This is a genomic window from Streptomyces sp. NPDC057682, from assembly GCF_042799575.1.
Taxonomy (GTDB): Bacteria; Actinomycetota; Actinomycetes; order Streptomycetales; family Streptomycetaceae; genus Streptomyces.
On the sequence record NZ_JBHVIN010000024.1, the window covers coordinates 56909 to 171051 of the forward strand.

Annotated in this window: 93 protein-coding genes and 1 tRNA gene (1 of these 94 cut by a window edge); 51 read left to right on the forward strand and 43 right to left on the reverse strand. The window is 73.4% G+C overall.

Features of this window, described 5'->3' with window-relative positions:
* The 4 genes from fxsA to fxsT all read left to right on the forward strand — a co-directional run.
* Window positions 1-36, forward strand: the final stretch of a protein-coding gene (gene fxsA, locus ACFVDM_RS34250) for an FxSxx-COOH cyclophane-containing RiPP peptide (protein ID WP_383649889.1). 132 nt of this gene lie to the left of the window's left edge; the window shows 36 of its 168 coding nt (coding positions 133-168); its start codon lies off the left edge, out of view; the stop codon is at window positions 34-36.
* Window positions 37-112: 76 nt separating this feature from the next.
* Window positions 113-2356 (forward strand): radical SAM/SPASM protein FxsBH, inactivated beta-hydroxylase extension form, encoded by a 2244-nt coding sequence (gene fxsBH, locus ACFVDM_RS34255; protein ID WP_383649892.1) that lies wholly within the window; start codon window positions 113-115, stop codon window positions 2354-2356.
* Between the two features lie 211 nt (window positions 2357-2567).
* Window positions 2568-3926, forward strand: coding sequence for an FxsC protein (gene fsxC / locus ACFVDM_RS34260; RefSeq protein ID WP_383650140.1), 1359 nt, complete (start codon window positions 2568-2570; stop codon window positions 3924-3926).
* Window positions 3910-7842, forward strand: a complete 3933-nt coding sequence (fxsT, locus tag ACFVDM_RS34265) for an FxSxx-COOH system tetratricopeptide repeat protein (RefSeq protein WP_383649895.1) — start codon at window positions 3910-3912, stop codon at window positions 7840-7842. The genes fsxC and fxsT overlap by 17 nt, the downstream gene beginning before the upstream one ends.
* A gap of 38 nt (window positions 7843-7880) precedes the next feature.
* On the opposite strand, the gene ACFVDM_RS34270 is transcribed toward fxsT, so the two are convergent.
* From ACFVDM_RS34270 to ACFVDM_RS34280, 3 genes are all read right to left on the reverse strand, one after another.
* Complete coding sequence (locus ACFVDM_RS34270) at window positions 7881-8747, reverse strand: alpha/beta fold hydrolase (RefSeq protein ID WP_383649898.1); 867 nt, start codon at window positions 8745-8747, stop codon at window positions 7881-7883.
* 257 nt (window positions 8748-9004) lie between these two features.
* Window positions 9005-9487: a SitI3 family protein gene (locus tag ACFVDM_RS34275; protein ID WP_383649900.1), complete on the reverse strand. Its 483-nt coding sequence runs from the start codon at window positions 9485-9487 to the stop codon at window positions 9005-9007.
* A 100-nt stretch (window positions 9488-9587) separates the two neighbouring features.
* The gene (locus tag ACFVDM_RS34280) at window positions 9588-10628 is read right to left on the reverse strand and encodes a DUF3533 domain-containing protein (RefSeq protein WP_383649903.1); all 1041 of its coding nucleotides are present in this window, start codon (window positions 10626-10628) and stop codon (window positions 9588-9590) included.
* A 157-nt stretch (window positions 10629-10785) separates the two neighbouring features.
* On the opposite strand from ACFVDM_RS34280, the gene ACFVDM_RS34285 reads away from it, so the two are divergent.
* From ACFVDM_RS34285 to ACFVDM_RS34300, 4 genes are all read left to right on the forward strand, one after another.
* Window positions 10786-14340, forward strand: a complete 3555-nt coding sequence (locus tag ACFVDM_RS34285; protein WP_383649905.1) for a DNA polymerase III subunit alpha — start codon at window positions 10786-10788, stop codon at window positions 14338-14340.
* Window positions 14337-15335 (forward strand): helix-hairpin-helix domain-containing protein, encoded by a 999-nt coding sequence (locus ACFVDM_RS34290; RefSeq protein ID WP_383649908.1) that lies wholly within the window; start codon window positions 14337-14339, stop codon window positions 15333-15335. Before ACFVDM_RS34285 ends, ACFVDM_RS34290 begins: the two co-directional genes overlap by 4 nt.
* Window positions 15336-15546: 211 nt before the next feature.
* Entirely contained in the window at window positions 15547-16419 is an 873-nt protein-coding gene (locus ACFVDM_RS34295; RefSeq protein ID WP_383649911.1) for an esterase/lipase family protein, read from the forward strand.
* A 93-nt stretch (window positions 16420-16512) separates the two neighbouring features.
* On the forward strand, window positions 16513-17991 hold the full coding sequence (locus ACFVDM_RS34300) for a trifunctional class I SAM-dependent methyltransferase/NUDIX hydrolase/VOC family protein (protein WP_383649913.1): 1479 nt from the start codon (window positions 16513-16515) through the stop codon (window positions 17989-17991).
* Window positions 17992-18090: 99 nt separating this feature from the next.
* On the opposite strand, the gene ACFVDM_RS34305 is transcribed toward ACFVDM_RS34300, so the two are convergent.
* Together ACFVDM_RS34305 and ACFVDM_RS34310 are read right to left on the reverse strand one after the other, a co-directional pair.
* Window positions 18091-18612 (reverse strand): DUF402 domain-containing protein, encoded by a 522-nt coding sequence (locus tag ACFVDM_RS34305; protein ID WP_383649915.1) that lies wholly within the window; start codon window positions 18610-18612, stop codon window positions 18091-18093.
* The gene (locus tag ACFVDM_RS34310) at window positions 18593-19513 is read right to left on the reverse strand and encodes a GNAT family N-acetyltransferase (protein ID WP_383649918.1); all 921 of its coding nucleotides are present in this window, start codon (window positions 19511-19513) and stop codon (window positions 18593-18595) included. Before ACFVDM_RS34310 ends, ACFVDM_RS34305 begins: the two co-directional genes overlap by 20 nt.
* A gap of 70 nt (window positions 19514-19583) precedes the next feature.
* Between ACFVDM_RS34310 and ACFVDM_RS34315 the strand changes: the two genes are divergently transcribed.
* Window positions 19584-19958, forward strand: coding sequence for a GntR family transcriptional regulator (locus tag ACFVDM_RS34315; protein ID WP_383649921.1), 375 nt, complete (start codon window positions 19584-19586; stop codon window positions 19956-19958).
* Here the strand turns inward: ACFVDM_RS34315 and ACFVDM_RS34320 are convergent.
* From ACFVDM_RS34320 to ACFVDM_RS34350, 7 genes are all read right to left on the reverse strand, one after another.
* Entirely contained in the window at window positions 19946-20443 is a 498-nt protein-coding gene (locus ACFVDM_RS34320) for a S24/S26 family peptidase (RefSeq protein ID WP_383649923.1), read from the reverse strand. The two genes, ACFVDM_RS34315 and ACFVDM_RS34320, sit on opposite strands and share 13 nt — an antisense overlap.
* A complete protein-coding gene (locus tag ACFVDM_RS34325) occupies window positions 20440-21111 on the reverse strand; it encodes an ABC transporter ATP-binding protein (RefSeq protein WP_383649926.1) in 672 nt (223 codons plus the stop codon). Before ACFVDM_RS34325 ends, ACFVDM_RS34320 begins: the two co-directional genes overlap by 4 nt.
* Complete coding sequence (locus ACFVDM_RS34330) at window positions 21108-22976, reverse strand: ABC transporter ATP-binding protein (RefSeq protein WP_383649928.1); 1869 nt, start codon at window positions 22974-22976, stop codon at window positions 21108-21110. Before ACFVDM_RS34330 ends, ACFVDM_RS34325 begins: the two co-directional genes overlap by 4 nt.
* Window positions 22973-23512 carry a peroxiredoxin family protein gene (locus ACFVDM_RS34335; protein ID WP_383649931.1) on the reverse strand — a complete coding sequence of 180 codons (540 nt, stop codon included), beginning with the start codon at window positions 23510-23512 and terminating at the stop codon, window positions 22973-22975. Before ACFVDM_RS34335 ends, ACFVDM_RS34330 begins: the two co-directional genes overlap by 4 nt.
* 13 nt (window positions 23513-23525) lie before the next feature.
* The gene (locus ACFVDM_RS34340; protein ID WP_383649934.1) at window positions 23526-24110 is read right to left on the reverse strand and encodes a MauE/DoxX family redox-associated membrane protein; all 585 of its coding nucleotides are present in this window, start codon (window positions 24108-24110) and stop codon (window positions 23526-23528) included.
* Window positions 24111-24115: 5 nt separating this feature from the next.
* On the reverse strand, window positions 24116-26782 hold the full coding sequence (locus ACFVDM_RS34345) for an FtsX-like permease family protein (protein WP_383649937.1): 2667 nt from the start codon (window positions 26780-26782) through the stop codon (window positions 24116-24118).
* Window positions 26783-26858: 76 nt separating this feature from the next.
* Window positions 26859-27083, reverse strand: coding sequence for a hypothetical protein (locus tag ACFVDM_RS34350; protein ID WP_383649940.1), 225 nt, complete (start codon window positions 27081-27083; stop codon window positions 26859-26861).
* A gap of 518 nt (window positions 27084-27601) precedes the next feature.
* Between ACFVDM_RS34350 and ACFVDM_RS34355 the strand changes: the two genes are divergently transcribed.
* The 3 genes from ACFVDM_RS34355 (at window position 27602) to ACFVDM_RS34365 (ending at window position 29587) form a co-directional block, all read left to right on the forward strand.
* A complete protein-coding gene (locus tag ACFVDM_RS34355) occupies window positions 27602-28393 on the forward strand; it encodes an SGNH/GDSL hydrolase family protein (protein ID WP_383650142.1) in 792 nt (263 codons plus the stop codon).
* Between the two features lie 175 nt (window positions 28394-28568).
* A complete protein-coding gene (locus tag ACFVDM_RS34360; protein WP_383649943.1) occupies window positions 28569-28832 on the forward strand; it encodes a hypothetical protein in 264 nt (87 codons plus the stop codon).
* A gap of 146 nt (window positions 28833-28978) precedes the next feature.
* Window positions 28979-29587, forward strand: coding sequence for a TetR/AcrR family transcriptional regulator (locus ACFVDM_RS34365; RefSeq protein WP_383649946.1), 609 nt, complete (start codon window positions 28979-28981; stop codon window positions 29585-29587).
* A gap of 40 nt (window positions 29588-29627) precedes the next feature.
* On the opposite strand, the gene ACFVDM_RS34370 is transcribed toward ACFVDM_RS34365, so the two are convergent.
* Window positions 29628-30458 carry an ABC transporter permease gene (locus ACFVDM_RS34370; protein WP_383649949.1) on the reverse strand — a complete coding sequence of 277 codons (831 nt, stop codon included), beginning with the start codon at window positions 30456-30458 and terminating at the stop codon, window positions 29628-29630.
* Complete coding sequence (locus ACFVDM_RS34375) at window positions 30455-31417, reverse strand: ATP-binding cassette domain-containing protein (RefSeq protein WP_383649951.1); 963 nt, start codon at window positions 31415-31417, stop codon at window positions 30455-30457. Before ACFVDM_RS34375 ends, ACFVDM_RS34370 begins: the two co-directional genes overlap by 4 nt.
* 64 nt (window positions 31418-31481) lie before the next feature.
* Here ACFVDM_RS34375 and ACFVDM_RS34380 point away from each other — a divergent pair, with 64 nt between their 5' ends.
* Entirely contained in the window at window positions 31482-32192 is a 711-nt protein-coding gene (locus ACFVDM_RS34380; RefSeq protein WP_383649955.1) for a TetR/AcrR family transcriptional regulator, read from the forward strand.
* A 60-nt stretch (window positions 32193-32252) separates the two neighbouring features.
* On the opposite strand, the gene ACFVDM_RS34385 is transcribed toward ACFVDM_RS34380, so the two are convergent.
* From ACFVDM_RS34385 to hmgA, 3 genes are all read right to left on the reverse strand, one after another.
* The gene (locus ACFVDM_RS34385; protein WP_383649958.1) at window positions 32253-33515 is read right to left on the reverse strand and encodes a type ISP restriction/modification enzyme; all 1263 of its coding nucleotides are present in this window, start codon (window positions 33513-33515) and stop codon (window positions 32253-32255) included.
* 57 nt (window positions 33516-33572) lie between these two features.
* The gene (locus ACFVDM_RS34390) at window positions 33573-34358 is read right to left on the reverse strand and encodes a GntR family transcriptional regulator (RefSeq protein WP_383649961.1); all 786 of its coding nucleotides are present in this window, start codon (window positions 34356-34358) and stop codon (window positions 33573-33575) included.
* Window positions 34359-34425: 67 nt separating this feature from the next.
* Window positions 34426-35745 (reverse strand): homogentisate 1,2-dioxygenase, encoded by a 1320-nt coding sequence (gene hmgA / locus ACFVDM_RS34395; protein WP_383650144.1) that lies wholly within the window; start codon window positions 35743-35745, stop codon window positions 34426-34428.
* 129 nt (window positions 35746-35874) lie between these two features.
* Between hmgA and ACFVDM_RS34400 the strand changes: the two genes are divergently transcribed.
* The 6 genes from ACFVDM_RS34400 (at window position 35875) to ACFVDM_RS34425 (ending at window position 44894) form a co-directional block, all read left to right on the forward strand.
* Window positions 35875-38154, forward strand: a complete 2280-nt coding sequence (locus ACFVDM_RS34400; protein ID WP_383649966.1) for a right-handed parallel beta-helix repeat-containing protein — start codon at window positions 35875-35877, stop codon at window positions 38152-38154.
* Window positions 38151-38981, forward strand: coding sequence for a hypothetical protein (locus ACFVDM_RS34405; RefSeq protein WP_383649970.1), 831 nt, complete (start codon window positions 38151-38153; stop codon window positions 38979-38981). Before ACFVDM_RS34400 ends, ACFVDM_RS34405 begins: the two co-directional genes overlap by 4 nt.
* Entirely contained in the window at window positions 38978-40285 is a 1308-nt protein-coding gene (locus ACFVDM_RS34410; RefSeq protein ID WP_383649974.1) for a hypothetical protein, read from the forward strand. The genes ACFVDM_RS34405 and ACFVDM_RS34410 overlap by 4 nt, the downstream gene beginning before the upstream one ends.
* 42 nt (window positions 40286-40327) lie before the next feature.
* The gene (locus ACFVDM_RS34415; RefSeq protein WP_383649978.1) at window positions 40328-40948 is read left to right on the forward strand and encodes a TetR family transcriptional regulator; all 621 of its coding nucleotides are present in this window, start codon (window positions 40328-40330) and stop codon (window positions 40946-40948) included.
* 115 nt (window positions 40949-41063) lie between these two features.
* Window positions 41064-43316 carry a molybdopterin-dependent oxidoreductase gene (locus tag ACFVDM_RS34420; RefSeq protein WP_383649982.1) on the forward strand — a complete coding sequence of 751 codons (2253 nt, stop codon included), beginning with the start codon at window positions 41064-41066 and terminating at the stop codon, window positions 43314-43316.
* A gap of 222 nt (window positions 43317-43538) precedes the next feature.
* Window positions 43539-44894 (forward strand): ABC transporter ATP-binding protein, encoded by a 1356-nt coding sequence (locus tag ACFVDM_RS34425; RefSeq protein ID WP_383649986.1) that lies wholly within the window; start codon window positions 43539-43541, stop codon window positions 44892-44894.
* A gap of 45 nt (window positions 44895-44939) precedes the next feature.
* On the opposite strand, the gene ACFVDM_RS34430 is transcribed toward ACFVDM_RS34425, so the two are convergent.
* Window positions 44940-48305: an ATP-binding protein gene (locus tag ACFVDM_RS34430; protein ID WP_383649989.1), complete on the reverse strand. Its 3366-nt coding sequence runs from the start codon at window positions 48303-48305 to the stop codon at window positions 44940-44942.
* A 437-nt stretch (window positions 48306-48742) separates the two neighbouring features.
* On the opposite strand from ACFVDM_RS34430, the gene ACFVDM_RS34435 reads away from it, so the two are divergent.
* Both ACFVDM_RS34435 and ACFVDM_RS34440 read left to right on the forward strand, forming a co-directional pair.
* A complete protein-coding gene (locus tag ACFVDM_RS34435) occupies window positions 48743-50137 on the forward strand; it encodes an aldehyde dehydrogenase family protein (RefSeq protein ID WP_383649992.1) in 1395 nt (464 codons plus the stop codon).
* A gap of 92 nt (window positions 50138-50229) precedes the next feature.
* Window positions 50230-51309, forward strand: coding sequence for a Zn-dependent alcohol dehydrogenase (locus ACFVDM_RS34440; RefSeq protein WP_383649995.1), 1080 nt, complete (start codon window positions 50230-50232; stop codon window positions 51307-51309).
* 10 nt (window positions 51310-51319) lie between these two features.
* On the opposite strand, the gene ppk2 is transcribed toward ACFVDM_RS34440, so the two are convergent.
* Window positions 51320-52204, reverse strand: coding sequence for a polyphosphate kinase 2 (gene ppk2, locus ACFVDM_RS34445; RefSeq protein WP_383650145.1), 885 nt, complete (start codon window positions 52202-52204; stop codon window positions 51320-51322).
* Between the two features lie 187 nt (window positions 52205-52391).
* Window positions 52392-53030, reverse strand: coding sequence for a TetR/AcrR family transcriptional regulator (locus ACFVDM_RS34450; protein WP_383649998.1), 639 nt, complete (start codon window positions 53028-53030; stop codon window positions 52392-52394).
* A gap of 64 nt (window positions 53031-53094) precedes the next feature.
* On the opposite strand from ACFVDM_RS34450, the gene ACFVDM_RS34455 reads away from it, so the two are divergent.
* The 3 genes from ACFVDM_RS34455 (at window position 53095) to ACFVDM_RS34465 (ending at window position 55334) form a co-directional block, all read left to right on the forward strand.
* A complete protein-coding gene (locus ACFVDM_RS34455; protein WP_383650147.1) occupies window positions 53095-54246 on the forward strand; it encodes an acyl-CoA dehydrogenase family protein in 1152 nt (383 codons plus the stop codon).
* 74 nt (window positions 54247-54320) lie between these two features.
* Entirely contained in the window at window positions 54321-54611 is a 291-nt protein-coding gene (locus ACFVDM_RS34460; RefSeq protein WP_383650001.1) for a YiaA/YiaB family inner membrane protein, read from the forward strand.
* A 102-nt stretch (window positions 54612-54713) separates the two neighbouring features.
* Window positions 54714-55334, forward strand: coding sequence for a TetR/AcrR family transcriptional regulator (locus ACFVDM_RS34465; protein ID WP_383650003.1), 621 nt, complete (start codon window positions 54714-54716; stop codon window positions 55332-55334).
* 88 nt (window positions 55335-55422) lie between these two features.
* Here ACFVDM_RS34465 and ACFVDM_RS34470 read toward each other — a convergent pair whose 3' ends face one another.
* Complete coding sequence (locus ACFVDM_RS34470) at window positions 55423-55884, reverse strand: MaoC family dehydratase (protein WP_383650006.1); 462 nt, start codon at window positions 55882-55884, stop codon at window positions 55423-55425.
* Between the two features lie 129 nt (window positions 55885-56013).
* Here ACFVDM_RS34470 and soxR point away from each other — a divergent pair, with 129 nt between their 5' ends.
* Window positions 56014-56499, forward strand: a complete 486-nt coding sequence (gene soxR / locus ACFVDM_RS34475; RefSeq protein ID WP_383650009.1) for a redox-sensitive transcriptional activator SoxR — start codon at window positions 56014-56016, stop codon at window positions 56497-56499.
* A 31-nt stretch (window positions 56500-56530) separates the two neighbouring features.
* Here the strand turns inward: soxR and ACFVDM_RS34480 are convergent, their stop codons facing one another.
* Complete coding sequence (locus ACFVDM_RS34480; RefSeq protein WP_383650014.1) at window positions 56531-57142, reverse strand: hypothetical protein; 612 nt, start codon at window positions 57140-57142, stop codon at window positions 56531-56533.
* A 240-nt stretch (window positions 57143-57382) separates the two neighbouring features.
* Between ACFVDM_RS34480 and ACFVDM_RS34485 the strand changes: the two genes are divergently transcribed.
* Complete coding sequence (locus ACFVDM_RS34485; RefSeq protein ID WP_383650149.1) at window positions 57383-60211, forward strand: penicillin acylase family protein; 2829 nt, start codon at window positions 57383-57385, stop codon at window positions 60209-60211.
* A gap of 45 nt (window positions 60212-60256) precedes the next feature.
* On the opposite strand, the gene ACFVDM_RS34490 is transcribed toward ACFVDM_RS34485, so the two are convergent.
* Window positions 60257-61528 (reverse strand): exo-beta-N-acetylmuramidase NamZ domain-containing protein, encoded by a 1272-nt coding sequence (locus tag ACFVDM_RS34490; RefSeq protein WP_383650017.1) that lies wholly within the window; start codon window positions 61526-61528, stop codon window positions 60257-60259.
* A 178-nt stretch (window positions 61529-61706) separates the two neighbouring features.
* Between ACFVDM_RS34490 and ACFVDM_RS34495 the strand changes: the two genes are divergently transcribed.
* The 3 genes from ACFVDM_RS34495 to ACFVDM_RS34505 all read left to right on the forward strand — a co-directional run bounded on the left by ACFVDM_RS34495 (window position 61707) and on the right by ACFVDM_RS34505 (window position 64868).
* A complete protein-coding gene (locus tag ACFVDM_RS34495; protein WP_383650021.1) occupies window positions 61707-62471 on the forward strand; it encodes an SDR family oxidoreductase in 765 nt (254 codons plus the stop codon).
* Between the two features lie 79 nt (window positions 62472-62550).
* Window positions 62551-64209: a long-chain fatty acid--CoA ligase gene (locus ACFVDM_RS34500; RefSeq protein WP_383650024.1), complete on the forward strand. Its 1659-nt coding sequence runs from the start codon at window positions 62551-62553 to the stop codon at window positions 64207-64209.
* 65 nt (window positions 64210-64274) lie between these two features.
* Window positions 64275-64868: a TetR/AcrR family transcriptional regulator gene (locus ACFVDM_RS34505; protein WP_383650026.1), complete on the forward strand. Its 594-nt coding sequence runs from the start codon at window positions 64275-64277 to the stop codon at window positions 64866-64868.
* Window positions 64869-64915: 47 nt separating this feature from the next.
* Here ACFVDM_RS34505 and ACFVDM_RS34510 read toward each other — a convergent pair whose 3' ends face one another.
* Entirely contained in the window at window positions 64916-65794 is an 879-nt protein-coding gene (locus tag ACFVDM_RS34510; protein WP_383650028.1) for a LysR family transcriptional regulator, read from the reverse strand.
* A 74-nt stretch (window positions 65795-65868) separates the two neighbouring features.
* Here ACFVDM_RS34510 and ACFVDM_RS34515 point away from each other — a divergent pair, with 74 nt between their 5' ends.
* Together ACFVDM_RS34515 and ACFVDM_RS34520 are read left to right on the forward strand one after the other, a co-directional pair.
* Complete coding sequence (locus ACFVDM_RS34515; RefSeq protein ID WP_383650030.1) at window positions 65869-66033, forward strand: hypothetical protein; 165 nt, start codon at window positions 65869-65871, stop codon at window positions 66031-66033.
* A gap of 178 nt (window positions 66034-66211) precedes the next feature.
* Complete coding sequence (locus ACFVDM_RS34520) at window positions 66212-71143, forward strand: HEAT repeat domain-containing protein (protein WP_383650032.1); 4932 nt, start codon at window positions 66212-66214, stop codon at window positions 71141-71143.
* Window positions 71144-71476: 333 nt separating this feature from the next.
* Here ACFVDM_RS34520 and ACFVDM_RS34525 read toward each other — a convergent pair whose 3' ends face one another.
* Window positions 71477-72691, reverse strand: coding sequence for an acyl-CoA dehydrogenase family protein (locus ACFVDM_RS34525; RefSeq protein WP_383650033.1), 1215 nt, complete (start codon window positions 72689-72691; stop codon window positions 71477-71479).
* A 7-nt stretch (window positions 72692-72698) separates the two neighbouring features.
* Window positions 72699-73727, reverse strand: coding sequence for a phosphotransferase family protein (locus ACFVDM_RS34530; protein ID WP_383650035.1), 1029 nt, complete (start codon window positions 73725-73727; stop codon window positions 72699-72701).
* A 155-nt stretch (window positions 73728-73882) separates the two neighbouring features.
* Here ACFVDM_RS34530 and ACFVDM_RS34535 point away from each other — a divergent pair, with 155 nt between their 5' ends.
* A complete protein-coding gene (locus tag ACFVDM_RS34535) occupies window positions 73883-75172 on the forward strand; it encodes a glucarate dehydratase family protein (RefSeq protein WP_383650037.1) in 1290 nt (429 codons plus the stop codon).
* Window positions 75173-75197: 25 nt separating this feature from the next.
* Here ACFVDM_RS34535 and ACFVDM_RS34540 read toward each other — a convergent pair whose 3' ends face one another.
* The 6 genes from ACFVDM_RS34540 to ACFVDM_RS34565 form a co-directional block, all read right to left on the reverse strand.
* Window positions 75198-75509, reverse strand: a complete 312-nt coding sequence (locus ACFVDM_RS34540) for a DUF202 domain-containing protein (protein WP_383650039.1) — start codon at window positions 75507-75509, stop codon at window positions 75198-75200.
* Window positions 75506-75901, reverse strand: a complete 396-nt coding sequence (locus tag ACFVDM_RS34545) for a YidH family protein (protein ID WP_383650041.1) — start codon at window positions 75899-75901, stop codon at window positions 75506-75508. Before ACFVDM_RS34545 ends, ACFVDM_RS34540 begins: the two co-directional genes overlap by 4 nt.
* A gap of 67 nt (window positions 75902-75968) precedes the next feature.
* The gene (locus ACFVDM_RS34550; RefSeq protein ID WP_383650043.1) at window positions 75969-76505 is read right to left on the reverse strand and encodes an NUDIX domain-containing protein; all 537 of its coding nucleotides are present in this window, start codon (window positions 76503-76505) and stop codon (window positions 75969-75971) included.
* Window positions 76506-76544: 39 nt separating this feature from the next.
* On the reverse strand, window positions 76545-77318 hold the full coding sequence (locus ACFVDM_RS34555; protein ID WP_383650045.1) for a glucose 1-dehydrogenase: 774 nt from the start codon (window positions 77316-77318) through the stop codon (window positions 76545-76547).
* Window positions 77319-77346: 28 nt separating this feature from the next.
* Entirely contained in the window at window positions 77347-77976 is a 630-nt protein-coding gene (locus ACFVDM_RS34560; protein WP_383650047.1) for a TetR/AcrR family transcriptional regulator, read from the reverse strand.
* Window positions 77977-78175: 199 nt separating this feature from the next.
* Window positions 78176-79069: a DMT family transporter gene (locus ACFVDM_RS34565; protein ID WP_383650049.1), complete on the reverse strand. Its 894-nt coding sequence runs from the start codon at window positions 79067-79069 to the stop codon at window positions 78176-78178.
* A 219-nt stretch (window positions 79070-79288) separates the two neighbouring features.
* Here ACFVDM_RS34565 and ACFVDM_RS34570 point away from each other — a divergent pair, with 219 nt between their 5' ends.
* The gene (locus ACFVDM_RS34570) at window positions 79289-80944 is read left to right on the forward strand and encodes an FAD-binding dehydrogenase (RefSeq protein ID WP_383650053.1); all 1656 of its coding nucleotides are present in this window, start codon (window positions 79289-79291) and stop codon (window positions 80942-80944) included.
* A gap of 117 nt (window positions 80945-81061) precedes the next feature.
* Window positions 81062-82291 carry an aromatic acid exporter family protein gene (locus tag ACFVDM_RS34575; RefSeq protein ID WP_383650056.1) on the forward strand — a complete coding sequence of 410 codons (1230 nt, stop codon included), beginning with the start codon at window positions 81062-81064 and terminating at the stop codon, window positions 82289-82291.
* Window positions 82292-82352: 61 nt separating this feature from the next.
* On the opposite strand, the gene ACFVDM_RS34580 is transcribed toward ACFVDM_RS34575, so the two are convergent.
* The 3 genes from ACFVDM_RS34580 to ACFVDM_RS34590 are packed head-to-tail and all read right to left on the reverse strand — an operon-like array spanning window position 82353 to window position 84763.
* Window positions 82353-82784 (reverse strand): ASCH domain-containing protein, encoded by a 432-nt coding sequence (locus ACFVDM_RS34580; protein WP_383650060.1) that lies wholly within the window; start codon window positions 82782-82784, stop codon window positions 82353-82355.
* Between the two features lie 60 nt (window positions 82785-82844).
* Window positions 82845-84242: a GntP family permease gene (locus ACFVDM_RS34585; RefSeq protein WP_383650063.1), complete on the reverse strand. Its 1398-nt coding sequence runs from the start codon at window positions 84240-84242 to the stop codon at window positions 82845-82847.
* Between the two features lie 11 nt (window positions 84243-84253).
* Window positions 84254-84763, reverse strand: coding sequence for a gluconokinase (locus tag ACFVDM_RS34590; protein WP_383650067.1), 510 nt, complete (start codon window positions 84761-84763; stop codon window positions 84254-84256).
* Window positions 84764-84919: 156 nt separating this feature from the next.
* Between ACFVDM_RS34590 and ACFVDM_RS34595 the strand changes: the two genes are divergently transcribed.
* Complete coding sequence (locus ACFVDM_RS34595) at window positions 84920-85621, forward strand: FadR/GntR family transcriptional regulator (RefSeq protein ID WP_383650068.1); 702 nt, start codon at window positions 84920-84922, stop codon at window positions 85619-85621.
* A gap of 60 nt (window positions 85622-85681) precedes the next feature.
* Here the strand turns inward: ACFVDM_RS34595 and ACFVDM_RS34600 are convergent, their stop codons facing one another.
* Window positions 85682-86395 (reverse strand): TetR/AcrR family transcriptional regulator, encoded by a 714-nt coding sequence (locus ACFVDM_RS34600; protein ID WP_383650071.1) that lies wholly within the window; start codon window positions 86393-86395, stop codon window positions 85682-85684.
* A 100-nt stretch (window positions 86396-86495) separates the two neighbouring features.
* Between ACFVDM_RS34600 and ACFVDM_RS34605 the strand changes: the two genes are divergently transcribed.
* The 4 genes from ACFVDM_RS34605 (at window position 86496) to ACFVDM_RS34620 (ending at window position 91537) form a co-directional block, all read left to right on the forward strand.
* Window positions 86496-88010 carry an APC family permease gene (locus ACFVDM_RS34605; RefSeq protein ID WP_383650075.1) on the forward strand — a complete coding sequence of 505 codons (1515 nt, stop codon included), beginning with the start codon at window positions 86496-86498 and terminating at the stop codon, window positions 88008-88010.
* Window positions 88011-88044: 34 nt separating this feature from the next.
* Window positions 88045-89682 (forward strand): amidohydrolase, encoded by a 1638-nt coding sequence (locus ACFVDM_RS34610; RefSeq protein ID WP_383650078.1) that lies wholly within the window; start codon window positions 88045-88047, stop codon window positions 89680-89682.
* A gap of 140 nt (window positions 89683-89822) precedes the next feature.
* Window positions 89823-90908: an S-(hydroxymethyl)mycothiol dehydrogenase gene (locus ACFVDM_RS34615; protein ID WP_383650082.1), complete on the forward strand. Its 1086-nt coding sequence runs from the start codon at window positions 89823-89825 to the stop codon at window positions 90906-90908.
* Window positions 90908-91537 carry an MBL fold metallo-hydrolase gene (locus ACFVDM_RS34620; RefSeq protein WP_383650086.1) on the forward strand — a complete coding sequence of 210 codons (630 nt, stop codon included), beginning with the start codon at window positions 90908-90910 and terminating at the stop codon, window positions 91535-91537. Before ACFVDM_RS34615 ends, ACFVDM_RS34620 begins: the two co-directional genes overlap by 1 nt.
* Window positions 91538-91550: 13 nt before the next feature.
* On the opposite strand, the gene ACFVDM_RS34625 is transcribed toward ACFVDM_RS34620, so the two are convergent.
* Window positions 91551-92486, reverse strand: a complete 936-nt coding sequence (locus ACFVDM_RS34625; RefSeq protein WP_383650090.1) for a pseudouridine synthase — start codon at window positions 92484-92486, stop codon at window positions 91551-91553.
* A 222-nt stretch (window positions 92487-92708) separates the two neighbouring features.
* On the opposite strand from ACFVDM_RS34625, the gene ACFVDM_RS34630 reads away from it, so the two are divergent.
* Window positions 92709-93767 (forward strand): rhamnogalacturonan acetylesterase, encoded by a 1059-nt coding sequence (locus ACFVDM_RS34630; protein ID WP_383650094.1) that lies wholly within the window; start codon window positions 92709-92711, stop codon window positions 93765-93767.
* A 52-nt stretch (window positions 93768-93819) separates the two neighbouring features.
* Here the strand turns inward: ACFVDM_RS34630 and ACFVDM_RS34635 are convergent, their stop codons facing one another.
* Together ACFVDM_RS34635 and ACFVDM_RS34640 are read right to left on the reverse strand one after the other, a co-directional pair.
* Window positions 93820-96711: a glycoside hydrolase family 2 TIM barrel-domain containing protein gene (locus ACFVDM_RS34635; protein WP_383650096.1), complete on the reverse strand. Its 2892-nt coding sequence runs from the start codon at window positions 96709-96711 to the stop codon at window positions 93820-93822.
* A gap of 135 nt (window positions 96712-96846) precedes the next feature.
* A tRNA-Leu gene (locus ACFVDM_RS34640) sits at window positions 96847-96934 on the reverse strand.
* Window positions 96935-97118: 184 nt separating this feature from the next.
* On the opposite strand from ACFVDM_RS34640, the gene ACFVDM_RS34645 reads away from it, so the two are divergent.
* From ACFVDM_RS34645 to ACFVDM_RS34655, 3 genes are all read left to right on the forward strand, one after another.
* Window positions 97119-98453, forward strand: a complete 1335-nt coding sequence (locus ACFVDM_RS34645; protein ID WP_383650100.1) for a M20/M25/M40 family metallo-hydrolase — start codon at window positions 97119-97121, stop codon at window positions 98451-98453.
* A gap of 144 nt (window positions 98454-98597) precedes the next feature.
* Window positions 98598-98831 carry a chaplin ChpH gene (chpH, locus tag ACFVDM_RS34650; RefSeq protein WP_383650102.1) on the forward strand — a complete coding sequence of 78 codons (234 nt, stop codon included), beginning with the start codon at window positions 98598-98600 and terminating at the stop codon, window positions 98829-98831.
* A gap of 137 nt (window positions 98832-98968) precedes the next feature.
* A complete protein-coding gene (locus tag ACFVDM_RS34655) occupies window positions 98969-99709 on the forward strand; it encodes a chaplin (RefSeq protein ID WP_383650105.1) in 741 nt (246 codons plus the stop codon).
* Between the two features lie 73 nt (window positions 99710-99782).
* Here the strand turns inward: ACFVDM_RS34655 and ACFVDM_RS34660 are convergent, their stop codons facing one another.
* On the reverse strand, window positions 99783-99971 hold the full coding sequence (locus ACFVDM_RS34660; protein ID WP_383650108.1) for a DUF5703 family protein: 189 nt from the start codon (window positions 99969-99971) through the stop codon (window positions 99783-99785).
* Between the two features lie 47 nt (window positions 99972-100018).
* Here ACFVDM_RS34660 and ACFVDM_RS34665 point away from each other — a divergent pair, with 47 nt between their 5' ends.
* Window positions 100019-100675, forward strand: coding sequence for a hypothetical protein (locus ACFVDM_RS34665; protein ID WP_383650111.1), 657 nt, complete (start codon window positions 100019-100021; stop codon window positions 100673-100675).
* A gap of 60 nt (window positions 100676-100735) precedes the next feature.
* Here the strand turns inward: ACFVDM_RS34665 and ACFVDM_RS34670 are convergent, their stop codons facing one another.
* Both ACFVDM_RS34670 and ACFVDM_RS34675 read right to left on the reverse strand, forming a co-directional pair.
* On the reverse strand, window positions 100736-102991 hold the full coding sequence (locus tag ACFVDM_RS34670) for a helix-hairpin-helix domain-containing protein (RefSeq protein ID WP_383650114.1): 2256 nt from the start codon (window positions 102989-102991) through the stop codon (window positions 100736-100738).
* Window positions 102988-103971 carry an aldo/keto reductase gene (locus ACFVDM_RS34675; RefSeq protein ID WP_383650116.1) on the reverse strand — a complete coding sequence of 328 codons (984 nt, stop codon included), beginning with the start codon at window positions 103969-103971 and terminating at the stop codon, window positions 102988-102990. Before ACFVDM_RS34675 ends, ACFVDM_RS34670 begins: the two co-directional genes overlap by 4 nt.
* 140 nt (window positions 103972-104111) lie before the next feature.
* On the opposite strand from ACFVDM_RS34675, the gene ACFVDM_RS34680 reads away from it, so the two are divergent.
* Both ACFVDM_RS34680 and ACFVDM_RS34685 read left to right on the forward strand, forming a co-directional pair.
* Complete coding sequence (locus ACFVDM_RS34680) at window positions 104112-105161, forward strand: LLM class F420-dependent oxidoreductase (protein ID WP_383650118.1); 1050 nt, start codon at window positions 104112-104114, stop codon at window positions 105159-105161.
* 293 nt (window positions 105162-105454) lie between these two features.
* A complete protein-coding gene (locus tag ACFVDM_RS34685; RefSeq protein WP_383650120.1) occupies window positions 105455-106243 on the forward strand; it encodes a ferritin-like domain-containing protein in 789 nt (262 codons plus the stop codon).
* 34 nt (window positions 106244-106277) lie between these two features.
* On the opposite strand, the gene corA is transcribed toward ACFVDM_RS34685, so the two are convergent.
* Window positions 106278-107264: a magnesium/cobalt transporter CorA gene (gene corA / locus ACFVDM_RS34690; protein WP_383650122.1), complete on the reverse strand. Its 987-nt coding sequence runs from the start codon at window positions 107262-107264 to the stop codon at window positions 106278-106280.
* A 67-nt stretch (window positions 107265-107331) separates the two neighbouring features.
* On the opposite strand from corA, the gene ACFVDM_RS34695 reads away from it, so the two are divergent.
* The 5 genes from ACFVDM_RS34695 to ACFVDM_RS34715 all read left to right on the forward strand — a co-directional run bounded on the left by ACFVDM_RS34695 (window position 107332) and on the right by ACFVDM_RS34715 (window position 114080).
* Complete coding sequence (locus ACFVDM_RS34695) at window positions 107332-108042, forward strand: histidine phosphatase family protein (protein ID WP_383650124.1); 711 nt, start codon at window positions 107332-107334, stop codon at window positions 108040-108042.
* A 114-nt stretch (window positions 108043-108156) separates the two neighbouring features.
* The gene (locus ACFVDM_RS34700; protein ID WP_020207450.1) at window positions 108157-108747 is read left to right on the forward strand and encodes a DUF3090 domain-containing protein; all 591 of its coding nucleotides are present in this window, start codon (window positions 108157-108159) and stop codon (window positions 108745-108747) included.
* Window positions 108711-109550, forward strand: a complete 840-nt coding sequence (locus ACFVDM_RS34705; protein ID WP_383650126.1) for an SCO1664 family protein — start codon at window positions 108711-108713, stop codon at window positions 109548-109550. Before ACFVDM_RS34700 ends, ACFVDM_RS34705 begins: the two co-directional genes overlap by 37 nt.
* Window positions 109551-109690: 140 nt before the next feature.
* Window positions 109691-110920 (forward strand): cysteine--1-D-myo-inosityl 2-amino-2-deoxy-alpha-D-glucopyranoside ligase, encoded by a 1230-nt coding sequence (mshC, locus tag ACFVDM_RS34710; RefSeq protein WP_383650128.1) that lies wholly within the window; start codon window positions 109691-109693, stop codon window positions 110918-110920.
* Between the two features lie 109 nt (window positions 110921-111029).
* Window positions 111030-114080 (forward strand): NPCBM/NEW2 domain-containing protein, encoded by a 3051-nt coding sequence (locus tag ACFVDM_RS34715; RefSeq protein ID WP_383650130.1) that lies wholly within the window; start codon window positions 111030-111032, stop codon window positions 114078-114080.
* Window positions 114081-114143 lie beyond the last annotated feature (63 nt).

Here is a 114143-nt window from a genome sequence, read left to right on the forward strand (position 1 = left end):
CCCAGCCAGGCATCCACCTTCAACTCATCACTCTGACAACACCCGTATACGGAACTATCCGCCCGCGCGGCTGTCGTCCGGATCACCCTTCCGAGCTGGCTAGACTGGTGGAATGACAGGACCCCTGGTCCCTTTCCGTGAAGTCGTACTCAAGGTTCACAGCAGGTGCGATCTTGCCTGTGACCATTGCTATGTCTACGAACATGCAGATCAGAGCTGGCGAACCCGTCCGAAAACAATCTCTGACGAAGTCATCTTCAGGACTGCTCAGCGGCTGGCTGAGCATGCCAAGACACATGCACTGCCCTCCGTGTCAGTAATCCTGCACGGAGGGGAGCCTCTGCTGGCGGGCCCCGCCCGGCTGCGCCGGGTGTGCGAGGAGCTGACCGCCGCCTTCGACGGCGTCGCCGCGCTGGATCTCCGGATCCACACCAATGGCCTGCAGCTCAGCCCGCGCTATCTCGACCTCTTCTGCGAGTACGACGTCAAGGTGGGGATCTCCCTCGACGGCGACCGCACGGCCAATGACCGCCATCGGCGCTTCGCCGACGGACGCAGCAGCCATCCGCTGGTCCTCAGAGCGGTCGAACTGCTCCGGCAGGAGCGCTACCGCCATCTCTACCTCGGTCTGCTCTGCACGGTCGACATCCGCAACGACCCGCACGCGGTGCTCGACGCGCTCACGGAGCTCGAACCACCGCTGATCGACTTCCTGCTGCCGCACGCCACCTGGGACGATCCGCCGCTGCGGCCGGACGGTTCGCCCACGGCCTACGCCGACTGGCTCCTCGCGGTCCACGACCGCTGGCAGGAGCAGGGGTGCCCGGTGCCGGTGCGGATCTTCTCCTCGGTCGCCTCGACGCTGAACGGCGGCCCCAGTCTGACCGAATCGCTGGGCCTCGCCCCGACCGACCTCGTCGTCGTCGAGACGGACGGCCGGCTGGAGCAGGTGGATTCACTGAAGAGCGCCTACGAGGGCGCGGCGGCCACCGGCTTCGACGTGTTCTCGCACCCCTTCGACGAGGTCGCCGCCCACCCCGGGGTGCGCGCCAGGCAGCTCGGTCTGGCGGGCGTCAGCGAGACGTGTCGGTCCTGCCCCGTCGTACGTTCGTGCGGGGGAGGGCTGTACACCCATCGCTACGCCTCCACGGAGGAGGGCGACGGCTTCGACAACCCCTCGGTCTACTGCCAGGACCTCGCCGCGCTGGTGCGGGGCATCGAGGCCCGTACGCCGGTGTACGCGGTGGCTCCCGCCGTGACCGACCCCGGTGAACTGCTCGCGGCCCAGGAGGACCTGACCCGCACCCTGCTCGCCCGGCTCCACGCCGATCTGGACGGCAGGGGCGGCGCGCCCTGGGCGGCGGCCTGGGAGCTGGCGGGCGTGCTGGAGGGCTCGCCCGAGGGCGCCGGGGCGCTGGACTCCGTGCTCGCCCACCCGTACGCGCGCACCCGGCTGCTCGACGCGCTGGACGCCCTGCACGAGGAACGGCCGGACGCCGTGGACGGGGCCGTGGACGGGGTGCGGGCCCTGTTGGCCGCCGCCGTCGTGCGCGCCGGTCTCGACGGGCTCCGGGCGCCGGTCTCCCTCCGCGACGGCGAGGTCGTCCTGCCCTCCGTCGGCCGGCTCACGGTCGCCGGTCCCGACGGGAACGGCACCGTGCTGCTGCGCGCGGCCGGCGGCGGGTTCCTGGTGGCCCCCCCGGCCGGCGGCCCCGAACGGCGGATCCGGCACACCGGCACGGCGGAGCCCGGCTGGCTGCCGGTGCGCGCGTTCGCCGCGCCCGGGGACCTGCCGGGCGGCGGCTTCGTGATCGACGACCTCGACCCGTACCGCGACTGCTTCGCCGCACCCGCCGCCACGCTCGACGCGGCGTCCGCCGAGCGACTGGGTGCCGCACTCGCGGCCGCCCGCGCCCTCGTCGAGGAGCGGGCCCCCGCCTTCGGCGCGGCCTGCGCCGACCTCCCGTTCGTCTTCACCCCGCTCACCGGCACGGAGCCGGGCGAACCCCAGGTGGGCCGGCATGGATACGGTGCGCTGGGCATCGGCGCGGACGAGCGTGCGGACACCCTGGCACTCGCCCTGCTGCGCGGTGTCCGCCGGGCGAGAATCCGCGCACTCACGGACGTCACGGATCTTTACGCGGCGGACGGCTCCTGGGACCATCGAATGCCCTGGGGGGAGGAATTGGTTCCGTTTTCCCGGCTGTTGTCGGAGACCTATGAGCGGATCGCGCTCGCCGCATTCGACGCGCGCTACCGGGACGGGGTCGCCCAGGCACTCGACGCCTTGGAGGGGGCCGCCGAACTCACCATCGGCGGAAAGCATCTGCTGGCCCTGATGCGAAAAGAATTCTGAATCCTGGATTCCGGTTCGAGGGGAGTGGTGCGGGGGAGGCGGACAACTGGGAGGAACGGTCGCAGACCCCACGCGATCACGCGTGCGACTGCGAGGGTCGGGGAACGGATGACTGAAAAGTGGCGTTGAATGACCGAACGCCATGGGGGTGGAGCAAGGTCCGCTCCGGAATGATGAATTCGCTCGCATTCACTTCACTCCTCGGGTGCGGGTGCTCACACAGGACGGGGGTCGTGTGCACGGGACGACGCAGCAGCGAGCGGCGGACCATCGGCCGTACTTCTTCTTGAGTTACGCCCATACACCGGGGTACGGCGGTGGCACGGACCCCGATATGTGGGTCGAGCGGCTCTTCCAGGATCTCTGCGGCCATGTGATGGCCATGACCGATCTGCCGGCCGGCGCCCCCGCGGGCTTCATAGACCGCGAGATACGCTCCGGCGAGGGCTGGTCGGAACGGCTCGGAGAGGTGCTCGCCACCTGCCGGGTGTTCGTACCGCTGTTCTCGCCGCGTTACTTCGCCAGTGAGATGTGCGGCAAGGAGTGGTACGCGTTCGCCCAGCGCGCCATCCACCACCGGGCCCGCTCCAACCAGCCGGCCGAGGCGATCGTCCCGGCCCTCTGGGTGCCCGTGCCGCCCAGCCAGCTGCCCGGACCCGCCGAACGATTACAGTTCAACCACCGTGATTTCGGGGACCGTTACGTCAGTGACGGACTCTACGGACTGATCAAGCTCAAACTCTTCAACGAGGAGTACGAGCGCGCCGTCTACGAACTCGCCAAACGCATCGTCAGCGTCGCCGACACGGTACGGCTCGGCACCGGCCGGCCCGTCGACTACCGGCTCGCCCCCAGCGCCTTCGGCTCGGCCGGCGGCGGGGCGGGCGGCCCCCGCCCGATGCAGGTCACTATCGCCGCCGCCACCCGCCACGACCTGCCCGAGGGCCGCAACGCCGACTACTACGGCGACAACCCGCAGGACTGGAACCCCTACCACCCCGACGCCGCCCGGCCCCTGGCCTATGTCGCCGAGGACCTGGTGCGCTCCCTCAACTACCAGGCCACCATCGCCTCCTTCGACGAGGACCCCGGCCCGCCCGGCATCAAGCAGGGACCCGCCACCCCGGAGATCCTGCTCGTCGACCGCTGGGCGCTCCGCGACGAGGAGCGCTGCCGCAGACTCGCCGCCTTCGACGCCGAGCACCGCCCCTGGGTGACGATGATCGTCCCCTGGAACCGCGACGACCACGAGAGCCGGGCGGCCGAGGCCGAACTGACCGCCAAGCTGGAGCGGACCATGCCCACCAAGATGCGCCAGGGCCGCGCCTACTGCCGGGCCGCCGCCAAAGGCGTACCGAGCATGGAGGCCTTCGGCCAGATCCTGCCGCAGGTGGTCGAGGTCGCCGCCCAGCAGTACCTCAGACACGCGGCCGTCTATCTGCCCGCCACCGGCGGCGGAGGCCCCACCGAACGGACACGGCTGATGGGACCGATGGCGCAGACCCAGTACATCCCCGAGACACATGACGCTGCGACGGATGCGGAGGACACGGATGACGGCCGGTCGTGACGGGCGCATCGTCACCTTCTACTCGTACAAGGGCGGCACCGGGCGCACCATGGCCCTGGCCAACACCGCCTGGATCCTCGCCGCCAACGGCAAGCGGGTCCTGGCCGTCGACTGGGACCTGGAGGCGCCCGGACTCCACCGGTTCTTCCACCCCTTCCTCGACCCGTCGACGCTCGGCGCCACCACCGGCGTCATCGATCTGATCACCGAGTACGCCTGGGCCGCCACCAGCCCGGTGCAGCGGGCCGACGACTGGCACCGCGACTACGCGCGGATCCAGCCGCACGCGGTCTCGCTCACCCCCGAGGCGCTCGGCTGGGAGTTCCCCCAGGGCGGCACGCTCGACTTCGTCTCCGCCGGACGGCAGAACCGCGAGTACTCCGCGACCGTCTCCACCTTCGACTGGGACAACTTCTACGACCGGCTCGGCGGCGGCCACTTCTTCGACGCGCTGCGCGAGGACATGAAGGCCAACTACGACTACGTCCTCATCGACAGCCGTACCGGCCTCAGCGACATCGCCGACATCTGCACCGTCCACCTGCCCGACGTCCTCGTCGACTGCTTCACCCTCAGCGACCAGTCCATCGACGGCGCCGCCTCGGTCGCCCGGCAGATCTCCGAGCGGTACACCGGCCGCCCCATCTCCATCTTCCCCGTCCCGATGCGCATCGACGAGGGCGAGAAGGAGAAGGCGGACGCCGGCCGCGCGCTGGCCCGGCTGAAGTTCGACCGGCTGCCGCGCGATCTGTCGGGCGACGAACTCACCGCCTACTGGGGCGCGGTGGAGATTCCGTACCGCCCCTACTACGCCTACGAGGAGACCCTGGCCACCTTCGGGGACGAGGCCGGGCTCACCAACTCGCTGCTCTCCGCCTTCGAGCGGCTCACCGCCGTCATCACCGACCAGCAGATCACCGCGATGCCGCCGGTCGGGGAAGAGGTGCGGCTGCGCATCCGGGACGCCTTCACCCGGCGCAGGCCCGCGCTGCCCGCCGATCTCTTCCTCAGCTATGTGGCGGAGAACCGGATGTGGGCCGACTGGATCGAGTCCGTCCTGACCCGGGCCGGGTTCCGCGTCGTGCCCCGTGACGTCTCCGCCGACCGGGAACCCCAGGACACCGGGGTCACCTCGGAGAACGCCGCCCGCACCGTGGTGCTGCTCTCCAGCGCCTACCTCAAGTCGCAGCGCGCGGTGAACCTCTGGGACCGGGCCGTCGCCGAGGACCCGGGCGGCGGGCGACGCCATCTGCTGCCGCTCAGGGTCGGCGACGTCCGGCTCTCCGCGCCCTACATCGACCGCAACCCCGTCGATCTGTTCCGGCTCGACGAGGTGCACGCCACGGCCGCCCTGTTACGCGCACTGGACCGGCCGGTGCAGCTCACCGACGCCGTCTCGCCCGGCCCGCGCTTCCCCGGCACCGTCCCCCGGATCTGGAACGCGCCGCCGCGCAACCCCGGCTTCACCGGCCGCTCCCTGGTCCTGGAGCGGATGCGCGACCAGCTCGGCGGCGGCATGGCGGTCGTCCTGCCGCAGCCGCAGACCCTGTACGGACTCGGCGGCGTCGGCAAAACCCAGGTCGCCCTGGAGTACGTCCACCGGTTCATGGCCGACTACGACCTGGTCTGGTGGATATCGTCCGAGCAGACCGACGACGTGGTCGCCGGTCTCGCCGAACTCGCCGTCCGGCTCGGGGCCCAGGGCGGCGACGACATGGCGGCCGCCTCTCAGGAGGCCGTCGACCTGCTGCGGCGGGGGGTGCCGTCGGACCGCTGGCTGCTGGTCTTCGACAACGCCGACGATCCCGAACGGCTCCGCCGCTACTTCCCGCAGGGCGGTTCCGGCCACATCCTGGTCACCTCCCGCAACCAGGCCTGGTCGCAGCACGGCGACGCGCTGCCGGTCGACGTCTTCCTGCGCGAGGAGTCCATCGAGCACCTCCAGCGCAGGGCGCCGGGGCTGAGCGACGAGGACGCCGCCCAGGTGGCCACCGCGGTGGGCGATCTGCCGCTCGCCGTCGAGCAGGCGGCGGCGTGGATCGCGGAGACCGCCACCCCGATCGACACCTACCTGGAGATGCTGGCCCAGCAGGCCCCCGAGGTCCTGGCCCTCAACCAGCCGGCCGGCTACCCCGAGCCGGTCGCCGCGACCTGGAACATCTCCATCCAGCGCCTCAAGGAGCGCTCGCCCGCGGCGGTGCGGCTGCTCCAGCTCTGCGCCTTCTTCGCACCCGAGCCGATCTCGGGGAACCTCCTGTACAGCAAGGAGATGATCGAGGCGCTGAAGCCGTACGACGCCTCGCTCCAGGAGAAGCTGGTGCTGGGCCGGGTCATCCGGGAGATCGGCCGGTTCGCCCTGGCCAAGGTCGACCAGGTCTCCAACTCCATCCAGGTGCACCGGCTGGTCCAGGCCGTCATCCGGGCCCAGCTCACCGAGGAGGAGCAGCAGGACGCCCGGCACGCGGTCCACCGGATCCTGGCGGGTGCCCGCCCCGATGACGACGAACCGATCGACAACCCCGCCAACTGGCCGCAGTTCGCGACGATATGGCCGCACCTCGGCCCGTCCGACGCCCGCAACTGCAAGGAGCCCGAGGCCCGCAGGCTGCTGATCGACCGGGTGCGCTATCTGTGGAAGCGCGGTGACTTCAGGACGGCGAGCACGCTCTGCGAGGAGCTGCGCGAGATCTGGCGCGAGACGCTGGGCGAGCGGGACATCCAGTACCTCTACCTCTGCTTCCACCTCTCCAACCTCTACCGCTCGCGCGGCCGGTACGTGGAGGCGAGGGAGCTCGACGAGATCACCCTGACCACCCAGCGCGAGGTGCTGGGGCCGGAGCATCCGCACACGTACATGAGCACCAGCAGCCTGGCCACCGACCTCGGCACGCTCGGCGAGTACACCAGGGCGATCGAGCTGGCGACGGAGGCCACCGAAGGGTTCAACCAGATCTTCCACGAATCGCACCCCAGGGCGCTGGCCGCGGCCAACAACCTGGCCTTCACCCTGCGGTCCATCGGCCAGTACGCGAGGGCCCGCGAGATCGACCAGGACGTCTTCGACCGGCGGCGGGAGGTACTGGGCGAGGAGCATCCGTACAGCCTCTCCTCGGCCATGAACCTCGCCCGCGACCTGCGGGACGTCGGCCGGTACGAGGACTCGGTCGGCATCCTCAGCCGGACCTACGACAGCTACAAGGCGACGCTCGGCCGGTCCTTCCCCGGCACGCTCAGCGCGGCCAAGAGCCTCGCGGTCTCGCTGCGCCGGGCCGGCCGGCTGGAGGACGCCCGCCGTCTGACGGTGGCGACCCGGGCCCGCTACCGGGCCAAGTACACCTCCGCCAACCCGGAGTCGCTGGCCTGTGACCTCAATCTGGCCGCGGACCTGTTCGCGGCGGGCGAGGCGGAGGAGGCGCGGGACACCGCGCAGGAGGTCGTCGACCAGTACATGAAGGTGCCGGGGGAGAAGCACCCGTACACCCTGGCGGCCCTGAACAACCTGGGGGTGTACCTCTCGGGCACCGGCGCGGCCGAGGAGTCGGAGATCGTGCTGACCCGGGTGGTCGCCTCGATGCGCGAGGTGTACGGGCCGGAGCACCCCAACACGCTGTTCAGCGTGATGAACCTGGCCAATGCCACGGCGGACCGGGGTGATCTGGACCTGGTGCTGACGACCGAACGACGGCTGACGGTGCAGTTCCGGGACGCCCTGGGCGCGCATCATCCGGAGACGCTGTCCATGAAGTCGAACATGGCGGTCACGCTCGACGCGATGGAACGGGGCGACGAGGCGGCCCAGGTCAGGGCCGAGGCGGTCGAGGAACTGTCCCGGCAGCTCGGTGACGACCATCCGCTGACCCGGATCGCCCGGGACGACAGCAGGTTCCAGCGCGAACTGGAACCGCAGGCGGTGTGAGGAGGGGAGCGCCCGGTTCCGCCGGGCGCTCCCGGCCCTCAGGTGTCCAGCAGCCAGTTGAGGATGCGGGGCAGGGCGTGCAGCGCGTCGAAGTGCGCGGCCGCCGGTTCCACCACGACCGTGGCGCCGGGGATGCGGCTCGCCAGCCAGCGGGTGTGCGAGACCGGTGAGAACACGTCCTTCTCGCCGTGCCACAGCAGCACCGGGCCGGTGATGGAGGCGGGGTCGAAGCCCCAGGGATGGCTGAACGCGAGGGCGTCGTCGATCCATCCGTACGCCGAGGTCCGCAGCCCCTCGCTGTAGTTGCGCAGCAGCATCGTGCGCACCCCGGCGTCGTTGACCACCATCCGGTCGGAGTCGGTCAGCTCCCGCCGCAGATCGTCGATCAGCCGGACCGGGTTGTGCCGGATCACCGCGGACCGCGAGATGAAGGACTGCGCGAGCCCGTCGGGGTCGGCGGTCGCCGTGGTGTAGGCCAGCACATTGGAGGGCGCCATCCCCTCGAACCAGTCGAGCCCCTCGGCGTCCCGGGGTGCCAGGCCGACCAGGGCGGCGGTCCGGGTGACCCGGTCGGGCATCAGCGCGGCGCAGGCCAGGGCGTGCGAGGCCCCGCCCGACCGCCCCACCACCGCGAAGCGGTCGAGGCCGATGTGGTCGGCGATGGCGCGGACGTCCTGGACGGCGTCGGCGACACAGCGTCCGGGCAACCGGTCGGAGTCGCCGTAGCCCGGCCGGTCGTAGGTGATCAGCTGTGTCTTGCGCTGGTAGAGCACCATGCCGCGCGGCGCCGGGCCGAGTCTGCTGCCGGGCATCCCGTGCAGCAGGAAGACCGGTCTGCCGCGGGGATCCCCCAGCCGCTCCACCACCAGTTGCCGCCCATCGGCCGCGCGCACGCGACTGCGCACTCGGTGCCTCCTCGCGAATCATGCGGACACGGCGCGTGTCCGGCTTTCCCCGCTCCACTAGATGATGACCCATCAAAGTCGTTACGGGGATGGCGCGTGGAGAGAAACTGGGAGGCCTTGAGGTGGTGCGTCGCGCCCGCGCGCGGGGTGTGCGGCGGGAATGTGCGGGGGGAATGTGGGGTGTGTGTATGCGGGGCGCGGCGGGGTTGCCGGGAAGGGCGGTGCGGCGGCATGAGGGCCGAGCCGCGGTGCGCGTGTCACTCCTGGGCGAACTCGTGGGTGGCACGGCGGAAGGGCTGAGAAACGGCGGCGAGACGGTGGGGCGGCCACAGGTCGTCGCGCTCGTTGAGGCTCAGCTCGGGACCCCGCCGTAGCAGCCAGATGACCTCGAACTGGAAGTGCAGTACGGCGTCGCCCGGCGTCCGGTTCAGCAGCCCGGAGACCAGCCGGATCATGTCGTCCTGTTGGTCCACGTAGTCACCGGCCCTGCCGAGTTGGAACACCGCCGCTACCGTCGGGGTGAACCCCAGGTCCTCGATCACGGGATTCCACGGCTGCGGGGTCTCCGTGCCCACACGGACCCAGGTGCCTTTCGTGGTCAGCGCGCCGTCGTCGAGGAGCAGCCGAGGGGTGAGGGAATCGTCGAAGAGCCCTGCGGATCGTGCGACGTCGCAGAGCTCACGGGCGACCTGTGAAGCGGTCAGCTCCGTCGCCAGATCGAGGTTGTAGGAGATGCTCATGCGGATCGCCCTTTCGGCCGTCCAGGGGGACGGATGCGGAATGCTGCCGTACCGCATCAGGGTGGGCCCAGGTCGTCCGCGTGCAAAGCCCCCGCCCCGGTTACGCCGGCGTCGTGCCCCCCTCCGGTCCCGTCGTCGTCGGAGCCGCGTCCGGTTTTCTGCGCATGGCCATCAGGAGGTTGACGGCGGTGCCGGCGACCGCCCAGGCGGAGAGGACCAGGAGGGGGCCGGTGACGGCGTTGCCGCGGAAGTAGGCGATGGAGCGGGCGGTCCAGGTGCCGGCGCCGGGGGGCAGGGCGGGGCCGATCGCGCGCCAGAAGTCGGGGAGCATAGGGAGGGGGAAGGCGCCGCCGGCGCTCGGGTTGCCCGCGATGACGACGATCAGGACGGCGAGGCCGATGCCGACGATGCCGGTGAGGGCCTCCAGGGCGAGGGTGATCATGCCGACGGCGAAGACGGTCAGTGCGCCCAGGCCGGACAGGCCCCAGAAGCTGCCGGGCAGGGCGCCGAGGATCGGGCCGATGATGAGCGCGCCGCCGATGCCGCCGGCGATCGAGTACAGGGCCATGACGCCGGTGCGGATCACCGCGCGCCGGCGGTTGGCGGGGCGGGTGCCGGCGCTGATCGCGAGGATCGAGGCGCAGAGGTAGCCGCCCACGCACCAGCCGACGACGAGGTAGAAGGACGAGAGCCCGTCGAAGTCCTCGTCCGAGGCCGGGGCGACGTCCACGGTGCGCACCGTGCGGTGCTGGGGGAGCTCGGCCGCTTTGACGATCCTGTTCAGTGACTCGGCCAGTACCGTGCCGCCGCCGGAGGCGACCAGCAGGGTGTCGCGCGTGCTCCTGGGGTCGACGATCAGGGCGCCGTCGAGTTCGCGGTCGAGGATCTGCTGCCGGGCGGCGGCCGCGTCGGTGACCGTACGAGGGTCCAGGGGGCCGCCGGGCAGGTCCTGCAGCGCGGTGACGAGCTGGGCCGACGCCTGCTGGGGTGCGACGACGCCGAACGGGACGTCCGTGGGCTTCGGCTTGTGGAGCGCCCCCACGTACGAGGCGATGAACAGCAGCTGGAGTGCCAGTACGCCGAGGACGAGCAGAGTGGCCCGTGGAGTGACGGCGTTCTTCACCTCGTCAGCGAAAGTCATGCCCCCACGGTCCGGCGTGCCCGGCGTTCACGCAGGCGGGGCCGGGCCGAATGGCTGAGAGGGGGGAGCCCCGCTCGCGTATCGTACGAATGTTCGAAACTTGGTCTATGGTGGAGAGCGAGGGGGTGGTGAGTACGGATTGGTTCAGGAGGTGCGGGTGCCCGGGTTCACGCATCTGCATACCGTTTCCGGGTTCTCCTCGCGCTACGGCGCCTCGCATCCGGGGCGGCTGGCGGAGCGCGCCGCCGAACGGGGGATGGACGCCCTCGCGCTGACCGACCGCGACACCCTGGCGGGCGCGGTCCGCTTCGCGAAGGCCTGTGAGCGGGAGGGGATCCGGCCGCTCTTCGGGGTGGAGCTCGCGGTGGCACCGGACCCGCGCGTGAACGGCGGGGGAGCCCCGCGCGCGGGAGGCGGCGGGCGGCCGGGCGTCGAGTCCGGTGGGTCGCCGGGCGCCGGGGCCGGCGGGCGGACGCCGCGACCGCGTACCCCGGCCCGCGGGGGTGCCTTTGTCGATGAATCGGCTCCTCGTGTCACCTTCCTCGCCCGTGACGGGGCCCTCGGCTGGGCCGGGCTGTGCCGGCTGGTCACCGCCGCCCACGCCGATGTGCCCGATGGGAGCCGCCCCCTGCTCGCCCGCTCCGCGCTGCCCGCCGAAGGGCTCACCGTGCTGCTCGGCCCCGCCTCCGAGGTGGGCCGGGCGCTGAGTGCCGGCCGCCCCGACCTGGCCGCCGCGCTGCTCGCCCCCTGGCGCGAGCTGTACGGCGACGGCCTGCGGCTGGAGGCCGTCCACCACGGCCGCGACGGCACCGGGCCCGGTTCGCTGCGGCTCGCCGCCCGTACCGTCGGCTTCGCCGCCGAACAGGGGGTGCGGGCCGTGCTGACCAACGCCGTCCGGTACGCCGACCCCGGGCAGGGCCCGGTCGCCGATGTGCTCGACTCCGCCCGCCGGCTGGTTCCGGTCGACCCGCGCCGCGCCCCGCTCGACAGCGGTGAGCGCTGGCTCAAGGACGCCCGCGCGATGGCGGAGACCGCCGAGCGGATCACCTCCGCCGCCGGTCTCGCCCCCGGCGCCGGGGCCGGACTGATCGAGGAGACCCGGCGCACCGCCGACGCCTGCGTCGTCGCCCCCGGGGCCGACCTCGGCATCGGCTCCGTCCACTTCCCCGAACCGCGCCTGGTCGGCGCGGACCGGCGTACCGCCCAGCGGGTCCTGGCCTCGCGCGCCGCGGCCGGCATGGTGCTGCGCGGCTACGACCGCAGGCCCGCGTACTGGGAGCGGATGCACCACGAGCTGGACATCATCGCCCACCACGGGTTCGCCTCCTACTTCCTCACCGTCGCCCGGGTGGTCGACGACATCCGGGAGATGCGGGTGCGGGTGGCCGCCCGGGGCTCCGGGGCCGGCTCGCTGGTCAACCACCTCCTCGGCATCGCCCACGCCGACCCGGTCGAGCACGGACTGCTGATGGAGCGCTTCCTGTCCAAGCGCCGCTTCGTGCTCCCCGACATCGACATCGACGTCGAATCGGCCCGCCGCCTCGACGTCTACCGCGCGATCATCGGCCGCTTCGGCACCGAACGGGTCGCCACCGTCGCCATGCCCGAGACCTACCGGGTGCGCCACGCCATCCGGGACGTCGGCGCCGCGCTCTCCATGAACCCGGCCGAGACCGACCGGCTCGCCAAGGCCTTCCCGCACATCCGGGCCCGCGACGCCCTCGCGGCCATGGAGGAACTGCCCGAACTGCGCGAGGTGGCACGGGAGAAGGAGAAGTACGGACGGCTCTGGGAGCTGGTGGAGGCGCTGGACGCGCTGCCGCGCGGGACCGCCATGCACCCGTGCGGGGTCCTCCTCTCGGACGCCACGCTGCTGGACCGCACCCCCGTCGTGCCCACCAGCGGCGAGAACTTCCCGATGTCCCAGTTCGACAAGGAGGACGTGGAGGACCTGGGGCTGCTCAAGCTCGATGTGCTCGGAGTGCGGATGCAGTCGGCGATGGCGCACGCGGTCGCCGAGGTGAAGCGGGTCTCCGGGCGCGAGGTGGATCTGGACGGCGTGGAGCCGGGCGACCCCGAGACGTACCGGCTGATCAGGACCGCCGAGACGCTGGGCTGCTTCCAGATCGAGTCGCCCGGCCAGCGCGATCTGGTGGGCAGGCTCCAGCCCGCGGACTTCCACGATCTGGTGGTCGACATCTCGCTGTTCCGGCCGGGTCCGGTCGCCGCCGACATGGTGCGCCCGTTCATCGAGGCCCGGCACGGCCGGACGCCGGTCCGCTATCCGCACCCGGACCTGGAGGAGCCGCTGCGCGAGACGTACGGCGTGGTGGTCTTCCACGAGCAGATCATCGAGATGGTCCATCTGATGACCGGCTGCGGCCGGGACGAGGCCGACCGGGTCAGGCGCGGGCTCTCCGACCCCGAGTCGCAGGGCCGGATCAGGGTCTGGTTCGCCCGGCACGCGGCGGCGCGGAAGTACGGGGCGGAGGTGATCGCCCGTGCCTGGGAGATCATCGAGGCGTTCGGCAGTTACGGCTTCTGCAAGGCGCACGCGGTCGCCTTCGCCGTGCCGACGTACCAGTCGGCCTGGCTGAAGGCGCACCACCCGGCGGCCTTCTACGCCGGGCTGCTCACCCACGACCCCGGGATGTACCCGAAGCGGCTGCTGCTGGCGGACGCGCGGCGGCGCGGGGTGCCGGTGCTGCCGCTGGATGTGAACCGGTCGGCGGCCGCTCATCAAATCGAACTGGTGTCTGACGAAAGGGGAAGGGAAGGGCGCTGGGGGCTGCGGCTCGCGCTCTCGGACGTCCACGGCATCAGCGGGGCCGAGGTCGCCCGGATCGAGGCCGGACAGCCGTACACCTCGCTGCTGGACTTCTGGCAGCGGGCCCGCCCCGGCCGCCCGGCCGCCGAACGGCTGGCCCAGGTCGGCGCGTTGGACGCGTTCGGCGCCAACCGCCGCGATCTGCTGCTGCATCTGTCCGAACTGCACCGCGCCCAGCGCGGCGCGGGCTCCGGGGCGCAGCTCCCGCTCGGCGGCGGCCACCGCACCGGTTCGCTCGGCCTGCCCGACCTCAACGAGGCGGAACGGCTCAGCGCCGAACTGGGCGTGCTGAGCATGGACGTCTCGCGCCATCTGATGGGCGATCACCGGGCGTTCCTGGAGGAGCTGGGCGTGGTCAGTGCCCAGCGGCTGCGCGAGGCGAGGCACGGGGACACCGTGCTGGTCGCGGGCGCCAAGGCGGCGACCCAGACCCCGCCGATCCGCTCCGGCCGCCGGGTCGTCTTCACCACCCTGGACGACGGTACGGGCCTGGTCGACCTGGCCTTCTTCGACGACAGCCACGCCGCCTGCGCCCACACCGTCTTCCACTCCTGGCTGCTGCTGGTGCGGGGGGTGGTGCAGCGGCGCGGGCCGCGCAGTCTGAGCGTGGTCGGCGCGGCCGCCTGGAACCTGGCGGAGCTGGCCGAACTCCGCCGCACCGGCGGGCTCGACGCGGTCGCGGACCGGCTGGCGCGGCCCTCAGGGACGGCGGCGGCCGGCGAGGAGGGCGGCGCCCCGGAGGAACCGGCCGCCGACGACGGCGGACGGCGGATCAGGATGCCCACCGGGTACGAGATGAACCCCTGGGCCGATCTCCGGCCGGCCGGTGAAGGGGCGCCGACCGGAAGGAAGTTGTGGCACCAGAGCCCGGGGAGCGCGGGATGAGCGGGCCGGCCGGCATCCTCTGCCTGCGCTTTCGCACGGTCGACGGCGACCCCCCGGACGGCGCCGGTTACGCCGGACTGCTCGCGCTGCTCGGCTCGTTCACCCCGCTCGTCGAGGCGGCGCCGCCGGACGGGGCGCTCGCCGATGTGCGCGGCGCCCTGCGCTACTTCGGGCGCGATGTGGCCGGGCTGGCCTCGGTGATCCGGGTCCGCGCCCTGGCCCTGCACGGGGTGGACTGCGCGATCGGAGCGGCCGGCAACCCCATGCTGGCCCGGATGGCGGCGCGCCGGGCCGTTCCGGGGACGACCTTCGTGGTGCCCGCCGGGGAGGAGGCGGCCTTCCTCGCCGACCGGCCGGCCGCCGCGCTGGACGGGGTCGGACCGGCGACGGCCCGTGCCCTGTGCGGCTACGGGCTCGACTCCGTCGGCCGGATCGCGGCCGCCCCGCTCGGCACCCTCCAGCGGATCACCGGGGTGCGGACCGGCCGCGAGCTGTGGGAGCGGGCGCAGGGCATCGACCGCAGCGCCGTCGTGCCGGACGCCGCAGCCCGTTCCCTCGGCGCCGACCGGACCTTCCCGCGCGACGAACTGGACCGCGAGCGGCAGCGGCGCGCGCTCATGTCGCTCACCGAGGAGCTGGGGGCGCGGATGCGCGGTACGGGACAGGTGTGCCGCTCGCTCGCGGTCTCCGTACGCTGCGCCGACCGGACCGGTTACGCGACGCTGACCCGCAGTCGTGCGCTCCGGGAGCCCACCGCGCACTCCGCGGACCTCACCGCGCTCGCCTACCGGATCCACGACTCCTTCGGTCTGCAACGGGCCCGGGTGCGGGGGATCGCGCTGCGCGCCGAGGGGCTCGGGGACGCCGGGCGGGCCGCGCACCAGCTGACCTTCGATCCGGTGGACGAGCGGGCGCGGCGGATCGAGGCGGTCGCGGACCGGCTGAGGGAGCGGTTCGGGCCGAGGGCCGTGATGCCGGGGCGGCTCGCGGCCTGATCGGTGCGCCGGACTCCCCTGGAGGGCGGGGCGGGGCGTGCGTCCGCGCCGTGGGAGCGAACATTTTTTACCGACGCGTAACTTCCCAGAGGACCCTACTCCTGCGTAATTTGGCATGAGCACGCCGAATCTCGCGTGCCGCAGAACCCGTGGTCCGGGCCGCAGGGCGCACAGACATCGCACCTCCCTCGAGCCGCAAGGAGACCGCACGATGCCGTCCCGAACCCGCGCGCCGCGCACCCGTACCGTCCTCGCCGCACTGCTCCTCGCCGTCGCCGCCGCCGTCCCCACGGCGACCGCCGCGACGGCCGCCCCCGCCGCCGCCTCCCGAGGCTGGAACGACTACTCCTGCACCCCGTCGGCGGCGCACCCCCGCCCCGTCGTCCTCGTCCACGGAACCTTCGGGAACTCCGTCGACAACTGGCTGGTCCTCGCGCCCTACCTGGTCGAACGGGGCTACTGCGTCTACTCGCTCGACTACGGGCAACTGCCCGGCGTGCCGGTCTTCAACGGCCTCGGCCCCGTCGAGCAGTCGGCCGGACAGCTCGCCGCCTTCGTCGACAAGGTCCTCGCCGCCACCGGCGCGTCCGAGGCGGACCTCGTCGGCCACTCCCAGGGCGGCATGATGCCGAACTACTACCTCAAGTTCCTCGGCGGAGCGGCCAGGGTCAACGCCCTCGTCGGGCTCGCACCCGACAACCACGGCACCACGCTCCTCGGCCTGACCAAGCTGCTGCCGTACTTCCCCGGCGCGGCGTACCTGCTCGAAGCGGGCACGCCCGGACTCGCCGACCAGGTCGCCGGATCCCCCTTCGTCACCAAGCTCAACTCGGTCCCCGACACCGTCCCGGGAGTGCGCTACACCGTCATCTCCACCCGGTACGACGAGGTCGTGACGCCGTACCGGACCCAGTTCCTGGACGGACCCGGTGTGCGCAACGTCCTGCTCCAGGACCTGTGCCCGCTCGACGTGTCCGAGCACGTGGCGATCGGCACCGTCGACCGGATCGCCTTCCACGAGGTGGCGAACGCCCTCGACCCGGCACACGCCACTCCGACCACCTGCGCCTCGGCCATCGGCTGAGTCCGGGGGCCCGACCGAATCCGGTCCGGGCGGGCGTGGCCGGTTCCCGCCCGGACCGGCACCACTGTCAGTGGCGGATGGCACGATCGTTCCATGACGACGATCGACTGGGACTCGGCCGCCGGCTCCTTCGACGAGGAACCGGACCACGGACTGCTCGACCCCGTGGTGCGGCACGCCTGGGCGCAGCGGCTGGAGACCTGGCTGCCGCGCGGGCGGTGCGATGTGCTGGACCTGGGCTGCGGCACCGGAAGCCTCTCGCTGCTCGTGGCGGGCCAGGGCCACCGGGTCACCGCCGTCGACCGGTCGCCGCGCATGGTCGAGCAGGCCCGCGCCAAGCTGCGGGGCACCGGCACCGAGGTGCTCACCGGGGACGCCGTGGCACCACCGGTCGGCGCACAGCGCTTCGACGTGGTCCTCGCCCGCCATGTCGTCTGGCTGCTCCCCGACCCCGAGGCCGTGCTGCGGCACTGGTTCGGACTGCTGAAACCCGGCGGCCGGCTGGTCCTGGTGGAAGGCGTGTGGAACGGGGTCGGGCTCTCCGCCGCCCGGCTCACCGCCCTGCTCTCGCCCCTCACCGAACGGATCCACCACGAACCGCTCTCCGGCGACCGCGACCTGTGGGGCAAGGAGGTCCACGACGAGCGCTACGCCCTGGTCGCCCGCGCCGAACCGCCCCGCCGGCACACCGAGGTCGTCGACGTCCATCTGATCCTGCGCCGGGGCCCCGACGTCCTGCTCGCCCGCCGCTCCGGCACGGGATACGCGGACGGCCTGCTGCACGCCCCGTCGGGGCACGTGGAGGACGGCGAGGACGTCCGCGAGGCGATGCTCCGCGAGACGGCCGAGGAGATCGGTGTCGCGCTCGAACCGGAGGAACTGCGTGCGGCGTTGGTCATGCAGCACCGGGGGCCCGGCGGGAACCCCCGTACCGGCTGGTTCTTCGAGGCGGCGTACGATCCGGACCGCCCGCCCGTCAACCGGGAGCCCGACAAGTGCTCCGAGCTGGGCTGGTTCCCGCTGGACGCCCTTCCGGACGACATGGTCGCCTACTGCCGGGCCGGTCTCGACGGATACCGGGCGGGGGAGCGCTTCCTGATCCACTGGCACGAGGACGGCGACCCCGTCGCGTACGCGCCCTCCGCCGCCCGCCGGGCCGTCCCGCTGCCGCCGGGCGGGGCGCGCACCGGACGGCTCCACCACATCGAGCTGTGGGTGCCCGATCTGGCGGCGGCCGCTCCCGGCTGGGGCTGGCTCCTGGGCGAGCTGGGCCATGTCCCGTACCAGCGCTGGGAGCACGGGCGCAGCTGGCGGCGGGGCGACAGCTATGTGGTGATCGAGCAGTCGCCCGATCTGGCCCCCGGGGCGCACGAGCGGCGCCGCCCCGGCCTCAACCACCTGGCTTTCCACGTCGAGGACCGGGCCGCCCTCGACGCGCTGGTGGCCCGCGCCCCCGGCCACGGCTGGCGGCTGCTCTTCGCGGACCGCCATCCCCACGCGGGCGGGGACGAGCACGTGGCCGCGTATCTGGAGGACGCGGCGGGATACGAGGTGGAGCTGGTGGTGGGCTGAGCCCCGACCGTCCCGGACCGGGGCGGAACCCAGGTGTCGACTCCGCCCCGGTCCCGCCCCTTCGAGACGGCCGGGACCGGGCCGGTGCCCAGGACGCGGTCAGGCCAGCAGGCCGGCGAACCCCCGGTCCGTGCGCGCCAGCCGTTCCAGTTCGTCCAGGGCCGCCACCGCGGCCCGCGCCGCCCGGGGATCGCGCGCCGCCAGCCCGCTCTCCTCGAACTCGTCCTCGTCCAGCCGCAGTACGGCGGACCGGTCCGCCGACACCCACAGATCCAGGTCCAGGTCCTCGACCAGCAGCTCCCCGTCCCGCAGCACGGCCGGGCGGGTCACGTCGCAGTACCAGCCCTTGAGCTCGCCCGCACCGGACCGGACCTCCTTCACCGCGAACCAGGCGTCGCGCCAGTAGTGCTCGGTGAAGACGTCGCCCGGTTCGAACCGTACGAAGCCGAAGTCACGGACCCCCGGCGCGGCCCAGGGCGCCCGGACCGTTACCCGGACCCCGTCGTCGGACACCAGGGCGGCGGGGTACCGGATCTTGGTCCGTCCCGCCTTGACCAGGACGACGGTCAGGGCGGTGCCGTCCGCCCCCGTGGCCGGGGCGTCAGCCGAGGGCGCGGACATGACGCACCTCCGTGGCGCAGTGGGCGTAGCCGAACCAGCGGTTGACCGCCAGCATCGGCGCGTTGTCGGCGTCGTTGCCCGTGTAGGCGTCGGTGTAGCCGGCGGCGCGCGCCCGGTGCAGCGAGTCGTTCTTCGCGAGCTTGGCGAAACCGCGGCCGCGGTGCGCCCGCCGGGTGCCCGTCATCCCCGACCAGTAGCGGTCCACCCCGTCGGTCTCCGCCACGCTGAACGCCGCCACCTGCCCGCCGGCCAGCACGACCGAGGTCAGCGCGTGGTCGAGGCAGGGGCTGTTCCAGGTCTCGGCGAGCCACTCCTCGTAGTCCGCGAGACGGGTCGGGATGTCGCCGGGCTCGTCCTCCGTGGTCTCGGCGTCCGCCTCGAACAGCGGGCGCGGATCGTCGGCGAAGTCGGCGGCGGTGCGCAGCTCCACCCCGGCCGGAGGCTCCTGACGCGGCGGCAGCGTGCCGCCCGCCAGATCGAGATGCAGGAAGTGCGCGGAGCGGCTCGGCGCGTACCCGTGCTTCTCGGCGAACGCCCGGTTGCCCGGGGTGTCCAGCACCCAGCTGTAGACCGTGGTCGCACCGGCCAGGGCCAGATGCTCCTCGGCCGTGCGCAGCAGCAGCGAACCGGCTCCGTGCCCGGTCCGCTCCGGATGGGTGTACGGATTGAAGAACGCCTGTCCGGGCTCGGGGCTGTCGTGCGCCAGGCCGACCTGCGCCGTCGCGATCAGCTCGCCGTCCTCCTCCGCGACCAGCAGCCGGTAGTGCTTGCCGGGGGCGGCGCTCTCCAGATCGAAGACGACCTGTTCCGGGGTGGTGACCATGAACGGGAGCGCCGCGCGCCGCACCCGTACCCAGTCCTCGGCGTCGGAGGGGCGGAAGTCGCGCACGATGACAGTCATGCGCCGGACGCTACCCACCGGTCCGGCCCGCCCGCCTCCGAATTTCCGGCGGTGGGGCAGAATCGGGGCCGTGACTCCCAAGATCTCCGTGGACCCGGACGCGGACGCCGCCCCGTACGAGCAACTGCGCACCCAGATCTCCGAACTGGCCCGCTCCGGTGCGCTGCCGGTCGGCCACCGGCTCCCGACCGTACGCGGCTTCGCCGAGGAGCTGGGCCTGGCGGCGAACACCGTCGCCAAGGCCTACCGGGCGCTGGAGGCGGACGGGGTGATCGAGACCCGTGGCCGCAACGGGACCTTCGTCGCCGCCGCCGGGGACGCCGCCGAACGCCACGCGGGCGCCGCGGCCCGCACCTACGCCGAGGACGCCCACCGGCTGGGCCTGTCCCGGGAACGCGCCCTGGAACTGGCCCGGGACGCGATCCGGGCCGTCTACCCGGACTGACGGCCCGCCGGCTCCCCGGGACCCGCCGCCGGGCCCCGGACGGCCGCCGGCGGCTGCCCCAGGGTGCGCACCACCGAGCCGAGGACCTGGTCCATCGGGCAGGGCCCGTGACTCCGGGAGTCCTCGCTGTGCGGGCTGTCCCCGACCACCGCCAGGCAGCCGGCCGGCACCGGCGCGCCGCCGAAGGGCTCGCCCGCCAGGGCGACCGCGCGCTTGATGTACCACTCGGTCGCCGCCAGGTCCCGGCCGACCGGCGCCTTGCCCCGCCACGCCGTGCCCGGTTCGGGGCAGGCGACCACGACGATGCCGTCCCGGCGCACGCCGCGCGTCCCGCGCCGTATCAGCACCCGGGTGCCCGGCCGCAGCGTCGGCATCATGCTGTGGCCGCGCACGGTCACGGCGACGTAGGTGTACCGCACCCACCAGGCGGCCAGTCCGGCCGCGAGCAGACAGCCGGCCATCCCGCCCAGGACCGCCGCGGTCACGAGACCCGGCCGTCCCGCACCCGGACCACCCGGTCGCAGCGCTCCACCACATGGGCGTCGTGCGTGGCCAGCACCACCGTGACGCCCGTCCGCTCCCGCAGCCCGGCCAGCAGGTCCAGCACGTCCTCCCCGGACCGCGAGTCCAGATTGCCCGTCGGCTCGTCCGCGAGGATCAGCCGGGGACCGCCGATCAGCGCGCGGGCGACGGCCACCCGCTGCTGCTGGCCGCCCGACAGCTTCGAGGGCAGCGCCTGCTCCCGGCCCTCCAGCCCCACCGAGGCCAGCAGTTCACGGGCGCGGGCCCGCCGGTCGAAGTCCACCCGGTGGGGCAGCACCGGAGCGATGACGTTGTCCAGCGCGGTCAGCGCGGGCAGCAGATGGAAGCGCTGGAACACGAACCCCACCCGGCGCCGGTACGCCGCCAGTTCCGCCCGGCTCATCGAGGTGACGCGCTCCCCGTCCACGTCGATCGTCCCCGAGTCGGGCCGGTCGAGCGCGCCCAGCAGATACAGCAGCGTCGACTTGCCCGAACCCGAGGGCCCGGTGAGTGCGACGAACTCGCCCCGGCCGATCTCCAGATCCACCCCGTCACAGGCACGGACCGGGCTGCTCGTGCCGGCCCCGTACGTCTTGTGCAGGTCGTTCACCCCGATCATCGCGGTGCTCACACCTCCACCTCCCTGTCCTGCGCGTACCCGGACGCCTGGAGGGTGAAGAGTCTCGCGTACTCGCCCTTCAGGTCCATCAGTTCGTCGTGGCTGCCGCACTCCCGCATCCGGCCGTCCTCCAGGACCACGATGCGGTCGGCCCGGCGCACGGTGCCCAGCCGGTGCGAGATCAGCAGACTCGTCGTGCCCTCGCGGTAGGAGCGCAGCCGCTCGTGCAGCCGCTGCTCGGCCGCCGCGTCGAGTCCGGCGCTCGGTTCGTCCAGGACGAGCAGGTCGCGGCCCTCCCGGAGCATCGCCCGCGCCAGTGCCAGGCGCTGCCACTGACCGCCCGAGAGCGTGACGCCCACCGCGTCCGGGTCCTCGTCGTCGGCGTCCGGGAAGATCCGGGACAGCATCGTGTCGTAGCCGCGCGGCAGCCGGGAGACGAAATCGTGCGCGTCCGCCCGGCGGGCGGCCCCGGCGATCCGCTCCGGATCGTCGAGACGGCGCAGATCGCCCATCGCGATGTTGTCCCGCGCCGACAGGTCGTACGCCACCCGGTCCTGGAACACCGCGCTGATCCGCTCCCTGAGCAGGGCCGGGTCCATGGTGCGGATGTCCGTGCCGTCCCAGCGGACCGTGCCGCGCGTCGGGTCGTACAGCCGGCACAACAGCTTGACCAGCGTGCTCTTGCCCGCGCCGTTGAGCCCCACCAGCGCGACCGACTCGCCGCGTTCGAGGGTCAGGCTCACCCCGCGCAGCACCCACGGCCCGTCGTCCCCGTACCGGAACCAGACGTCGTCCAGTTCGATGCGGTCGCGCAGCGGGGGTACGGGCAGCGGGTCGGCCGGGACCGGAAGGTCGGTGGGCAGCCGCCGTATGTCGACATAGTGACGGAAGGTCAGCAGGGCCTGGTAGCCGCTGGTGACATGGAGGATCGAGGAGTTCAGCACCCCCTGCACCCCGGCGGAGGCGCCGAGGAACGCCGAGACGTCACCGGCCCCGAACCGCCCGGACCGCGCCCCGTGGATCATCCAGGCGAGCCCGCACACGGCGATGACCGCGCCCAGCGCGGTGGTCGGCGTCTGGAAGGCGAGGACCCGGCGGTCGAGCCGCTCCTCCGCCGCGTTGATGTCCCGGGTCTCCTCGTTCATCCGGCGGAGGAGGAAGCCCCCGGCACCGAACAGCCGGACCTCCTTCACGGCGGCCAGGTCCAGCATCATGCTCTGGTAGAAGAGCTGGCGGCGGTTGCGGGGGCTGATCGTCCACATCATCCGGGCCTGCCGGCGGCTGAGCGACACCTGGACGAACAGCGCCGGCACCGCCGCCGCCACGGTGAACACCGTCAGCCAGGGCGAGATCGCGGACAGCACCACGGCGAGCCCCGTCACGGCCGTGGCCTGCTGCACCAGCCCGAACAGCGCGGTGGTGATCTGGTCGGGCGCCCCGGTCGCCGAGTCCTGCGCCAGCCGCAGCCGGTCCAGGAACTCCGGGTCCTCGAAGCGGGACAGCCCGACGAACCCCTCCACCTTCCCGTACAGCTCCTTCTGCGCCCGGTAGGCGATCCCGCGGCGCAGCCGGGACTTGGTGTAGTCCGAGGCGTACGGAAGGACCGCCAGCAGGGTGCCGCACAGACCGATCCCCGCCACGAGCGTCATCGGCGAGACACCGCCCGGCGTGCGGCCGTCACCCACGAAGTCGAAGAGCCATTTCGTGAGCAGGGTGATCCCGGCGGGCAGCAGCCCCTGCACCACGGTCAGCAGGACCTGGCAGACGAAGGCGGCCGGCCCCGCCCGCCAGGTCAGGGCCAGCGCCGCGCCCGCTCCGGTGAGCAGTCCGCGCGGACCGCCCAGCCGGTGGACGGCGGACTCCTGGCCCGCGCTCACGCCGGGAGGCCTTCCAGCACCGGGTTGGTGCCCGCCTGGGCGTAGGTGACCGTGCCGTCGGGGTCCGTCAGCACGGTGGTCGGCGTCGCCTCGATCGAGTACAGCGTGGAGAGCGGTCCCGCGGTCTCCTCGACGACCACGGTCGCGATCCCCGCCAGCGGCTCGGCCATGCGGTGTGCGTCGTCCGCGTCCCCGGCGATCACCACGATCATCTGGCCGGCGTCCATGCCGGTGCGCCGGGCGAACTCGGGGAGGTCGGCCACCGCCATGGTGCAGGCCGAGCAGTCCGTGGAGAGGAAGGTCAGCGCCCCCTGACGGCCCTTCAGGGACGCCGCGGTGACCGTCCCGCCCGCCACCGTGTCGGCCGTGAAGTCCGGAAGCGGAGCACCGGTCTCGGGGCCGGAGTCGATCGTGCCGAAGGGCTGTTGCCGCTCGGACTCCTGGCGGCGCAGCCGCCGGACGACCGCGAGGGTCAGCAGCAGGTTGAGTACGGTGACGGCTCCCACGAGCACGAGCGCGGCGGTCAGATAGATCATGCCCATTCCTCTTTCATGAGATCTTCAGCAGATCGACGATGTCGTCGTAGAAGGCGGTCACGGCGGTGACGACCACCGCGGCCGTCGCGCAGACGACGAGCGCCGGGACGGCGGCCGAGAGCACCCCGGCCGCCCCGGGACCCCAGCAGCCCAGACAGGCCAGGGCCAGCAGGAAGCCGTTGCGCACCACATGGCGCCGGCCGAGCCGGGCCGTGGGCCGGCCGAAACAGGCGCAGCGCACCTCGGTGCGCGCCACCGTCGCCAGGACCGCGAGGGCGGTGAAGCCCGCGGTGAGGACGGCGGCGGCGGCGAGGCCGGGACCGGCGGTCTGCCGGGGCCCCAGCAGCGCGAGACCGGTGGCGGCCTCGGCGGTGACCAGCAGCAGCGCGGCGGGCCGGGTGAACCGCCGCGCGAAGCCGCGTCCGGACGTTCCCGGGCCGGGCGGGGCCTTCCGGACACGGCCGAGGGCCCGGCCCGCCCGGGTCAGCAGGGGCCGCACCATCTCCAGGGTGTCCGGGAACGCCCGCACCTTGGCGAGTGCGGAGACCAGGAAGATCCCCGCGAGCGCCCAGCGCACCGTCAGTACCGCGTAGTCCACGGCGTTCACTCCTCCGCCAGCAGCCGGGCGGTGGGGTGCCGCCGCTGGATCAGTACGGGGACGAGGGCCGCGGCGGCGGAGAGCAGGGTGCCCGCGGCGACCACGGCGCAGGCCGCGGGCACGAGGTCCGTCCAGCCGCCGGGGGAGAGCCGGAGCGCCGCCGCCCCGCCGAGCAGCGCCCCGCCGAGCGAACCCAGCAGCCCGATGAGCGCACCCTCCAGCAGCACCAGCCGGGTGACGACCGCGTCGCCCCAGCCGACCGCCCGCAGCAGGGCGAACTCGGCGGCCCGCTCCTGGACGCCCAGATACATCACGTCGCCCACGGCCACGACGGACAGCACCGCCATCGTCACCACCGCGGCCACATCGGTGGCACGGACCTGTACGGAGACGGTCTCGCCGAGCAGCGAACCGGCGAGTGTCCCCTTGAAGGCGTAGGCCGCCGCCAGCAGGACCAGCGCCGCCGCCGACGCCGTCGCCACGGCGGCGGCGCCCAGCAGGCTCCGCCCCCTGGCCCGGACCGCGCCCGCGAGGGCCAGCCCGGTCACCCCGGCGAACATCCGGGCCCGGCCCCCGGTGGAGAGCGCCGGGCGCAGCGCGGTGGCGGGCGGGACCCGGGAGGCCAGCCAGGCCGGGACCCCGCCCGCGGCGGCCGCGACGGCCAGCGCCACGGGCACGGCGGCCAGCAGATGTCCGGCCGGGGCGTCCACCCCGAGGGCGCGCGAGGCCCCCCAGGCCACGCCCGCCCCGAGGATCCCGGCCACCGTGCCGAGCAGCAGCACCTCGCCCAGGACCAGGCCGAAGAGATGACGCCGCCGCCATCCCACCGCGGCGAGCAGGCCCAGTTCGGCCCGGCGGGCCCGGACGGAGGAGGCCGCCGCGTTCCCGACGAAGAGCACACAGACCACCAGTACCAGCGCGAGCAGGACCAGGGACTTCGTGTCGGAGGCCCGGATGATCCGCTCGGCCACGTTCTTCCTGCTCCACCACTCGGTGAGCGCCAGCGCGGGCCGGCCGTTCGTCCCGGCGGGCAGGTCGACGGTGAGCCGGGCCGGGGACGAGCCGAGCGTGATGTCCACGCGCAGTCCGGGGATCCGGCCGACGGACTCGGCGGCCTGCCGCACGCGTTCCCGGGAGACCGCGTCCGCGCCGGTCACCCCGGCCACCTTGACCCGGATCGCCGAGACCGGCGCGGCGGCCTGTTCCGACGTCAGATAGCCGTGGTCGCCGAGCCAGCGCGCCGCCGCCGTCGAGGTCAGCAGCAGCGGCGGCTGTTGGATGTACGAGGTGGGGGACGAGGCGGGGCGCAGCGCCCGGCCGCCGAGCAGCTTCCTGGACCGGGCGTCGGCGCCGGTGAGCGCCGGCTGCCCGTAGGTGCCGAGCGGCAGCCGGCTCCCGGCGTCGAACTCCGGCAGCCGTTCCGGATCGAACGTCCCGACCACCTCCGGCAGCGCCGAGGGGCGTTCGAACTGTTCGCCCTGCGGCACCAGCGAGCGGAACCAGACGTCCTGCCCGTCCAGCGGCAGCAGGGTGGCCGCCTTGTCGGGACGGGGCACGGTCCGGGGCCGTACGGTGCCGTCCGGACCGGAGTCGTAGGAGACGGGCCCGGTGGCCAGGAGCGAGCCGAGACCGACGGCGAGCTGCTCGCCGGACCGCTGCTCGGGCTGCCGGGACGCGGCGTCGAACCGCTTGTCCAGCAGGGGGCGACCGGCGCCCTCGCGGGTGAGGGTGACCTCCACCGTCAGGTCGCCGGCGGCGCGGGAGGACCGCAGGACGGGCAGCACCGCCCCGGGCACCTCGTCCGCGCCGGCGGGCACGGTCCGGGGCGCGGCGGAGGTCAGATAGCGGCCCTCGGTCACCGCCCCGGCCAGCCCGAAGAGCCTGGACTCGGCCTCCGGGTCGATGCCCGCGACAAGGGAGGTGACCGGGAAGGCGAAGACGACCCGGGTGCGGGGGCCGGAGCCGCCGGGCGAGGCCTGCTCGCCCCGTGCGGTCACTCCTGACCAGGACAGACAGGTCACGGCGGCGCTGAGTCCGGTGGACTGCTCCTCGGCGCGGAGCCCTCCCTTGCACACCTCGCGTCGCTTCCCGGAGGGCAGCACCTCGAAGTAGCGGTCCGTCAGGTACTGGGCCTTGCCGTCGGCCTCCTGCCGCGACACCGGTGTGCCGGGCACGGTCTCCAGCGGGTACGGGGTGATGAACACGGTGTGCGGCCGCTGCGGGAGCGCGGACAGACCGCCGTCGTAGTGCCAGGTCCGGCCGAGCTCGAAGACACCGCGGGTGCCCCGGGGCACCAGACCGGCCAGGTCGACGGAGACCGCGCCCGGTTCGGTGGCGTAGCCCAGCACCTCCAGCGGGGCGGCGACCTCGACGCCCGGCACCCGGCGCACGGCGGCGAGCTGGTCGAGCGTGATGCCGCCGTAGACGTCGGAGAGCGAGTTGGGACGGATGAGGCCCTGCGCGTTCTCCAGGTCCTGGGCCGCGCCGGGCGGGCGGATCAGCAGGTCGTACGCGCCCCGGCTCTTGGCCACGGTGCCGGTGACGGTGAGCCGGGCGGACCGCGTGGTGGCGGACAGCACGGCGAACGAGGAGACGGCCACCAGGATCCCGACGAGGAGCGCCAGCGAGCGCGCCCAGTGGCTCAGCAGGCGGTGCCGGATCAGCCGGAGCACAGGCCCTCCTCGTCGGGATCCATGGGGACGGGGCGCGGCGGATCAGCGGTCGGCCGCGCCGGTCAGCCGGCGTACGTCAGCAGGAGATGCCGCAGTACTTCCAGGCGCCGCAGTACGGGGCGGTGCAGGAGCTGCCGTTGGCCATGTAGCAGCACCGCGCGAACTGCCGGATGCCCTGCTCGCACTTGTACTGCTTGTACGAGGAACAGCCGGTGCCGCAGGTGACGCAGGCGGCCTGCGCCTCGGCTTCGGGCGCCAGCTTGCTGAGCAGGGTGTCGCCGAGTGCCGTAAGGAACTTCACGGGATTCGCCTCTTCTCATCGGTGCGCCTCGGTCGGAGAACTGCGGCCCGGCACGGTGGTTCGGGCCGCGGCGGTTCCGCGTCGGGCCCAGGGGCGCGCACGGGTCGCCGCGATGCGCCGGGAGCCGCAGGAGATGACTCCTGTCCGCGGGGCATTGGCATAGACCAATGGAGTAGACCATCCGTCCGGAGGGGCTGCAACCCCTGGTATCCCATGTGACGCAGGCCACGTCGTGAGGGTGCTGCGCCATAAGTGGCGCGTGGGGCCTAAGTGTTGACGCATCGTCGCCCGCGTTCCGGTTCCATGCCGGGTGAGTTCGGGTGGCGCGGTGCGCGGATTCCGCCGTCGTGCGGTCGGATCCGGATATGACGCGATCTCAGAAGGGCGTCGACAGAACATCATTCGATGGACTTGGCATGGACACTACCGAAGTGGGCTTCGCTGCTGCTACCACTGGGTAGGCAGAGATCCTGCTGGTCGGTCCAAGGGAGGTTCCCCCCGTGAAATTGTCCAGACTCGTGGCCTTCTCGTCCTCACTGTTCCTCGGTGCCGTCATCGCGCTCACCGGGGCCGCCACCGCCAACGCGGCGGCCACCGTGCAGGGAGTCGACTACGTCGCCCTGGGCGACTCCTACTCCTCGGGGGTCGGCTCCGGCAGCTACACCAGCGAGAGCGGCAGCTGCAAGCGCAGCACCAAGGCCTACCCCCAGCTCTGGGCGAACGCCCACGCGCCGTCCTCCTTCGCGTTCACCGCCTGCTCCGGGGCGATCACCAGCGATGTGACCGCCAAACAGCTCGGCCCGCTCACCTCCTCGACCGACCTCGTCTCGATCTCCATCGGCGGCAACGACGCGGGCTTCGCCGACGTCATGACGACCTGTGTCCTCCAGTCGGAGTCCACCTGTCTCAACCGGATCGCCACCGCCCGCGGTTTCGTGGACTCCACGCTGCCCGGCCGGCTGAACACGGTGTACTCGGCGATCCGCGCCAAGGCCCCGAACGCGCACGTCGTCGTCCTCGGCTACCCCCGCTTCTACAAGATCGGCGGCAGCTGCGTCGTCGGTCTGAGTGACAAGGTGCGCTCCGCGATCAACGGCGCCGCCGACTACCTCAACGCCGCCACCGCCAAGCGCGCCGCCGACCACGGCTTCTCCTTCGGCGATGTGACCTCGGCGTTCACCGGGCACGAGATCTGCTCCGGGGACGCCTGGCTGCACAGCCTCAACTGGCTCAACATCGGTGAGTCCTACCACCCCTTCGCCTCCGGCCAGTCCGGCGGCTACCTGCCCGTGCTGAACGCGCTGGACTGATCCGGCGGGGGCCGGCGGACCGCCCTCCTCCGTCCGTCGCCGGGCGGCTGCGCGGACGGTCCGTCAACCTCCGTATCCGGGTACGCAATCCTTCGCCCGGGATACACGGGTGTCGGCGCGGGACGATAGGGTTAACCTGCCCGGACCGGGTGCCCTCGTACGGGTGGGGAGTGACATGGAACAGATAACGATGCGGAGCAGGCCACGGGTGCCTGCGATCACATGCGGGAGCGGTGCGACCAGTTCGCGCCTGGACCGTCATCTCGCGGTGCTGGGCGGCCCCGTCGTCCCGCAGCGCGAGTCCGCGGAGGCGACCTTGCTCATGCGTGAGCTGACCTCGCGCGACGCCGCGCACAGCCGTCGGAGCAGGAGCGCGCGCGTCTCGCTCTTCGCGCCGCTGCGGCGACTGCGCCGCTCGCTCTTCGGCAGCCGCCGCTGACCCGACGCCACCGGTCCCGGCATCGCGCCGCTGTCCGCTCTTCCGTCATCCCCGGAGCGGGCAGTGGCGCGCAGCCATGTCCGGGTGCGCTCGATGAACAGGGGTACTGAAATAATTCGGTGCCGAAGTACTTCTACACTGTGCGCATGTCCGAGAAGCGAGCCGCGCGCCTGAGCCCCGACGAACGAAGGGCGCAGCTGGTGGCGATTGGCGTGGACATGCTTGCGGAATGCTCGCTGGACGAGCTGTCCACGGACGAGGTGGCGCGCCGCGCCGGCATATCGCGCGGGCTGCTCTTCCACTACTTCGACTCCAAGCGGGACTTCTACCGCGCCGTCGTGCGGCGCGAGTGCGACGACTTCGCCGCCGCCACGGAGCCCGATCCCGCGCTCGAACCGGTCGCCTGGCTGCGCGCCTTCATCGCCGGTTTCGCCGCGTACGTCACGGAGCACCGCCGGGTCTACCTCACCCTGGTACGGGGCGCCGCCGGCAGCCGCCCGGCCGTCGAGGACATCGTGGAGTCCACCCGTACGGTGCTGGCCCGGCGGGTGGAGGAGGGGCAGCGGCGGCTCGGTATGCCGGACTCGCCGCGACTGCCCGTCGCCAGCCGGGCCTGGCTGGCCTTCGCCGAGGAGGCCGTCACCACCTGGCCGTCCGGTGGACCGGCCGGTCTCGGGGAACTGGGCGCCTTCCTGGAGTCCGGCTTCGTCTCCCTGCTCGGCGCCCTGGACCGCCCCGTCGCGCTGCGGGGCTGAGCCCCGGCGGACGGCTGCCGCCGGGGCCGTACGGGGCGTGCTACGCGTCGCCGCGCGCGTGCCGGCGCACCGCGAGGGGCACCGCGACCGCGAGCAGGACGGCCGACCAGAGCAGCGTCCCCGCCACCGGGTGCGCGACCGGCCAGGCGGCTCCGGCGGCCGGTGCCGCGTCGCCGCACAGCTCGCGGACGGCCGCGGCGACCGCGCTGATCGGGTTCCACTCCGCGAGGGCGCGCAGCCAGTCCGGCAGGTTCCCGGTCGGGATGTAGGCGTTGGAGAGCAGCGGCAGGACGAACGTGGCGCTGCCCACCTGTCCGGCGGCCTCCTCGTTCCGGATCAGCAGACCCAGCCAGCAGCCGACCCAGGAGGCGGCGAACCGGAAGAGCATCAGCAGCCCGAACGCGCCCAGCGCGGCGGCGGGCCCGCCCTCGATCCGCCAGCCGACCGCCAGTCCCACCAGGGCCAGCGGCACCGTGCCGGCGGCGGTCGTCAGCAGATCGGCCGCGGTCTGCCCGAAGGGCACGGCGGCGCGGCTCATCGGCAGGGTCCGGAACCGGTCCATCACGCCCCGGTGGCAGTCCTGGGCGGACTGGAACATCCCGGTCATGAGGCCGTTCGCGGCGGTCGCCGCCAGCAGTCCGGGGACCAGGAAGGCGCGGTACTCCCGCCCCGGGACGGCCAGGGCGCTGCCGAAGACGTACCCGAAGAACAGCAGCATCGTGATCGGCATCGTCTGGGTCAGGATCAGGAGGCCCGGGGCCGCCTTGATCCGCTGCAGATGGCGGCCGAGCACGGCCAGGCCGTCCGCGACCGGGGTGTGTGCGGCGGCCCGTGCGGGCCGCCCGGCCGCGAGGGGGGCGCCGACGCTCATGCCGCCGCCTCCTCGCCCGGGACGGCGCGGCCGGTCAGCCGCAGGAACACCTCGTCCAGGGTGGGTGGCCGCAGACTCGCGTCGACGACCGCCGCCCCCGCCGCGTCGAGCGCGCGGACGATGCGGGGGAGGGTGAGCGTGGGGTCCGTGGCGACCGCGCCCACCGTGCGGCGCTCGGGGTCGAGCGCGGGCGCGGCGCCCGTCAGCCGGTCCAGTACGGCCGCGGCCGGGGCCAGCGCCCCGGGGTGGGCGACGACGACCTCGGCGTATCTGCCGATCCCGGCCTTCAGTTCGGCGGGGGTGCCGCGGTGGGCGGCCCGGCCGCGGTCGACGAGCACGATGTCGTCCGCGAGCTGATCGGCCTCCTCCAGATACTGTGTGGTGAGCAGCACGGTGGTGCCGCGGCCCGCCAGTTCCCGCACCGCCGACCAGATCTGGTTGCGGCTGTGCGGATCGAGTCCGGTGGTCGGCTCGTCCAGGAACAGGACCGGCGGCCGGGCCAGCAGGCAGGCCGCCAGGTCCAGCCGGCGGCGCATCCCGCCCGAGTAGGTGCGGGCCGGGCGGTCGGCCGCCCCGGCCAGCTCGAAGCGTTCGAGCAGTGCGTCGGCGCGGGCGCGGGCCGCCGCGCCCCGGTAGGCGAGCAGCCGGGTGAACAGCCGCAGGTTCTGCCGGCCGGTCAGCTCGCCGTCGACGGAGGCGCTCTGCCCCGTGACGCCGATGGCCGCCCGCACGGCTGCCGCCTCCCGCACCACGTCGTGCCCGGCCACCCGGGCGCTGCCGCCGTCGGGGGCGGTCAGCGTGGTGAGGACGCGGACGGCGGTGGTCTTGCCGGCGCCGTTGGGCCCCAGCACTCCGCAGACGGTGCCCTCGGCGACGGCCAGATCGAGGCCGCGCAGCGCGTGGACGGTGCCGTAGCGCTTCCGCAGACCTTCACTAAGTACAGCGTACGTAGTTGTCATGCCGGACACGGTAGCGCACTACGTACGGTGTACGTAACTACCATGGTGGTCGAGGTGATGATCAATGGTGGGGCGACCCGCTGGACCCGAAGTGATCTGGGCGCGCCCCGAGCGTGCGGGGCGCGGCCCCAAGCCCGCGTACAGCCGTGCGGACATCGCGGCGGCCGCCGTGCGCATCGCGGACGCGGAGGGCTTCGACGCGGTGTCGATGCGCAAGGTGGCCGCCGAGCTGGGCTGCGGCACCATGTCGCTCTACAACTACGTCCCCCGCAAGGAGGACCTGCACGAGCTGATGCTCGACGCGGTCAGCGCCTGCTACGTCTATCCGGAGCCGTCCGGCGACTGGCGCGCCGATCTCCTGGCCCTCGCCCACCAGGCGCGGGGCATGATGCGCCGCCACACCTGGGTGCCCCGGCTGATGTCCCCGGTGTACGGGTTCAGCCCGAACAACCTGGCGTATCTGGAGTACGCGCTGAGCTGTCTGGACGGGGTCGACGCACCGTTCGGCGAGAAGATGGAACTCATCGCCATGGTCAACGGCGTGGTCACCACCTACACCGCCAACGAGATCGCCACGGCCGAGCGCAGCCGGTCGCTCCCCTGGTCCGAGGAGGAGGAACAGGCGGCCCGCACCGGCTATCTGATCAGCCAGATCATGACCGGGAAGTATCCGCGGATGGCGGCGGGCTTCGCCGAGGACCCCGGGCCGATCGATCTGGACGCCGTCTTCGACCGGGCACTCGCCCGGGTGCTGGACTCCTTCGGCCGCCCGTAGGGCGTGTAAGGACTTCCCCGTTGTCCGCAAGGCCTCCGGGCGGGCCCGCCGTCCCTCCCGTCACAGCAGCGCGAACTGCCCGTCCGGGCCCTCCTCGCGGTGGTCGAGGACCGACGCGGGCCGCCGGGCGGCCGCCGGCACCGGCAGGACGCCCGCCGCGCGCAACTCCCGCACCCCGATCTCCGGCCCCTCGGCCAGCGCCTCCTGCCGGGGGCGCAGTTCGGCGAGCAGCGCGAGCAGCGTGATCAGCTCCAGCAGCTCCGAGGTCCACTCCTGCGGCCAGCTCCTCGGGCGCAGGGCGGCCAGCCCGGTCGCCGCCTCCGGTGCCGCGCGGCGGCCGAACCACAGCTCCAGCATCCGCACCCCGCCCACTCGGAACTCCCAGGCCCCGGCGGGCACCGGGGCGATCCGTCCGGTGCCCACGGAGAGGGTCTGCTCCTCGGCGTCGTACACGAGACCGTCCGGGACCGGCGGCAGCGCCGCCCGGACGTAGGGACGCCGGCCGCCCGGAAGCCGGGGCCGCTCCCCGCCGCGCGCCCCGCGCAACTGGAGCCGGCGCAGCTCACGTCCCAGCTCCACCCCCGCCCACCAGCGCTCCGTGTCCTTCGGCAGCGGTACGGCGCAGCCGCCCGGCGAGGGGTGGGCGGCCGCGAGGATCCAGGCCTGGACGGACTCGGCGGTGACCGCGTCCCCGTGGTGGCCGCGCATCACGGCGAGCAGGCCCGGGGCGAGATTGGGTTCGGTGCCGCCGGGGCGGCGGTACAGCGGGCGGATCCGGCCGGGACGACCCGCCGGTGAGTGTCCGTCGGGCAGCAGGGCGGTCACGGAGACCGCGGGGCCGGTGTCCTGGGGAACCCGGCCGTGCTCGACGAGGAACAGCTGATGGCCGTCGGCGACCCGCCACAGCTCGGGCCGCGCCTCGTCGATCAGCCGGTGGTCGGGGAGCAGCCACTGCTCGTCGAACGGGCCGTGCAGGATGCGGACCGGATCGGGGCAGGGCCCCGGCTCACGGGCGAACGGGCCGGTCCCGGCGGACCGGCCGGGCAGTGCGGCCACCGGCATCCGCGGCGTCCGCGCGCGGGTGGGGGCGAACAACTCCTCGCGCTCGGACTCCGGCGCGGTCACCAGCCGCTCCCAGCGGGCCCGGAGCGACGCCGCGTCCGGGGCGGTCACCCAGGACCGCCCGGTCCGCAGCGGGCGTACGGACCAGGGCATCAGATCGTCGAGCAGCGGGGCGTGCGGGACCCGGCCGGGGCCGGCCGCTGCCGGAACTGCCACCGTGTCGCCTCCCCGTCGCCCCGAGCGTGCCGCCTTCCCCGGCATCGTAACGGCGCGGCCGGGGCCCGCGGCAGGGCGCCCGTGGACCGCCTCGGCCAGGGGTCAGTGGGCGTCGACCGTCACGGAGAAGGAGAAGCGGTCGCCCCGGTAGCGGATCTGCGCCACGTCGACCACCCGGCCGCCCTCGTCGTACGTCACGCCCGTGTAGTACAGGATCGGGCTGAGCAGCGGGACCCGGAGCAGCTCGGCGGTGACGGGGTCGGCGAGCCGGGCCTCGACCGTGTCGGTGATCCGGGCGATGGGCACGCCGACGCGGTCGCGCAGCACCTTCGTCATCGGCCAGCGGTCGAGATCGGCGGGATCGAGCCGGGCCGCGGTCCCGGGCGGAAGCCAGTTCTGCGCCCAGTTGGTGGGCTCCCCGGTCTCCTCGTCGCACCGCAGCCGGCGGTAGCCGACGACCTCCGGGCAGCCGGGGAAGTACTCCGCCAGCTCGCCCGGCACGGGGGAGGGGCCGTGGTCGAGCAGGGTGGTGCGCTCGCCCGACTGCTGGGCCACGATCGCGTCGATCGAGCCCAGCAGCCGGACCGGCGAGACCCGCCGGGCGCGCGGCTCGATGAAGGTGCCGCGCCGCCGGTGACGGCTGATCAGCCCCTCCTCCTCCAGCTCCTTGAGCGCCTGGCGCATGGTCAGGACGCTGACCCCGTAGTGCGCGGCCAGTTGTTCCTCGGTGGGCAGCCGCAGCGTGGCGTCCGCGGTGCGGCCGAGTATCGAGGCGCGCAGCGACTGCGAGACCTGGTACCAGAGCGGCAGCTTGCGGTTCAGCACCAGCGAATCGGGGGCGAACGCGGCCCCCTGGGGCGCGGGGGGTGTGAGAGGGGGCTGCGTCACCTGGGTCACCTGCGATTCGTCGTCGTGCCGGACGGGCCCGGAGCGGTCCGGGCGCCGCCCGCGCCGGTCAGGGGCGGAAGTTGCGGCTCAGACCCTGCCACACGTCGTCGTACCCCTGCTGAAGATGGCCGGCCGTCGCCGCGCGTTCCGTCGTGACGATCGGCCAGCGGGTCTCGAACATGAAGGCCAGGCCGTCGTCGATCTTCTGCGGCTTCAGCTCGGCCGCGCTCGCCCTCTCGAAGGTCTCCCGGTCCGGGCCGTGCGCCGACATCATGGAGTGCAGCGAGCCGCCGCCGGGGACGAAGCCGCCGCTCTTCGCGTCGTACGCGCCCTCGATCAGGCCCATGTACTCGCTCATGACGTTGCGGTGGAAGTACGGCGGGCGGAAGGTGTCCTCGCCCACCAGCCAGCGCGGCGCGAACACCACGAAGTCGACGCCGGCCAGCCCCGGGGTGTCCGAGGGGGAGGTCAGCACCGTGAAGATCGACGGGTCCGGGTGGTCGTAGCTGATCGACCCGATGACATTGAAGCGGCGCAGGTCGTAGACGTACGGGGTGTGGTTGCCGTGCCAGGCGACGACGTCCAGCGGCGAGTGGTCGTACGTCGCCGACCAGAGGTTGCCGCAGTACTTGTTGATCACCTCGACCGGACGCTCCACGTCCTCGTACGCGGCGACCGGGGCGCGGAAGTCGCGGGCGTTGGCCAGGCCGTTGGCGCCGATCGGGCCGAGGTCGGGCAGGACGAAGGGGCTGCCGTAGTTCTCGCAGACATAGCCGCGGGCGGTGGCGTCCAGCAGTTCGACACGGAAGCGGACCCCGCGCGGGATCAGCGCGACCTCGCCCGGAGCGGCGCTCAGCAGGCCCAGTTCGGTGCGGATCAGCAGACCGCCCTGTTCGGGGACGATCAGCAGCTCGCCGTCGCTGTCGCCGAAGACCCGGTCGGTCATCGACGTGTCGGCCGCGTACAGATGCACGGCCATGCCGGAGCGCTGGGCGGCGTCGCCGTTGCCCCCGAGCGTCCACAGACCGGAGACGAAGTCCGTGCCGGGCGCGGGCTGCGGGAGCGGGTCCCAGCGCAGCCGGTTGGGGTCGGGGACGGTCTCGGTGAAGGGGGCGGTGCGCAGCGCGCCGTTGTCGGTCCGGGTGTACGGCGGGTGGGCCGCCGAGGGGCGGATCCGGTAGAGCCAGGAGCGGCGGTTGCGGGCCCGGGGCTCGGTGAACGCCGATCCGCTCAGCTGCTCCGCGTAGAGCCCGAGGGGGGCGCGCTGCGGGGCGTTGCGGCCGTGCGGCAGCGCCCCCGGGACCGCCTCCGAGCTGTGCTCGTTGCCGAAGCCGGAGGAGTAGGCGAGCCCTTCCGCCGCTTTCCTGGCCTGCTCGTTGCCGCCCATGTGCGCTCCCGTGTCCGAGGAATCCATCAATCCTATGGTCAACCGTAGGAATGGATTCTCCGCGCGTCAATGTCATTCGTGGTGCGCAGGGGGGTCTCAAAACATGAACATTGCTCTACTCTCCCGCACATGTCGTGGACACGAAGACTTCTGGTGGTCCTGGCGGCGCTCGCCGCCGCCCTCCTCGCGGCCCCGGCCGCCCAGGCGCACGAGGAACGGCCGGTCACCCTGCCCGACGGGACCGGCAGCGTCCCCGTGTACCGCACCGGCGAGCCCGATCTCCTCGTCTGCAAGACCGACCGGGCCGACTTCGAACGCCGGATCTCCGGCTTCCCCGCCGAGCTGCGCACCCGGAACCTGACGCTCTTCGAGCGGTGCGTGACCTCCGGCTACCGCCACCTCCAGCAGGCCGTCGACGCCGTCGACCGGCCCGGCATGAACATCGCGGTGCTGCCCGGCCTCTACGAGGAGGAGCCCTCGCTGCCGGAGCCCACCGGCGAGTGCTCCCGGCTGAAGGCCCCCAACTCGCAGCTCGGCTACCAGATCCTGAGCTACGCCCAGCAGGCGAAGTGCCCGCACAACCAGAACCTGGTGGCGATCCTCGGCAAGAAGGACCTCCAGATAGAGGGCACCGGCGCCGCGCGCACCGATGTCGTCATCGACGCCAAGTACCGCAAGCTCAACGCGATCCGCTCGGACAAGTCCGACGGCGTCTACTTCAAGAACTTCACCGCCCAGCGCACCACGTTCAACTCGCTGTACGTGCTGGCCCAGGACGGCTTCGTCATCGACGACGTGCTGACCCGCTGGAACGACGAGTACGGCTTCCTCACCTTCGCCAGCGACCACGGCCTCTACAAGAACTGCGAGTCGTACGGCAACGGCGACTCCGGCATCTACCCGGGCAGCGCGTCGAACATCAACGACGGCTACGGCTACGACGTCCCGCGCTACTCGATCGAGATCACCGGCTGCCGCAGCCACCACAGCATGGTCGGCTACTCCGGCACCGCCGGCGACTCGGTCTACGTCCACGACAACGAGTTCGACCACAACATGGGCGGCGCCTCGATGGACAGCGCCTTCCCCGGCCACCCGGGCCTGCCGCAGAACCACGCCCGCTTCGAGCGCAACCTCATCCACGACAACAACGCGGACTACTACCCGTACGTCGCCGACGGCACCTGCGCCAAGCCGCCCGTCGAACGCGGTTACGAGGACGGCGTCGTCTGTCCGCAGATCTCCATGCCGCCCGGCACCGGCATCATCACCGCGGGCGGCAACTGGAACCTCTACGAGAACAACTGGATCTACGGCCAGAAGCGCGCCGCCTTCTTCCTGAGTGCCGTCCCCGCCTTCATCCGCGGCGAGAACGCCCTCGGCAAGCAGACCGACACCTCGCACCACAACCGCTACGCGAACAACCACCTGGGCACGGACAAGCAGGGCCGCTCCCGCCCCAACGGCTCGGACGTGTGGTGGGACGGCCAGGGCGACGGCAACTGCTGGCAGTCCGGCACCGGCGACTCCACCCCGCGCTCGCTGCCCGTCTGCGGCGGCTCCCGCGGCTCCGTCAGCGGCTCCACCGACCGGCTGGTGGGCGAGCCCGTCAAACTGGCCCAGCTGCTGGTCTGCGCCGACTACAACGTGCAGGCGCGACGGCTGCCGGCCGGCTGCGACTGGTACGGGGCGCGCGGCATCGAACGCATCGAGGTGCAGGCGGCCCTGGGCATCGCCGTGGTGCTGGTGCTCGTCGGCGGGGTGCTGTGGTGGCGCCGGATGCGCACGAGCCGGCTCGCCACCGCCGCGAGCCTCCTGGGCCTCGTCGGCCTCGGACTGGACGTGGCCGGATCGACCATGGGGCTCGCCGCCACCTATGTGCCCGCCCTCGCCCTGCTGCTGACCGGACTCTGGTGGACCGGCATCGGCCTGGTGCTCCGCCGCGACCGGCCCCGGCTGGGCTGGACCACCGTGGTGCTGGGAGGCCTCACACTACTGGACGCCCTGGACAAGGGCGTGTTCATGATCCCGTGGATCCCGCTCAGCCCGGCCTGGGTGCGCGGACTCCTCGGACTCGTCTGGGTCGTCTGGGCCGTGATCGCCGCCGCCCGCCACGGGGAGCAGGGCACCCGGGAGAGGGCCGGGGACGGAGGCGGGAACGGTGACGCCGACGGGAACGATGGTGACGGCGACCGGGGAGAGGCGGACGGTGCTCTCGTGCCGGCCGCGACGGCCCCGGCCCCGGAGGGTTCGGCGGCCGGGAAGCCGGTGGCCGAGAAACCCGTCGCCGACGGACCGGTGGCCGACGGACCGGTTGTCGGCGGATCGGCTCCCGACGGACCGGTGGCCGACGAACCGGTTGCCGGCGGATCGGCCCCCGACGGATCCTCCGAAGGGACCCCCTCGTGAACCGCCGCCGCCCGGCCCGCGCCGCCCTCGCCCTGGTCGCCGCCGCCGTCCTCGCCCTCGGCGCGGGGGCGTGCGGTGGCCGGGCCACCACCCACCACAAGCCCGGCACCAGCCACGCGGAGGACACCGGCAGCAACGGCCGGCTGCTGACCGCCGAGGACGGCGACGGCCACCGGCTGCGCCGGGTCGACGCCGACGGCGCGCCCGAGGTGAACGTCACCGTACGGCCCGACTCGGAGGACGGCTGGAACGTCCGTCTGACGGTGCGCAACTTCCGCTTCACCCCCGACAGCGTCGGCGGCGCCGCACTCGCCGGACGCGGCCACGCCCGGCTCTTCCTCGACGGCCACCCGCTCGCCCGGGTCTACGGCGTCTGGTACCACCTCCCGAAGTCGCTCATCCGTGCCGCGGGCGGAGGCACCCGGCTCACCGCCGGGCTGTACGCCGACGACCACACCGCCTGGGCCGTCGGCTCCACCCCGGTCCGGGCCTCCACCACCCTCGCCGAGGCCGCCCCGGGCACGGACGCCTCCTCCGGAGCACCCGACGACTCCGCCCCCGACGACACGGTCACCGTCGACGTCGCCGTGCGCGACGGCAAGGTCAGCCCCGCCCCCGGCCGCACCGAGGTCGGGAAGGGCCGCACCGTGCGCCTGCGCGTCCGCAGCGACCGGGACGACACCCTGCACGTCCACGGCTACGACAAGGAGGCGCGCCTGCCCGCGGGGCGGACCGTCACGGTCACCTTCACCGCCGACCGCACCGGACTCTTCGAGGTCGAGACCCATGAGTCCGATCTGCTGCTGACCCAGCTCGTCGTCCGGTGACGGGCACCCCCGCGCCCGATGCCGTGAGCGTCCTCGCCCACGGCATCGGCGCCCAGCACGATCTGCCGCTCTCGCCCTTCTACGCCTTCGCCGGCGCCTTCACCGCACTCTTCGTCTCCTTCCTCGCCCTCGGGCTCCTCTGGTCCGACTCCCGCTTCCGCGGCGACCGGGCCGGCCGGCCGCTGCCCGACCCCGTCCGGCGCGCCGCCGACGCCCCCGCCACCCGGACCGCCCTGCGCGCCCTCGGTCTGGCGGCGGCCCTCGCCGTCCTGCTCTGTCTGCTGCTCGGCCCCGACGACCCGGACCGCAATCCGGCTCCCGGCGCCGTCTACGTACTCCTCTGGGTCGGGCTCGTCCCCGCCTCCCTGCTGTGCGGACCCGTCTGGGCCCTGCTCAACCCGCTGCGCACCCTGCACCTCGCCCTCTGCCGCGCCCTCGGGCGCGACCCCGCGGCCGGCCCGCCGCCGCCCCCGTGGCTGGGCATGTGGCCCGCGGCGGCCGGGCTGTTCGCCTTCACCTGGCTCGAACTCGTCGCCCCCGATCCCGCGTCCGCGACCGCGCTGCTCACCTTCCTCGCCGCGTACACCGTTCTCCACCTCGCCGGTGCCGTCCGGTACGGCGCCCGCTGGTTCGACCACGCCGACGCCTTCGAGGTCTACTCCCGCCTCCTCGGCCGGCTCTCCCCCCTCGGCCGCCGGGCCGACCGGAGCCTCGTCGTCCGCTCCCCGTTCAACGGACTCGACGCCACCCCCCGTCTCCCCGGACTCGTCGCCACCGTCTGCGTCATGCTCGGCTCCACCGCCTACGACGGATTCTCCGACGCCCCCTCCTGGATCACCACCGTCCAGACCTCGGCACTCGGCCGGACCACCACCGCCACCCTCGGCCTCCTCGCCGCCGTCGTCCTCGTCGCCGCGCTCTACACCCTGTGCGCCGGGGCCACCCGGCTGATCTCCGGCCGCTTCGACCACCCCCTCACGGCCTTCGCGCACTCCTTGGTCCCGATCTCCCTCGGCTATCTGGTCGCCCACTACTTCACACTCTTCGTCACCGAATCCCCACGCACCGTCATGATGGCACTCGGCACCGACAACCCCGCCCCGCCCGAACCGCTCCTCGGGCCGGGCGGCATCGCCACCCTCCAGGTCCTCGCGATCGTCACCGGCCACGTCCTCGGTGTCGTCGCCGCCCACGACCGGTCCGTGCGGCTCTTCCCGCCCGGACGCGCCGTCGCGGGCCAACTCCCGCTCCTGGTCCTGATGGTGGCGTACACCTGCGGCGGCCTCGCCCTGCTCATCGCCTGAGGTCGCGCACCGCACCGACCCGGAGAGGGAGCCCACGGCATCATGGAACCCGTGCCCCATGCGAACGCGAACCTCCGTCGTGCCCCCGTGCAGCAGCGCAGCGCCGAGCGCCTGGTCCGGATACTCGACGCCTGCGCCGAACTCCTCGACGAGACCGGTTACGAACAGCTCTCCACCCGTGCCGTCGCCGCCCGCGCCGGTGTGCCCATCGGCTCCGTCTACCGTTTCTTCTCCAACAAGCGTGCCCTCGCCGACGCCCTCGCCCTGCGCAATCTGGACAGCTACGCCGAACGGATCTCCGCCCGGCTCGCCGCCGTCCCGGCCGACGACTGGCGCGGCGCCATCGACGCCGTCCTGGACGAGTACCTCGCCATGAAGCGCACCGTCCCCGGCTTCGCCCTCATCGACTTCGGCGCCCCCGCGCCCGACGAGGACCCGGCCGACGACGCCAACCAGCGGGTCGCCGGCCGGCTCGCGGACCTGCTCTCCGGCCACCTCGGCCGCCCCGCCGACGAGGACCTGCTCCGCTCCGTCCTGATCTGCGTGGAGGCCGCCGACGCCCTGCTCAAACTCGCCTTCCGCTCCGACCCCGCGGGCGACGGGGCGATCGTCACCGAGACCCGTGTCCTGATCCACGCCTATCTGGCCCGGATCCTGGACTGAACGGCCCCCCCGGGGCGGCGGGGCGCCCGGACCGCCGGAGGGCTCCCCGGCATGCGTACCGGTCGGTATGCTCAACCCCGCCCGGCCGTGTCCGCCGCAGCCCCGGGGAGGGCCCATGTCGCACGACCCCAGCAACTCCCGTACCGCCCTGCGCATCTGCCCGCTCTGCGAGGCCACCTGCGGGCTCGTCCTCACCATCGAGGGAGGGACGGTCACCGGCGCCCGGGGCGACCGCGAGGACGTGTTCAGCAAGGGGTTCATCTGCCCCAAGGGCGCGTCCCTCGGGGGACTCGACGCGGACCCCGACCGGCTGCGCACCCCGCTCGTCCGCAAGGACGGCGTCCTGACCGGGGCGACCTGGGACGAGGCCTTCGACACCGTCGCCCGCGCCGTCCCGGACATCCTCCGGGACCACGGCCCCGACTCCGTCGGCGTCGTCCTCGGCAACCCCAACGTGCACACCGTGGCCGGCGCCCTCTACCCGCCCGCCCTGCTCGCGGCGCTGCGGACGAAGTCCCTCTTCACCGCCAGCACCCTCGACCAGATGCCCAAGCACGTCTCCAGCGGACTCCTCTTCGGCGACCCCCACAGCATCCCCGTACCGGACCTGGACCGCACGGACCATCTGCTGCTCATCGGAGCCAACCCCCTGGAATCCAACGGCAGCCTCTGCACCGCCCCCGACTTCCCCGGCCGGCTCAAGGCCCTGCGCCGGCGCGGCGGCACCCTCACCGTCGTCGACCCGCGCCGCACCCGCACCGCGCGCCTCGCCGACCGCCATGTCGCCGTCCGCCCCGGCACCGACGCACTGCTGCTCGCCGCCCTGGTCCACGTCCTGTTCGAGGAGAAGCTGACCGATCCCGGCCCGCTCGCCCCGCACCTGGAGGGTCTGGACGAACTCGCCGACGCCCTCAAGGACTTCGCGCCGGAGGCGGTCGCCGGGGCCTGCGACGTGGACGCCGCGACGCTGCGCACCCTCGCCCGTGAACTCGCCGCCGCCCCCACCGCCGCCGTGTACGGCCGCATCGGCAGCTGCACCGTCGACCACGGCACCCTCGCCAGCTGGCTCGTCGACGTCCTCAACGTCCTCACCGGCAACCTCGACCGCCCCGGCGGCGCCCTCTTCCCGCTGTCCGCCACCGCCCGCGCCCCGCGCCCCGCCGCCCCCGGCCGGGGCTTCGCCCTGGGCCGCTGGACGAGCCGGGTCTCCGGACACCCCGAGGCCAAGGGCGAACTGCCCGTCGCCGCCCTGGCCGAGGAGATCACCACCCCCGGCCCGGGGCGGATCCGCGCCCTGTTCGTCCTCGCCGCCAACCCCGTGCTCTCCGCCCCCGACGGCGACCGGCTCGACGCCGCGCTCGCCGACGGGCTGGACTTCATGGTGAGCGTCGACCCCTACCTCAACGAGACCTCGCGCCACGCGGACGTCGTGCTGCCCCCGCCGCCGCCCGCGCAGAGCGCCCACTTCGACTTCGCGTTCAACACCCTCGCCGTCCGCAACCAGGTCCGCTACACCCGCCCCGCCGTCCCCCTGGACCCGGACCGGATGGACGAGGGCGAGATCCTCGCCCGCCTCGTCCTCGCCGTCTCCGGAGCCCACGGCACCGACCCCGCCGCCGTCGACGCCCTGGTCGTCGACGGCGCCCTCGGCAAGGCCGTCGCCGACCCGCTCTCGCCCGTCCACGGCCGCGACCCGGCCGATCTCGCCGCCGCGCTCACCGGCCGCACCGGCGCCGAACGGCGTCTGGACCTGATGCTGCGGCTCGGCCCGTACGGCGAGGGCTTCGGCGCCGATCCCGAGGGGCTCACCCTGGACCGGCTCCTCGACCGCCCGCACGGCATCGACCTCGGCCCCCTCGCCCCGCGCGTCCCGGAGATCCTGCGCACCCGCAGCGGACGCGTCGAACTGCTCCCCGTACCGATCACCGACGACCTGCCCCGGCTGCGCCGGGCGCTGCGCGAACGCCGCGAGCCCGACGCCCTCGTCCTCGTCGGCCGCCGCCATCTGCGGTCCAACAACAGCTGGCTGCACAACATCGAGGCCCTGCGTGGCGGCTCCAACGTCTGCACCCTGCACATCCACCCCGAGGACGCGGCACGCCTCGGACTGACCGACGGCGGACGGGCCACGGTCGGGTCCGGCGGGGGCACCCTCACGGTCCCGGTCGAGGTCACGGAAGACATCAGGACCGGAGTGGTGAGCCTGCCGCACGGCTGGGGCCACCACCGCCCCGGCACCCGCACGGCGGTCGCCGCCCGGGAACCCGGGGTGAATGTGAACCAGCTCGTCGACGGCAGCCGGCTCGACCCGCTCTCGGGCACCGCCGTGCTCAACGGGATCCCCGTGACGGTCGCGCCCGCGCACTGAACGGACCGGGTGTGGGCGAGTGGTCGGGCGGACGGAGGGGGAGCTCAGGAGGGACCGAAAGTTTCGAGTGAACCGGAATCCCTCCCGACACTTCCGGCACGGAGGATTCCGTACGCCCCAACCTTTGCGCGAGTCATTCCCTCACCCTGCGTCATGGGTTAATTTCGGCCCACTGCTGCCGCTCCCCACCGCTCCACCATCACCCTCCCGGGCGGAACCAACATGACTCGCGCCATCACCCTGAACAACGTCAGCAAGGCCTACGGACGGTCCCCGCGTGCCGTCGACCGCCTCTCCCTCTCCGTCGAGCCGGGCGAGTTCGTCGTCCTGCTGGGCCCCTCCGGCTGCGGCAAATCGACCGTGCTCCGCATGATCGCCGGGCTGGAGGACATCACCGAGGGCGAGATCCTTCTGGACGGCGAACCCGCCAACCACCTGACCCCCCGCGAACGCGGCATGGCCATGGTCTTCCAGAACTTCGCGCTCTACCCGACCATGACCAACCGCGCCAACATCGGCTTCCCGCTGAAGCTGGAGAACCCGCGCCAGGACCACAACGAGCGCATCGAGAACACCGCGCGGATGCTCGGCATCGAGAACGTCCTGGACCGCCTCCCGGGCCAGCTCTCCGGCGGCGAGCGCCAGCGGGTCGCCATGGGGCGGGCGATTTCGCGCCAACCTTCGGCCTTCCTGATGGACGAACCGCTCTCCAACCTGGACGCCAAGCTCCGCAACCATCTGCGGGCCGAGATATCCCAGCTCACCAAGGAACTCGGCGTCACCACCGTCTACGTGACCCACGACCAGGCCGAGGCCATGTCGCTCGGGCACCGGGTCGCGGTGATGCGCGGCGGAGTGCTCCAGCAGGTCTCCACCCCGCGCGAGGTGTACGGACTGCCGGAGAACGTGTTCGTCGCCGCCTTCATCGGCACCCCCCGGATCAATCTGCTCCAGGCCGTCGTCCACGCGCCCCTGGAGGGCCGGATGTCGATCGACCTGGGGCGCCAGCGTCTGCCGCTGCCCGAACCGCTCAGCCCCGACCACCAGTTGCTCCGCATCCAGCAGGGCCGGCGCATCATCGTCGGACTGCGCTCCGAGGCCGTCCGCATCGCCCCGCCGAGCCAGGCCCGCCCCGGCGAGGTCGCGCTCAGCGGCATCGTCGAGCACGTCGAGTACCAGGGACACGAGGCGCTGGTGCACCTCAACACCGGCTCGCGGCCCGCCGTCGTGCCCGATCTGGAGTCGGCCCGCCAGGACCGCTCCGCCGTCCGCGGCAGGCGCCGCGGCCAGGGCGGCATGGGCATGCTGGAACGGCTCAAGGAGCGGGCCACCGGCCAGTCCGGCGGCTCGGTCGCCGTCCTGGACGCCCCGGACGACTCCCTGCCCGCCGGGGTGCACAGCCCCGACCGGCCCGCGATCACCTCCAGCGACCTGGTCGTCCGCACCGGCCCCGACATGCGGCTGCGCACCGGGGGCCAGGTTCCGCTCCTGGTCGACCTCGCCCATCTGTACGTCTTCGACCACCAGGGCCGCCGGATCTGCCCGCTGCCCAAGGACGTCCCCGGACTGGAGGTCTGAGCCGCCGGAGAGACCCGGGCGTACGGCCGCCGCGCGGACGGACCCTCAGTCCGCGTCCGTGAGCGGCCCCGCCGCCTCCCGGGCCTGCCGCACCCGGTGCGCACCGGCCGGGTAGGGGAGTCCGGCGGCGAGGGCCGCGGCCCGGCCGAACTCCTCGTGGGCCGCAGCCCGCTGCCCGCAGGCGGCCAGGGCCGCCCCCAGGACCGTGCGCGCCTCGGTCTCGGTGAGCCGTTCACCGACCCGCTCCGCCCGCTCCGTCTCCTCGGCGGCGCGGCGGACGGCCGCGCGCGGGTCGCCGGAGCGCAGCTCGGCCCAGGCCAGCAGATGAGCGGTGCCCGGCCCGTGGTCCCGGCCCAGCAGGGTCACGGCCTCGGCCGGACGCCCCTCGTGGACCAGGAGTTCGGCCTGCGCCGTACGCACCTCGTGCAGGGCCTGGCGGTCGGCCTGTTCCTCGGCGGCGCGCCCGGCCCGCTCCAGCAGCTCGCCCGCGCCCGCCCCGCCGGTCAGCAGCCGGACCCGGGCCAGGGCCGCCAGGGCGTACGCCGTGCACCAGCTCTGCTCCGGGCCGCCGTCCCGCACGGCGGCCAGCGCATGCTCCTCGGCCTGCTCGAACTCCCTCAGCAGCAGATGGAGTTCGGCGAGATTGGCGCGTTCGAAGGCGACCGCCGTCGGATCACCCGTGTGCTCGGCCAGCTTCATCGCCCGCTGCCCGATGGAGACGGCCTCGGCGAGCCGGCCGGACCGGCGGGCGTGCTCGCGGAAGACCGAGAGCGTGGTGACCAGCACGTCCTGGTCCCCGTACGCCTCCGCGTGCGGCAGCGCCCCCTCGGCGGCGGGGCGGGCCAGGTCGAAGCGGCCGGCGAGGGCGAGGGAGGTCGCCTGCATGCCCAGCGCGCGGGCGAGCAGACCGCGCCGCTCACCGCCCGGGACGGAGTGCGCCGCGGCCTGGGCCAGCCGGGCCGAGATGTGCGCGTCCTCGTAGCGTCCGGAGACGAACCGCAGCCCGCCGGCGGCCAGATGGTGCGTCGCCACGGTCAGCGCCGGGGTCTGCGGTCCCGGGCGGTGGACCCGCAGCAGTTCCTCGCCCTCCTCGGCGCCGCGCGTCTTCATCAGGACCTCGCTCAGCCGGGCCGCCGCCAGCACCCGGCCGTCCTCGTCGCCCCGCCGCACCATGTCGTCCAGCGCCTCGCGCAGCACCGTCGCCGCCTCCGGGTAGCGGGCCATGCGGCGCAGCACCGCCCCCCGGTCGATCCGGGCCCGCGCCGCCTCGGCGGCCGAGGCGTCGAGGCGGGCGGTCAGCTCGGCGTAGTAGCGGTCGGCGGTGTCGTTGGCGCAGAGCGCGGCGGCGCGTTCGGCGGCCTGCCGCAGATAGCCGGTGGCGCGCGGGTCGTCGGCGCGGGTGAGCTGGGTGGCCAGGGTGTCGACGGCGTCCGGACGGTGGCGCAGCACCGCCTCCGCGTACGCCGAGTGCAGCTGCCGGCGGCGGGCCGCGGACAGGCCGTCGTAGCAGGTCAGCCGGACCAGCGGATGGCGGAAGGCGAGGCCGGGCAGCGAGCGTCCGCCCACCACCACGGGCCGCTCCGTCACCACCGAGGCCGTCACCGCCGCGTCCACCGCGTCGGTCGCCTCGGCGGGGGAGAGCGCCGGGTGCAGCCCCTGGCCGGCCACGTCCAGGATCTCCGCGAGGGCCGCGCTGCCCCCGGTGACGGAAATCGCCTCGACCACCCGCCGGGCCGCCGGACCCAGCCGGGCCAGCCGCGCGGCGACCAGCTGACGCACGCCCTCCGGGGCACCCGGGGCGTCCCCGGCCGTTTCGTCCCCGCCCTCGTGGACCGTACGGGCCAGCTCCAGGGCGAAGAGAGGGTTGCCCAGGGAGAGCTCCCACACCCGGTCCAGGCCCGTCTCGGCGCCTGCGTCCCGGGCGATCGCCAGACACTGGTCCCGGTCGAGGCGCCCCAGCTCGACCTGTTCCGCCAGCCGGCCGTGCACCAGGGCCTCCAGGGCCGTGCGGCGCGGGTCGTCGGCGTCGAACTCCTCCGCGCGGTAGGTGACCACGAAGCGCAGCCCCGCCCCGGTCGTCGCCGCCCGCCGGGCCAGCCGGCTCAGCAGCTGGTACGAACCGGCGTCCGCCGCGTGCAGATCGTCCAGGACCACCAGGACCGGCGCGCCCGCAGCGAGATCGCCCAGCAGTCCCGCCGTGGCCCGGAAGAAGCGGTCCCGCTCCTCCTCGGGGCTGCGCTCGCGCCCGGCGCCGATCTGGCCGAGGGAGGGGAGCAGGGTGGCGAGTTCCGGGTACTCGCCGCCGATGCGCGCCCGCTCCACGGGCGGCCGGTCGGCGAGCCAGGCGTCCAGCGCCTCCACGAAGACGCCGTACGGGGTGTGGCCCTCGGCGTCGTGGCCGGCGCCCCACAGGACGGTGGTGCCGGCCCCGGCGGCGGTCCGTGCCACCTCCGTGGTCAGCCGCGTCTTGCCGACCCCGGCCTCGCCGCCGATCAGCCGGACCGGCGGCCCCTCGTCGGACAGCAGCGCACGCAGTGCCGCGTCCCGGCCGCGCAGCGGGGGACCGGCGGGGGCGCGGATCGCCGCGGGCAGCACCGGGGCGGCCTCGGCGGGCAGGACGGCCGTGGTGGCGTCGAGCGCCAGCAGGTGCAGCCGCTCGGTGCCGGGCCCCGGCCGTATGCCCAGTTCGCTGTCGAGCGCCTGCCGGCACAGGTGGTACTGGCGCACCGCCTGCCGCCGCAGCCCCTGGCGCAGATACGCCTCGATGAGGACCCGGTGGGCCCGTTCCTCCGCGGGCGCGGCGGCCAGCGCGCGCAGCGCCACCTCGGTCGCCCGCTCGTTCTCGCCGTCCGCGAGGTGTGCCTCGGCCAGGGCGAGCCGGACCCGGTCGCGCAGCGCGTCGAGCAGGGTGCGCCGGGCCTCGGACCAGGGGGCGTAGCGGTCCTCGGGCAGCAGTTCGCCGGTGAACGCGGCGAGCGCGGCGGTGAGCGAGGCGGTGGCGCCGTCGGCGAGCGCCTGTTCGGCCAGGATCTCCGCCTCGTCCGCGTCGATGACCACGGTCCGCGGATCGAGCCGCAGCAGGGTGCCCTCGGAGGTGAGATAGGACGAGGAGGCGCGGGGCGCCAGCTCCGGTTCGATGGCGCGGCGGGCGGCGTGCAGGGCGACCCGCAGGCTGCCCAGCGCGGCCTGGGGGTCCGCGTCCGGCCAGCAGATCTCCATGGCCTGTTCGCGGTGGAGGCGGTGGCCGGGGGAGACGGCGAGGAGCTTGACGAGGGCGCGGGCGCTGGGGCGGGGCCACCGTTCGGCCAGGGCCGGGCCGCTGTCACGAGTCACCCGGAAACCGCCGAAAAGGTGCAGACGGAGGAGAGGGGGAGCGGTGTCCGTGCCGTGGTCCGTCGCGTCTGTGCCCATCAGGGCGCAACCTTAACCCGTCAATCCGGACACGCCGAAGCCCCCGGGTGGATGCCCGGGGGACTGCGACGACCGCACCTCGGCGGTCCCGCCGCCGGCCCTGAGCGGGCCGCCGTGTCGGCGACGGCCGGGGTTCGGCGGGGACCGGTGTGCTGCCGGGGCGGTGTGAGCGGCCCCCGCCCCCTCCGCGATCGGGGCACGGAAGGGGCGGTCCCGGTCGGGGACGCTACGGGGGGACCGTTACTGGCGCGTTACCCACCGTCCGCCGGGCCTTCCGGCGGGCCCGGCGCCGCCCCGCCCTCCGCTCTCCCGGGCCCGTCCCGCCGTTCGGCGGACGGGGCGGCGGCACGTGACCGGCGTCTCTGGCGCCGGAAAACTAACAGCGCTAGTTTGGGGCGCGGACGACCCCGTCCGCCCCGCACCCGGAAGGAACAGCCATGAAGGCCCATGACGGTATGTACATCGGCGGTGCGTGGCGGCCCGCCGCCGGAACGGACACCATCGCCGTGGTGAACCCGGCGGACGAGCAGGTCATCGCCCATGTACCGGCCGGTACGGCGGAGGACGTCGACGCGGCGGTCCGCGCCGCGCGCGCCGCCTTCCCCGGCTGGGCCGCCACCCCGCCCGCCGAGCGTGCCGCCCTGATCGGCGCCCTGCGCGATGTGCTGGCCGCCCGCGCCGAGGAGATCGCCGATACGGTCACCGCCGAACTGGGCGCCCCGCCGCAACTGGCCCGCTCCGTCCACGCGGGCCTGCCCGTGCTGGTCGCCGGCTCGTACGCCGAACTGGCCGCCACGTACGCCTTCGAGGAGCGCCACGGCAACTCCACCGTCCTGCTGGAGCCGGTCGGCGTCGTCGGTGCGATCACCCCCTGGAACTACCCGCTGCACCAGATCGTCGCCAAGGTCGCCCCCGCCCTCGCGGCCGGCTGCACGGTGGTCCTCAAGCCCGCCGAGGACACCCCGCTGACGGCCCAGGCCTTCGCCGACGCCACGGCGGAGGCAGGGCTGCCCGCCGGGGTCTTCAACCTGGTCACCGGCCTCGGCCCGGTCGCCGGACAGGCCCTCGCCGAGCACCCGGACGTCGACCTGGTCTCGTTCACCGGCTCCACCGCCGTCGGCCGGGCCATCGGCGCGGTGGCGGGCGGCGCCGTCAAGCGCGTCGCCCTGGAACTGGGCGGCAAGTCCGCCAACGTCGTCCTGCCCGGAGCCGACCTGGCCAAGGCCGTCAACGTCGGCATCGCCAACGTCATGTCCAACTCCGGCCAGACGTGCAGCGCCTGGACCCGGATGCTGGTGGACGCCGAGCGGTACGAGGAGGCCGTGGCCCTCGCCGCCGAGGCCGTCGCCAAGTACGTCCCCGGTGAGCGGGTCGGTCCGCTCGTGAACGCCAAGCAGCGGACGCGGGTGCGCGGCTACATCGAGAAGGGCGTCGCCGAGGGCGCCCGCCTGGTCGCGGGCGGCCCCGAGGCCCCGCTGCCCACCGGCTACTACGTCAGCCCCACCGTCTTCGCCGACGTCACCCCGGAGATGACCATCGCCCAGGAGGAGATCTTCGGCCCGGTCGTCTCGATCCTCCGGTACGAGGACGAGGAGGACGCCCTGCGCATCGCCAACGGCACCGTGTACGGCCTGGCCGGCGCGGTCTGGGCGGCCGACGACGAGCGGGCCGTGGCCTTCGCCCGCCGGATGGAGACCGGCCAGGTCGACATCAACGGCGGCCGCTTCAACCCGCTCGCGCCCTTCGGCGGCTACAAGCAGTCCGGCGTCGGCCGCGAACTCGGCGCCCACGGGCTGGCCGAATACCTCCAGACCAAGTCCTTCCAGTTCTGAGCCCCTGGGGTCCGTCCGTCCATTCCGCCCTGCCGGGCGTGGTCGGACAGACCCCGTCCGCCCCCGCACCCCGATCAGCAAGGAGTCAGTCCGTGGTCCGCGCCGCCGTACTGTCCGCCGTCGGAGCTCCGCTGGAGATCACCGACATCACGCTTCCGGAGCCCGGCCCCGGCCAGGTGCGGGTCCGCCTCGCCGCCGCCGGGGTCTGCCACTCCGACCTCTCGCTGTCCAACGGCACCATGCGGCTCCCCGTCCCCGCCGTCCTCGGCCATGAGGGCGCGGGCACGGTCGTCTCGGTCGGCGAGGGCGTCGGCCATGTCGCCCCCGGCGACGGGGTCGTCCTCAACTGGGCGCCGTCATGCGGCGCGTGCCACCACTGCGGCATCGGCGAGGTGTGGCTCTGCGCCGACGCCCTGGCCGGGGCGGCGAACATCCACGCCCATGCCGCCGACGGCACGGAACTCCACCCCGGGCTCAACGTCGCCGCCTTCGCCGAGGAGACCGTCGTCGCCGCCAACTGCGTGCTGCCCGCCCCCGAGGGCATCCCCCTCACCGACGCCGCCCTGCTCGGCTGCGCGGTGCTCACCGGCTACGGCGCGGTCCACCACAGCGCCCGGGTCCGCGCCGGCGAGTCCGTCGTCGTCCTCGGCATCGGCGGCGTCGGCCTCGCCGTGCTCCAGTCCGCCCGGATCGCCGGCGCCTCGAAGATCATCGCGGTCGACGTCTCCCCGGAGAAGGAGGACCTGGCCCGCCGGGCCGGGGCCACCGACTACGTCGTCGCCTCGGACACCACACCCCGCGAGATCCGCGGGCTCACCGGCGGCCGGGGCGCGGACGTGGCCGTCGAGTGCGTGGGCCGGGCGTCCACCATCCGCGCCGCCTGGGAGTCCACCCGCAGGGGCGGCCGCACCACGGTCGTCGGCATCGGCGGCAAGGACCAGCAGGTCACCTTCAACGCCCTGGAGATCTTCCACTGGGGCCGCTCGCTGACCGGCTGCGTGTACGGCAACAGCGACCCGGCCCGCGATCTCCCGGTCCTGGCCGCCCACATCCGTGAGGGCCGCTTCGACCTCTCCATGATGGTCACCGACCGGATCGGGCTGGACGGCATCCCGGAGGCCTTCGACCACATGATCGCGGGGAAGGGCGGCCGGGCGCTGGTGGTCTTCTAGGGCGGGTGGTTCAGACGATGTCCGACCGCCCCGGTGTGAGCAGCCGGGAGGCCATCTCGCCCTTCTCGAAGAGCTGGGAGGCCGGGCCCACGATCAGCGGGTCCGGCTCCCGGGCCACCTCCGGGTCCTTGCCCGGGTAGTCGAAGCGGTGCAGGACGTGGCGCATCGCCTCCAGCCGGGCCCGCTTCTTGTCGTTGCTCTTCACCACGGTCCACGGGGCGTCCGCCGTGTCCGTGTGGAAGAGCATCAGCTCCTTGGCCTCGGTGTACGCGTCCCACTTGTCGAGCGAGGCGAGGTCGACCGGGCTGAGCTTCCAGCGCCGAACCGGGTCGATCTGGCGGATCATGAACCGGTTGCGCTGCTCGTTGCGCGAGACGGAGAACCAGAACTTCACCAGGTGGATGCCGTCGCGGGCGAGCATCCGCTCGAAGCCCGGGGCCTGGTGCATGAACTCCAGGTACTCCCGGGTCGTGCAGAACCCCATCACCCGCTCCACACCGGCCCGGTTGTACCAGGAGCGGTCGAAGAGCACGATCTCGCCGGCCGTCGGCAGATGGGCCACGTACCGCTGGAAGTACCACTGCGAGCGTTCGCGCTCGGTCGGCTTCTCCAGCGCCACCACACGCGCGCCGCGCGGGTTGAGGTGCTCGGTGAACCGCTTGATCGTGCCGCCCTTGCCCGCGGCGTCGCGCCCCTCGAAGAGGACGACGAGGCGTTCGTCGTGCTCCTTGACCCAGTGCTGGAGCTTGAGCAGTTCGATCTGGAGGGCCCGCTTGGACTTCTCGTACGCCTTGCGGCCGAGTTTTTCGCTGTACGGGTAGTCCTCGCGCCAGGCGTCCCGGGCCCGGCCCTCCGGCGTCACCAGGACCGGATCGTCGTCGCCGCTGTCGAGCACGTCGAAGCCCTTCAGCGCGGGCCCGCCGTGCCGGGCCGCATCGGCGAGGGCGGCGTCGTCCTTCGCGCGGCCGTCGCGCCGTTCGGTGCTCCTCGCCATGACGGGTCCTCCCCACGGCGGCGCCGGACGCGTCCGCGTCGCACCAGTCTGCGGACGCGGCGGGCCGGCCGCCACCCCGGCCGCGCGGTCAGGGGCGCGGCGCGTACTGCAGCGCGAGCCCGTCGATCAGGGCCCGCAGCCCCGTCTCGAAGGCGCCCTCGTCGACCTTCCGGTCGTGCTCGGCCAGCAGATGGGCCTGGCCCAGGTGCGGATAGTCGGCCGGGTCGTACGCCGCCGCGTCGTCCACGAAGCCCCGGGCGAAGGAGCCCAGGGCCGATCCGGTGATGAAGTAGCGCATCAGCGCGCCGATGTACGTGGCCTGGGCCGGCGGCCAGCCCGCCCGGACCATCGCGCCGAACACCGCGTCGGCGACCCGCAGCCCGGCCGGACGGCGTCCGGGCCCCTGCGCGAGCACCGGCACGATGTGCGGATGCGCGGCCAGCGCCGCACGGTAGGAGACGGCCCAGTCGTGCAGCGCGGCACGCCAGTCGCGCCCGTCGGAGGCGTCGAACATCGACAGGTCGACCTGTGCGGAGACGGCGTCGGCCACCGCGTCCAGGATCTCGTCCTTGTTGCGGAAGTGGTTGTAGAGCGAGGGCCCGCTGACCCCGAGCTCCGCCGCGAGCCGGCGCGTGGAGACGGCGTCGAGCCCCTCGGCGTCCACGAGGGCGCTCGCCGCATCCACGATGCGGTCTCTGCTGAGGAGGGGCTTGCGCGGGCGGGCCATGCGGCACATAGTAGGCCCTGCGCCAAGAAAACTAGCAGTGCTAATTAACCTGGAGGGCCGAGCGGTGGACCTGGAGCTGAGCGAGGAGCAGGCGGCCGTCCGGCAGCTCGCCGAGGACTTCGTCGCGCGGGAGGTGACCCCGCACGTCGTCGCGTGGGACCGCAGCGAGAACGTCGACAAGTCGATCGTGAAGAAACTGGGCGCCCTAGGCTTCCTCGGGCTCACCGTCCCCGAGGAGTACGGCGGCTCGGGCGGCGACCATCTCGCGTACTGCCTGGTGACCGAGGAACTGGGCCGCGGCGACTCCTCCGTGCGCGGCATCGTCTCGGTCTCCCTGGGGCTGGTGGCCAAGACGATCGCCGCCTGGGGCGACGAGGAGCAGAAGCGGCAGTGGCTGCCGCGGCTGACCTCCGGGGACGCGGTCGGCTGCTTCGGCCTCACCGAACCGGGCACCGGCTCCGACGCGGGCAGTCTGGCGACCCGGGCCGTGCGCGACGGCGGCGACTACGTCATCAACGGCACCAAGATGTTCATCACCAACGGCACCTGGGCCGATGTGGTGCTCCTCTTCGCACGCACCAACGACACCCCCGGACACCGGGGCGTCTCCGCCTTCCTGGTCCCCGCCGACACCCCCGGCCTCACCCGGCGCACCATCCACGGCAAGCTCGGCCTGCGCGGCCAGGCGACCGCCGAACTGGTGCTGGAGGACGTCCGCGTCCCCGCCTCCGCCCTGATGGGCCCCGAGGGCAAGGGTTTCTCCCTCGCCATGTCCGCCCTGGCCAAGGGGCGGATGTCGGTCGCCGCCGGATGCGTGGGCATCGCCCAGGCCGCCCTGGACGCCGCCGTGCGCTACGCCGGTGAACGCGAACAGTTCGGCACCCCGATCGCGGGCCACCAGCTCGTCCAGGAACTCATCAGCGACATCTCCGTGGATGTCGAGGCGGCCCGGCTGCTGACCTGGCGGGTCGCCGATCTGATCGACCGGGGCCAGGACTTCGCCACCGCCGCCTCCCGGGCCAAGCTCTTCGCCTCCGAGGCCGCCGTCCGCGCCGCCAACAACGCCCTCCAGGTCTTCGGCGGCTACGGATACATCGACGAGTACCCGGTCGGCAAGCTGCTGCGCGACGCCCGGGTGATGACCCTGTACGAGGGCACCAGCCAGATCCAGAAGCTCATCATCGGCCGCGCCCTGACCGGCGTCTCCGCCTTCTGAGCCGCCCGGGGCTGAGTACCGTCTGAGTATCCGTACGGATGTGGCATGCGCCACAGTGGCGGATTCTGGGCCGTATGAGTGACACGACATCGGTCAAACAGCAGAACACCGCGGCCTTCTACGGCCAGGCCGTCGCGTCCTTCGGGGTCGCGATCGGCGCCGTCGCCGTCGGCATCTACTCCCTGGACGCGGACGCCTGGGTGCGCGGCTTCCTCGCCATCGGCGTGCTCTACCTGGTCACCTCCGCCTTCACCCTGGCCAAGGTGATCCGGGACCGTCAGGAGGCCGGCCAGCTGGTCAGCCGGGTCGACCAGGCCCGGCTGGACAAGATCCTCGCCGAGCACGACCCGTTCCAGAAGCTCTGAGCCCCGCGCGTCTCACCCATCGAACCCTTCCCGGCCGACCCTAAGCGCTTGCTCAGGATCGGGGTATGGTGTTCGTCCTGCTGACGGAGAGGGGCGAGGGCGATGAGCACGGCGGAGGAGACCGACGGCGGAACGCCGTGGGAGGAAGTGACGCCGGAGGCCGCCAGGCGGCTCCTCGTCGCGGCCGTCGACGCCTTCGCCGAGCGCGGGTACCACGCCACCACCACCCGCGACATCGCGGGCCGGGCCGGCATGAGCCCGGCCGCGCTCTACATCCACTACAAGACCAAGGAAGAGCTGCTCCACCGGATCAGCCGGATCGGCCACGACCGGGCCCTCACCCTTCTGGAGACCGCCGCCTCGGGCGGGGGCACGGCGGCCGAGCGGCTCGCCGAGGCGGTGCGCTCCTTCTGCCGCTGGCACGCCGAGCGCCACACCACGGCGCGCGTGGTCCAGTACGAACTCGACGCGCTGGCCGAGGAGCACCGCGCGGAGATCGTCGAACTGCGCCGCCGCAGCGACGCGGTCGTCCGGCGGATCATCGACGAGGGCGTGGCCGCCGGGGAGTTCGACGTCGCGGACGTGCCGGGCACCACGCTCGCCGTGCTGTCGCTCTGCATCGACGTGGCCCGCTGGTTCAACACCCGCGGCAGCCGCACCCCCGACGAGGTGGGCGAGCTGTACGCCGGGCTGGTGCTGCGCATGGTCGCGGCCCGGGACTGACCGCACGGCACACGAGGGCGCCGGTTCCCCGGGGGGACCGGCGCCCTCGTCGTGTGCGTACCGCCCGGAGCGGGCCGTGCCGTACCGCTCAGAAGTAGTAGCGCGACACCGACTCCGCGACACAGGCCGGCTTCTCGCCGCCCTCGCGCTCGACCGTGACGACGGCGGTGACCTGGACGCCGCCGCCCGCCTCCTCGACGCTCTTCAGGACGGCGGTCGCGCGCAGCCGCGAGCCCACCGGGACCGTGGAGGGGAAGCGGACCTTGTTGGTCCCGTAGTTGATGCCCATCTTCATGCCCTCGACGCGCATCACCTGCGGGACGAGCGCGGGGAGGAGCGAGAGCGTGAGGTAGCCGTGCGCGATCGTGGTGCCGAACGGACCGGCCGCGGCGCGCTCCGGGTCCACGTGGATCCACTGGTGGTCCCCGGTCGCCTCGGCGAAGAGGTCGATGCGCTTCTGCTCGATCTCCAGCCAGTCGCTGTATCCCAGCTGCTCGCCCACACCGTCGCGCAGTTCCTGCGCGGATGTGAAGATCCTCGGCTCCGCCATGTCCCTGGTCCCTGCCTTCCGCTCCGACGTCCGTTCCGAGCGCTGTCTAAGCGCTTGCTCAGCATCGTGGGCGGGCCGGTTCCTGTCAACGGCCGATGGGCCGCGACCGGGCCACGTAGGGTTCGATGAGTGCCCCAGATCCCACAGACGCTCCATGAACTCACGGTCGGCCAGCTCTCCGCGCGCAGCGGGGCCGCCGTGTCGGCCCTGCACTTCTACGAGGCCAAGGGCCTGATCAGCAGCCGCCGCACCAGCGGCAACCAGCGGCGCTACGCCAGGGACGCGCTGCGCCGGGTCGCCTTCGTCCGCGCCGCCCAGCGCGTCGGCATCCCGCTGGCGACCATCCGCGAGGCGCTGGCCGAACTGCCGGAGGAGCGCACGCCGAACCGCGAGGACTGGGCCCGTCTCTCGGCGGCCTGGCGCTCCGAGCTGGACGAGCGCATCCGGCAGCTGGGCCGGCTGCGGGACCACCTCACCGACTGCATCGGCTGCGGCTGCCTCTCGTTGGAGACCTGTGTGCTCTCCAACCCGGACGACGTCTCCGGTGAGCGCATGAGCGGTTCTCGTCTGATGCCGGAGCGTGGAAAGGCGGTCCGCCCGGCCCGGGAGGGGTGAGCGCGGGCGGTGTGCGAGGGGCGGCCGGTGCTCAGCCGACCGGGGCCAGACGGTCCACCGGGGTCCGGCGGGCCCTGGCCAGGGCCTCCGGCGTGAGCACCGGCTGCGGCACGACGATCCCGCAGTCCGCGCAGACCGGACCGGACCACGGCTCGCCGTCCAGGTCCTGGCGCCAGGCGAGGCGGTGTCCCGCGCACACCGGGCAGCCGCTGCCCGGTCCGGCCTCCAGCGCCGAGATCAGCCGCACCAGCACCTCGGCGAGCGCCGCCCGCGGATGGACGGCCGGATCGTCGCAGCGGGCGACCCCGTTCCCGCCCCAGGTGCGCAGGTGCCAGTCGTCGAACGCGGCGGGCCGCCGCAGTCCGTCGTGCTTCTCCCGTCTGCGCCGCGCGGCGAAGCCGGCCTCGTAGGCGAGCCAGACCCCCCGCGCGCGCTCCAGCTCCTCCAGCGCGCGCACCAGCCGCGCCGGGTCCGGGGCCCGGTCCTCCGGGCCGATTCCGTGCCTCCGGCACAGATGGTCCCAGGTCGCCCGGTGACCGTAGGGGGCGAAGCGCTCCAGGCATTTGCGCAGCGAATACCGCCGCAGTGCCAGGTCGCTCCGCGGGTCGCGGACCTGTCTCGCCAGACTCCGGAAACCGGCCATGGCGTCGCCACCTCCGTCGCTCGTGATCCGTCGCCCGTTCTTCGGCGTCACTGAATGGACGAACGGGAGCCCGGATCGGCTCCCGTTCCCGTCCGCCGAATGAGATGACGGGTCGTCATCCGGCCGGATGTGGTGATTCGGAAAAGGTGACCGATGTTCATCTTACCGACGGGTCATACCGTCGGTAACCTCCGGCGCATCCGGCCTCTCCGAGGAGCACGCATGCCCCCACGCATCCGCATGTCCCCACGCACCGGCAGGACGCGGGCCGCCACCGTCGCGGCCGTCCTCGCCCTCGGCTCGTCCCTGCTGGCCTCCGCACCCGGCGCGGGCGCCGCCGAGGCGGACCCCGCGCCCGTCGACTACTGCCAGGGGCAGTGCGCCGACATCCTGCCGCCCGGCGAGAACGGCAACGCCACCCTCGTCGAGATCCTCGGCAACAAGACGGTCGGCACCCACCCCGCCCACAGCGACGACCAGCTCGACCGGTACAACGCCCTGGTCGACGGGCACACCGCCCTGACCGACCGGAAGATCACCGATTTTTTCAACGACGCCTCCTTCGGCGTCCCGCAGGACCGGGTCGAGTCCGTGACCTCGCCCCGCGACGACGTCACCATCACCCGGGACAAGGCCACCGGCGTCCCGCACATCAAGGGGACCACCCGTTACGGCACCGAGTTCGGCGCCGGATACGCCGCCGGGCAGGACCGGCTCTGGCTGATGGACCTCTTCCGCCACATCGGGCGCGGCGAGCTGACCTCGTTCGCCGGCGGGGCGCTCGCCAACCAGGGCCTGGAGCAGCAGTTCTGGCCGCAGGCCCCGTACACCGAGGCGGACCTGGAGGCGCAGGTCGAGTACATCAGGACCCATGAGGGCGCCCGGGGCGAGCAGGCCATGGCGGACGCGCAGGCCTATGTGGACGGCATCAACGCCTACCGCAAGAAGTCCAAGGACGGCCGCTACTTCCCCGGTGAGTACGTCCTCACCGGCAAGATCGACGCCATCACCAACATCGGCGAGATCCAGCCCTTCAAGCTGACCGACCTGATCTCGATCGCCTCGGTCGTCGGCGGCCAGTTCGGCGGCGGTGGCGGTGGAGAGGTCCAGGCCGCGCTGTCGCTGCTGTCCGCGCAGCAGAAGTACGGCGTCGCCGAGGGCACGAAGGTCTGGGAGTCCTTCCGCCAGCGCAACGACCCCGAGGCCGTGCTCACCATCCACGACGGCACCGCCTTCCCGTATGCGGGCAAGCCCGCCGAGGCCGTCGGCACCGCGCTCCCGGACCCCGGCTCCGTCACCGCCGAACCCCTGATCCACGACCGCACCGGCTCGGCCGGCACCGGAGTGAAGGCTCCCGTCAAGGCCCCGGCCGCGCTCAGGAAGGTCCAGGGCGTCTACGACGACGGCGTCATCCCGGAGGGTTCGCTGCCCGGCTCCGGGTCCGGCGCCCAGAAGCGCGGGATGTCCAACGCCCTGCTGGTCTCCGGCGCGCACACCGCGAGCGGGAACCCGATCGCCGTGTTCGGCCCGCAGACCGGCTACTTCGCCCCGCAGCTGATGATGCTCCAGGAGCTCCAGGGCCCCGGCATCAGCGCCCGCGGCGTCTCCTTCGCCGGTGTCGGCATGTACATCCAGATGGGACGCGGCCAGGACTACGCCTGGAGCGCCACCTCGGCCGGCCAGGACATCACCGACACCTACGCCGTCGACCTGTGCGAACCCGACGGCTCGGCGCCCACCAAGGACTCCACGCACTACCTCTACCGGGGCGCCTGCACCGCGATGGAGAAGATGGAGAAGACCAACTCCTGGAAGCCGACCGTCGCCGACTCCACCGCCAAGGGCTCGTACCGGATGCAGGTGTGGCGCACGGACTACGGCATCGTCACCCACCGCGCCACGGTGGGCGGCAAGCCCGTCGCGTACACCACGCTGCGCTCCACCTACCGGCACGAGGCCGACTCGATCATCGGCTTCCAGATGCTCAACGACCCGTCGTACGTCACCGACGCCGCCTCCTTCCAGCGGGCGGCGAGCAATATCGACTACGCGTTCAACTGGTTCTACGCCGACTCCCGCACCGCCGCCTACTACAACAGCGGCATGAACCCGGTGCGCCCGTCCGGCATCGACCCGGCGCTGCCGGTCCGCGCCGAGAAGGCGTACGAGTGGCAGGGCTACGACCCGGCGGCCAACACCGCCGCGTACACCCCGTTCGCCGAGCACCCGCACTCCAGCGGGCAGGACTACTACATCTCCTGGAACAACAAGCAGGCCGAGGGGTACGCCGCCTCGGGCTTCGGGCTCAGCGCCGTGCACCGGGGCGACCTGCTCGACGACCGGGTCGCGAAGCTGGTCGACGAGGGCGGCGTGACCCGCGCCTCGCTCACCCGGGCCATGGCGGACGCGGCCCTCACCGATCTGCGCGGCGAGCAGCTGCTGCCCGAGCTGCTGAAGGTGATCCGCTCCCAGCCGGTCACCGACCCGGACCTGAACGCGGTGGTCCAGCAGCTCGACTCCTGGCGGGCGGCGGGCGCCCAGCGCAAGGAGAGCAGCCCCGGCTCGCACACGTACACCCACGCCGACGCGGTGCGGATCATGGACGCCTGGTGGCCGCGGCTGATCGAGGCGGAGTTCCGTCCCGGCCTCGGCGACGACCTGTACGGGGCGCTCACCGCGAACCTCGCCACCGACGAGTCCCCGGCCGCCAGCCACGGGCCGAGCGGGGCGCACAGCGGTTCGGCCTTCCAGTACGGCTGGTGGGGCTTCGCCGACAAGGACCTGCGCCAGGTGCTCGGGCAGCCGGTCAGGGGCCCGCTGGCCAGGCCGTACTGCGGAGCCGGTGACCTGAGCGCCTGCCGTACGGCGCTGCTGGACTCGCTGAAGGCGGCGGCCGCGGTGCCGGCGGCCGAGGTCTACCCGGCCGACGCGAACTGCAAGTCCGGCGAGCAGTGGTGCACCGACTCCATCGTCCACCGGGCGCTCGGCGGCATCTCCCAGAAGGCGGTCCACTGGCAGAACCGGCCGACGTACCAGCAGGTCGTGGAGTTCCCGGCGCACCGCCCGTGACGCCGTGAGGGCGGGCCCGCGTCCGGCGGGCCCGCCCTCCTCGTCTCACCGGTACTGCAGGTACCGCTTCCGCACGGCCCGGAACGCGGCCAGGTCCGACGCCCATGCGCCCACGACCTCGTCCGTGTCCGCACCCGCGTCGATCATCGTGCGGACCCGGGTGTTGCCCGTCAGCTTGTCGATCCAGTTGTCCGACCGCCAGGCGAACCCGCTCCACGACCGCTTCGCCGTCACCAGCAGCGCGATCCCGGTGCGCACCGGGTCGAAGACCTCGCGGTCCAGCACGTGCAGCTGGACCCCGCCGACGGTCTTGCCCTGGAACTTGGAGAACGTCGGCGCGAAGTACGCCTCGCGGAACGCCACCCCGGGCAGCTCCAGCGCGTTCGCCGCGTCCGCCCAGGTGTGGTCGACGCCCTCCGCGCCCAGCAGTTCGAACGGCCGGGTGGTGCCGCGCCCCTCGGAGAGGTTCGTCCCCTCGAACAGGCAGGTGCCGGAGTAGACGAGCGCGGTGTCCGGCGTCGGCATGTTGGGGCTCGGCGGCACCCACGGCAGGCCCGTCGCGTCGAAGAAGTCCCCGCGCGACCAGCCCGACATCTTCACGATGTCCAGGTCGGCCGGGCGGTCCTTCAGGAACTCGCCGTTGAACAGCAGCGCCAGCTCGGTGACGGTCATGCCGTGCGCCTGGGAGATCTCCCGGCGGCCCACGAAGGTGCCGAACGCCGGATCGAGCACGGGTCCGAGCGCCGCCCGCCCGGAGACCGGGTTCGGCCGGTCCAGCACGACGAACCGCTTCCCGGCGAGGGCCGCCGCCTCCATGCAGTCGTAGAGCGTCCAGATGTACGTGTAGAAGCGGGCGCCCGCGTCCTGGATGTCGAAGACGATCGTGTCCACGCCCGAGGCCGTGAAGACGTCGGCCAGCGCCTGCCCGCTCTTGAGGTACGTGTCGTAGACCGGGAGTCCGGTCGCCGGGTCGTCGTAGCGCCCCTCGGAGCCGCCCGCCTGGGCGGTGCCCCGGAAGCCGTGCTCCGGTCCGAAGACGGCGGTCAGGTCCACCCGGTCGTCGGGGTGCATCACATCGACGATGTGGCGTACGTCGGAGGTGATCCCGGTCGGGTTGGTGACGACGCCGACCCGCTGCCCCTTCAGCATCGCGTAGCCGTCCGCCGCCAGCCGGTCGAACCCGGTCCTGACCCGGCCGTGCCCCCTGCCCCTGCCGTTCGGGGGGCCGGCGGCCGCGGGGCCGGCCGATGCGGCCGTCGCCGCGAGCGCTCCCACCGCACCGCCGGCGGACAGCAATCCACGTCGGGACAGGGTCATGCGGCTACCTCCATGATCGCGATCTCTGTCATGGTCACGCACGCTAGCGCGGGGGACGGCCGGGGGGAACGTGTCGGACGGGGTGTTCCGGACGCCGTCCCCGCCCCGCCGGACCCTTCCCCCACGACATACCGACCGGTTAGTCTGCCGGTGCAGTCGGCTGAGAGAGGCGGGACCGATGAGTCAGGTGCACGGCGCGGGCGTAGTGGTCACGGGGGCCGGAGGCGGCATCGGCGCCGCCCTGGCCCGCAGATTCGCCGACGGGGGCGCACGGGTCGTCGTCAACGACCTCGACGAGGCCCGGATCAAGCCGCTCGCCGAGGAGATCGGCGCCGTCGCGGTCGCCGGGGACGCCTCGGAGATCGTCGGCGCCGCCCGGGACGCCCTGGACGGCACCGTGGACGTCTACTGCGCCAACGCCGGACTCGCCTCGCCCGGCGACCCCTTCGCCGACGAGGAGGTGTGGGCCGCCGCCTGGGACGTCAACGTGATGGCGCACGTCCGCGCGGCCCGCGCCCTGCTCCCGGACTGGCTGGAGCGCGGCAGCGGCCGGTTCGTCGCCACCGCCTCCGCCGCCGGACTGCTCACCATGATCGGCGCGGCGCCCTACAGCGTCACCAAGCACGGCGCCGTCGCCTTCGCCGAATGGCTCTCCCTCACCTACCGCCACCGCGGCGTCAAGGTCCACGCGATCTGCCCGCAGGGCGTGCGTACGGACATGCTCACCGGCGCCGGATCGGCCGGGAAGCTCGTCCTCGCCCCCGGCGCCATCGAGCCCGAGGCCGTCGCGGACGCCCTCTTCGACGCCATGGCGGAGGACCGCTTCCTCGTCCTGCCGCACCCCGAGGTCGCCGGCTACTACGAGACCCGCGCCACCGACACCGACCGCTGGCTCGGTGGCATGAACCGCCTTCAGCGCACCTGGGAGGAGACCGGCGCATGAGCGAGCCGATCCGCACGGACACCGGCCGAGGCCCCGGCAGCACGCACGGGCCGCGACACACCTGGGAGGAGACCGGCGCATGAGCGAGTCGATCTACGCGGCGAAGCCCTGGCTCCCGCTGCTCAGCGAGGCCCAGCGGGCCCCCGTCCACCCCGCCGCGACGCCGGTGCACGCCTTCCGCGATTCCGTGGGCCGCACACCGGACCACCCGGCGCTCGCCTATTTCGACGGACGCCTGACCTACCGCGAGACGGACGAGCTGTCCGACTCCGTGGCCGGCCACCTCGCCGGCCGGGGCCTGGAGCGCGGCGACCGGGTCGCGATCATGCTCCAGAACACCCCGCAGTTCGTCCTCGCCCTCCTCGGCGCCTGGAAGGCCGGGGCGACCGTCGTCCCGCTCAATCCGATGTACAAGTCCGCCGAGGTCGGCCATGTCCTCAAGGACTCCGAGGTCACCGCGCTGATCTGCTCCGACCGCTCCTGGGAGGCGTATCTGCGGGAGACCGCGGCGGCCGCCCCGTCCGTCCGGATCACGGTCACCGCCTGCGAACTCGACCTCCAGACCACGAACGACGAGCGCGTTCTCGGCTTCCCGCGGCTCCCCGCCCCCGACGACACCGACGACCTGGTGACCGTCGCCCGGCAGGGCCTCGCCGCCCCCGCCGGCCGGGAGCCCGCCGCCGAGGACGTGGCGCTGATCAGCTACACCTCGGGCACCAGCGGCACCCCCAAGGGCGCCATGAACTCCCACGGCAACATCATGGTCAACGCCGAGCGCCAGCGCACCGGCCACCCGGTCCCCGAGGGCGCCGCCTACTTCGCCCTCGCCCCGCTCTTCCACATCACCGGCATGGTCTGCCAGCTCGCCGCCTGCCTCACCAACGCGGGCACCCTCGTCCTCGCCTACCGCTTCCACCCCGGCGTCGTCCTCGACGCCTTCGCCGAGCACCGCCCCGCGTACACCGTCGGCCCCTCCACCGCCTTCATGGCCCTGGCCGCGACCCCCGGTGTCACCCCGGACCACTTCTCCTCGTTCCGGGTGATCTCCTCCGGCGGCGCGCCGCTGCCGCCCGCGCTCGTCGAGAAGTTCCGCGAGGGCTTCGGCCCGTACATCCGCAACGGCTACGGCCTCACCGAGTGCACCGCCCCCTGCGCCTCCGTGCCGCCCGAGCGCGAGGCCCCCGTCGATCCCGTCTCCGGCACCCTCTCGGTCGGGGTGCCCGGCCCGGACACCGTGGTGCGGATCGTCGACGAGAACGGCGCGGACGTGCCCTTCGGCGAACAGGGCGAGATCGCGGTGCGCGGCCCCCAGGTCGTCTCCGGCTACTGGCGCCTGCCCGAGGCCACCGCCGCCGCCTTCCCCGACGGCGAGCTGCGCACCGGCGACATCGGCTTCATGGACCGCGAGGGCTGGCTCTACGTCGTCGACCGCAAGAAGGACATGATCAACGCCTCCGGGTTCAAGGTCTGGCCGCGGGAGGTGGAGGACGTCCTCTACACGCATCCGGCCGTGCGCGAGGCCGCCGTCGTCGGCGTCCCCGACCCGTACCGGGGCGAGACCGTCCGTGCCTACGTCAGCCTGCGGCCCGGCGCCACCGCGGCCCCGGACGAACTCGGCGCGTACTGCAAGGAACGGCTCGCCGCGTACAAGTACCCGCGCGAAGTCGAGATCCTGGAAGAACTTCCCAAGACCGCGAGTGGGAAGATCCTCAGGCGGGAACTGCGTTCACCCCGTTAGCGCGCACGCACCGACGCGCTGCGCACGAAGGAAGCACGAAGGAAGTACGAAGGAAGGTGGCGGCTATGGCCAAGGCGACGGACGGGGGCGGTACCCCCGTACCCCAGCGGCTGCTGGCCGCCGCCACCCGGCTCTTCGCCGAGCAGGGGTACGACCGCACCTCGGTCCAGGAGATCGTCGAGGCGGCCGGCGTCACCAAGGGGGCGCTGTACCACTACTTCGGCTCCAAGGAGGACCTGCTCCAGGAGGTGTACGCGCGCGTGCTGCGCCTCCAGCAGGAGCGGCTCGACGCCTTCGCCGAGGCCGACGCGCCCGTCGAGCAGCGGCTGCGCGACGCCGCCGCCGACGTGGTCGTCACCACCATCGAGAACCTCGACGACGCCTCGATCTTCTTCCGCTCCATGCACCATCTGAGCCCGGAGAAGAACAAGCAGGTCCGGGTGGAGCGGCGCCGCTACCACGAGCGGTTCCGGGCCCTGGTGGAGGAGGGGCAGCGCAGCGGGGTGTTCTCCACGGCCACCCCGGCCGATCTGATCGTCGACTACCACTTCGGCTCGGTCCACCACCTCTCCACCTGGTACCGGCCGGACGGCCCGCTGACCCAGCAGCAGGTCGCCGACCACCTCGCCGACCTGCTGCTGCGCGCCCTGCGCCCCTAAAGCCTTCTGCAACACGCTTTTGCCCCGTTCGCCGGAATCCGGGAGCCTCAGCCGTCCCCGCCGGTCAGCCGGGTGAGCAGCGCCTCGGCCGCCGGATTGCGCGGCCGGGGCGCCCGGCCCACCAGGAGGACGGTCCGGCCCGGTTCGGGCTGGCGGATGCGTACGCACGGCAGACCCGCGTCTTCGCCGATCCGGCGCGGCACGATCGCCACCCCGATTCCCGCCCGCACCAGATCCACCAGCAGCCGGATCTGGGTGACGTCGCAGGTGATCCGGCGCTCCAGACCGCAGTGCGCGGCCAGCCGACGTACGGCCGTCTCCAGCCCCGTGCCCGCCCGGAAGTCCACGAACGGCTCGTCGGCGAGATCCTTGATCAGGGTCCGGCCCGCGTGGGCCAGCCGATGGCCCGGTGCGGTGATCAGCACCAGGTCCTCCCGCCAGGTCGCGAACGCCTCGATCCCGTCCGGCAGCGCGGCGTTGTCCGGGGCCAGGAAGGCGAGATCCAGCTCACCGGCCCGCACCCCCGCCACGAGCTCCGGCGTCGTCGCCTCGCGCAACGAGATCTGCACCCCGGGCCACAGCCGGTGGTACGCGGCGAGTTCGGCCGCCAGGTCCACGCAGGTCAGCGTCTGGATCGTGCCGATCCGCACCCGCCCGGTCGCCAGCCCCGACACCGCCGCCACCGCGTCCCGCGCCGCGTCCGTTCCCGCCAGCACCGTCCGGGCCGAGGGCAGCAGCGCACGGCCCGCCTCGGTCAGCACCACCCGGCGGCCGGTGCGCTCGAACAGCTCGGCGCCCAGCTCCCGTTCCAGATTGCGCACGGAGGTGCTGAGCGCCGACTGCACGATCAGTTCCGCACGCGCGGCCGCGGTGAAACTGCCGTGGGTGACCACCGCCATGAAATGGCGGAGCTGGCGAATCTCCATCCATCTACGGTAGCGATGTCAGCCAGCGAATCCATCTGTTGGACCGAAGACACGGTCGGGGTGACGCTGGATGCATGGCACACCTCCAGACGACGACGCGCGTGCCGGCTCTGTGGGCCGTCGCGTACGGCCCCCGCCGCTCCGGAACCGTCCGGTTCCTCGCCCGGTGCCTGCTGCGCGTACGGACCTTCGCCCGCGATCTGGCCCTGACCGACCACACGGGGTCCGGCGGGTACTGACGGCCCACGGGCCGTCGCGTACGGGGCGTCCGGCACGCCGGTCCGCATCGGGCCGTACGCGGCGTGGCGGGGCTCTACGGGACGCGCGGGCACGCCGGGCCGTACGGCCCCGTACGGGCCCGAGCGCGCCCCGGAATCACGCTGGTCGGCCCGGACGCCGCGCGGTTAGCATCCGACGATGCGCACGCCGGCCGACGAACCCCGCCTCGCCCTTGACCGACCGGTCGGCGGCGACCCCGGACAGCGGCACCGGGCCCTGATCCGGCTCGACGCCCACCTGCGCGCGCACCCCCCGGCCGACGACGCCGAGGCCGACCGCCTCGCCGCGCTTCTCCCGGCCGAGCCGACCGGGGTGCCGGAGGCGGACCTCCTCCTGGCCGGGCTCTACCGGCGCCTCGGCCACCACCGGGGCGACCGCCCCCGTCCCGCCTGGCGCACGGCCGACCCGCTCCCCGCCCGCGTACGGATCGCCTGGCTCCGCGCCGATCTGCTCCACGACCCGGCGTCGGCCCTCGCCGACGAACCCCCGGGCGAGGCCCTGTACCAGGCAGTCCGCGCGACGGACCTCACCGCCGCGCACCACCCCGCCCGGCTCGTCGACGCACTGGCGGACAGCGGCGACCCCGTCCTGCGGACCGAGGCGCTGCGTCTGGCCCGCGAGGGGCTGTACGCCGCGGTGCTCGCCCCGTCGCAGGTGCGGCGGACGCTGCTCGCCCTCCTGGCGACGGGCGGCGACCCCGTCGTCGCGGGGGCGCTCGACCTCCTGGCGGAGCCGTGGGCGGCGACGGCGCCGCTGCGCGCCGGTGCACTCGAACCGTTCCTGCTCCCCGGGACGGGGAGGGACGGGGGGCGGTCCGCGTACGAGGCCGCCGGCCCGCGTCCTGCCGGGTCGGGGGGACCGGCGGGGATCCGGCATGCGGATCCTTCCGTCGCCGATGCCGCTGGCCCGTGCCCTGCCGGATCCGGGGATCCGGCAGGGCACGGGCACGCGGATCCCGCCGTCGCCGAGGCTGCCCTGCGCGCCGCCGCGTGCCACGGTCACCGCGAGCTTCTGTTCCGGGTCCTCGCCGACCCGGACCGCCCGCCGCTGCTGCGCAGACGGGCGGCGGAGGCGCTGGGCGGACTCGCGGAGCGGGGCGACATCGCGGAGCTGACGGCCCTCGCCGGGGGTGACCCGCTGTTGCTCGGCGGGCCCGCCGTGACCTGTCTGCGCGGGCTGCACCGGCGCGGCCACTTCCCGGACGGCCCGGCGGTCCCCGCCGTCGTCGGGCTGGCCCTGGCCGATCACACGATTCCGCCGGACGACGTGGCGACCGTGCTGCACACCGTCCGCCACGAGGCGCTCCGGGTGCTCACGGACGCCCCGGCCGCCGATCCGGGGTGGCCGCGCCGGCTCGCGCTGCTCGTGGCGCTGGCCGGACAGGGGGCCGGGGACCTGCCCGCAGGAGAGGCCGTCGTCCGGCTGCTGCCCGAGGCCCAGGACCCCGTGCCGTTCCTCGCGGCGATCCGTGCCCTGCGTCCCGCGGACGCCGAAGAAGCCGTTCTCGCCCTGCTGCCCCGGGCACCCGCCGCCGCGCTGGACGCCCTGGAGGCGGTCGGCGGCGAGCGGACCGTACGCGCCCTGCACGAGGGACTGGGCACCACGACGGGCGCGACGGCCCCGTATCTGCGGTCCGTCGCCCACCGCGCGGTCGAACTGCTCCGGGCGCTGGACGACGACCCGGACCGGCGGCGCGCCCTGCTGGACCGACTGGACCCGGACGATCTGCCGCCCCGGATCGCGGCCGGACTCGGCGCACCGGACGCCCGGGAGACGGCCCTGCTCACCGCGCATCTGGCGGCGGAGGAACCGGAAACGGCGCTGCGCCGGCTCGCGGCCCACGGCGACGCGGGAACGCTGCCGGCCCTCGCCGGACTGCTGCTGCGGATCGTCGGGAGGACGGCCGCCGGGTGGAGCCCCGACGCACCGCCCCGCACCGGCGAGGACGGCCGGCCCGGCGGGGAACCCGCCGTGGCACAGGACGTCCTCGACGCGCTGGCCGGGCTCGGCCGACGGCTGTACGCGCGGGGCGCGATCCGGCCCGTCTGCCTGCTCGACGCCCCCGACGCCGTACAGGCGGGACACGCCCTCGTCGCGAGCACCGCACTGGACCTGCTGGACCGGCCAGGACTCTCCGACGACGCGCGGGTGGTCCTCCTGGAACTGCTGCTCAGGACCCCCTGGCCGGGCACCCGAGCCCGGGTCCACCCGCTGCTGCGCCACCGTGACCGGCACGTCCGCAAGCATGTCGTCGCCCTGCTCGGCCAGGACACCACCGGCCGGGACGCCCAGGCGCTCTCGGCCACCCTCGTCGCGCTGACCCGGGCCCCCGACATCCAGACCGTCCGCCAGGCCCTCCTGGCCCTGGAGCACGCCCGTGCCCACTGGGCCTCCGCCGCCGTCGCCGCCTGTCTCGACCACCCCAACATGAACATCAGGAAGACCGCGGCCCAGGTGCTGGGCCGCGTCCACGAGGACGCCCCCGACCGCACCGCCGCCCCGGCCGCCCTGCCCGCGCTGCTCGACCGGCTGGGCCGCGACACCAACCCCGGACTGCGCACCGCGCTCGTCGCCGCCCTGCGGGCCGTCCTGGGCCCTGTCCGGAGCGACCCGTCCGGCCCGCGACGCCCGGCACCCACGCACGCCGCCCCGGCCGGGGTCCCGCCCACGTCCCGTACGGGGGATCGCGGCCGGCACGACGGGAGCACGTACCGTACGCCGCGGGCCACGCCCTCCGGGTGTACGGCGGGCCCGTCCGGACACGGCACGGGCGACGCCTACGCGGCCACCCTGCTCGCCGCCGCCGAGCACACCACCGACGAGGCCGTCAGGCTCCGGATCCTGGAGGGCCTGGACGGTGTCCTCACCGCCCGCGCGGTCCTCGCCCTCGACGCCCAGCGCTCCCCGGTGGCCCGACCCCTCCTCACCCTGGCCGCCTCGCACGCGATCACTCTTGCCGACGGTGCGCCGGACGACCTTGCTCCGGCCCTGACCTGCCACGGAATCCCCCTCCCGCCCGCCCCCGAACCCCCCGACGCCGTGGACCGCGCCATCGACGCCCTGGCGACCGCCGGCTGGGACCCCGCCATCGCCCTCCGGCTCGCCGAACACTCCGGTCCGCTCACCCCCGCGCAGACCGCGCGCCTGCGGCCGACGCTCGCGGACTGGCTCGCCCTCGTCCCCGAACGACGGCCTCTCGGCCCGGTCCTGCGCCTCGCCCTGGCCCTGTGCGCCGACGGCTTTCCGTTCGATACGGCGGAGGGGAGCGACTCCCCGCTCGGTACGGGGGAGGAAAGCGGTGGCGCGTTCCGTACGGGGGACGGCGGCCGGTCCGCCGGGCGGGCGGCGCTCGTCCGGGCCGTGCCTCTTCTGCTCGACGCCCTGGCCGCCGCCCGCGACGCGGACCGGTACGCGCTCATCGGCGTCCTCGAAGCGGTCGCCCCGCTGGTTCCGGCCCCCGACCGGCCGGATGCCGTCGCCGCCGTACGCGCCCTCGCCCCCGTCCCCGCACGGCCCGGCCGGTCCACGCTGACGCTGCTGCGCCGCCTGGACGCGGTCCTGGTCCGGGACGACCTGGACCGTGCGCTCACGGAGGCCGGGCTCGGCGCCGACCCCTGGCGGGCCGAAACGGCGGTGCTGGCCGAGGCGTTCGGCGTCACGGCGGCCGGGCCCGACGCCGTCCCCCCGTCCGCACCGCGTCCCGGGACCGCCCGGCCCGGCAGCGGGCCCTCCGACGCCCCCGGCCCCACCGCAGAGGAACCCTCCTCACGCCGGCGCCTCGCCGAACTCGTCGCCGCGCACCGCGCCGCCGCCCCCGGCGAACGGGCCGCGCTCGTCGACCGGATGCTCCGGCTCCAACCGCTCGACGGCCCGGAGTGGACGCTGGCCGAACGGGCCCGCGCGGCCCGCCCCGACGTACGGCGGGTACGGGACGGCGATCTGGACCAGCCGCGTTCGGCGGCCCAGCGGGAGAGGCTGCTCGCGCTGCTGGCCTCGGACGAGGCCGACCGTCGGCAGGCGGCCGCCGACGCGCTGGCGCGGTGGCCGGAACCGGAGGTGCGGCTCCTCGTGCTCCGGGCCCATCTGCACGGCCGGGTGGACCTGCCGGCCGGGGCCGGGCTCACGGACGCGCTGGCGGCTCTGGACGAGGCGGAGCTGAGGAGCGGGGGAATCCGGCGCGACCGGGTGGCCGCCCTCGCGGCACGCCTCGACCCCCGGGCCCGGGAACGGCTGCTGCCGCTGCTCCTGGAGTGGTGGCGGGACGCGCCGCCCGCCGAGGCGCGGGCCCTCGGCGACGCCCTGCGCGCCCACCCCGCCGACGCCCTGGCCGAGGCGCTGCGGGACCGTCTCGACGCGGGGGCCTGGGGCTTCCTCGACCTGCTCGCCGGCCGGCCGCTGCTGCGCACCGCGGCCCTGCTCCGCGTCCGCGACCGGCTGCGTGCCGAGGGCCACGGCGAACGCGCCGACCGGCTGCGGCTGGTGACGGGCCCGCTGCGGGATCCGGGTGGCGAGCGGCCGGGCACGGCGGAGGCGGACGCCCACGCCCCCGACGGGCCCGGACCCGTGCCGCGCGGACACCGCCCGACCCGCCACGAATTGCTGGATCTCGCCGAGACCGGTACCCCGGACCAGATCTGCCGGGCCCTCACCGATCTGGCCGGGTCCCACACCGGCCCAGGCCCCGATCCGGATCCGCGCCTCGCCGCCCTCCTGGACGGCCTGCTGACCCACCCACGGCCCCGGGTCCGGCTGCGCGCGCACCGCACCTCGCGCACGATGCTCGGCCGTGACGCGTACCTGCGCCACACCGCTCTCCTGCTGGACGACCCCCGCCCCGACGTGGTCCGCATGGCCGCCCGCACGCTCTGCCGGGCCGGCTGGGCACCCGCGATCCCCGCGGTGACCGCACTCCTCGGCCATCCGCACCCCGCCGTCCGCGAGACCGCGGCCGCGTCCCTGACCGGACTCGGCGCCCCGGCCGTCCCGGCCCTCCGGCACGCCGCCGCCCACGCCCGCCCGGACCGCCGCTCCCGCTACACGGACGTCCTGGACCGCATCGGGACCGGGTGACCCGGGCCGGTACGGCCCACCGTCCGCCCGGCGCTCCCAGGCGCCCACCTGGAGGACGGGGCCGACTGGTGGACGGGCCCGAGCGGCGGACGAGGCCGCAGGAGCGCTCCCCGAGCGGCGGACGGGCCCGAGCGACAAGGCCGCAGCCACACTCCCCGAGCAGCGGACCGGCCCGAGCGGCGGACCGGCCCGAGCAGCGGACCGGTCCGAGCGCACCGACCCGGCCGCCCGAGCGCACCGGACCGGTCCGAGCGGCAGACCGCCCGAGCGCACCGGCCGGGCCGCCCCAGGACCCCGGCCCGGCCGGCCCCCGGCCGGCGCTCCGGGTCGCGCCTACACGTACCGCTTGATCTCCCGCCGGGCCAGCGACCTCTGGTGCACCTCGTCCGGGCCGTCGGCCAGACGCAGCGTGCGGGCCGAGGCCCACAGCTCGGCGAGCGGGAAGTCCTGGCTCACGCCGCCCGCGCCGTGCAACTGCACGGCCTGGTCGAGGATGGCGACGACCGCGCGCGGAGTGGCGATCTTGATGGCCTGGATCTCGGTGTGGGCGCCCCGGTTGCCGACCGTGTCCATCAGCCAGGCGGTCTTCAGCACCAGCAGCCGCAGCTGCTCGACCGTGACCCGGGCGTCGGCGATCCAGTTCTGCACCACGCCCTGCTGGGCGAGCGGCTTGCCGAAGGCCGTACGGTCCACCGCGCGCCGGCACATCAGCTCGATGGCGCGCTCGGCCATCCCGATGAGCCGCATGCAGTGGTGGATACGGCCCGGACCGAGCCGGGCCTGGGCGATGGCGAAGCCGCCGCCCTCCTCGCCGATCAGGTTCGACGCCGGCACGCGTACGTCGTCGAAGACGACCTCCGCGTGGCCGCCGTGCCAGTGGTCCTCGTAGCCGTACACCTGCATGGCCCGCTTCACCGTCAGGCCCGGGGTGTCGCGGGGGACGAGGATCTGCGACTGCTGGCGGCGGAGGTCCGTGCCGTCCGGGTCGGTCTTGCCCATGACGATGAAGATCGCGCAGTCGGGGTTCATCGCCCCGGAGATGTACCACTTGCGGCCGTTGATGACGTAGTGGTCGCCGTCGCGGGTGAACCGGGTCTCGATGTTGGTCGCGTCCGAGGAGGCGACCTCCGGCTCCGTCATCGCGAACGCGGAGCGGATCTCACCGTTCAGCAGCGGCTCCAGCCACCGCTTCTTCTGCTCGTCGGTGCCGAACTCGGCCAGCACCTCCATGTTCCCGGTGTCCGGCGCCCCGCAGTTCGTCACGGTGGGGGCCAGCCGCGGTGAGCGGCCCAGGATCTCCGCCAGCGGGGCGTACTGGAGATTGGTCAGTCCCGCGCCGTGCTCGGTGCCGGGCAGGAAGAGGTTCCACAGGCCCTGCCGGCGGGCCTCCGCCTTGAGGTCCTCCACCACCGGCGGGGTGTCCCAGGGGGAGGAGAGAGCGGCGCGCTGCTCGTCCGCGGTGCGCTCGGCCGGGTAGACGTGCTCGTCCATGAAGGCGAGGAGCCGGCCGCGCAGCTCCTCGGTCCGGGCGTCGAATGCGAAGTCCATGGGTGGGTCAGCCTTCCTGGAGGGTGGTGAGGCCGTGCTCGATGAAGACGGGGACGAGGTCGCCGATGCGGTCGAAGCCGCCGCCGACCGTCTGGCCGAGGGTGTAGCGGTAGTGGATGCCCTCCAGGATCACGGCGAGCTTGAACCAGGCGAACGCCGTGTACCAGGAGATGCCGGAGGTGTCGCGGCCGGAGCGGGCGGCGTAGCGCTCGATCAGTTCGGCCGGCGCCGGGTGGCCGGCGGCTCCGCTGGTGGTGGAGACCGGAGACTCGGCCAGACCCAGGTCGGAGCTGTACATGACGAGCAGCCCGAGGTCGGTGAGCGGGTCGCCGAGGGTCGACATCTCCCAGTCGAGCACGGCCCGGATCGTGTCGTCGGCGCCGATCAGCACGTTGTCCAGGCGGTAGTCGCCGTGGACGACCGTCGGGGCGGGGGAGTCGGGCAGCCGCTTGCCGAGCGCGGCGTGCAGCTCGTCGATGTGCGGCAGTTCGCGGTTGCGGGAGGCCTCCAGCTGCTTGCCCCAGCGGCGCAGCTGCCGGTCGAGGAAGCCCTCGGGCCGCCCGAAGTCGGCCAGGCCGACCTCCGCGGGGTCCACGGCGTGCAGATCGACGAGGGTGTCGACCAGGCCCAGCACCGCCGTGCGGGTGCGCTCGGGGCCGAGCGGGGCGAGCTGCTCGGCGGTGCGGTACGGGGTGCCCTCGACGTACTCCATGACGTAGAACGGCGCGCCGAGCACCTCGTCGTCCTCGCAGAGCAGCACCGGGGCGGGCACCGGCACCGCCGTCGGGTGCAGGGCGCTGATCACCCGGTGCTCGCGCTTCATGTCGTGCGCGGTGGCCAGGACGTGGCCCAGCGGCGGCCGGCGTACCACCCAGCGGCCGGAACCCGCCGGATCCGTGACGATGTACGTCAGATTGGAGCGGCCGCCCTCGATGACCCGGGCGTCGAGCGGTCCGTTCACCAGGCCCGGCAGCTCGCGGTCGAGATGTCCGCGCAACCGGTCGAGGTCGAGACCTGGCGGGTGGACTGGGCTCATCGTGCGCACCTCCGGGCGTGAGTGAAACGTCGGAGTTCATGATGCCGACCAGTCGGTATGTCGTCCAGTGCGTCCCCGGGGTGTAGTGCCCCGGGTTCGGTCCGTATGCCGGTCGCACTCTGGTGTTCAGTCGTATCCCTGAATAGAGTTCACGTATGAATACCGCATGGCTGATCGACGACGTCCGGCTGACCCCGATCCTGATCGCCGACCCCCCGCTGCTGAACACCCAGGGGGTCCACCAGCCGTACACCCCGCGGCTCGTCGTGGAGATCGTCACCCGGGGCGGGGTGACCGGCGTCGGGGAGACCTACGGCGACGGCAGGTACCTCGAACTGGCCGAACCGCTGGCCAGGGCCCTGGTCGGTCGTCCGGTCAGCGATGTGAACGGGCTGTTCGCGCTGGCCGACGCGGTGTGCGGTGATTCACGCGCCGCCGACGAGGGCGTCGACGCGGGCGGACTGCGCGGTGTCCAGAACGCGGACAAGCTGCGGCTCTCGGTCGTCTCCGGCTTCGAGGTCGCCTGCCTGGACGCGCTGGGCAAGACCCTCGGCCTGCCGGTGCACGCGCTGCTCGGCGGCAAGGTGCGCGACAGCGTCGAGTACAGCGCGTACCTCTTCTACCGCTGGGCCGAGCACCCGGAGGGCGGCGAACGGGACGACTGGGGCGCCGCCCTGGACCCCGCCGGTGTCGTCGCCCAGGCCCGCCGCTTCGCCCGCGACCACGGCTTCTCCTCCTTCAAGCTCAAGGGCGGTGTCTTCCCGCCCGACGAGGAGATCGCCGCCGTCCACGCGCTCGCCGAGGCGTTCCCCGGGCAGCCGCTGCGCCTGGACCCCAACGGCGCCTGGTCGGTGGAGACCTCGCTGTACGTCGCCGACCGGCTGAAAGGCGTCCTGGAGTATCTGGAGGACCCGGCGAGCGGCACGGCGGCGATGGCCGAGGTGGCCGCCGGCACCGACGTCCCGCTCGCCACGAACATGTGCGTCACCACGCTCGCCGAACTCCCCGGGGCCTTCGCCCGCGACGCCGTCCAGGTCGTCCTCTCCGACCACCACTACTGGGGCGGCCTCCACCGCACCCGCGAACTGGCCGCGATCTGCCGCACCTTCGGCGTCGGGCTCTCCATGCACTCCAACACCCACCTGGGCATCAGTCTGGCCGCCATGACCCATGTCGCGGCCACCGTGCCGAACCTCGACTACGCCTGCGACAGCCACTACCCCTGGCAGACCGAGGACGTCCTGACCACCCGCCATGTCTTCACCGACGGCCGGCTCACCGTCTCCGACGCCCCCGGACTCGGCGTCGAACTCGACCGGGAGCGTCTGGCCGCCCTGCACCGCCGCTGGCTCGACGACGACGGCACGATGCGCGAGCGCGACGACGCCGCCGCGATGCGCAAGGCCGTACCGGACTGGGAGACGCCCGCCGTCCCGCGCTGGTGACGGGCGCGGGGACGCGGGCGGCCGCTCAGAAGAGCATCGCCACGGCGAACACCGCGAGCGCCATCGTGCACGCCGCGGCCGACAGCGCCGCCCGCGCCCCCAGCGCCGGCGGGTGCGGGCGCCCCATGCTCTGCACCCGCCGGTGGGCCACCATCAGAAAGCCCAGCCACGCCAGCGCGCTCATGGACAGCGCGATCACCGTGGCCGGCCCGCCCCCGCCCTGGAGCGCCTGCTTGCAGGCCAGCACCGCGGCGACCGTGCAGGACAGCGTCGTACGCCGCCAGGCCAGCCGGGTCCGCTCCGGCTGGAGCCCCGGATCGCGCTCCGCCGCGCTCACCGCCCCTCCCAGCCGAAGAGGACCACCACCACCATCGCCACCGCGACCACCGCCACCGCGATGCCGAGCAGCGTCGGGAACCGGGAGACCGGCAGATCCTCCCCGCGCCGCATCGCCCGCTCGCACCGCACCCAGTGGTTGACCGCGCGCAGCGCGCACAGCACCCCGGACGCCAGCATCGCGAGCGCCAGCCCCGCCCGGATCGCCCAGGCCAGCTCCGGCAGGAACTGGTCGACCGCGAAACCGCCGCCGATCAGCGCGAGCGCGGTCCGGATCCAGGCGAGGAACGTCCGCTCGTTGGCGAGCGAGAAGCGGTAGTCGGGGGTCTCGCCCTCGTCGCGGATCCGTTGCGGCGCGAACCACAGCCGCAGACCCTGTACAAAATCGTTCACGTACGGACCTTATCCGGCGCTTTGTCAGGGTTCCCGGGCCGGACCGGGGGGAGCCGGAACGGCCCGCTCACGGCAGCTCCCGGAAGGTGCGCAGCCGCCGGTAGGCCTCCAGCCCGTCGGGCACCCACGGCCAGTCGTCGCCGCCGGCCCGGCCCTCCAGCTCGGCATCGGTGAGGAAGGTGTGCCAGGCGACCTCCTCCACCTGCGGCCGTACGGGCAGGACGCACCGCACCTGGTAGACGTACGACCACCAGATGTGCCCGCCGCCCCGGTAGAGGAACTTGAACAGCGGCTCGGGCCGGGGCAGTCCGGACACGCCCAGCTCCTCCTCCGCCTCGCGCAGCGCCGCCTCGTCGTAGGACTCCCCGGCCCCCACGACCCCGCCCACGAACATGTCGTAGTGCGAGGGGAACACGGCCTTCGTCGCCGTCCTGCGGTGCACGAAGATCCGTCCCTCGGCGTCCCGGGCCTCGACGAAGACACAGCGGTGGGGCAGGCCCCGCGCGGTCGCCTCACCGCGCGGGGCCCGCCCCACGACCACGTCGTGCTCGTCGACGATGTCCAGGATCTCGTCGGAAGGGCTTCTCGCCCCGTCGGGATTCATGCCCCCATCCAACAGCAGCCCGCGGACACCGCCGCCGGGTCACTGCCCCATGACGTACTTGACGGTCGGACCGGTGGTCCAGCCGCCGTCCACGGCCAGCTCGGCGCCGGTGACGTACGAGGCGGCGTCCGAGAGCAGGAAGACGACGGCCTCGGCTATCTCGCCGGCCTCGCCGACCCGGCCCATCGGGGTGTTCGGGTAGTTGCCGTCGCCCTGCCGGATGCCCACGGACGAGGTCATCGGGGTGTACACCATGCCCGGGTGCACGGAGTTCACCCGCACCTTCGCGGTGCCCAGCTCCACCGCGCCGACCTTCGTCAGCCCGCGCACGCCCCACTTCGACGCGCCGTAGCTGGAGGTCAGCGCCAGGCCCATCAGCCCGGCCGCCGAGGAGATGTTGACGATCGAACCGCCGCCGTTCTCCTTCATCACCGGGATCACCGTCTTCATGCCGATGAACACGGCCGTCAGATTGATGTCGATGACCTTGCGGAAGTGCTCGACCGTCTCCGTCTCCAGCGGCTGCCCGGTCGAGACCCCGGCGTTGTTCACCAGGCCGTCGATCCGGCCGAAGGTGTCGAGGGCGAACGCGGCGACGCGGTTCCAGTCGTCCTCGGAGGTCACGTCGTGGTGGACGAAGCGGGCCTTCGGTCCCAGCGCGGCGGCGGTGGCCGCGCCCTCCTCGTCGAGCACGTCCGTGATCACCACGTTGGCGCCGGCCGCCACCGCGAGGCGCGCGGCCTCCGCGCCGAGGCCGCGGGCGGCCCCGGTGATGACGACGGTCCGGTCGGTGAGATCGTGCTTCTCGGTCATGCCATGTCCTTCGTGCGGTGCGGGTGGTTCACGCGGCCCCGGGCGCGGGGGCGCCCAGGAACGCGGTGGTGGTGACGACGAGATCGGCCAGGAACAGCTCGCGTCCGGTCAGCGGCCGGGTGCCGTCCAGCGCCTGCCGGGCCCGGTCGGCCAGCGCCGCGCCGATCAGGGTGAGTGCCAGGTCCAGCCGCTCCAGCCGGACCGGCCGGGGCAGCTCCTCCAGGGCCTCGGCGATCCGCCCGATCAGCCGCCCGTAGGCGGTGCCGTCCAGCGCCGGGTGCGGTCGGCCGGTCCGCAGACCGGTCTCGTGGCTCAGCTGGGCCGAGATCCGCAGACAGCGCCGGCCCCGGTCGTCGGCGAGCAGGCTCGCCTCCGCCGTCACCAGCGCGGTGAGCAGCTCCGGTATGCCGCAGTCCGCGGGCAGTGCCTCCAGCAGCGGTGCGACGACCCGCTCGGTGCGCTCCTGACGGCCCGCCATCACGGCGTCCAGCAGTCCGGCGCGGGAACCGAAGTGGTACTGCACCGCCGAGGGATTGCTCTGCCCCGCCAGGGCCACGATGTCGCGCAGCTGCGCGCCGTCGGTGCCCTGTGCGGCGAAGACCTCCTCCGCCGCGCGGATCAGCTTCTCCCTGGTCTCGTGTCCCGACGTTCTCGCCATACCGTCAATGTAATGCTGGCCATTATTAATAGCCAGGGCCGGCCGGTGTGAGACAGCGGACAGCGGCTCCGCCCCCGGTACCCCTCGGAGTCCGGGACCCGGACCGCTGCGGGATCCGCCCCCGGGACCGCCGCGGGATCCGCCCCCGGGACCGCCGCGGGATCCGCCCCCGGGCTCGGCGCGGGGTCCCTCCCCGGTCTCAGCGCGGCTGGAGATCGCGGTCGCGCCGCCCGCCCACCGGCCCCTCCGGCATCGCCGGATGCAGCCCCAGCAGCACGATCCCGGCCACGATCGCCGCCAGCCCGGCCGCCTGCCAGGCCAGCGCCCCGGCGTCGGTCCGCACCCGGTCGCCCAGGAAACCGATCCCGCAGGCGATCCCGGCCAGCGGCTGGGCGGCCGTCAGCGCGGGGAGCGACAGCCGCAGCGGGCCCGTCTCGAAGGCGCTCTGCACCAGGATCAGCCCGCTGACGCCCAGCACCAGCACCGCGTACGGCTGCCAGCCGGTGACCAGAGCCGTCCAGCCGCCGTCCGAGAGCCGCTGCCCGCTCACCCGGGTCAGCGCGTCCTGGAGTCCGTACAGCAGCCCGGCCGCCACGGCCAGGAGCGCGGGGGAGACGCCCGAGCGGGTGCGCCGCGCGAACGCGGTCAGCAGCAGCGCCAGGCCCACCACGATCCCGATCACCAGCCAGTGCCGCAGCGGGCTCGACACCGCCTGCCCGCCCTGCGGCTCGCCCGCCACCAGGAAGGCGGCGACCCCGCCGGCCAGCAGCCAGAGCCCCGCCCAGCCCTGCCGGCCCAGCCGCTGCCCGGTCCGGTGACGGGACAGCGCCATCGCGAAGAGGAGATTGGTCGCGAGCAGCGGCTCGACGACGGAGACCTCGCCCTTGCCGAGCGCCAGGGCGCCCAGCACCATCCCGCAGACCATCAGACCGATCCCGGCCAGCCAGCTCCGCACCCGCATCAGGTCCAGCAGCAGCCGGGGCGAGAGGTAGTCGCTCCGCGGGGCACGGCGCGCGGCGGCCTGCTGGAGGACGAAGCCGAAGCCCAGACAGCACGCCGCGCTCACGGCGAGCACCAGAACCAGCACCGACATGCTTCTCCACCCCGAGCCGGGCCGAAAGAGGGTGTGATGTGGTTCGACGATAACGGCTGGGCGGCCCGGTGCGACCGTGGCGCGGCCGACCGGACGGTTGACGCGGGGACGGCTCGTGCCGAAGATCTGACGCACCAGTAACATCGCGCCCGGCCGTCACGGGCGGCGCGCGCTCCTCCACCGGACCGCGGCCCGGTCGCCCCGACAAGGACGGAACCCATGGCGTACGACGCTGACGTGATCGTGATCGGGGCGGGACTCGCGGGGCTCGTCGCCACCGCGGAACTCGTCGACGCGGGCCGCTCGGTCCTCCTGCTCGACCAGGAGCACGAGCAGTCGCTCGGCGGCCAGGCCCACTGGTCCTTCGGCGGCCTGTTCCTCGTCGACTCGCCCGAGCAGCGCCGCATGCGGATCAAGGACAGCCGCGAACTGGCCCTCCAGGACTGGATGGGCACGGCCGGCTTCGACCGCGACGAGGACCACTGGCCGCGCAAGTGGGCCGAGGCGTACGTCGACTTCGCGGCGGGGGAGAAACGTTCCTGGCTGCACGCCCAGGGCCTGCGGCTGTTCCCGGTGGTCGGCTGGGCCGAGCGCGGCGGTTACGACGCCAACGGCCACGGCAACTCCGTGCCCCGCTTCCACATCACCTGGGGCACCGGCCCCGGCGTCGTCGCCCCCTTCGAGCGCCGGGTCCGCGAGGGCGTCGCCAAGGGGCTCGTCACCTTCCGCTTCCGCCACCGGGTCACCGGTCTCGCCCGCACCGGGGGCGCCGTCGACACCGTGACCGGCGAGATCCTGGAGCCGAGCGCCGCCCCGCGCGGTACCGCGAGCGGCCGGGAGACCGCCGGAACCTTCGAGCTGAGGGCCCAGGCGGTGATCGTCACCTCCGGCGGCATCGGCGGCAACCACGACCTCGTGCGCGAGCAGTGGCCCGAGCGGCTCGGCACCCCGCCCGCCAAGCTGCTCTCCGGCGTCCCCGCCCACGTCGACGGGCTGATGCTCGGCATCGCCGAGGAGGCCGGCGCCCACCACATCAACCGCGACCGGATGTGGCACTACACCGAGGGCATCGAGAACTGGGACCCCGTCTGGGACAAGCACGCCATCCGCATCCTGCCCGGACCGTCCTCCCTCTGGCTGGACGCGACCGGCAAGCGGCTGCCCGTCCCGCTCTTCCCCGGTTTCGACACGCTCGGCACCCTCGAACACATCATGCGCACCGGCCACGAGTACACCTGGTTCGTCCTGGACCAGAAGATCATCGGCAAGGAGTTCGCGCTCTCCGGCTCCGAGCAGAACCCCGATCTGACCGGCAAGTCGGTCCGCGGCGTGATCGGCCGGGCCCGCGCCGACGTCCCCGGACCGGTGCGCGCCTTCATGGACAAGGGCGTCGACTTCGTCGTCGAGAAGGACCTCGGCGCCCTGGTCCGGGGCATGAACGCGCTCACCGGGGACGGGCTCATCGACGAGGACGCGCTGCGCCGCGAGATCACCGCCCGCGACCGGGAGATCGCCAACCCCTTCACCAAGGACCTCCAGATCACCGCGATCAGGGGCGCCCGCAGCTACCTCGGCGACAAGCTCATCCGTACCGCCGCCCCGCACCGCATCCTCGACCCGAAGGCCGGGCCGCTGATCGCCGTCCGGCTCAACATCCTCACCCGCAAGTCGCTCGGCGGTCTGGAGACGGACCTGTCCTCCCGGGTCCTGACCGCCGACGGCACCCCGCTCGCCGGGGTGTACGCGGCCGGTGAGGCGGCCGGTTTCGGCGGCGGCGGGGTGCACGGCTACCGCTCGCTGGAAGGCACGTTCCTCGGCGGCTGCATCTTCTCCGGCCGTGCGGCGGGCCGGGCCGCCGCGGCGGCGGTCGCGTAGGAGCGCCCTCCCGGGCTGCGGCCCCGTACCTCTCCGCACGGCATCGGACACGGCCGTACCGGTGGGGTTCCGGGCCGCGACCGCGCACGGGCGCCGGATCCGGGCATGCCAAAGGACATGCCCGCAGTCACCGAGCCCGTGGTCAACCTCGTCCGGCGCACCACCGAACCCGTGGGCGCCCAGACGCTGCGGTCGACGGGCGCGGCCGTCATCGCCTATGTCGTGGCGACGTCGACGCTCGCGCACCCCGCGCCCCTGACCGCCCCGCTCACCGCGCTCCTCGTCGTCCAGGTCACCCTCTACGCCACCCTGACCACCGGGATCCGGAGGGTGAACGCCGTCGTCGTCGGCGTGCTCATCGCCAGCGGCTTCAGCGCGCTCGTCGGGCTGTCCTGGTGGAGCCTCGGGCTGACGATCTTCACCTCGCTCATCATCGGCCGGCTGGTGCGGGTCGACGAGTTCGTCCCCGAGGTGGCGATCAGCGCCATGCTGGTCCTCGGCGTCACCCAGGTCGCCGACACCGCGTGGGAGCGCATCTTCGAGACGCTGATCGGGGCGGGCGTCGGGCTGCTGTTCAACCTGCTGTTCGCGCCGCCGGTCTGGACGCAGACGGCGGGCGTCTCGATCGACGGGCTGGCCCGGCGGATGGGCGAGCTGTTCCGCGACCTCGGCCGCGACCTGGGCGGCCGGGTCACCGTCGAGCAGGCCGCCGACCGGCTCCACCGGGCCCGTCGCGTCGACCACGACATCGTGGCCGTGGACGCCTCGCTGCGCCGGGCCGAGGAGAGCCTGGTGTTCAACCCCCGGGTGCGCCACGGACTGCTGAACCGGGTGGTGCTGCGCACCGGGCTCGACACCCTGGAGATCTGCGCGGTGGTCCAGCGGGTGATGGCCAGGAGCCTGACCGACCTGGCCAAGGACCGGGCGGGCGAACCGCTCTTCCCCGCCGAGGTCGCCGCCGGTCTGACCGAGCTGTACGGGCAGCTGGCCGACGCCGTGGAGAGCTTCTCGCTGCTGATCACCACGCCGCTCGCGGCGAGCGCCGAGGGTGCCGAGGCGCGGCTGTCCGAAGCCCTCACCGGCAGCCGGACGACCCGCGACCGGGTGGCCGACCTGCTCCTCGCGGCGGTGCAGGAGCACCCCAGGAAGTGGCAGCTGCACGGGGCGCTGCTCGCCGAGGTCGACCGCATCCTGGACGAGCTGGACATCGAGAAGCGGACCGAGCGCCTGAGCGAGGAACTCGACCGGCGCTCGGGCGAGATGCACACCCGCCACCCCCTGCTCCTCGCGGTCCGCCGCAGGCTGGGCCTGGTCGCGGAGCGGCCGGGCGGTACGGGGGCGCGGTGAGGGCGGTGCGGGTGGCGAGGGCGATACGGGCCGGTGGGTGCGGACGGTCCGGTGCGGACGGTCAGCCGGTGGTGAGCCGTTCCACGACCCGGAACCGTTCCGCCACCACGTGGGTGTCGTCGTCGACCGTGAACCCCGGGTCCCCGAGGGCCTCGCGCATCTCCTCGCCGTGCCAGAACCGTTCGTGGTCCTCGCGCCATGCGGCGACCGAGGTGTGGTCCTCGCCCTCGTCCACGACGTGCTGCCGGTCGATGTCGCCGAGCCGCACGATCCGCACCTCGGTCACCTCGACGACGGCGACCTCCCGTCCCTCCGAGTCGATCAGCGCGGACCGCTCGCCGACCGGCGGAAGCTCCTCCTTCTCCCGCTCGTACTCGGCCAGCAGTCCGGTCGTGGAGACCTTCCTCCCGTCGAGCACCGCGGCGACCAGCCGGTCGCGCAACGGGCCGGGGAAGGCGAGCAGGAAGGGTTTGAGCGGTTCGCGGTTCGGCATGACGCAAGTCTGGCACCCCCTCCGGCGGAGGGGGTGCCAGACAGCGGGCGCCGGGGGCCGCTAGAGAATCAGCGACAGCAGCAGGACCAGGACCAGCGAGACCACGGAGATGATCGTCTCCATGACCGACCAGGTCTTCACGGTCTGCCCGACGTCCATGCCGAAGTACTCCTTCACCAGCCAGAAGCCGGCGTCGTTGACATGGCTGAAGAAGAGCGAGCCCGCGCCCACCGCGAGGACCAGCAGCGCCGCGTGGGAGGTCGACATGTCGGCCGCCAGCGGGGCCACCAGACCGGCCGCCGAGATGGTCGCGACCGTCGCCGAACCCGTCGCCAGCCGGATCGCGACCGCGATCAGCCAGCCCAGCAGCAGTGCGGGGATCGACCAGTCCTTGGAGAAGTCCAGGATCATCTGGCCCACACCGGCGTCGATCAGGGTCTGCTTGAAGCCGCCGCCCGCGCCCACGATGAGCAGCACACCGGCGATCGGGGCGAGCGACTTCTCCACGGTGGTGGAGAGCCGCGCCCGGGTGAACCCGGCCGCCCGGCCCAGCGTGAACATCCCGACGACGACCGCCGCCAGCAGGGCGATCAGCGGCGAGCCGATCACATCGGTGACCTTCTGGAGCCCCTGCTCGGGATCGTCCACCACGATGTCGACGAGCGCCTTGACCAGCATCAGGACGACGGGCAGCAGGATCGTCGCCAGGGTGGCGCCGAAGCTCGGCCGCCGGTCCAGGTCCTCCGAGGGGCGCTGCGGGATCATCTGCTCCGGCGCCTTGATGTCCACCCAGCGGGCGGCGTACCGGGAGAAGAGCGGGCCCGCGATGATCACGGTCGGCACGGCGACCAGTACACCCAGGGCCAGGGTGACGCCCAGGTTGGCGCCGAGCGCGTCGATGGCGACGAGCGGACCGGGGTGCGGGGGGATCAGTCCGTGCATCACGGAGAGGCCGGCGAGCGCCGGGATGCCGATCCGCATGAGGGAGTAGTTGCCGCGCTTGGCGACGAGCAGCACCACCGGGATCAGCAGCACGATGCCGACCTCGAAGAACAGCGGCAGACCGATGATCGAGGCGATGAGGACCATCGCCCACGGCATGGCCCGTCCGCTCGCCTTCGCGAGGATCGTGTCGACGATCTGGTCCGCGCCGCCGGAGTCGGCGAGCAGCTTGCCCAGGATCGCGCCGAGCGCGATGAGGACGCCGACGCCCGCGACGGTGGAGCCGAGGCCCGCGGTGAAGCTCGCTATCGTCTTCGCCGGCGCGGCCCCGGCGAAGGAGCCGAGGGCCAGCGAGCCGATGGTGAGCGCGAGGAACGCGTGCATCTTGAACTTGGTGATGAGCACGACGATGACGGCGATGCCCGCCAGGACGGCGATGCCCAACTGAGCGTTGCCGGCCGAGGTGATCGGTTCGACGGCGTCCGCTGCCAGCGTCTCGACGCTGAGACTGGTCACGGTGATGATCCTTAACTGTCGAGCCGGCGCAGCGCGTCGACGGCCCGCCGGGTGATGTCCTCGGGGGGGCCGGACACGTCGACGGCCACTCCGGCCTCGTCGTCCGCGAGCGGTTCGAGGGTGGCGAACTGCGAGTCGAGGAGCGCGGTCGGCATGAAATGGCCCGTACGTCCGGCCATCCGCTCCGCGATCAGCGGGCGGGAGCCGGTCAGATGCAGGAAGACGGCACCGGGGGCCTCGCCCCGCAGCCGGTCGCGGTAGGACCGCTTGAGCGCGGAGCTGCTGACCACCCCGCCGAGTCCGGCCCGGCCGTGCGCCCACTGCCCGATCGCGTCGAGCCAGGGCCACCGGTCCGCGTCGTCCAGCGGGACGCCGGCCGACATCTTGGCGATGTTCGCCGGGGGATGGAAGTCGTCGCCCTCGGCGTACGGGACGCCCAGGGCGTCGGCGAGCAGGGGGCCGATCGTGGTCTTGCCGGTTCCTGCGACGCCCATCACCACGACGACGTGGGGGGTGCTCATGTCGGTGCCTCGCTGTCTTCGTCGATGTCGTCCTCGACATCGGTCCGTCGCGCTACTGAAACCTATACGTACGACTTATTCAAGATGCTGTGACATAAACGTCGTACTTTTTGTTCCGGCGGTGGCCGCCCGGAAGCGCCCCCGTACGCTGGGGTCATGACCACACGGGGCCAGGGGCTGCATACACAGGTGCTGGACACCGTGGGCCTGGAGATCGCGGCCGGGGAGCATCCGCCCGGCAGCGTGCTGCGCACCGACGAGCTGGCGGAGCGCTTCGACGTCTCCCGTACGGTCGTGCGCGAGGTGATCCGCGTCCTGGAGTCCATGCACCTCGTCGAGTCCCGGCGCCGGGTCGGCGTGACCGTACGCCCCACCGAGGCGTGGAACGTCTACGACCCCCAGGTCATCCGCTGGCGTCTGGCCGGCGCCGACCGCCCCCGCCAGCTGCGCTCACTGACCGTGCTGCGCTCCGCGATCGAACCCGTCGCCGCCTCGCTGGCCGCCCGCAACGCCACCGCGCGGCAGTGCGCCGAGCTGACCGAACGGGCCCTCGGCATGGTCGCCACCTCGCGAGGCCAGCAGCTGGAGGCCTATCTGGAGCACGACATCGCGTTCCACCGGATCGTCCTGGACGCCTCCGGCAACGAGATGTTCGCGCGCCTGGGCGACGTGGTCGCCGAGGTCCTGGCCGGGCGCACCCACCACCAGGTCATGTTCGAGGACCCCGACCCCGCCGCCGTCACCCTGCACGTCCGCCTCGCCGAGGCCGTGCGCGAGGGCGACGCGGCCGCGGCCGAACGCCTCACCAAGGAGATCGCCACCGGCGCCCTGCACGAACTGGACGTCCTGGCCCCCTGATCCGCCGTAGCCCGTAGCCCGTAGCCTGTAGCTCGCTGCCGCCCCTGATCCGCCGCCCCGTCACCCCGTGACGTGCCGCAGCCGCGCGGCCGCCGCGGCCAGGACCATCTCCAGCGCCGCCGGATAGCCGCTGCGCCCCATCTCCGCCACCAGCACCGGCGCCGTCGCCGCGATGTGCGGATGCGTCTCGGCCGGCTGACGGGCGTAGATCTCCGGCCACGCCTGCTCCTCCAGCGCCCTGGCCCGCTCCGACAGCACCAGCGTGGACGCGTCCAGCGCCGCGAACGACAGCGTCTGGTCCACGAAGACGTGGTAGATCCGCACCGCCTCGGCGTCCGGGAACCCCGCGCCCCTCAGCACCCCGAGGATCGCCTCCACCGACCGGATCTCGTGGGTCCGCCCGGTCACCCGCGCACACGTCAGCATCGCCGCCTGCGGATGCGCCAGGTAGTCCGCGTGCATCCGCAGCCCCAGTGCCCGCAGATCGGCCCGCCAGTCGCCCGTCGGCCGCCACGCGCGCAGCGTCCGCCCGATCAGCTCGTCGGCCACCGCCAGCAGCAGATCGTCCGTGTCGCGGAAGTACCGGTACAGCGCACTCGGATCGCAGCCCAGCGCGGCGCCCAGCCGGCGCACCGTCAGCGCCGCCGCCCCGTGCTCGCCGATCAGCCGCAGCGCCGTCTCCACGATCAGCCGCTCGGAGAGCACCGTGCCCTGCTTGGTGGGGCGCCTGCGGCGCCGCGCGTCCTCCGGCACCACCCGCTCGCTCGCGTTCATGCCGGGCACCTTACGACAACGCAGTTGACGTGCGGAACCCCCGAGGAGTTCGATGTGCCGCCATCGGGGCCGAAGAGCGCCCCTCGGTAAAGGAGCGGCCGTGTCCTCTCGTCCTGCCCACCGTGACCAGCCACCCGCCGGCCTGCGCAAGAGCCTCGGTGTGGTGGACGGTTTCGCCATCGCGGCCTCGTCCACCGCCGCCACCACCAGCATCGGCATCGGACTCGGCGTGACCGCGGGCGCCGTCGGCCTCCACCTGCCGATCATCATGCTGCTGGCCTTCCTGCCGATCCTCGGCATCGCGGGCGCCTACTCCCGGCTCAACCGGGTCGAGCCCAACATGGGCAGCGGCTACGTCTGGGTCGGCCGCTCCCTCAGCCCCTGGCTCGGCTTCCTCGTCGGCTGGATCGGCATCGTTTCCACCGTCGTCTTCCTCGCCTACACCACGACCGTCACCGGCTCCGCGCTGATCCAGCTCGCCGGCGAGTCCGGACTGCACCGGCTGGCCGGCCTGCGGCTGGACCCCGACTCCACCGCCCAGTCCACCGCCCTCGGCATCGTCGTCCTGGTCGCCGTCACCCTCACCGCGGTCACCGGCATCCGCTCGGCCGCCAACCTCCAGAAGTACCTGCTGGTCTTCGAGTACGCCGTGCTCCTCGGTTTCTGCGGCTACGCCCTGTTCGCCGGCCCCCACCCCTTCAGCCTCGACTGGATCAACCCCTTCACGATCCCGTCCCTTCAGCAGCTCGCCCAGGGCCTTCTGCTCTCCGTCTTCTGCTTCTGGGGCTTCGAGTCCACCTTCAGCGTCAGCGAGGAGATCAAGGACCCCAGGGACGCGTCCCGGGCCGGGACCATCACCCTGTTCACCATGCTGGGCCTGTTCCTGCTCGGCTCCTTCGCCTTCCAGCGGGTCCTCTCGTTCGACGAACTCACCACCCACGGCGCCCAGGGCCTCACCTACTTCGGCGACCGCCTCGCCGGCGAACCGCTCGCCGCGCTGCCGCTGATCGCGCTCACCTTCTCCGCCGTCGCCTCCCTCCAGTCCGGCGTCATCCCCACCGTGCGCGGCATGTTCGCGATGAGCCGGGACCGCACGCTCGGACCGCTCTGGGCCAGGATCAGCCCCCGCTACGGCACGCCCGCCGCCGGCACCGTCGTCATCGGCTGCGTCGCCGCGGCCGTCGCCGTGCTCTCGCTCGTCATCCCGAAGGTCGGCGACCTCATCCTCGCCTCGGTGAACGCCATCGGCGTCGTCGTCTCGCTCTACTACGCCCTCACCGCGCTGGCCGCCGCCGCCCGCTTCCGGGGCGCCCTCCGGGAGAGCCCGTCCCTGGCCCTGCGGGCCGTGGTCCTGCCCGTCGTCAGCGCCCTGGTGCTGCTCGGCCTCGGCGGCTACCTCTGCTGGACCTTCTACACCTCCGCCGACCACTTCGAGATCAGCCCGGACAACGGCTGGTTCATGCTGCTCTGCCCCGCCGTCATGCTGCTCACCGGCGTCGCCGCGGCCGCCTGGGCCAAGTGGGCCCGGAAATCCCCCTACTTCGCCACCGGCCGCTCGGTCCCCCCGGCCGCACCGGCCGAGCCCGCCCCCGAACCCGTCGCCGAACCGGCCTGACCCCGCCCCGTACCACCCCACCGAACGGAACCCCATGCCCCGCGCCCACGCCGACCTCGTCCTCACCGGCGGCCCCGTCCTCACCATGGACGCCGCCCGCACCCGCGCCACCACCGTCGCCGTCACCGGAGACCGGATCACGGCCGTCGGCCACGACGAGGTCCGCGCCCTCATCGGCCCGCGCACCGAGGTGGTGGACCTCGCCGGCCGCCTCCTCCTGCCCGGCTTCCAGGACGCCCACGTCCACCCGGTCGCCGCCGGACAGGAGATGGCGCAGTGCGACCTCACCGACGCCCACGACGCCCGCGCCACGCTCGCCGCCGTCCGCGCGTACGCCGACCGCAACCCCGAACGGGAGTGGATCACCGGCGGCGGCTGGTCCATGGAGGCGTTCGAGGGCGGCGCCCCCACCCGGGAACAGCTCGACTCCGCCGTACCCGACCGCCCCGCCCTCCTCGTCAACCGCGACCACCACGGCGCCTGGGCCAACGGCCGGGCCCTGGCGCTCGCCGGGATCACCGCCGCCACCCCCGACCCCGCCGACGGCCGCATCGAACGCGACCACCGCGGCGAGCCCACCGGACTCCTCCAGGAGGGCGCCATGGACCTGGTCGCCCGCCACGCCCCCCGCTCCACCGCCGCCGACCGCCTCGCCGGGCTGCTCCGCGCCCAGCGCCTGCTGCACGCACACGGCATCACCGCCTGGCAGGACGCCATCGTCGGCACGTACGGCTCCATGGACGACGTCTCCGACGCCTACCTCACCGCCGATCGCGACGGCACCCTCACCGCCCGTGTCACCGGCGCCCTGTGGTGGGACCGCGAACGCGGCGCCGAACAGATCCCCGAACTCCTCGCCCGGCGCGGGGAACCGACCGGCCGCAACTTCCGCGCCGGCACCGTCAAGATCATGCAGGACGGCGTCGCCGAGACCGGCACCGCGGCCCTCCTCGCCCCCTACCTCGACGCCTGCGGCTGTGCCGGCGGCAACACCGGCACCAGCTTCGTCGACCCCGCCGAACTGTGCCGGTACGTCACCGAACTGGACGCGCTCGGTTTCCAGACCCACTTCCACGCCCTGGGCGACCGGGCCGTGCGCGAGGCACTGGACGCCGTCGAGGCCGCCCGTACCGCCAACGGCCGTACCGACACCCGCCCCCACCTCGCCCATCTCCAGATCGTCCACCCCGACGACATCCCCCGCTTCCGCGCCCTCGGCGCCACCGCCAACATCCAGCCGCTCTGGGCTTCCCACGAACCGCAGATGGACGAACTGACCATCCCCTTCCTCGGCGCCGAACGCGCCGCGCTCCAGTACCCGTTCGCCGCGCTGCTCGACGCCGGAGCCACCGTGGCCGCCGGCTCCGACTGGCCGGTCAGCAGCGTCGACCCGTTGCACGGCATCCACACGGCCGTCAACCGCGTGGCACCCGGCGGCGACGGACCGGTCTTCCTCCCCGGCCAGCGGATCTCCCTGACCGACGCGATCGCCGCGTACACGGCGGGATCCGCGTACGTGAACCACCTGGACGACACCGGCACCATCCGCCCCGGCGCCCTCGCCGACCTCGTCGTCCTCGACCGCGACCCGTACGGCGGACCCCCCGAGGAGATCGCCGAGACGAAGGTCCTGGCGACCTATGTGGGCGGACGGCGGGTGTACGGGGACTGAGCGGACGGCACGGCCGTACGGAGTGCGCCCCGGGGTACGTCCCCGCCGCTCCGGGGCGCGTACGGTGGTCCGAGATCGATCTGCCGGAAAAGTCGGCACAGGTCGGTCCCAGGACATGTCGGGAAAGGGAGTCCACGGGAATGGCGCAGCACGTACAAGGGGTCATCGCACCGGGAAAGAACGAGCCGGTCCGCGTCGAGACGATCGTGATCCCGGACCCGGGGCCGGGTGAGGCCGTGGTGAAGATCCAGGCCTGCGGCGTCTGCCACACCGACCTGCACTACAAGCAGGGCGGCATCAACGACGAGTTCCCCTTCCTCCTCGGCCACGAGGCCGCGGGCGTCGTGGAGTCCGTGGGCGAGGGCGTCACCGACGTCGCCCCCGGCGACTTCGTCGTCCTCAACTGGCGAGCCGTCTGCGGCCAGTGCCGCGCCTGTCTGCGCGGCCGTCCCTGGTACTGCTTCGACACCCACAACGCCAAGCAGAAGATGACGCTGCTCGACGGCACCGAGCTGTCCCCGGCCCTGGGCATCGGCGCCTTCGCGGAGAAGACCCTCGTCGCCGCCGGCCAGTGCACCAAGGTCGACCCCGAGGTCTCCCCGGCCGTCGCCGGACTGCTGGGCTGCGGTGTCATGGCCGGGATCGGCGCCGCCATCAACACCGGCCAGGTCGGCCGCGGCGACTCGGTCGCCGTCATCGGCTGCGGCGGGGTCGGCGACGCGGCCGTGGTCGGCGCCCGGCTGGCCGGAGCGGCGAAGATCATCGCGGTCGACATCGACGACCGCAAGCTGGAGACGGCGAAGAAGATGGGCGCCACCCACACCGTCAACTCCCGCGCCACCGACCCGGTCGAGGCCGTCCGCTCGCTCACCGGCGGCCACGGCGCCGACGTCGTCATCGAGGCGGTCGGCCGCCCCGAGACGTACGAGCAGGCCTTCTACGCCCGCGACCTCGCCGGCACCGTCGTCCTGGTCGGCGTCCCCACCCCGGAGATGAAGCTCGAACTCCCGCTGCTGGACGTCTTCGGCCGCGGCGGCTCCCTCAAGTCCTCCTGGTACGGCGACTGCCTGCCCTCGCGCGACTTCCCGATGCTGATCGACCTCCACCAGCAGGGCCGCATCGACCTCGGCGCGTTCGTCACCGAGACCATCGGGCTCGGCGAGGTGGAGCAGGCCTTCGCCCGCATGCACGACGGCGACGTGCTGCGCTCGGTGGTGGTCCTCTGATGGCCGCCCGCATCGACCACCTGGTCACCTCGGGCACCTTCGCCCTCGACGGCGGCGAGTGGGACGTCGACAACAACGTCTGGATCGTCGGCGACGACACCGAGGCCGTCGTCATCGACGCCGCCCACGACGCCGCCGCCATCCGGGCCGCCCTCGGCGGCCGTACGCTGCGCGCCATCATCTGCACCCACGCGCACAACGACCACATCGACGCCGCCCCGGAGCTCGCCGCCGCCACCGGCGCGCCCGTGCTGCTCCACCCCGACGACCTGCCGCTGTGGAAGCAGACCCATCCGGACCGGGCACCCGACGGCGAACTGGCCGACGGACAGGAGATCACCGTCGCCGGTACGGTGCTGACCGTGCTGCACACCCCGGGGCACGCCCCCGGCGCGGTCTGCCTGTACGCCCCCGCGCTCGGCACCGTCTTCACCGGCGACACCCTCTTCCAGGGCGGCCCCGGCGCCACCGGACGGTCCTTCTCGGACTTCCCGACGATCGTCGGCTCCATCCGGGACCGGCTCCTCGTCCTGGACCCGGAGACCACCGTCCGCACCGGACACGGCGACTCCACCACGATCGGCGCGGAGGCCCCGCACCTGGACGAGTGGATCGCCCGGGGCCACTGACCCGGGACCGTCCTCAGCCCTCCGGCCACGCGGAGAGCCGCAGCCCGCTCTCGAAGCGGCGCGGCTCTCCCGTGACCGGATCGGTGAACTCCAGCACCCTGGCCAGCAGTTGCAGCGGCCGCGCGAAGTCCTCGGCCGTGCCCGGGGGCACCACGGCGGGGTAGAGCGGATCGTGCAGCAGCGGCAGTCCCAGCGCGTTCATGTGGACGCGCAGCTGATGCGTCCGCCCGGTGGCGGGCAGCAGCCGGTAGCGGCCGAGTCCGCCCCGGTGCTCCAGCAGCTCGATCCGGCTCTCGCTGTTCGGCTCGCCCGGCTCCTCCCGGGCGGTGACCACCCCGCGCTCCTTCACGATCCGGCTGCGCACGGTCCGGGGGAGGACCAGCCCGGGATCGTACGGGGCGACCGCCTCGTACTCCTTGCGCACCAGCCGGTCCCGGAACAGCGTCTGGTACGCGCCCCGGTCGCCGGCCCGCACCACGAACAGCACCAGCCCCGCCGTCAGCCGGTCCAGCCGGTGGGCGGGCTGGAGGCCGGGAAGCCCCAGTTCGCGGCGGAGCCGGGCCACCGCCGTCTCGGTGACATGGCTGCCGCGCGGCGTCGTCGCCAGGAAGTGCGGCTTGTCCGCCACGACGAGACGCGCGTCCCGGTACACCACCCCGACCGGGAAGGGCACCGGCTCCTCCGGGGCGAAGTCCCGGTGGAACCAGAGATACCGGCCCGGTGCGTACGGCTCGGCGCCCGTCACCGGACCGTCCACCGAGACGAATCGGCCCCCGCTCAGCATCGCGTCGACCCGTGCCGCGCCGATCGCGCCCCCGAAGCGCTCCCGCAGATGGTCCCCGACCGTCGCCCAGGCCCCCGCCGGGTCCTCGGGGAGCCGCACCCGGACCGGGTCGACCCCCTCGTGCTGGGGGAGCGGCGGGGCGGGGGGCTTCGCCCGGCCCCTCATCGCAAGGCCCCGAGGCCGCCGGACGGTGTCGTGCTGGTTCTCATGGTGCCCGGAATCCTCCCACAGCGGACCGGCCGGCGGCGGCGCGGAATTCATGGGACTGAAAGGATTCAATCGCGGTGCGGGCGGGGTAGAAAGCGCTTGCGCGACGCGCGCTGCCGCCCCGGGAGGGGCGGCGCGGCACCCGCGCACCCCGCACCCGTGTCCCCGAAGGAGCCCCGTATGTCCCCCGTCCGCAGAACCGGACCCGCCCTGCTGACCGCCCTGGCCGCCGCGGTCTCCCTCGCCACGGCCGTCCCGGCCGACGCCGCCCCCGCCACCGGGAACGGCCTCCCGGCCGGCTGCTCCGGGAGCGCCCCGGTGGTGTGCCACATCGACGTGGCCCCCGGCACCTACCGCGTCACCGCGCGCCTCGGCGGTGCCACCGAGGGCCGGACGTCGGTGACCGCGGAGGCCCGGCGCACCCTGCTCGCCGAGACGGCCACCCCGGCGGGCCGTACGGTGGTCCGCTCGTTCACCGTCGACGTGCGCGAGCCGGAGGGCGAACCCACCGGCGCGAGCGGCAGCCCCGGGCTCGACCTCGTGTTCTCCGGCCCGGCCCCGCTCCTGGCCGGTCTGCACGTGGCCCCGGCCCCGCGCACCCCGCGGCTCCTCCTGATCGGCGACTCGACCGTCTGCGACCAGGCCACGGCCCCCTACACCGGGTGGGGCCAGGAGCTGCCCCGGTTCTTCCGGGCCGGCCTCTCCGTCGCCAACCACGCCGACTCCGGCGAGAGTTCGCGGACCTACCTCGACGACCCCCGGCTCTTCGCCACCGTCCGCCCGCTCGTCCGGCGCGGCGACACCGTACTGATCCAGCTCGCCCACAACGACAAGCAGACGACCGAGGCCGACTACCGCGCGAACCTCACCACGATGATCGACGGGATACGCGCCGAGGGCGGACGACCGGTGCTGGTCACCCCGGTCGTCCGCCGCTGGTTCAACGCCGACGGCACCCTCGACAACGGCACCGCCCTGCTGGTCAACGGCCTCGGCGTGGACCTGCCCGCGCAGATCCGGCGGCTCGCCGCCGAACAGGACGTCCCGCTCGTCGACCTCACCGCCCGCACCCGCCGCCTGGTCGAGGAACTGGGCCCTGACGCCTCCAAGGCGCTCTACCTCACCGACGAGAAGCGGGACAACACCCACACCTCGGAGACCGGGGCCACCGCGTTCGCCGGTCTGGTCCGCGACTCCCTGCGCGACCAGCACCTGCTGCCCGGACACCTCTTCCGCTGACGGGGTCCCGCCCCGGCCGCGGCCGGGGCGGGAGGCTCCGGAGGCAGCGGGTTCAGCCCAGCGCGGAGAACACGAACGAGAACTCCGCGGGCGCCGCGTCGAGCCGGTACTCCGGCAGCACGCCCGGACCGCAGGACTGCGATCCGATCCCCTGGAGGGCGTGGTCCAGATGGACGTGGACCCGGTCGCCCGCCACCAGGTCCGGCCGGTGCTCCGCCGCGTCCAGCCGCTCGTCCGTCCAGCGCCGGGCCGTGAACCAGAAGGGTGTGACGCCCTCGGCCCGCAGCCCCCGGCCGCCCTCGTCCGTCAGCTCGGCCCACCGGACGCCGGCCCGCGCCCCGTTCTCCTGGGGCCGGACGTACGGCGTCTGCAGCGCGTCGACGTCCGACCGCCACCGCCCCAGCAGCGACGCGGCCCGGGTGTCCGGATACGCCTCGCCCGGACCGCCGCCCAGCCAGGCGGCCTCGCCGTACGCCGAGGGCAGCGCGAAGCCGATCCCCAGCCGGGGCAGCGGCACCCGCCACTCGCCCTCCGGCACCACGGACACCGTCAGCCCCAGCCGGTCCCCGTCGGCCGTCCAGCGGTACACCGTCCGCAGCCCCACGTCCCGCCCGGCCGGAGCCACCCGGGTCCGCACCACCAGTGCCTCCCCGTCCGTCTCCACCGCGTCGGTCCGGTGCCGCATCCGGTGCAGCCCCCACTCCCGCCAGCGCAGCCCGTACCGCTCGTCCGGCTGCCACGCCGCACCGTTGTCGTTGTCCGTCGGCGCCCGCCACACGTCCAGCCGCAGCCCCTCCACCGGCACGTTCCCGATGCGGACCGGGACACCGGACGCCGCGTCGAACACGCCCGGACCGAGAGTGATCCGCCCACCGGAGCGCACCGGACGCGCGCCCGTGGCCGGGGCGGGGACCGCGGGTGCGCCGCGTTCGGCCTGGCCCCAGGCCACCACATGGCCACGAGCCGCCCAGGCGGTGTCCTCGGCGAGCACCGCCCGCACCGTCCACACCCCGTCCGCGTCGCCGGGGCCGCCCGGCACCACCTCGGCGGAGGCGCCCGGGGCCAGCTCCGGGACGTCCAGGGTGCCCGAGGCGACGAGCAGCCCGTCCACCTCGTGCGACCAGAGGAACTCCAGGTGCCCGGTCCCCGAGAAGTCGTACCCGTTGGTCACGGTGAACGCGCCCGCCCCCGGGCCCGGGGCGATCCGCACCGGCTCGACGACCTTCTTGTACTCGACGAGCCCGGGGGAGGGGGTGCGGTCCGGGAAGAGCAGCCCGTCGCAGACGAAGTTCCCGTCGTGCAGCTCCTCGCCGAAGTCCCCGCCGTAGGCGAAACCGTGCCGGGGGTGGGCGATGCCGTGGTCGATCCACTCCCAGACGAAGCCGCCCTGGCAGCGCTCGTACCGCTCGAACAGCCGCTGGTACTCGCTCAGTCCGCCCGGTCCGTTGCCCATCGCGTGCGCGTACTCGCACATGACGAACGGCATCGCGCGCCGCCGCGCGTCGAGTTCCGCGTCGGGCCAGGGCTCCTCCGCGCGCCGGCCGATCAGCTCGACCTCGGCGTGCGTCGGATACATCCGGGAGTAGAAGTCGACGTCCTTGCAGGACAGGTCGCCCTCGTAGTGGAGCAGCCGCTCGGGGTCCCGGCCGCGGATCCAGCGGGCCATCGCGGTCAGTCCCTCGCCGGTGCCGCACTCGTTGCCCAGCGACCAGACGATCACCGAGGCGTGGTTCTTGTCGCGCTCGACCATGCGGGCCGCCCGGTCCAGCAGCGCCGGGGTCCACCGCGCGTCGTCGACCGGGTTGCCCCGCCACTCCAGATCGACGAAACCGTGCGTCTCCAGATCGCACTCGTCGATCACCCACAGGCCCAGCTCGTCGCAGAGGTCCAGGAAGTCCGGGTGCGGCGGGTAGTGGCTGGTGCGGACCGCGTTGATGTTGTGCCGCTTCATCAGCACCAGGTCCCGGCGCATGGTCGCGGCGTCGACGGTGCGCCCGGTCTCCGGATGGAACTCGTGCCGGTTGACCCCGCGGAAGAGCAGCCGCCGCCCGTTGACCTTGATCACGCCGTCCTCGACGAGGACCGTACGGAACCCGATCCGCAGCGGGACTCGCTCGCCGGGCGTCACCAGCTCGGCGTCGTACAGCCGGGGCGTCTCGGCGGTCCACGGCTCGGCCGGCACCGTCGCCGTCGCTCCGGTCGCGAGGTCCAGACCCAGCTCGGGCACGAGGACCCGGCCCTCCGCTCCCTCGCACTCCACCCGCAGGGTGCCCGTGCCGTCCCGGTGGTCGTAGCCGGCGTGCACGAAGAAGTCCCGCGCGGCGCCCTGCGGCCGGTGCTCCAGGGTCACGTCACGGAAGATCCCCGGCAGCCACCACTGGTCCTGGTCCTCCAGATAGCTGCCCGACGACCAGGCGTGCACCCGTACGGCCAGGACGTTCTCCCCGGCCCGCAGCAGCGGCCCCACGGCGAACTCATGAGGCAGCCGGGACCCCTTGAAGTCGCCCAGCACCTCCCCGTTCAGCCAGACCCGGGCGCAGGACTCCACCCCCTCGAAGCGCAGGACGGCCTCGCCGTCGTCCGGCCAGTCGGCGGGCAGTTCGAAGGTCCGCAGATGGTCGCCCGTCGGATTCCCGTCCGGCACCCGGGGCGGGTCGACGGGGAAGGGGTAGACGACGTTGGTGTAGGCGGGAGCGCCCCCGGCCCCCTGGAGCACCCAGTGCCCCGGAACGGCGACCGTCCCCCAGGCCGAGGCGTCGAAGCCGGCCCCGGCGAACGACTCGTCCTCGCTCCCGGCCCCGGGCGAGAGCCGGAAGGCCCATGTGCCGTTGAGGGACATCCGCCGGGCGTCGGAGACCGCGGACCGGGCCCGGGGCGGGAGCCCGCCGGACCCCGGGCTCGGGTCCTCGTACCAGGTCAGCGGATCGGTGTCGGTGCGACTCATGGTTCTCCTTGTGAGGAATCACCTGTCTCGGAGCTGACGCTAGCCGCGAATGAACCGTTTCAACAAGGGTGGGGGCGTACTGTGCCCGAACAACGCGAAATGCCGACCAGGATCGCTCCTGATCGGCATCTCATGTGGTGTCCGAGGGGGGACTTGAACCCCCACGCCCGATAAAGGGCACTAGCACCTCAAGCTAGCGCGTCTGCCATTCCGCCACCCGGACTAGGTGTCTGTCTCGCGGGCCTCGCCCGTTCCGACGTGGAAAACCATAGCAAACAATGCGGGGTGCTCGATCACGCCCCGGTGGGTGCGACGGACCCGTGACGGCAGGGCGGGCGCCCTTGGGTCCTCGGGCCCGGCGCGGGAGGATGAGGGGGAGCACCACAGCGACAGTGGAAGGAACCAGCGTGAGCGAGACCAAAGCGGCCAGGACCGGCTCCGGCGTCAGTGCGGAGAGCGAGGTCGTCGACCTCTGTCGTGACCTGATCAGGATCGACACCAGCAACTACGGGGACCACTCGGGGCCGGGGGAGCGGGCGGCGGCCGAGTACGTCGCGGAGCAGCTCGCCGAGGTCGGGCTGGAACCGAAGATCTTCGAGTCCCACAAGGGGCGCGCCTCGACGGTGGCGCGGATCGAGGGCGAGGACCCCTCCAGGCCCGCCCTGCTCATCCACGGCCACACCGACGTCGTCCCGGCCAACGCGCACGACTGGACGCACCACCCGTTCTCCGGGGAGATCGCGGACGGCTGCGTATGGGGCCGGGGTGCGGTCGACATGAAGGACATGGACGCGATGACGCTCGCCGTCGTGCGCGACCGGATGCGCAGCGGCCGCAAGCCCCCGCGCGACATCGTGCTCGCCTTCCTCGCGGACGAGGAGGCCGGCGGGACGTACGGGGCCCGCTTCCTCGTCGACAAGCACCCGGACCTCTTCGAGGGCGTCACCGAGGCCATCGGCGAGGTCGGCGGCTTCTCGTTCACCGTCAACGAGAACCTGCGCCTCTACCTCGTGGAGACCGCGCAGAAGGGCATGCACTGGATGCGGCTGACCGTGGAGGGCACGGCCGGTCACGGCTCGATGACCAACGACGACAACGCGATCACGGAGCTGTGCGAGGCCGTCGGGCGGCTCGGCCGGCACACCTGGCCGGTGCGGGTCACCAAGACCGTCCGCTCGTTCCTGGACGAGCTGTCCGACGCGCTGGGCACCCCGCTGGACCCCGAGGACATGGACGCCACCCTCGCGAAGCTCGGCGGGATCGCCAAGATGGTCGGCGCCACGCTGCGCAACTCCGCGGCGCCCACCATGCTCGGCGCGGGCTACAAGGTGAACGTGATCCCCGGCCAGGCGACCGCCCACGTCGACGGCCGCTTCCTGCCGGGGTACGAGCAGGAGTTCCTGGCCGACCTCGACCGGATCCTCGGCCCGCGCGTGCGCCGCGAGGACGTGCACGGGGACAAGGCGCTGGAGACCGACTTCGACGGCGCCCTGGTCGACGCCATGCAGATCGCGTTGAAGGCCGAGGACCCGATCGCCCGCGCGGTGCCGTACATGCTCTCCGGCGGCACGGACGCCAAGTCCTTCGACGACCTGGGGATCCGCTGCTTCGGCTTCGCCCCGCTCCAGCTCCCGCCGGAGCTGGACTTCGCCGGGATGTTCCACGGCGTGGACGAGAGGGTGCCGGTGGAGGGGCTGAAGTTCGGCGCCCGCGTCCTGGACCGGTTCATCGACCACAGCTGACATCCAGGGCAATAATCGCCAGCCTGTACGTACCTGACCGGAACGAGTGAAAGGGGTGGATCACACGTAGCCCGGTTACCTCTTCCTCGTTACAGGTGATGCGGTCCGCGGCTGGGACCGCATTGCCAACGAGGAGGAATTTCAATGATCAAGAAGATCGTCGCCGCTGCGGCTGTCACCGGTGGTCTGGTGCTCGCGGGTGCCGGCATGGCCGTCGCCGACTCGGGTGCCCAGGGTGCCGCCATCGGCAGCCCCGGCGTGATCTCGGGCAACACGATCCAGGTTCCCGTCCACGTTCCGGTGAACGTGTGCGGCAACACGATCTCCGTGATCGGGCTGCTGAACCCGGCCTTCGGCAACACCTGCGTCAACGCCTGACGTCGTGCGTCAACCCGTAAGGGTTTGAGCCCGTTCGGCCCCGGAGCACACGCCATGTGCTCCGGGGCCGTCGGGTCCTTTGCCCCCGCACGTCGAGTCCGGGGGTATTCCGGAAGGTAGAAGGCAGGAAAGAACCTATGCGACAGGTCACGCGTAAAGGCCTGATGACCATGGCGGCCGCGGGCGGGGTCCTCGCCCTCAGCGGCGGCTACGCGCACGCGGACGCGGGAGCGGTCGGCGGTGCGTCGAATTCCCCGGGGGTGCTGTCTGGGAATTCGGTCCAGATCCCGGTCGAGGTACCGGTCAACGTCTGCGGCAACTCGGTGAGTGTCGTGGGACTCCTCAACCCGGCGATGGGCAACGCCTGCGCCAACGGCTCGGACAGTGCGTCCGGCCGGCACGGGGGGAAGGCCGGGGACACCGGCAGCCACGCGACCGGCGGCGACCGGGGAGCCCAGACGGGCACCGGAAGGCACCGGGGCCGCAGCGGCGACAACGGAGGCGGAGCGAGCGCACAGGGCCACACCCAGGGCTCGCCCGGACTGCTCTCGGGCAACCAGATCCAGGTGCCCGTCGACATCCCCGTCAACGCCTGCGGGAACGACATCACCATCGTGGGACTGCTCAACTCCACATCGGGCAACACCTGCGAGAACGGCAGCACCCCGGAGCCGGAGCCGGTCCCCCCGGTCCGGCACGTGACGCCGCCGGAGCCGCCCACCGTTCCGAACACGCCCCGGCCGCAGACGCTGCCGGCGAGCACCCCGCAGCTCGCGCACACCGGCGCGGGCGGTCTGGACACGCTCGTCCCGGCGAGCGCCGGACTGCTGCTGGCGGGCGTCGGCACGGTGCTGTACCGCCGCTCCAGGGCCGCCTAGGAGCGGTCCGCCGGACGGCGGAGAAGAGACGAGGAAGCGAACGGGCCCCGCGGCAGCGGGGCCCGTTCCGCTGTCACCAGGTGGCCCGTAGCTGGCGGATGATCCGCCGCCTCAGCCGGACCCGGCGGCTGCCGTCGAGGCGCAGGGTGAGTCGGTCCAACTCCCAGTGCCCGTACTCGGCATGGTCGGTCAACAGGCGGGTCGTGTCCTTCCGGGACACCCCGCGCGGCACGTACACATCGACAAATTCGTATTCCGGCATCGCATCTATTGTGCGGGCACGGGCCCGGTACGGATAGCGTCTGCCCTATGTCTGATGCTGCGCAGCCCACCGCTGCCGAGGTACGCGCCGCCGCCGACGCGGTCAAAGCCGCGATCGACCACCACCTCGCGGCGGTCGAACGCCGGACCGGGGACGACGACCCCGCTGTCTACGACGCGTTCAACGCACTGGCCGCCGCCGCCGAGGCCTACGACGAACTCCTCTACGACCGCCACGACGAGGTCACCCCGTTCGAGATCCCGGGGGTGGACGACTCTCTGCCGCCCTACGGCGGCCCCGAGGAGCCGAACGCGCTCAGTGTGCTGATCCGTCGCGACTACGCCGTCGTGGAGCCGCAGCGCCTGCTCGCCCAGGCACAGCGGCTGGCCGACGCCGACCCGGAGGGGCACGCCGGGAGCCCGGCCGGGGTCGGCGGCAGCGTCCATGCCGCGCTCGGGGTGCTCTTCGGGGAGTACGAGCCGGACGAGATCGCCTCCAGGCACACGGAGTTCGGGCTGGAGGAGGGCGACTCCACGCTCTGGGTCGCGGCGGCCGAGGAGCTGCCGGAACCGGGGGAGTGGCTGGGCGCCCCCTTCGAGGACACGGACCCGCAGCTCGTGGTCTGCCGCTTCGACGTCAGCTCCGTCTTCGACGAGGACGACCTCGACGAGGAACTGGACGGGCTGGCCGGCGACCGGGCCTGAGACGTTCCCGAGGAGTCGGCCGGGGCCGGGGGCGCGTGAGGCGCTCCCGGCCCCGCGCCGTCAGCTCCCCGAGGTCTCCAGCAGCGCGCGCAGCCGGGTGGTGCGGTCCTGGCCCGCTGCCCCGGCCACGGCACGGGGCAGCGCCTGGTCCACTCCGTGCACCACGGACAGATGCCGCTCACCGCGGCCGAACGCCGTGTAGACCCACCGGCGGCTCAGGCCCTGCGCCGCGTCCCCGGGGAGCACGACGACGACGGCGGGCCAGCGCATCCCCGCCGCCTGGTGGGCGCTGAGCGCCCAGGCGTGCCGCACGGACGCCGCCACCCGCTCCTGCGGGACGACGACGGGGCTGCCCGCGCAGTCCAGGTTCAGCCCCTCCGCGTCGGCCGAGACCACCACGCCCGGCACCGTCCGGCCGGGAGCCGGGACATGCGCCACCCGGTCCCCCGGATCGAAGCCGGCGAAGCGGCCGGGGCCCGGGTTGAGCCGCTGCTTCAGCGCCTCGTTCAGCGCCCGCGTGCCCGCCGGACCGCCGTGCCCGACGGTGATCACCTGGGTGTCCGAGGCGGGCACCCCGAGCGCGCGCGGCACCGAGTCGGCGACCAGCTGCACCGTGCGGTGCACCGCCTCTCCCGCGTCGCGCACCGGCACGATCACGACCTCCTTGCCGGGCGCCTCCACCTGGTTCAGCTCCCCGATGCCGATACCGGAGACCAACTCGCCGATCGGGCCCGGGTCCGGGGTCCGCGAGACCACCTGCGGGCAGGCGCGGGCGGCCAGCACATCGGCGAACACCCGCCCCGCGCCGGCCGAGCCCAGCACACCGGGGTCGCCGCTGAGCACCAGGCGGGCACCGTCGGCCAGCGACTCCACCAGCATCGCGCCCGTCTCCACGTCCAGCTGCGGGGCGTCCAGCACGACGAGCAGATCGACGCGGAGCGCGCCCTCCTCGTCCCGGCCGGGACCCTCGGCGCCGGAGAGCAGCCCCGCGAGGGTGACGGCCGCCGCCGGGTCGCCGACCGCCTCGGCCAGCCGGCGCCGTCCGTCCGCGCTGTGCGTGGCGCCCAGGGCGCGCAGGCCGAGGCCGGCGGCCGCGGTGATCAGGGCGGCGGGCTCGGCGCGGGCGGCCTCGCCGCCCGTGTGCGCGACCAGGGCATGGGCCGCGGCCGCGCGGATCAGCTCGGCGGCCGAGGGGGAGGGGGCCGCGGCGGTCGCGTCCGACCAGTCGGCGTCCTTCTCCCCGGCGTTGGCCAGCCGGGCGAGTCCGTCGGCCAGGCTCTCCTCCGCCAGGGCGTACCGGTCGAGGCCGAGGAGGACCTGCACGGGCCGTGCGTCGGCCGCTTCGGCCTCCTGCCCCACGTCCTCCTCACCGTCCTCGCCGGCCCGGTCGTCCGCTCCGTCCTGGAAGACCAGGACGACGCCTTCGGCGACCGCGTGCTGCACGGCGGCGTCGGGGTCGCCCACGGTGCGCTCGGCGAGCGCGGCGCGCACCCGCTCCGCGTCCAGCGCGGTGTGCCCCTGGAGCGCGGCGCGCTCCAGCAGCCAGCCGACCAGGGCCGCGGTGCGCCGCTCGTCGTCGGGCCCGCAGGAGGCGCCCAGCAGGGCGCGGGCGAAGCCGTCGGCCTGCTCGGGCCCGACACCCGGCAGGGCCAGCAGCCGCCAGGGGTCGGCGCGCAGCGCCTCGTCGGCCCGCTCCCCCAGGGCGAGGGCGGCCGGGGCGGCCAGGGCGGCGGGCGCCCCGCCCTCGGTCAGCACGGCGGCCACGGCCGTGACGGCCTCCGGTGCCGCCTCCCGGGGCACGGGAACGGCCTCGGGGGCCGGGGCGCGCACCGGCGCGGGCGCGGGGACGCTGCGGCGGGCCGGTGCCGGGGCGGGGGAGTCGAAGAACGCGGCGCCGGGCTTCTCACCGCTCTCCACGGCACGCACCGCGGCCAGCAGATCAGCCGCCGGCCCGCTCAGCTTCGCCCCCGAGTCGATCGGTCCGGCCTTCTCGGCCTTGCGCTTCTCGATCCGCTCCCGCAGCTCGCGCTGGGCGGCCAGCTCGGCCTCCGCCTCGGAGAGCCCGGCGGCCCCGTCGGCGGCGCCCGGCTCCGTGCCCGAGTCGGTGTCCGTGCCGGGGTCGGCGTCCGTGCTCGGCTCCGTGCCCGCGTCGGCGTTCGTGCCCGGGTCCGGTTGCGTGGCGGCGTCCGCACCCGCCCCGGGGGCCGTCGCCTCCTCGCCGGCGGCGGCCTCCGTCCCGGGTGCGGCGGCGGGCTCGTCGGCGACGTCGTCGTCGGCGACGGGGCCGGGGGACTCCCCCCGGGGAAGCGCAGTCACAGCGTGCTCCAGTCCTGGTCGGGATAGCGGTGCACGGGCGCCGACACATCGTCGAGCGCCTGGCAGATCTCGTCAGGAAGACTAAGGGTCTCCACTGACAATGCCTCCGCCAGCTGCCGCGCGTTGCGCGCTCCTATGATCGGCGCGACCACGCCCGGCCGGTCCCGCACCCAGGCCAGCGCCACCTGGAGCGGGGTGCTGGCCAGCCCGTCGGCCGCCGTGGAGACGGCGTCGACGATGCGGCTCGCCGCGTCGTCGAGATACGGCTCGACGAAGGGGGCCAGCAGCTCGGAGGCGCCGCGCGAGTCGGCGGGGGTGCCCGTGCGGTACTTGCCGGTCAGCACGCCCCGGCCCAGCGGGGACGAGGGCAGCAGCCCCACCCCGAGGTCCAGCGCGGCCGGCAGCACCTCGCGCTCCACGCCCCGCTGGAGCAGTGAGTACTCCATCTGCGTACTGGCGATCCGGGTGCGCGCGCCGGGCGCGGCGAGCTGCCAGGTGGCGGCCTTGGCCAGCTGCCATCCGCAGAAGTTCGACACGCCCGCGTACCGGGCGCGGCCGCTGGAGACGGCGAGGTCCAGGGCGTGCAGCGTCTCGTCCAGCGGGGTCTGCGGATCGAAGGCGTGCACCTGCCAGAGGTCCACGTGGTCGGTGCCGAGCCGGGCGAGCGAGGCGTCCAGGGCTGCGAGCAGATGGCCGCGCGAGGCGTCGAACCTGCGGTACGGATCGGCGACGCTGCCGGCCTTGGTGGCGATGACCAGATCGCGCCGGGGCACCAGCCCCTCGACGAGACGCCCCAGCAGGTATTCGGCCTCGCCCCCGCCGTACACGTCGGCGGTGTCGACGAGCGTGCCGCCCGCCTCCCAGAAGGCCTTCAGCTGCTCGGCAGCGTCGTGCTCGTCGGTGTCGCGGCCCCAGGTGAGGGTGCCGAGCCCGATCCGGGACACTCGAAGGCCGGTGCGGCCGAGATGCCTCTGCTCCATGGGCGCTGAGATTACTGGCCAGAGCCCCACGCGGAGCAGGCCTGTGGACAACCGGCGCCCGGACGGCCCCTGCCGCATCGCGGTTCCGCGCGCTAGAGTCCGGAACACAGGGACGTTACTGATCAGTAAGGGGAGCGGCTATGCGGCTCGGCATCAATCTCGGTTACTGGGGCGCCGGAATGGACGGCGACAACCTCGCCGTCGCGCAGGAGGCGGACCGGCTCGGCTACGACGTCTGCTGGGCGGCCGAGGCCTACGGCTCCGACGCGCCGACCGTGCTCTCCTGGGTCGCCGCGCAGACCGAGTCCATCGACGTCGGCTCCGCGATCATGCAGATCCCGGCCCGCCAGCCCGCCATGACGGCGATGACGGCGGCCACCCTCGACTCCCTCTCCGGCGGCCGCTTCCGCCTCGGCCTCGGTGTTTCGGGCCCGCAGGTCTCCGAGGGCTGGTACGGCGTCACCTTCGACAAGCCGCTCGCCCGCACCCGGGAGTACGTCGAGATCGTCCGCAAGGCGATGAGCCGCGAGCGGCTGTCGTACGAGGGGCGGCACTGGACGCTCCCGCTGCCGGGCGGGCCGGGCAAGCCGCTCAAGCTGACCGTCCACCCCGAGCGCGAGCACATCCCGCTCTACATCGCCGCCATCGGCCCGAAGAACCTGGAGCAGACCGGCGAGATCGCCGACGGCGCCCTGCTGATCTTCCCGTCCGCCGAGCACCTGGAGGAGACCGCGATCAGCCCCCTGCGGGCCGGCCGGGAGAAGGCCGGGAAGACGATGGAGGGCTTCGACGTCTGCCCGACCGTCCCGCTCGCCGTCGGCGACGACATCCACGGCCTCGCGGACATGTTCCGTCCCTACACCGCGCTGTACGTCGGCGGCATGGGCAGCGCCAAGCAGAACTTCTACAACCGGCTCGCCCAGCGCATGGGGTACGAGAAGGAGGCCGCCGAGATCCAGGAGAAGTACCTCTCCGGGGACAAGAACGGCGCCGCCGCGGCCGTCCCGCACCAGCTGATCGACCAGACCACGCTGCTCGGACCGGTGGAGCGCATCGCCGAGCGCATGCAGGCGTACGCGGAGGTGGGGGTCACGACGCTGACGCTCGCCCCGGCCGGGTTCACGCTCGACGAGCGGATCGCCGCGCTGCGGGCCGGCACGGACGCGCTGGAGAGCGCCGGGCTCGCCTGACGGACGGTCGCGATGCCGAGGGGCTTCGGTCCGGACCGTGCCGGGCTCGCGCCCGGTCCGGACGGCAGGCCCCGCGGCCGTGGTGGGGGCTCGGGGGTCTTCCCCGCCACGGCCGTCACGGGGAACAACGCCGTCGCGGACGCGGGGTCACGGGCAGTGCGGAAACGATTTGCCCGGGGCGGCGCGGGGCTGACCCCGCCCGTTCGGCCCAGTCCGGGGCCGCTCGTGTTGCCCACCGGAGCGGAGCGCATTTGACTGGCGCTCGGCGGACGGCCGGTACGGAGGTGGCAGCGATGCTCTCGGCAAAGAACCTGTTCCAGGAGATCCTCGACGACGACGAGTCGTTCCGGCTGTTCTGTTCGATCGCGGCCAGCGGGGAGTCCCAGGGCGGCTGGGAGAACGGCCGCATCGCGGCTCTCGTGCCCGAGAGCCAGCGTGCCCTGGCCCCCAGGATCACCCGGCACGGCGCCGACGAGGACAAGCACGGCCGGATCTTCAACGCCCTGCTCAAGAAGCGCGGGCTCACCCCCGCCGAGGTCCCCGGCGACACCGACTACACCATGCTCCTGGAGCGCCACGGCATCGGACTGGCCCACGCGCGGCTGGGCCGGGAGGAACCCCTCACCGAGCGCGACATCATCACCTACCTCGCGCACAGCCGGGTGACCGAGCAGCGGGCCTCCGAGCAGATGCGGCTGCTGCGCAAGTACTTCGCCGACCACCCCGACCTGGGCCGCGCGGTGAAGATGATCTCCAACGACGAGGACAACCACCTCGCCTACTGCCACGAGGAACTGCTCCGCTTCGCGGCGGCCGGCCACGGCCGGACCATCCAGCGGATCCTGCGCGAGTGCGCGCTCGCCGAGATCGGCGTCTACCGCGACGTCAGCCTCGCCGTGATGGACCACATGGGCCGCATCCTCGGCTGGTCCCGCGCCAGGGCCGCGGTGCTCGCGGCCGGGATCCACGCCGTGTACGCGTACGAACGGGCCGTCGGCTGGCGGCGCATGGTCAGCCTGGCGCCCCCCGAGCGGCGCGACGCGCTGGGCGGGCCCGCCGTCCCGGCGCCCGAGTTCGCCTGAGCCGCCGCCCCGGGAGCGGTGGCGGCGCGCGGTCTCAGAGCCAGCCGCGGCGTTTGAACTGGCGGTAGAGCCCCAGGACCGCGCCCGCCATCAGCAGCACCACCGCCGGATAGGCCCAGATCCAGTCCAGCTCCGGCATGTGCTGGAAGTTCATCCCGTAGATCCCCGCGACCATCGTCGGCACGGCGGCCATCGCCGCCCACGCCGAGATCTTGCGCATGTCGTCGTTCTGCCGCACCCCCATCTGCGCGAGATGTGCGGACAGGATGTCGGACAGCAGCCGGTCCAGCCCCTCCACCTGCTCGTTGGCGCGCGTCAGATGGTCCTGCACATCGCGGAAGAAAGGCTGCGACCGCGCGGGGACGAAGGGCACGCCCGCGCTCGCCAGCCGCGCCATCGGAGCGGCCAGCGGGACCGCCGCCCGGCGGAACTCCAGCACCTGGCGCTTGAAGGTGTAGATGCGGGCCGCGGTGTTCTTCGCGTCCCCGGAACCGCTCGGGGCGAAGACCTGGGTCTCCAGCTCCTCCAGGTCGACCTGGAGTTCGCCCGCCACGTCGATGTAGTGGTCCACGATCGCGTCGCTGATCGCGTACAGCACCGCCGTCGGACCGTGCCGGAGCACCTCCGGCTCCGCCTCCAGGCGCCGGCGCACCGCGGCCAGCGGCGCCCCCTCGCCGTGCCGGACCGTCACCACGAACGAGTCGCCGATGAAGATCATCAGCTCGTCCGCGCTCACCGAGTCGCTGTCGTGGTCGTAGACGATCGGTTTGATCACCGCGAACAACGAGTCGTCGTAGACCTCCAGCTTGGGCCGCTGGTGGGCCGAGAGGGCGTCCTCCACCGCCAGCGGATGCAGCCCGAACTCACTGCTGACCCGGTCGAACTCCTTCTCCGTGGGCTCGTGCAGACCGATCCACAGGAACGCGTCCCCGCTCGCCCGCGCCTCGTCCAGGGCGTCGGAGAAGTCGTCGGGGCCGGCCGTACGGCGGCCCTCCCGGTAGATGGCGCAGTCCACGATCACGCGCGCATTCTCCCCCGCCCCGGTCCGCCGCGCACCCTCTGCGGCGCCCCGGCCTACGCTGGCGGGTATGCCCACCCTGATCCTCGTACGCCACGGACGCTCCACCGCCAACACCTCCGGGCTGCTCGCCGGCCGCACCCCCGGGGTCGCGCTCGACGAGCGCGGCGCCGCCCAGGCCGCCGCCCTGCCCGGACGCCTGGCGGCCCTGCCCCTCGCCGCCGCCGTGAGCAGCCCCCTCCAGCGCTGTCGCGAGACGCTCGCCCCCCTGCTCGCCGCCCGGCCGGAACTGGCTTCGCACACCGAGGAGCGGATCAACGAGTGCGACTACGGCGACTGGTCGGGGCGGAAACTCGCCGAGCTCAACGACGAACCGCTCATGAAGGTCGTGCAGCAGCACCCCTCCGCCGCCGCGTTCCCGGGCGGCGAGTCGATGCGCGCGATGCAGGCCCGCGCGGTCGACGCGGTCCGCGACTGGAACGCCCGGATCGAGGCGGAGCACGGGGAGAACGCCGTGTACGTGATGTGCTCCCACGGCGACATCATCAAGTCCCTCGTCGCCGACGCGCTCGGACTGCACCTGGACCTCTTCCAGCGCATCCACGCCGACCCCTGCTCGGTCACCGCGATCCGCTACACCGGGCTGCGGCCGTTCCTGCTGCGGCTCGGCGACACCGGTGACCTGGCCGGCCTCGCGCCCCGCGACCCCGGCCCCGACGCCGGCGCGGGGGCGGGCGGCGAGGGCCACGCGGCGGTCGGCGGCGGCGCTGGGGCGCCGTGATCGCTCCGCGCAGTAGGGTGGACGCGCCGTAGGCGCCCCGGGGCCGGTCCGCGAGGACTCTCCCCGGGCCCCGGCCGACCCTCATCCGCGCTCAATTCTCAAGGGAGACAGGACGTGTCCCGTCAGGTGTTCCTGTACGACCCCCCGGACCGTTTCGTGGCCGGCACGGTCGGGCTGCCTGGACGCCGTACGTTCTTCCTGCAGGCATCCTCAGGCGGACGTGTCACCAGCGTGGCCCTGGAGAAGACCCAGGTCGCCGCGCTCGCCGAGCGGGTCGACGAACTGCTCGACGAGGTGGTGCGGCGCACCGGGGGGAACTCGCCGGTCCCGGCCGTCGCCCCGATGGACGTCACCGACACCGCCCCGCTCGACGTGCCCGTCGAGGAGGAGTTCCGCGTCGGCACCATGGCGCTGGCCTGGGACGGCGAGGAACAGCGCATGATCGTCGAGGCGCAGGCCCTCGTCGAGCTGGACGCGGACTCCGTCGAGGACCTGGCGGAGGCCGAGGAGCGACTGCTCCAGGACGAGGAGAACGGGCCCCCGATGCTCCGGGTCCGGCTCAGCGGCGCACAGGCCAGGGCGTTCGCCAAGCGCGCCCTCGACGTCGTGAACGCCGGCCGCCCGCCGTGCCCCCTGTGCAGCCTGCCGCTCGATCCGGAAGGACACGTATGCCCGCGCCAGAACGGATACCGTCGCGGAGCCTGAGCGGCTCCGGGGCGCTCGCCCTCCTCGGCGAGGGACGGCTCACCGTCCTCGGCCGGGTCCGCGGGGCGTCCAACGCGGTCCTGTACTGCTCGGTCGCCCTGGACGGCGAGGAGGCCACCTGCGTCTACAAGCCGGTGGCGGGCGAACAGCCGCTCTGGGACTTCCCCGACGGCACCCTCGCCCAGCGCGAGGTCGCCGCGTACGAGATCTCCGAGGCGACCGGCTGGGGCCTGGTCCCGCCCACCGTGCTGCGCGAGGGACCGTACGGGCAGGGCATGTGCCAGCTCTGGATCGAGCCGGCCCCGCAGGAGGACGACGCACCCGGGCTGCTCGCGCTCGTCGAGGACGAGGAGCCGGGACCCGGCTGGAAGGCCGTGGTCCGCGCCGAGGTGGGGGAGGGGCGCACCGCGCTGCTCGTGCACGCGGACGACGACCGGCTGCGCCGGCTCGCGGTGTTCGACGCGGTGATCAACAACGGCGACCGCAAGGGCGGCCATCTGCTGCCCGCCCCGGACGGCCGGCTCTACGGCATCGACCACGGGGTGAGCTTCCACACCGAGGACAAGCTGCGGACCCTGCTCTGGGGCTGGGCAGGGGAGCCGCTGACCGCGGAGGCCACCGAGGTGCTGGACCGGCTGGCCGGCCGGCTGGAGCCCGGGGAGCCGCTGGTCACCCGGCTGGCCGAACTCGTCACACCGGCCGAGACCGAGGCGCTGCGGGCCCGGGTGGCCGCGCTGCGCGCCTCCGGACTGCACCGCGTGCCGAGCGGTGAGTGGCCCTCCATCCCCTGGCCGCCGCTGTGACGGGCGCCCCGCGGGGTCCGCGCGGCCACTGAGACGTACGGGAGGCAGGCACGTTCCGTCCCGGGACGCAAGAGTGCCTCTTCGGACAGGATCCCCCCTCCGGTTCGTATCCGGAAGCGGCGTCCGGTTACGCTCGTGGCATGCATGCCTGGCCCGCTTCTGAGGTCCCCGCCCTGCCCGGCAAGGGCCGCGACCTTCGGATCCACGACACCGCGACCGGCGGACGGATCACCCTTGACCCCGGTCCCGTCGCCCGCATCTACGTCTGCGGCATCACGCCGTACGACGCGACCCACATGGGTCATGCGGCGACCTACAACGCGTTCGACCTCGTACAGCGCGTGTGGCTCGACACCAAGCGGCAGGTCCACTACGTCCAGAACGTGACCGACGTGGACGATCCGCTGCTGGAGCGGGCCGTGCGCGACGGGGAGGACTGGACCGAGCTCGCCGAGCGCGAGACGGCCCTGTTCCGCGAGGACATGACCGCCCTGCGCATGCTTCCGCCGAAGCACTACATCGGAGCCGTCGAGGCGATACCCGGCATCGTGCCGCTCGTCGAACGGCTCCGTGACGCGGGCGCCGCCTACGAACTCGACGGGGACGTGTACTTCTCCGTCGACACCGACCCCCACTTCGGCGAGGTCTCGAACCTCGACGCCGAGGCGATGCGCCTGCTCTCCGCCGAACGCGGCGGCGACCCGGAGCGCCCCGGCAAGAAGAACCCGCTCGACCCGATGCTCTGGATGGCCGCCCGCGAGGGCGAACCCAGCTGGGACGGCGGCTCGCTCGGCGCCGGACGGCCCGGCTGGCACATCGAGTGCGTGGCCATCGCCCTGGACCATCTGGGCATGGGCTTCGACGTCCAGGGCGGCGGCTCCGACCTGGCCTTCCCGCACCACGAGATGGGCGCCTCGCACGCCCAGGTGCTGACCGGTGAGCACCCCTTCGCCCAGGCCTACGTCCACGCCGGCATGGTCGGCCTGGACGGCGAGAAGATGTCCAAGTCCCGGGGCAACCTGGTCTTCGTCTCGGCGCTGCGCCGCGACGGCGTGGACCCGGCGGCGATCCGCCTGGCCCTGCTCTCCCACCACTACCGCTCCGACTGGGAGTGGACCGACCAGGTGCTCGCCGACGCCGTGGCGCGGCTCGCCCGCTGGCGCGCGGCGGTCTCGCGCCCCGACGGGCTGCCGGCCGACGCACTCGTCGAGGAGGTCCGCGCGGCGCTCGCCGACGACCTGGACGCACCGGCCGCGCTGGCCGCCGTCGACCGCTGGGCCGAGCGCCAGACCGCCGGGGGCGGGGACGACGAGGGTGCGCCCGGTCTCGTCTCGCGCACCGTCGACGCCCTGCTCGGTGTCGCGCTGTAACCACCCGCCCCGTCAATCCCCTTCACCGGCCCCGGACTTCTTGACGAAGTTCGGGGCCGGTTCCGTTTTGTCCATGGTCAATTGCTTGATGCTGCGCTAAAAGCGCTCTATGCAATCATCAACGCGCATCAGAGGAGCAGTAGTTGCCACGCTGCTGGGTCTGCTCGCGGCGCTCCCGGGGCCGGGCGGCGCCCAGGCCGCCGAGCCGCCGGACCCGGCCGCCACGACCGTCGGCGCCGTCACCGGATTCACCGCCGACGGGCCCGTCTACCGGCTGAGCGCCGGGGCCGCGCGGGCCCGGGTCAGCTTCGTCTCCGAGGAGACCTTCCGGATCGAACTCGCCCCGGACGGCACGTTCGAGGACCCGGCCGGCGACGCCATCGTGCTGCCGCAGGGCACCCCGCCCCGGACCCGGTGGAGCGAGCGGGGCGACCGCTACGAGCTGTCGACCGGCAAGGTCACGCTGCGTGCCTACAAGTCGCCGCTGCGCTTCGCCCTGTACCGGGCCGACGGCACCCGCGTCTGGTCCGAGTCCAAGGGCCTCAGCTGGGACGCCGGGCAGACCACCCAGACCCTGGCCCGGGGCGCCGACGAGCAGTTCTACGGGGCCGGCATGCAGAACGGGCGGGGCAACACCTCGCACCGCGACAAGACCGTAGAGGTGGGCGTCGACTACGACTGGGACGACGGGGGCCACCCCAACTCGGTGCCCTTCTACCTCTCGTCGGCCGGCTACGGGGTCTTCCGCAACACCTTCGCGCCCGGCACCTACGCCTTCAACGACCCGGTGACCACCAGCGAGAAGGAACGGCGTTTCGACGCCTACTACTTCGCGGGCGACAGCGCCAAGGACGTCATCGGGCAGTACACGCGGCTCACCGGCAAGCCCTTCCTGCCGCCCGTCTACGGAATGGAGATCGGCGACGCCGACTGCTACCTGCACAACGCCAACCGGGGCGAGCGCCACACCCTGGACGCGCTGAAGGTCGCCGACGGCTACGTCGAGAACGACATGCCGAACGGCTGGATGCTCGTCAACGACGGCTACGGCTGCGGCTACGAGAACCTCGCCGAGACCGCCAAGGGCCTCCAGGACCGAGGCATGCAGGCCGGACTGTGGACCGAGGACGGCATCGACAAGCTCGGCGACCAGGTGAAGGCCGGCCAGCGCGTCGCCAAACTGGACGTGGCCTGGGTCGGCGCGGGCTACGAGTTCGCCCTCGACGGCTGCAAGGACGCCTACCGGGGCATCGAGGCCAACAGCGACGCCCGCGGCTTCACCTACGCACCCGAGAGCTGGGCCGGGGCCCAGCGCTGCGGGGTCCAGTGGTCCGGCGACCAGTACGGCACCTGGGACTACATCCGCTGGCAGATCCCGACCTACGCCGGGGCCACCATGTCCGGTCTCGCCTACACCACGGGCGACGTCGACGGCATCTTCGGCGGCAGCGCCAAGACGTACACCCGTGACCTCCAGTGGAAGATGTTCCTGGGGACCACGATGACCATGGACGGCTGGGCCGCCAGCGACAAGCAGCCCTTCCGCTACGGAGAGCCGTACACCTCGATCAACCGCGACTACCTCAAGCTCAAGGAGTCGCTGCTGCCCTACCAGTACTCCTACGCCCACGAGGCGACGAAGACCGGCGTCGGCATGGTCCGGCCCCTCGTCCTGGAGTACCCGGACGACCCGAAGGCCGCTACCGACGCCGCGAAGTACGAGTTCCTGTCGGGCGAGGACTTCCTCGTCGCCCCGGTCTACGAGGACAGCACCGAGCGCGACGGCATCTACCTGCCCAAGGGCACCTGGACCGACTACTGGAGCGGCCGGACGTACCAGGGACCGGTCACCCTCGACGACTACAGCGCCCCGCTCGACACCCTGCCGCTCTTCGTCAGGGGTGGGGCCAGTGTGCCGATGTGGCCGGGCATCCGCTCGTACACGGACCGCACCGCCTCCTCCCCGCTCGCCTGGGACATCTACCCGCAGGGCCGTTCCTCGTTCACGCTGTACGAGGACGACGGCGTGACGCGCGAGCACCGCGACGGTGCCTACGCCACCCAGACCGCCGAGGTCCGCGCGCCCGCCCGGGGCTCCGGTGACGTGACCGTGGACATCGGCGCGAGCAGGGGGACGTTCGACGGCAAGCAGCGCAGCCGCCCGTACGAGTTCACCGTGCACACCGGCTCGGAGCCGAGCGCGGTCCTGCTGAAGGGCACGCTGCCCCGGCTCACCTCCGCCGCCGCGTACGCCAAGGCCGAGCAGGGCTGGTTCTACGACCGGGACGACCGGGGCGGCGTGGTCGAGATCAAGACCGCACCGCTGCCCACGGACCGGACGTTCACCGTGAAGCTCAAGAACGCGAGCGCGGTCGGCGGCCGGAATGCCGCCGCCACCGCCACCGTCTCCGCCCCGCGCGGCCAGGAGACCGGCGCGGGCGCCCCGAGCACCGTCGCCGTCGACGTGACCGCGGGCAGGGCCGACGTCACGGACGCGTCCGTCACGCTCGACGTCCCCGAGGGCTGGCAGGCCGCCCCCGCCGCGACCGTGCAGCGGATACCGGCGGGCACCACCCGCCGCGTCGAGGTGGAGGTCACCCCGGCGAAGGGCGCGAAGGCGGGGGAGTCGCGGCTGACCGCACTCGCGCGCTACCGCTCGGCGGGCGAGTCCCGCACCGCCACCGAGCGGCTGGCGGTCTCCGTCATGCCGGCCCCGCCCACGGGCGAGACCTGGGCGAGCGACATGGAGTGGCTGACCGCGGCCAACGGCTACGGCCCCGCCGAACGCGACCGCAGCAACGGCGAGTCGGGCGCCGCCGACGGCCATCCGCTCACCCTCGCCGGGAAGGTCTACGAGAAGGGGATCGGCACCCACGCCGACTCCGACATCGAGCTCTATCTCGGCGGCCGCTGCTCGGCCCTCACCGCCGACGTCGGGATCGACGACGAGATCAACGGCTACGGGGAGGTGGCGTTCTCCGTCGAGGCGGACGGGAAGGTGCTGTGGACCTCGCCGAAGCTGACGGGGGCCTCGGACACCGTGCCCGTCGACGTGGCCCTCGACGGGGCCCGGCACGTCCGGCTGAAGGTCACCGACACCAACGGGTCCAAGACCGGTGACCACGGCGACTGGGCCGCGGCGCGCTTCACCTGTTCCTGAGCGAAGGCAGGGACACGTTCCCGAGCGACGGCCGGGAAACGGGGGAGCCGGGCGGGTGCGCAC

Coding starts and splice junctions, on each gene's coding strand:
- fxsBH (WP_383649892.1), top strand. CDS start 113: ATGACAGGACCCCTGGTCCCTTTCCGTGAAGTCGTACTCAAGGTTCAC.
- fxsT (WP_383649895.1), top strand. CDS start 3,910: ATGACGGCCGGTCGTGACGGGCGCATCGTCACCTTCTACTCGTACAAG.
- ACFVDM_RS34275 (WP_383649900.1), bottom strand. CDS start 9,487: ATGAGCATCTCCTACAACCTCGATCTGGCGACGGAGCTGACCGCTTCA.
- ACFVDM_RS34280 (WP_383649903.1), bottom strand. CDS start 10,628: ATGACTTTCGCTGACGAGGTGAAGAACGCCGTCACTCCACGGGCCACT.
- ACFVDM_RS34290 (WP_383649908.1), top strand. CDS start 14,337: ATGAGCGGGCCGGCCGGCATCCTCTGCCTGCGCTTTCGCACGGTCGAC.
- ACFVDM_RS34295 (WP_383649911.1), top strand. CDS start 15,547: ATGCCGTCCCGAACCCGCGCGCCGCGCACCCGTACCGTCCTCGCCGCA.
- ACFVDM_RS34300 (WP_383649913.1), top strand. CDS start 16,513: ATGACGACGATCGACTGGGACTCGGCCGCCGGCTCCTTCGACGAGGAA.
- ACFVDM_RS34305 (WP_383649915.1), bottom strand. CDS start 18,612: ATGTCCGCGCCCTCGGCTGACGCCCCGGCCACGGGGGCGGACGGCACC.
- ACFVDM_RS34310 (WP_383649918.1), bottom strand. CDS start 19,513: ATGACTGTCATCGTGCGCGACTTCCGCCCCTCCGACGCCGAGGACTGG.
- ACFVDM_RS34335 (WP_383649931.1), bottom strand. CDS start 23,512: ATGATCTATCTGACCGCCGCGCTCGTGCTCGTGGGAGCCGTCACCGTA.
- ACFVDM_RS34360 (WP_383649943.1), top strand. CDS start 28,569: ATGGAACAGATAACGATGCGGAGCAGGCCACGGGTGCCTGCGATCACA.
- ACFVDM_RS34365 (WP_383649946.1), top strand. CDS start 28,979: ATGTCCGAGAAGCGAGCCGCGCGCCTGAGCCCCGACGAACGAAGGGCG.
- ACFVDM_RS34370 (WP_383649949.1), bottom strand. CDS start 30,458: ATGAGCGTCGGCGCCCCCCTCGCGGCCGGGCGGCCCGCACGGGCCGCC.
- ACFVDM_RS34375 (WP_383649951.1), bottom strand. CDS start 31,417: ATGACAACTACGTACGCTGTACTTAGTGAAGGTCTGCGGAAGCGCTAC.
- ACFVDM_RS34380 (WP_383649955.1), top strand. CDS start 31,482: ATGGTGGGGCGACCCGCTGGACCCGAAGTGATCTGGGCGCGCCCCGAG.
- ACFVDM_RS34385 (WP_383649958.1), bottom strand. CDS start 33,515: ATGCCGGGGAAGGCGGCACGCTCGGGGCGACGGGGAGGCGACACGGTG.
- hmgA (WP_383650144.1), bottom strand. CDS start 35,745: ATGGGCGGCAACGAGCAGGCCAGGAAAGCGGCGGAAGGGCTCGCCTAC.
- ACFVDM_RS34400 (WP_383649966.1), top strand. CDS start 35,875: ATGTCGTGGACACGAAGACTTCTGGTGGTCCTGGCGGCGCTCGCCGCC.
- ACFVDM_RS34415 (WP_383649978.1), top strand. CDS start 40,328: ATGGAACCCGTGCCCCATGCGAACGCGAACCTCCGTCGTGCCCCCGTG.
- ACFVDM_RS34420 (WP_383649982.1), top strand. CDS start 41,064: ATGTCGCACGACCCCAGCAACTCCCGTACCGCCCTGCGCATCTGCCCG.
- ACFVDM_RS34425 (WP_383649986.1), top strand. CDS start 43,539: ATGACTCGCGCCATCACCCTGAACAACGTCAGCAAGGCCTACGGACGG.
- ACFVDM_RS34430 (WP_383649989.1), bottom strand. CDS start 48,305: ATGGGCACAGACGCGACGGACCACGGCACGGACACCGCTCCCCCTCTC.
- ACFVDM_RS34435 (WP_383649992.1), top strand. CDS start 48,743: ATGAAGGCCCATGACGGTATGTACATCGGCGGTGCGTGGCGGCCCGCC.
- ACFVDM_RS34450 (WP_383649998.1), bottom strand. CDS start 53,030: ATGGCCCGCCCGCGCAAGCCCCTCCTCAGCAGAGACCGCATCGTGGAT.
- ACFVDM_RS34460 (WP_383650001.1), top strand. CDS start 54,321: ATGAGTGACACGACATCGGTCAAACAGCAGAACACCGCGGCCTTCTAC.
- ACFVDM_RS34465 (WP_383650003.1), top strand. CDS start 54,714: ATGAGCACGGCGGAGGAGACCGACGGCGGAACGCCGTGGGAGGAAGTG.
- ACFVDM_RS34470 (WP_383650006.1), bottom strand. CDS start 55,884: ATGGCGGAGCCGAGGATCTTCACATCCGCGCAGGAACTGCGCGACGGT.
- ACFVDM_RS34480 (WP_383650014.1), bottom strand. CDS start 57,142: ATGGCCGGTTTCCGGAGTCTGGCGAGACAGGTCCGCGACCCGCGGAGC.
- ACFVDM_RS34485 (WP_383650149.1), top strand. CDS start 57,383: ATGTCCCCACGCACCGGCAGGACGCGGGCCGCCACCGTCGCGGCCGTC.
- ACFVDM_RS34490 (WP_383650017.1), bottom strand. CDS start 61,528: ATGACCCTGTCCCGACGTGGATTGCTGTCCGCCGGCGGTGCGGTGGGA.
- ACFVDM_RS34495 (WP_383650021.1), top strand. CDS start 61,707: ATGAGTCAGGTGCACGGCGCGGGCGTAGTGGTCACGGGGGCCGGAGGC.
- ACFVDM_RS34500 (WP_383650024.1), top strand. CDS start 62,551: ATGAGCGAGTCGATCTACGCGGCGAAGCCCTGGCTCCCGCTGCTCAGC.
- ACFVDM_RS34505 (WP_383650026.1), top strand. CDS start 64,275: ATGGCCAAGGCGACGGACGGGGGCGGTACCCCCGTACCCCAGCGGCTG.
- ACFVDM_RS34510 (WP_383650028.1), bottom strand. CDS start 65,794: ATGGAGATTCGCCAGCTCCGCCATTTCATGGCGGTGGTCACCCACGGC.
- ACFVDM_RS34515 (WP_383650030.1), top strand. CDS start 65,869: ATGGCACACCTCCAGACGACGACGCGCGTGCCGGCTCTGTGGGCCGTC.
- ACFVDM_RS34520 (WP_383650032.1), top strand. CDS start 66,212: ATGCGCACGCCGGCCGACGAACCCCGCCTCGCCCTTGACCGACCGGTC.
- ACFVDM_RS34525 (WP_383650033.1), bottom strand. CDS start 72,691: ATGGACTTCGCATTCGACGCCCGGACCGAGGAGCTGCGCGGCCGGCTC.
- ACFVDM_RS34530 (WP_383650035.1), bottom strand. CDS start 73,727: ATGAGCCCAGTCCACCCGCCAGGTCTCGACCTCGACCGGTTGCGCGGA.
- ACFVDM_RS34535 (WP_383650037.1), top strand. CDS start 73,883: ATGAATACCGCATGGCTGATCGACGACGTCCGGCTGACCCCGATCCTG.
- ACFVDM_RS34550 (WP_383650043.1), bottom strand. CDS start 76,505: ATGAATCCCGACGGGGCGAGAAGCCCTTCCGACGAGATCCTGGACATC.
- ACFVDM_RS34555 (WP_383650045.1), bottom strand. CDS start 77,318: ATGACCGAGAAGCACGATCTCACCGACCGGACCGTCGTCATCACCGGG.
- ACFVDM_RS34560 (WP_383650047.1), bottom strand. CDS start 77,976: ATGGCGAGAACGTCGGGACACGAGACCAGGGAGAAGCTGATCCGCGCG.
- ACFVDM_RS34565 (WP_383650049.1), bottom strand. CDS start 79,069: ATGTCGGTGCTGGTTCTGGTGCTCGCCGTGAGCGCGGCGTGCTGTCTG.
- ACFVDM_RS34570 (WP_383650053.1), top strand. CDS start 79,289: ATGGCGTACGACGCTGACGTGATCGTGATCGGGGCGGGACTCGCGGGG.
- ACFVDM_RS34575 (WP_383650056.1), top strand. CDS start 81,062: ATGCCCGCAGTCACCGAGCCCGTGGTCAACCTCGTCCGGCGCACCACC.
- ACFVDM_RS34580 (WP_383650060.1), bottom strand. CDS start 82,784: ATGCCGAACCGCGAACCGCTCAAACCCTTCCTGCTCGCCTTCCCCGGC.
- ACFVDM_RS34590 (WP_383650067.1), bottom strand. CDS start 84,763: ATGAGCACCCCCCACGTCGTCGTGGTGATGGGCGTCGCAGGAACCGGC.
- ACFVDM_RS34595 (WP_383650068.1), top strand. CDS start 84,920: ATGACCACACGGGGCCAGGGGCTGCATACACAGGTGCTGGACACCGTG.
- ACFVDM_RS34600 (WP_383650071.1), bottom strand. CDS start 86,395: ATGAACGCGAGCGAGCGGGTGGTGCCGGAGGACGCGCGGCGCCGCAGG.
- ACFVDM_RS34610 (WP_383650078.1), top strand. CDS start 88,045: ATGCCCCGCGCCCACGCCGACCTCGTCCTCACCGGCGGCCCCGTCCTC.
- ACFVDM_RS34615 (WP_383650082.1), top strand. CDS start 89,823: ATGGCGCAGCACGTACAAGGGGTCATCGCACCGGGAAAGAACGAGCCG.
- ACFVDM_RS34620 (WP_383650086.1), top strand. CDS start 90,908: ATGGCCGCCCGCATCGACCACCTGGTCACCTCGGGCACCTTCGCCCTC.
- ACFVDM_RS34625 (WP_383650090.1), bottom strand. CDS start 92,486: ATGAGGGGCCGGGCGAAGCCCCCCGCCCCGCCGCTCCCCCAGCACGAG.
- ACFVDM_RS34630 (WP_383650094.1), top strand. CDS start 92,709: ATGTCCCCCGTCCGCAGAACCGGACCCGCCCTGCTGACCGCCCTGGCC.
- ACFVDM_RS34635 (WP_383650096.1), bottom strand. CDS start 96,711: ATGAGTCGCACCGACACCGATCCGCTGACCTGGTACGAGGACCCGAGC.
- chpH (WP_383650102.1), top strand. CDS start 98,598: ATGATCAAGAAGATCGTCGCCGCTGCGGCTGTCACCGGTGGTCTGGTG.
- ACFVDM_RS34655 (WP_383650105.1), top strand. CDS start 98,969: ATGCGACAGGTCACGCGTAAAGGCCTGATGACCATGGCGGCCGCGGGC.
- ACFVDM_RS34660 (WP_383650108.1), bottom strand. CDS start 99,971: ATGCCGGAATACGAATTTGTCGATGTGTACGTGCCGCGCGGGGTGTCC.
- ACFVDM_RS34665 (WP_383650111.1), top strand. CDS start 100,019: ATGTCTGATGCTGCGCAGCCCACCGCTGCCGAGGTACGCGCCGCCGCC.
- ACFVDM_RS34675 (WP_383650116.1), bottom strand. CDS start 103,971: ATGGAGCAGAGGCATCTCGGCCGCACCGGCCTTCGAGTGTCCCGGATC.
- ACFVDM_RS34680 (WP_383650118.1), top strand. CDS start 104,112: ATGCGGCTCGGCATCAATCTCGGTTACTGGGGCGCCGGAATGGACGGC.
- ACFVDM_RS34685 (WP_383650120.1), top strand. CDS start 105,455: ATGCTCTCGGCAAAGAACCTGTTCCAGGAGATCCTCGACGACGACGAG.
- ACFVDM_RS34695 (WP_383650124.1), top strand. CDS start 107,332: ATGCCCACCCTGATCCTCGTACGCCACGGACGCTCCACCGCCAACACC.
- ACFVDM_RS34705 (WP_383650126.1), top strand. CDS start 108,711: ATGCCCGCGCCAGAACGGATACCGTCGCGGAGCCTGAGCGGCTCCGGG.
- mshC (WP_383650128.1), top strand. CDS start 109,691: ATGCATGCCTGGCCCGCTTCTGAGGTCCCCGCCCTGCCCGGCAAGGGC.
- ACFVDM_RS34715 (WP_383650130.1), top strand. CDS start 111,030: ATGCAATCATCAACGCGCATCAGAGGAGCAGTAGTTGCCACGCTGCTG.